The organism is Streptomyces sp. DSM 106670 (genome assembly GCF_055792845.1).
The window spans coordinates 4,266,305-4,377,821 of record NZ_CM147704.1; the positions used below are offsets into that span (position 1 = coordinate 4,266,305).

Sequence of the window (111,517 nt, forward strand, 5' to 3'; positions counted from 1 at the left end):
AGATCGGCACGCTCAAGGCCGGTGACACCTCGGTGCTGACGGAGAAGCTGGCGATCACCTACGAGAGCATGGAACTCGACTGATGCGCCGCTCGGTCCAGTTCCAGAGCCCGGAGCAGGTCGAGGCCGCGGCGGCGGCCGGAGGGCGGAGCGGCTCCGCGCGCCAACAGGAGCCGATGCGCACGGAGTTCGGGTTCGAGCTGCCGCGCGGTTACGTCGACGAGGCGGGGACCGTCCACCGTACGGGCGTCATGCGCCTCGCCACCGCCCGCGACGAGCTGGTCCCGCTGCGGGACGACCGCGTGCGGGAGAACTCGGCCTATCTGTCGGTGATCCTCATATCCCGGGTCGTCACCCGCATCGGCACCGTCGAGGACATCCACCCGGGCGTCATCGAGGACCTGTTCGCCTCCGATCTCGCCTTCCTCCAGGACTTCTACCGCCGGATCAACGCCGAGGGCCACACCCGCGCCGCCGTCACCTGCCCGTCCTGCGACGAGGAGTTCGCGGTGAATCTCGCCGGTGGCCGCCTGGGGGAATCGTGACGTACGCGGCCGACCTGCTCTACGAGGAGGTCGCGTACCTCGCCTACCACTTCCACTGGCCGCTGGACGATCTGCTGGACCTGGAACATCCGGAACGCCTGAAGTTCGTCGCGCAGGTCGCCCGCCTCAACGGGCAGTAGTCGGAGAGGACGAAGGTTCATGGGGCTGATGTCCTGGCTGCGGGGTGACCGCGGCCGTGCCCGCGCCGGCGATGTGCCCGCGCCGGTACCCGGCCCGGCGGTGGCCGATCGTGGCGACCGTGTCGACGTGAACCGGCTGGAGCCGCTCCAGCGGATGGTTTCCGGGCAGCAACTCACGCTGTCACCTGCGGAGTTCGAGGCATCGCTCACCACGCGGCAGGACACGGTGCTCGGGACGCCGCTGGGGCATGTGGTGAGCCCTGACGCCCCGAGTGGGCTGGTGCGGGGCGTCGGTGTCGCGGAGCCCGGCCCTTCGCCGTCGTCGCTGCCGTCACCTTCGCCGTCGTCGCCGGTCGCGGCTCAGCGGTCCGTGGAGATGCCGCTGCGGGGGGCGGTGACGCATGTCGGCCGGGCGGGTGGGGGCGAGGCCCTGCTTGCGCGGGGGCCCGAGGTGTCGGGGGCGGAGCCCGGACCCGGACCCGTATCCGTACCTGTGCAGCGTCTTTACGGGGATGAGGGCTCGGGTCTGACCTCCGTCTCCGGGGGTGGTGAGGAGTTGCCCGTGCGTCGGCTGGTGGGTGAGCGGGCCGTCGTGCCGGAGTCCTCTTCTTCCTCTTCTCCTCCTCCTTCTACGTCGGTTCCGCCGCCTGATCCGGCCGCTCCGGCTGCTCCGGCCTCCGGGAGCGTGGGCGTTCAGCGGGCTGCGATGCCGCCGGTGGGGGAGCGGACCCGGCGGGTTCCTGGGCTCGGCGCGCCTCTGCCGGGTCTGCCGCCGACCGCTCAGCGTCGGGCCGCGTCCTCCCCCGAGGCACCGAACGTTTCCGGGGACTCCGCGAGCCAGGTTCCGTCCGCTGCCACCGGCCCTTCCGGCTCCGGTCCGGCAGGGGAAGCCGATGAGCCCGTCGCGCCCTTGCTCGGCGAGGACCCGTTGGTGGGGGCCGGTGCCGCCGATGGCACTGGTGGGACGGGTGATGCGGGTGGCACGGGTGGCACGGGTGGTTCGCTCCAGCGGTCGGTCGGCCCGGCGTCCGCCCCGCCTCCCACCGGCCGGCCCGTCGCCCCGCTCCTGGGTGACCGGCCCCTGGTCCCGCAGAACGTCGACGTACAGCGTGCCGCAGGGCCGGAACCGGATCCGGAATCGGCCGTCGGGGCCGCGCCGAACCCCGCCGTGCCCACCGCGTCGCCCCCCGAGGGCGTCCCGGTCCGGTGGGCCGAGGCGGGGGATGCGGGGCCGATGGCCGGTCCGGGTGTCTCGCTGGGCCCCGCGCCTGTCCGGGCGGCCGCCGCACCCACCGCCGTGAGGCCCTCCGCTCCCTTGCAGCGGCAGGCGGCCGGAGGCCGGCCCCCGGCGCCGCGCTCCCTGCCGGGGCGGCTCCCGGGGGCCCCGCCGGGTTCCGGGCGGGCGCCCTCCCTGCCCTCGTCCGGGGCCGGTGACGTGGCCGTGGCCGCCGGGGTGGCGCAGCGGATGGCCGACGGCAGTGTCGTGTTCAGGGGCGCGCCGGCCTCCGGCACCTCGCGGCCGGTCGTCCAGCGGGAGGCCGAGATCGCGGAGACCGTCGAGGAACCGCCGCCGCCCGAGCCCGAGCCCGTGGACGAACCGGAACCGGAGGACAGCGCGGAGTCCGGGGCCGTGACGGAGACCGGAGGAGCCTCCGAGGCGGCCGGTGCGAAGGACGGCAAGGGGGCTCCCGCCGTCACGGACGAGCTGGTCCGGGCCCTGTACGCCCCGCTCAGCAGGCTCCTCAAGAACGATCTCCGGCTGGAACGCGAACGCGCCGGTCATCTCATCAACACCCGTCACTGAAGGACCGACCGTACGACTGCTCGACCGAACTGAGAGGTACGTGTCATGGCCACCGCCCAGGACAGCGACCCCGCCGTCAGCGTCTGCTTCGTCGTGACCATCGACGACATCGAGCTCGGGTCGTTCAACACGTGCGAGGGCCTCGGCTGTGAAGTGGTCCTCGAAACCCGCGAGGAGGGCGGCAACAACGGTCATCTGTGGCAGCTGCCGACCCGGCTGAAGTACTCCAACGTGAAGCTGTCGCGTCCGCTCACCCGGGAGACGGAGAAGGTGGCGCGCTGGTTCGCCACGATGACCACCGGGTTCAGCAGGAAGACCGCGCACATCGAGGCGCGTACGGGCGACGGTCACAAGGTGGCCCAGTGGGGGCTGCTGGAGGTCGTGCCCGTGCGGTGGACCGGGCCTTCGTTCACGCCCGAGTCGCCGAAGGTCGCGATGGAGACGATCGAGATCGCCCACCACGGTTACGTGATGGAGGGCTGAGCGCGATGAGCGGTGCGGGTCCCATCGCGTTCAGCGCGGCCGGTACGTCGGGGGTGGCCTCGGCGGCGAAGGGCGGTTCGGCGCGGCCCAAGCTGGAGCACGCCTACCTGGAGCTGCGCACCCCGCCGACCGGGGGCGGGCTGACGCCCGGCGGGCCGTGCGGGCGGATCGACTTCCAGTTCAACCCCAAGGAGCTGAGCCTGACCAAGGCGGCTTCCTGGAAGCGGAGTCCGGCGAAGGGGGCGAAGAGTTCGGGGCCGCCGGAGTACCAGGGCTCGCAGCCCAGCAAGCTGACCGTGGAGATGTTCTTCGACGCCAGTGACACCCAGGACACTCGGGTCGTCACCTCGGTGGAGCAGCTCTTCGCGTGCTGCGTGCCGACGGACGAGACCCGGCAGCAGCAGCGGTCGTCCCCGCCGTGGGTCGTCTTCCACTGGGGCGGGCTGACCGGCTTTCCCGGGTACGTCAGCCAAGTCGCCGCCAAATACACGCTGTTCACGACGTCCGGGGTGCCGATCCGGGCGGTCTGCCAGGTCACCATGGAGGAGATCAGCGGCGAGACGCCTGGCCAGAACCCGACCTCGGGCGCGCTGGCCGCCCGGCGCGTCCACCGCGTCGGCTCGGGCGACTCGCTGCCCTCGCTCGCCCACCGGGAGTACGGGGATCCAGCGGCCTGGCGGGTGATCGCCGAGGCGAACGGGATCGACGACCCGCTCCGGCTCGCCCCCGGCACCCAGCTCCTGCTGCCCGCCCTGGACGAGCTGGCCCGGCTCAGGGGCGATGCGGGTCGGGAGGCCGGCGGGGCGGCGGCGGCCGGCCGCCGGGGCAGGGGCCGGGACAGGGCCCTGGACCGGGGGCGGGGCTGATGGCGCAGCAGGGGGTTTCCACGGCGCTGACGGTGGAGTTCGGCGGTACGCCGCTGCCCGCGAAGTTCGTGAACACGCTGGTCGAGGGCTATGTCGACGACAGCCGTACGCTCCCCGACCTGTTCCTGCTGCGGTTCCGGGACCCCGACCGGGTGCTGCTGGAACAGGCCGGGCTGAAGATCGGCACCGAGGCCCGGCTGCTGGCCCGCGCGGGCGGCGGCACCGCCCCGAAGCCACTGCTGGAAGGGGTCGTCACGGCGCTGGAGGTGGAGCTCGACGAGTCCGGCACGTTCACCGTCGTACGCGGGCTCGACGAGTCGCACCGGCTGTTCCGGGGGCGGCGCGTGGCCAGCTACCAGAACATGACCCTCGCCGACATCTGCGGCCAGGTCGCCCAGCGCGCCGGGCTGAAACCGGGCCCGGTCGACATCGCCGGACCCGTACTGGAGCACATCGCCCAACCCAACGTCACCGACTGGGAGTTCGTGCGCGGCCTCGCGGAGGAGGCGGGCGCGCAGGCGTACGTACGGGACGGGCAGCTCCACATCACGAAACCGGCCGAGGCGGGCGGCGCACCCGACCCCTCGGCCCGCGCCGAACGCGACCCGCTCGTCCTGGAGTTGGGCAGCAATCTGCTCCGCTGCCGGGCCGGGGTATCGGCCGCTGAGCAGGTCTCCGAGGTGGAGGTGCGCGGCTGGGACGTCCAGGCGAAGCAGCCGCTGGTGGGCCGGGCCCCGGCGGGCGCGTCGTCGACGCTGGAGCTGGGGGTGACGGCGGCGGAGGTGTCGGAACCGTTCGGCGAGGCCCGGTTCGTGGTGACGGACGCGGCGTACGGGGCGCAGGCCCAGGTCGACCAGGCGGCGAAGGCGCTGGCGGAGCGGATCGCCGGGTCGTTCGCGGAGCTGGAGGCGGTGATCCGGGGCAATCCGGAGGTGCGGGCGGGCAGCGCGGTGGCGCTGAACGCGGTGGGCGCGCCCTTCGAGGGCCGGTACACGGTGACGACCTCGCGCCATGTCTTCGACGCCGTACGCGGGTACGAGACCTGGATCACCGTGTCGGGGCAGCAGGAGCGGTCGCTGTACGGGCTCACCAACTCGGTTTCCGGCAGTGCTGGTTCACGGTGTGCGGGGCTGGTGAGCGGGACGGTGACGGACACGCAGGATCCGGAGGGCTCGGGGCGGGTCAAGGTCCGGTTCCCGTGGCTGTCCGACGAGTACGCGAGCGACTGGGCGCGTACGGCACAGGCCAACGGGACGGGGGGCGGGGAGGCGTTCATCCCGGAGGTCGGCGACGAGGTGCTGGTCGGCTTCGAGCACGGGCATCTGGACCGGCCGTACGTCCTGGCGGGTCTGTACAACGGGCAGGACCGGCCGGGCGGCGGCGGGGGAGGAGGCGGTGCGGGCGGTGCGGGCGGTGCGGGCGGTGCAGGCGGTGCGGGCGTGGGTGCCGCGGCCGGCGCCGCGGGCGGCTCAGGAGAAGCGGGAGGCGGCGGTGGCGGGGGCGAACTCGTCGATCCCACCAGCGGTGCCGTGAACCGCCGCGCCTTCGCGTCCAAGAGCGGAAACCAGCTGGAGCTGCTGGACGCCGCGAACGGCCCGCAGGGCGTCCGGCTCCGCACCGGCGACGGCAAGCTCACCATCGACCTCGACCGCAAGGGCACCGCCATCGTCATCGGCAGCGACGGCAGCGTGACGATCGAGGCCAAGGAGCAGGTCTCCATCCGGGCGGCCGACGGCGTGGCCCTGGACGCCGGGCGTGGGTCGCTCGAACTGGCCGGTGAAAGCGTCACGTTGACCGCGCGGAACGGGGTCTCCGTCGACGGCGGCACCGGAAAGGTCGGCGTCACGGCCCAGGGCTCGGTGGAGGTGCGGGGCGGTGAGGTCACGGTCGACGGCAGTCGCCGTACGGAGATCAGGAGCGGCGGCACGGTGAGCGTCAACGCACCGATGGTCAAGCTCAACTGACGGTAGATCAGTCCACCAGGGAGAGTAGAGAGAGGAGTGCACAGCATGTCCGACGCACCTGCCGCTCCGGCGGCCCGGGTCGGCGATCCCACCGGCCACCCCGGCACGGTCGGGCCGCCCGGAGTCCTGTCCGTGCTCATCGGCGGGAAGCCCGCCGCCACCGTCGGGACCGCCCACCTGTGCTCCTCGCCCGCCGCCCACCCGCCGACCGTCCTCGCCCCGCCCGGCAGCTCGACGGTGTTCATCGGCGGCCGGCCGGCCGCCCGCGTCGGCGATCTGGCGGGCTGCGGCTCACCGGTGGTGTCCGGCTGCCCGACCGTACTGATCGGCGGGTGAGACGTCACCGTGGGACAGCAATTCATCGGCGCGGGCTGGGCGTTCCCGCCGCGTACGGACGCCACCGGGTCCATCGCCCTGGTGCGCGGCGAACACGAGCTGGAGGAGTCGATCCGGCTGATCCTGGCGACCTCGCCGGGCGAGCGGCCCATGCGGCCGGAGTTCGGCTGCGCGGTCAACGACTATGTGTTCGCCCCGGCGGACGCGGGGACCGCGGGTCAGCTCGCGTACGAGGTGCGGCTCGCGCTGGAGCGCTGGGAGCCCCGGATCGAGGTGACGGAGGTCGTCGTCCGGTTCGACGAGGCGGACAACGGCGTCCTCTACATCGACATCGGCTACACCGTGCGCGGCGCGAACGACCCCCGCAACCTCGTCTTCCCGTTCTACGTGATCCCGCAGCACGCCGAGGCGACCGATCCATCGGCCGAGGACGAGGAGATGGGCGCATGACCCTGCCGGGCCCGCACGAGGGGGCGAGGGCATGACCCTGCCCAGCCCGCATCTGGACGACCGCACCTTCCAGGGCCTGGTCGACGAGGCGAAACGCCTGGTCCAGCAGCGCTGCCCGGAGTGGACCGACCACAACGTCTCGGACCCCGGGGTGACGCTGATCGAGGCGTTCGCGACCATGGTCGACCAGCTCGTCTACCGGGTGAACCGGGTGCCGGAGAAGAGCTATCTCACCTTCCTCGACCTGATCGGGGTGCGGCTCCACCCGCCGACCGCCGCCCACACCGAGGTGACGTTCCGGCTCTCCGCGCCGCGCCCGGAACCGGTGCTGGTGCGCGCCGGTACGGAGGTCGCCACCGTGCGTACGGAGACGGAGGAGGCGGTCGTCTTCACCACCTCCGAGCCGCTCTCCATCGTGCCGTGTGCCTTCGCCCACCTGGCCACCTGGCCCTCGCCCGGGGAGGCCGTCGACCGGACGGAGGAGCTGACGCTCGGCCGGGACGTGCCCGTGTTCGGGGCGACGCCCGCGCCGGGCGACTGCCTGTACGTCGGCCTGTCGGCCGCCGTGCCCGCGGGCGTACTGGCGCTGCGCCTGGACTGCACGGTGGACGGCGTCGGCGTGGACCCGGCGCGGCCGCCGATCCTCTGGGAGGCCTGGGACGGGGCCAGTTGGGCGGTCTGCGAGGTGGAGAAGGACGACACCGGCGGCTTCAACCGGTCCGGCGAGCTGATCCTCCACCTGCCGAGGACCCATGTCCCGGCGGCCGTCGTCGGCCGCACCGGGGGCTGGCTGCGCTGCCGGCTGATCGAGGCGGAGCCGGGGCAGCCGACGTACATGGCCCCGCCGGTCGTCCGGGGGATCACCGCGTTCACCATCGGCGCGACGGTCGCCGCCGAGCACGCCGAGACCGTCACGGACGAGGTGCTGGGCCAGGCGGAGGGCGTGCCGGGGCAGGTGTTCCGGCTGGCCCGGCCGCCGGTGGTGCCGGGGGAGTTCGTGGTCGAGGTGACCGACCCGGCCGCCGCCGACACCGCGAGCGGCGGCTCCGACATCACCCGCTGGACCCGGGTCGACGACTTCGCGCACTCCGACCCCGAGGACCGGCACGTCACGCTCGACCCGAACGAGGGCCGCGTCGAGTTCGGCCCCGCCGTACGCGAACGGGACGGCTCCGTACGGCATTACGGCCGCGTCCCGGTCAAGGGCGCGACGGTCCGGGTCCGTTCGTACCGTACGGGCGGCGGGCTGCGCGGCAACGTCGCCCGCTCCACGCTCCGCGTCCTGCGCAGCGCGATCCCGTACGTCGCCCGGGTCGAGAACCGCCGGCCGGCGCTCGGGGGCGTGGACGGCGAGAGCGTTGACAGCGCCCGGGTGCGCGGGCCGATGACCCTGCGCACCCTGCACCGGGCGGTGGTCCCGCACGACTACGAACTCCTCGCCCGCGAGATCGCCCCGGACGCGGCCCGGGTCCACTGCATCCGGGCCGGTACGGAGGACGGCTCGGCCGACGCGGGCGGGGTGCGGCTGCTGGTCGTGCCCGCCGGGAGCGGCGACGAGCAGGGCCGGATCGAGTTCGACGAGCTGATCCCGCCCGCGAACACGCTCGCCCTGATCGCCGGACACCTGGACGCCCGGCGGCCGATCGGGGCCCGGCTGGTCGTCGAGCCGCCGTTCTACCAGGGCGTCACCGTCGTCGCGCTGGTCCAGGCGGAGCGCGGGGCGGTCGCGGAGAAGGTCCGCGAGAGCGCGCTGGCCGCGCTGTACGGGTACTTCAACCCGCTCACCGGCGGGCCGGCCGGGGACGGCTGGCCGTTCGGCAGGCCCGTCCAGTCCGGCGAGGCGTTCGCCGTGCTGCAACGGGTGCCGGGGGTCGACCTGGTGGAGGACGTACGGCTGTACCGGGCCGACCCGGTCACCGGTGAACGCACCGACGCCACCGCGAAGATCCCGCTGGACCCGCACGCGCTGGTCTTCAGCTACGAGCACCAGCTCCGGGTGAGGGGGGCCTGAGCCGATGCGCAGCGGAATCCCGGGGCTGCCGACCCCGCACCCCTTGATCGACCAACTCCCTTCCGTCTACCTGGAACAGGACTTCCTCCAGCGCTTCCTGGCCGCGCTGGACGACGTCCTGGCTCCCGTCCTCCTCTCCATCGACAACCTGCCCGCGCACCTGGACCCGCGCAGCGCCCCCGACGACTTCCTCGACTGGCTGGCCCAGTGGGTGGCCGTCGACCCCCACGAGGACAGCCCGCCGGAACTGCGCCGGGCGGCGGTGCGCGGCGCGGTCACCCGGCACGCCCGGCGCGGCACGGCGGGCGGCCTGGCGGAGGCGCTCCGGCTGGAGACCGGCACGGAACCGGAGATCGTCGAGAGCGGCGGCACGGCCTGGTCGACCCGCCCCCACACCGCGCTGCCCGGCCAGGACCGCCCTTGGGTGACCATCCGGATCCGGGCGACGGGGGACGGCGGGGCGGGCGGCGGTGGAGCCGGCAGCGGTGGGGCCGGGGCGGGGCGGCTGGACCGGGTGCGGCTGGAGGAGCTGATCGGCGCGGAGGTCCCGGCGCACGTCGGATTCACCCTGGAGCTGCTGTGATCTGCGACGAGTGCGGCCGACGGAACCCACCGGGACGGGAGTTCTGCGTGGCGTGCGAGGCGTTCCTGGGGTGGGAGGAGGAGCCTTCGCCGCCGGTGGGGCCTTCGTCGCCTGCGGTGTCCCCGTCGCCTGCGCAGGGCACGAGGCCTGCGGGGGGCGCGCGGCCGGCGGAAGGCGTGCCGCCTGTGGGGGGCGCGGGGACTGCCGAGGGCGCGCGGCCTGCGGGAGGCGCGCGGCCTGTACCTGCCGGGCCGCCCGCACAGAGCGCGCCGCCCGCACAGAACGCCCCGCAGCATGTGCCGAGCGCGCCTGCGGGGCCCCCGTCGCCTGCGGGGCCGCCCGTCCGGAACGTGCCGCCTCCGCGGAGTACGCCCGCCGGGCCGCCCGCGCCGAATACGCCCGCCGGGCCGCCCGTTCCCGCCGCGCCCACCCCCGTAGCAACGTCCGAGCCGCCCCCCGCACCGCCGACAAGGCCTGCTCCCCCTCCCGTAACACCACCCCCGCCCCCGCCCGCCGCACCACCTCCGACCCCCTTCGTGACGCCGCCCGCGCCCGCCCCCGTGGCCTCGCCCGCGCCCATGCCCGTAACGGCTCCCCTGCCCCCGCCGACGCAACCGGAGGCGGCCGCTCCCCGGCGGCCGGGCGAAGGTTCGCCCGGTCCGGCGCCCGGCCCGGACGCATGGCCGGACGACGGGCGGCGGCAGTCGGCCGAGTCCGCGCGCCCGGACCGCCCGGAGCCCGTGGGCGCGCCGGTGGTCTGCCCCAACTGCCGTACGGAGAACGCCCCGGACCGCACCCTGTGCATCCGCTGCGCCCTGCTCCTGGACCCCGGCCCCGCCCCGGAGGGCCGGCCGTCGTGGTGGCGGCGGATCCTGCGCCGACGCCCCCGGCAGGCGCGCGTGGCGGGGGCGCGGCCGCGGCGCGGGTGGCGGCGGCCGAGGGTCGGGCTGCCCCTCGTGCTGATCCTGCTGGCGGTGGGCGTCTGGTTCGCACTGCCGCATCTCTCGGGCCTGTTCGGCTTCGCCAAGGAGGAGACCGGAACCCCGGAGTCCGTGCCACCGGCCGCCTGCCAGGGCTCCAGCGAGGCGGACGGGCACCCGGCGTCGGCGGCGGTCGACGGGTTCAACAACCGTTACTGGGCACCGAAGAAGACCGGTGAGGGCATCGGCGAGCACCTGGAGTGCGCCTTCGCGCAGCCGGTACGGATGATGAAGATCGTGGTGTTTTCCGGGACGTCGGCGCGCCAGGACGAGTTCCTGACGCAGGGCCGCCCGGCGCGGCTGACGGTGGAGCTGACGTCGAAGGACGGGAAGAAGACGGCCCGCACGATCCGGCTGCGCGACCAGGCGGGCCAGCAGACGTTCGACATACGGGGTTCGGACACGGTACGGGCCCGGCTCACGGTCGACGCGGCGTACGGCTCGGGGGAGGACCGGCGTACGGCGGTGGCGGAGATCGAGTTCTTCGGGCGGCGGGAGTGAACAGGGTCGGCGCAGGATCTTCAAGCCACTCAGACCTGGTTGCATGAGGTCGTGACCAAGGGGCAGACCAACTACACCGCCGCCCGTGCAGCCGTGCTGCGTGGCTGGAGGGGCGGGCTGATGATCACGCCCGCCGGTCCGTCGCCGCAGGGCACGATCGACGTGCCCCCGGTCGTACTGTTCGGGCTGTCCGGAAATGTGGCCGTGCAGTGCAACGGCTTTCGCCACCCGGTCAAGAAGCCCGCAGGCGGCATACTGACCGAGGCCCAGCAGACCTACAACAAGGTCATCCGGGGTGTCCACGGCGTATGCGAACGCGCCAACTCTCTGCTCAAGACCACCTTCAAGGCTCTGCGCCGGGCCAGCCTCGACCCCGGCCGCATCACGAAGATCGCCGCTGCAGCCCTCGTCCTGCTCCAACTCGAGTATGGCCGAGCCATCTGAACGATCACGCAACGTCCCGATCCATTACTGGGAAGGCTCACTGCCCGCCGAGTCGGAGCACAACAGCCACGTACAGGCTCACAGACACCGTCAGAGGCAGAAAGCTGAGAAGCGTGTGGACGACGAGACCTTGCCCCGGGGTAAGGCCGAGAAGGGCCCGGGCCGCACGGCTCACCCGGGGCCCGGGGACACCCCGCGCGGCGTTCGCGTCCGCTTCCTCGATCGCTCGTCGCAGCTTCCTGCGGCTTCTCTCGGTCGTGATGCCGAGGCGCACACCATGGGCGTCGCGCACCACGAGGGCGCGGTACGCGCCGCCGTACGAGAAGGTCGTCAGTAGCCGGACCGTGGTGATTCGGCTCAGGTCGACGGACCGTTCGCCGGTCAGGGTGCGCGCGGTCAGGCTCGACGACGAATGCCGGAACGGGGCCTGCTCCTCGCACAGTGCGGGGAGGAGGACGAAGCCGACGATCCCGCACAGCAGGCCGAGCACGATCGGTGTGCCTTCGGGGACCGCCCCCGTCCGGGCCAGTCCGTAGCCGCCGAAGGGCAGCAGAAGGACCGTCACCGCCAGGCCCGATCCCATACGCGCACGGGCCACGCTGCGGGCCGCGACCGCTTCCACTGTTGCTTCCACCGAACACCCCCCCGTTTCTGCCGGCAGGCACCATCATCCATGCGCGGCAGGGTCTTGCCGCATTGCCGATGTCCGGCAATCTTCGGCTCGGGATCCGCCGGGACAGAGCCTCACCAGGTTGCATCCGCTCGGTTCCCCGAAGGGCATCTGCCTGCTCCCTCGATCTTCGTGGAGAAGCTCCTGGTGGCGCTGGCCCCGTTCCAGAGCTGGCTGCTGGATCGCCGCAGCTCTCGTCCTGCTCCAACTCGACTACGGCCGTGCCATCTGAATGATCACGCAACGTCATGAGCCATTACCGGGAAAGGTTCACTGGACGAGTGCGAAAGATATCCGGACTGCGGCGGCTTCATAAATGCCGCCCGGGAGTTCTCCGCCGAGTACAAGAAGGTGGGGAATCATCTCCTTATGACCGTGGTGGACGAAGAGACTTGGAAGACAGCTGTGTGCGAGCTGTTCGGCGGCAGTGCGTTCGCCGCGGTCGGGCCGCGCGAGGGAGAGAGGGAGGGGGACTGGCGCGGAAGCGCCGTTGACGTCATGAGGCTGAGGACTCGTGACCCGCGGGGGTGGCTGAACGTCAACCACGCCCCGGACGGCGACGTTCACACGCTCTGTGGTCCCGATCGCCCCTTTCTCCCTCCCCGCTCCACGGACTTCGGCGCCGTGTACGACGTTTCGAGGCGGGGAGCGGCCCAGGTGCTGGTCACCCTGCAGGGAGACTGGTTTCTCACCGCCGGAATCCCCGGGTTCGACGAGCGTGAACCGGATTTGATGCGGCATGCCGGAGTGATCCTCGACCGCTTCGGCCCTGGCGCGCTCTGCTGTACGAACGCCACTGCGGCCGGGGACGATCCGAACGGTGACATGTTCAACAGGGAAGCCGCCTACGAAGGCTTCACGGACTACGCGCTGGACTGCGGAGTGGTCGTGGTCTCACCGACCGAGGTCGGTGTTTTCTGGGGCTTCGTCATTGACTGAGAGTGCGGGCTGTGACCAATCGTTCCTCGACCTACCCCTACCGGGAAACCGCGAACTGGTGCACCCAGCAGGTCATCACGCGGAATGAGCAGACGGTTCACCGCTCGCCGGCCCAGGGCACGCGGGTACGCCTGGCGCGGAGGCGATCTGGCTTTCCCGGCCCGAGCCGGTGGGACGGGTTCTGCTGCAGTCGATGACGATTTCTGGGCACGGCGCTGTGGATGTCCAGGCGGCGCGTGTGGTTCTCCAGCGTGATGCCGCGAGCGCACACATCGGGCAGAACGCCGAGAACGTGAACGAGGACGGGCGCGGAGACGGGCGCGAGCCGAGCCACGCGATGGCAGCCTGTCTGCGCCGGCCCTGGCACACCCGCCCGTGGGCCCTGGCCATCCGAACTACAGCTTCGCGAGCACGCCCGCTTCCCGGAACTCGCCCAGTTCGTCGGAGGATGGTTCTCGCAGGACATGGTGGACGAGTTCGCCGACCTTCTCGCCCTGGACCTGGAGCAGATCGACTACGTCCTCGGGCTGGCGGAGCTCGGCCTGGAAGTCGACCCACCCGCACCTCTGTCGGTGGGCGCCTGGCTCGAAGCTGTCATGGGCAGGCTCGGCCGGCCCCGTCCGAAGTACGGGCCGAGCCCGACAGCCGAGTAGCAGGGAAGCCGCCGGGCGGTTGGGAAGCCGCCGCTCCGGAGCGGCCGGGCTGCTGAACCGCCGGGCTGCTGAACTGCCGGGGCGGCTCTTATGGGGCCAGCCGCCCCGCCCGCATCCGCAGATAGCGGGCCTCGGGCTCGCTGAGGGTGGCGTCGGCGGCCGCGAGGTACGCGGTGCGGGCGGCGGCCGGATCGCCGGCCCGTTCCAGGAGGTGTCCGCGTACGGCGTCGAGGCGGTAGGGCGGCTCCACCGCCCCCGCCAGCGCGTCGACCGCCGTGAGCCCCGCCCGGGGCCCCTGCACCATGGCGACGGCGACCGCCCGGCCCAGTGCGGCGGCGGGGTCGGGGGTGCGCCTGACGAGGAGGTCGTAGAGGGCGAGGATCTGCGGCCAGTCGGTGTCCTCGGCGTGCTCCGCCTCGTCGTGGAGGGCGGCGATCGCGGCCTGGAGCTGGTAGTCACCGGCGGGGCCCTGGGCGAGCGCCTCCTCGGCGAGCGCGGTGCCTTCGGCGATGGCGTTACGGTCCCAGCGGCCGCGGTCCTGTTCGTCGAGCGGGATCAGCTCGCCGTCGGGCCCGGTACGCGCCGGAGTGCGCGCCTCGGTGAGGACCATCAGCGCCAGCAGCCCGGTCACGCGCCCCTCGTGGGGGAGGAGCCGGCGTACGGCACGGGTGAGCCGGATCGCCTCGCGGGCCAGGTCGGTGCGGTGGAGGTCGGGGCCCGCGGTGGCGGTGTAGCCCTCGTTGAAGATCAGGTAGAGGACCTGGAGCGCGGCGGCGAGCCGCTGGTCGCGGTCCTGGGCGTCCGGCTGCCGGAACTGCGTACCGCGCACCGTCCGCTTGGCCCGGCTGATCCGCTGCGCCATCGTCGCCTCCGGTACGAGGTGGGCGCGGGCGATCTCCGCCGTGGTGAGGCCGCCGACCGCGCGGAGGGTGAGCGCGATCTGCGCGGCGGGGGAGAGCGCGGGGTGGCAGCAGAGGAAGAGGAGGGTGAGGGTGTCGTCCTCGGAGGGGGCCCGGCCCGGCCCGGAGGGGCCCTCGCCGGGCGGCGGGGCGACGAACGCGTCGGCCGGGGTGAGGGCCGCCGCCGTCTCCTCGCGCCGCCGCCGGGCCTCGTCGCTGCGCAGCCGGTCGGTGAGGCGGCGGGAGGCGACCCGGATCAGCCAGCCGCGCGGGTTGTCGGGGATCCCGTCCTCGGGCCACTGCCCGGCGGCCGCGATCAGGGCCTCCTGGACGGAGTCCTCGGCCGGGTCGAAGTGCCCGTACCGGCGTACGAGCGCGCCGAGGACCTGCGGCGCGTGGCGGCGCAGCAGGTCCTCGATGTCGTCGGTCGTGTCGTCGTCGCTCGTACGGTCCGGCTTCAGTCGTCGCTCCTGGGGGTGTCTAGTCGATCCCGCCGCCGACGGTCCGGATGAGCACCGGGTACTCGGGCGCCCCGGGCGGCTGCGGACAGCGTGCCACGCGGGCGGCGATCTCGGTCACCCTCTCCAGGCTCTCGCATTCGAGGATCCAGAACCCGGCGAGCAGCTCCTTCGTCTCGCTGTACGGCCCGTCCGAGACCACCGGCCGCCCCTCGGCGTCGACGCTCACGGCCCGGCCCTGCGCGGGCTCCGTGAGCCCGTAGCCGGTCACCAGCTCGCCCGACTCGGCGAGGTCGTCGTTGATGCTGCCCATGTAGGCGAACATCTCCTGCATGGCCTTCTCGTCCCAGGCCGGGCTGGTGGCGTTGCCCTTGCCGGACTGCGCGTCGTAGTCCGCCTGGCTGCCCTGGACCATCACCAGATACTTCATGACCGTCGCCTCCTGGTCGCTCGTTCGCTCGGTGGTCGTTCTTCCTCTTACACAGGGGACGTCGGGGCCGGGGCGGGGTTCTCGACACCACGCGCGGTTCTTTTTCGGATTCACTCCGGATGCGCCGCCGGATTCACCCGCTGGAGGGGGCGGATCGGGGCGTTCAGTAAGGTTCGGCTGCGCCTGGTTTCCGCCAGTCACCCCCGTTTTCCCTCTCCTCTTCTCTCTGCTCTCCTCCTCCCTTCTCCACTCCGAACGCCTGAGGTCCCGGCCCGTGCCCCCACCCACATCTCCAGCCCCGCTTCCGCACACCGTCTCCGTCCCTGTCTCCGTCGTGGGGATCGGCGCGGACGGCTGGCCGGGCCTGTCCGGTACGGCACGGGAGGCGCTGCGGGAGGCGGAGGTGCTGATCGGCGGGGCGCGCCAGCTGGACCTGCTTCCGCCGGAGTGCGCCGGTGTACGGGTGGGCTGGCCGTCCCCGCTGAGGCCGGCCGTCCCCCGGCTGCTGGCCGAGCACAGGGAGCGCCGGATCGCGGTGCTGGCGAGCGGGGACCCGATGTTCTACGGGATCGGCCGGGCGCTGGCGGAGGAGCTGGGTCCGGAGGGGCTGCGCGTGCTCCCGCACCCGTCCTCCGTCTCGTACGCCTGCGCGCGCCTCGGCTGGCCGCTGGAGGACACGGAGGTCGTGACGCTGGTGGGCCGCCCGGCGGCACGGCTGGCGGCTTCGCTGTACGAGGGCCGCAGGCTGCTGGTCCTGAGCGCGGACGCGAGCACGCCCGCCACGGTCGCGGCGCTGCTCACGGCCCATGGCTTCGGCCCGAGCCGGCTGCGGGTGCTGGAACAGCTGGGCGGCGAGGCGGAGGCGTACGTCGACGGCGTCGCGGAGACCTGGGCGCATGTCCCGGGGGACCGCCTGAACGTCATCGCGGTCGAATGCCGGGCGTCGGCGGACGCGCTGCGGCTCGGCACCGTCCCGGGCCTGCCGGACGAGGCGTACGAACACGACGGCCAGCTCACCAAGCGCCACATCCGGGCGGCCACGCTCGGGGCCCTGGCGCCCGCGCCCGGGGAACTGCTGTGGGACGTGGGCGGCGGCTCGGGCTCGATCGCGATCGAGTGGCTGCGGGCCCATCCGTCCTGCCGGGCGGTGAGCGTGGAGCGGGATCCGGTACGGGCGGAGCGGATCACGAGGAACGCGGACCGCCTGGGCGTCCCGGGCTTGCGGGTCGTCACCGGCCCGGCCCCCTCCGCGCTGGCCGAACTGGAAGCGCCGGACGCGGTGTTCATCGGCGGCGGCCTGACCGCACCGGGCCTGCTGGAGGCGTGCTGGGAGGCACTGCGGCCGGGGGGCCGGCTGGTCGCGAACACGGTGACGCTGGAGTCGGAGGCGCTGCTGGCCGCACGGCACAAGGAGTTCGGGGGCGAGCTGGTCCGCCTGGCGGTCGCCCACGCGGTCCCGGTCGGCGGCTTCACCGGCTGGCGCCAGGCCATGCCCGTAACGCAGTGGTCGGTCAGCAAGTCCCCGGGATCCGGGGCACGTTCGCACAAGGGAGATCGATCATGACGGTGTACTTCATCGGCGCGGGCCCCGGCGCGGCCGACCTGATCACGGTGCGCGGCGCCCGGATCCTCGCCGCCAGCCCGGTCTGCCTGTACGCGGGCAGCCTGGTCCCGGTGGAGCTCCTGGCCGAGTGCCCGGAGGACGCCCGCCTGATCGACACGGCGAACCTGGACATCGGGCAGATCACGGCGGAACTGGTCCAGGCCCACAAGGACGGCCACGACGTGGCACGGCTGCACTCGGGCGACCCGTCGGTGTTCAGCGCGGTGAACGAACAGATGAAGCGCCTGGACGAGGCGGGCGTGCCGTACGAGGTCGTCCCCGGCGTCCCCGCGTTCGCGGCGGCGGCCGCGGCCCTGAAGCGCGAACTGACGGTCCCGACGGTCGGCCAGACGGTGATCCTGACCCGCGTCGCCCAGCGCGCCACGGCCATGCCGGAGGGCGAGGACCTGGCCACACTGGGCCGCAGCGGCGCCCTGATCGTCCTGCACCTGGCGGCGCGCTACGTGGACCGCGTGGTCGACGAACTGCTCCCGCACTACGGGGCGGACTGCCCGACGGCGGTCGTGGCGATGGCATCCCGCCCGGACGAGATCGTCCTGCGCGGCCCGCTGGACTCGATCGCGGAGCAGGTGAAGGCGGCGGGCGTGATCCGGACTGCGGTCATCATGGTGGGGCGGACGCTGGGCTCGGAACAGTTCCGGGACAGCTACTTGTACTCGGCGGGGCGGGACCGGGGGGAGTGCTGAGGGGCGGGGCGCTTCTGGCTCCAGGCAGGGCGCCGTTGTCGGACGCCTCTGCTAGAACACGGTCATGACATACAGATTCACCGCGCGGTTCGCCTGGGGCGTCGACGACCCGGACCAGGAGTCGTGTGTGCAGGCGGGTGTGGCCGAGTCGGACGACGAAGAGGGCTTCTCCCTGCACTTCATGTGCGACTTCGGGGACCCCCGCCCGCAGGAGATATCCCTGGGCATGGATACGCACTGCCTCGTCACTCCCGACCAGAGCACAGCCTATGGATGCATACGCACCGTGGAATTCGAGCGGGATCTGCTGCGCGTGACGTTGGACCCCGAGTCGTTGGACGACCTTGAGCTGGAGGACCACGTCATCGAGGTCGTACTACGAGCACCGGCGGAAGATGTGGCACGCCTGCGCGAGGTGTTGCCCCGAATCCTGGAGTACGGGCGACCGGACGCCCGCCCGAGGCTCACCATGGTGTAGCGCCTGTAGCGGTCGGCCGAGCCGCTCGTGGCCGGGACGACGCAGCCATGGACCTGTACCTGTACCGGACGGATGATCCGGCGGCTGCGCGTACGCCTGGGCACCTCCGCGCGGCCCGCGCCTCCGCCCCGATCACACACCGGCTCACCGGATCGCGTATCCGTCCCACAGGGCGCCACCGGACCGGTCCAGCACCCCCGCCACGACCTCCGCGAAGGCCTTCGTGTCCCCGGTGATCGCCTGCGTGGCAGATTCGGACAGGGCGCGGTGTACCTCGGGCGCGGCCGCGGCCAGGCGTCGTGAGAGCCATTTTCCTTTGCCGAGCCAGTGCCTGTCGGCCAGCAGGACCAGCTCCGAGGCGCGCTGCAGCATGTGCGTCACCAGGTACACCCGCTCCGCGGGGTCCGTGCAGCCCCGTAGGTCGTCGAGCAGGTCGGTCAGGATGTAGCGCTGGTAGTCGTGTTCATGGTCCGAGAGCGGCGGCGGGCCCGCGGCCCAGCGTGTGCGGGCCTCGGCCTGGAGTGCGGCGCCCAGGCCGTCCGTGTCCACCAGGAGCATGCCCTCGGCGCACATGGCCAGCAGCGGCGAACTCCGCTTCGCGGTCTCCTGGTCGGCGAACGTGTGCCAGCGGTCCTCTGTCTGTACGAACAGTTCCACCGGCCATCCGCGATACATCAGGTTCTCCCGGCCCGCAGTGAGCGGGTCGTCCACGAGGACCACGATGTCCAGATCGGACGTGGGCGTCCGGCGGGCGGTCAGCACGCTGCCGGCGAGGAAGGCCGCCCGGGCGGCGGGAAACCGGTCCCGGACCAGGTCGCGGGCTGTGAGCACGGGGTCGTCCATGCTCGCAGCGTACGTGCCGGCGTCGGTGCTGTGCGGGAGCGGGCGCGCTGCTGACCCCCGTGACGTGCGGGTCGTCTACGGGCGGGCGCCGGGTGATGCCGAACGGAAGATGACGGCTGCGCCCAGCGCCGCCTCCGCCGGTACGAACATGTCGCCCGACGGTGTCTCCCGCACCGGGAGCCCGTTGCGGAGCAGCAGATCGCGGGTGAGGGCGAGGTCGTGCACGGCGACGGTGCAGCCGACGAATGCGGGGAGCGCCGGAGGGTGTTCGCCCGGCAGGACCGTCGCCAGGGCCGAGCCGGGTACGAGGGTCAGCGCGGCGCCGTACGCCGGCGGCGGTCAGACGCGCGGCTGCCGCGTCGATGGCGGGCGAGGAGAACATGAGGATGTGCAGCCCCTGGAAACGGTCCAGGCACGCGGCCAGGTTGGCGCTGGTCTCGCCGATCCGTTCCACGAGCAGGGGCAGCACCTCGGGCGGGGCCTCCAGCGGAACGAGGTGGGTGTCGGCCGGCAGGCGTCCGGTGTCGCCGTCCTTCACGCGGGTCGCGAGTTCCAGGAACGAACGCGGGAAATCCGCATGGGTGTTGGCCGCGCCGAAGGGTTCGGGCTCGCCGCCCTCGTGCCGGGACATCGCCGGGCAGCTGGGCGGGGGTACGAGGAAACCGAGCCGCTCGTAGACGCCGATCGCCTCCGCCATGTCCTCGACGATGTGGCCCACATGGTGGATGCGAGCGGTGTCGTGTCCCATGACCGGCACGGTACGGATGGGCCCGGGAGGCGGTCAACTCGCCTAGGGTGAAGGGAAGTTCAGGTGTTGGTGGGGTGGGTGTGCTCCCGTACGCCTTCAGCGACCGGTGGCCGCCAGCACCGCCGCCAGGCCCTCCTGCAGGTCTTTGACGAAGAGGTCGGGGACCTCCAAGGACGGGAAATGGCCCCCGGCTTCGGGTGACCCCCAGTGGACGATCCGGCGGAAGCGCTCCTGTGCCCACGGGCGCGGGCTCTTCTCGATGTCGCGGGGGTAGACCGTGATGGCCGAGGGGACGTCGACCCGGAGGTCGGGATCGAGCGAGTCGTGGCTTTCGTAGTAGATGCGGGCCGCCGACGCACCCGTGCGCGTCAGCCAGTACAGGGTGACGTCGTCGAGGATTCGGTCGATGGAGATCCTCTCGAACGGGCTGTCCTCGGTGTCCGACCATTCCGCGAACTTGTCGAGGATCCAGGCGAGCAGCCCGACCGGTGAGTCGACGAGCGAGTAGCCGATGGTCTGCGGGCGGGCCGCCTGCTGCTTCGCGTACGCCGCGCGGCGGAGCCAGAAGTCGCGGGTTTCCTCGGTCCATCCGCGCTCGGCCGCCGTCAGCCCGTCCGTGGTCAGCCCGGGGGGTGCCTGCGCGGTCGTCGTGTGGATGCCCAGTACGTGTTCCGGGAACCTGCCGCCGAGGATCGTGGTGATCACGCCTCCCCAATCACCGCCCTGGGCAAGGAACTTGTCGTACCCCAGCCGTCTCATCAGCTCCACCCAGGCGGCCGCGATCTTCTCCGTCCCCCAGCCGGTGGTGGCCGGCCTGTCGCTGTGGCCGAAGCCCGGCAGGGACGGGACCACGACGTGGAAGGCCGGTGCGTCCGCGGCTTTCGGGTCTGCCAGTTCGTCCACCACGTCGATGAACTCGGCGATGCTGCCCGGCCAGCCGTGCGTCAGGATCAGGGGAGTGGCATCCGCACGTGCGGACCGGCGGTGCAGGAAGTGGATTCCCAGATCATCGATGGTCGTGCGGAACTGGCCGATCCGGTCGAGCCGCTCTTCGAACGATCGCCAGTTGTACGCGGTGCGCCAGTAGTTCACGACATCGACGAGGTCGGTGAGGGGAACGCCCTGTTCCCATCGGAGGGGGCCCGGTCCGGCGCGGTGGACCGTCTCGCTCTCCGGCAGTCGCGCCGCGGCGAGCCGTGCGCGCAGATCGTCGAGGTCGGCGTCGGTCGCACGGGCTGCGAAAGGTTGTACGTCGCTCGTCGGGCGGGGCATGGGACCTCCTGCCATCGGGAACCGGCTAAGCCGGTTCTAGCAGCAGCCCGAGCCGCGATGCAACCACCTAAGGTGGTTCCATGCGTGATCGGTTCCCTGACTTCCGTCTCGGCAGCGTGCTGGCGACCAGCTTCACCGGGACCCTGTCGGAGCGGCGCGGCGACCCTGTCGAGCGCATTCCCGTTCCGCGGCGACTCGTCGACTGGCTGGCGGTGAACGGCCTCGCCGTGGACTCCTGCACCCGTGCCCAGCTCGACCGTGCCCGGGAGCTGAGGGAGGCGATTCACGCCGCCGCGACGGCGGCCGCGCTCCAGGAGGCGCTGCCCGCCTCTGCTGTCCAGGTCATCAACGACCGCAGCGCTCAGGGGCGGGCCGCGGCGGTCCTGACGCCCGAGGGCGAGCGGCGTTGGCGGCTCGGCTCGGCTTCCTGCGTGGAAGACGCCCTCGGCGTGATCGCCGCCGACGCGATCGGCATCATCGCGGGCGAACGCGACGGAAGGCTCGCCCTGTGCGCGTCACCGACCTGCCGGGCCGCCTTCTTCGACACCAGCCAGAGCCGGACCCGTAAATGGTGCGACATGAACACCTGCGGGAATCGTCAGAAGAAGGCGCGCTTCCGGGCCCATCAGCGCGGAGATGCCGGACCGGCGGAGTGAGACCAGGCCGGGGTCACCGGCGCAGCCGAACGCGGACATGCCGGTGCCCGGCGGCGAACAGGTCGCTGCCGGGCACCGGTGACGGGTGAACGGGCTCAGCCCCTGGCAGGGGCCTCGCGCGTCAGCCCTTGATCTCGATCTCGCCGTTCTTCGACGTCGAGGAGTCCGCCTCCGGAGCCTCCGGGGTTCCCGGCGCGGGCACGGTGGCCGTGCGGGACTTGAGGTTCTGAAGGAGGGACGCCAGGTCCACGCCCGTCGTCGAGTTGAGCAGTTCCATGCCCTGCGCGACGTTGTCGGTGACCGTACGGGCCAGCTGGCTCGCGCCGTCCGTGGAGATGACCGTCATCTTGTCGATGGCGCTCAGCGGCTCGGAGGCCTTGGCCACGACGGTCGGGAGGACCTCGACCAGCATCTGGAGGACGGCCGCGTCGCCGTACTGCGCGAACGCGTCGGCCTTCTTCTGCATGGCCTCGGCCTCGGCCGCACCCTTGGCGGCGATCGAGGCGGCCTCCGCCTCACCCTCGATGCGGACCGCGTCGGCCAGCGCCGAACGGTGCAGCTTCTCACCCTGACCGGTCAGGCGCGAGCGCTCCGCGTCGGCCTCGGCCTCCTTGACCTGGGCGATGCGGCGGGCCTCCGCCTCCTGCTCGGCCTGGTAACGGGCGGCGTCGGCGGGCTTACGGACCTTCGTGTCCAGCTCGCGGTCGGTCAGCGCGGCCTGGCGCTCGGCGACCTTCTCCTGCTCCTGGAGGACTTCCTGCTGGCGTGCGGCCTCGGCGAGCGGACCGGCGGCGTTGGCCTTGGCTGCCGCGGCTTCCGTCTCGGCCTTGATCTCGGCCTGCTTCAGGTAGTACGTCCGCTCGGCGATGGCGATCTCCTCGGCCGCCTTCAGCCGGGCCTGCTCCGAGGCCCGCTTCGCGATGGCCTCGGCGATGTCCGCCTCCTGCTTGGCGCGGGCGGCCTCCGGGCGGCCGAGGTCCTCCAGGTAGGAGCCCTCGGTGGTGATGTCCTGGATCTGGAAGGCGTCCAGGATCAGGCCCTGGCCGGAGAGGCTGGCCTCGGCCTCCTCGGCGACCTGCCCGGCGAACGCGGCCCGGTCCCGGATGATGTCCTCGACCGACATCCGGCCGACGATCGCGCGGAGCGCGCCGGAGAGCACTTCCTGGGTGAAGCCGACGATGCCGTCCTGCTGCTGCAGGAAGCGCTGGGCGGCGGCGCGGATCGCGTCCTCGCTGCCACCGACCTTGACGATCGCGACGCCTTCGAGGTTCGACTTGACGCCGCGCAGCGTCACCGCGCCGCGCACGGCGATCGGGATGTGCCGGCTGGACAGGTCCAGGGTGAACTTCTGCTGGACGAACGGCACGACGAAGACGCCGCCACCGACGACGACCTTCTGGCCGCTGTTGTCGATGCTGGTGCGTCCGGTGACCGGGTCCGTCGACTTCTTGCCGCGACGGCCGGTGATGATGAACGCCTCGCTGGGCCCGGCCACCTTGTAACGCGTGATGACGACGAGGCCGAGCAGGACGAGAAGGACGACGATGCCGATGACGGCGATGACTACTGGACTCATGAGAGGTGTCCCCCCTGCCTCCCGTGGGGGGACGGCAGATTGTTGTGGAGCGGGGTGGTGCCAGGAAAGGAAATGGGAATGGGTCGGGGAATGAAGGTGATCGGGGCGGGCTGTGCCGTGTGACGGTGGGTGTCAGGTGGGCGGACGGTTCACGGTGGTCACGTGGTCAGCGCTCCACCGGGCGGACCGCGACCGATGTGGTCGACAGTGCCGCTTCCACCCAGATCTCGGTCCCGCGCGCCACGGGCGTCGCCGACTTGGCCGCGTACTTCACCGGCTGGTCGCCCAGCCGCAGCAGCACCTCGCCGTAGCCCTCGGCCGGGATGGCCGTCACGACGGATCCCGAGGTGCCGACCAGGTCGCTGTCGCGCGGAGTGGCGTGCGTCTGGTCGCGCATCAGGGCCTTGCTGAGTTTCCAGGTCAGCCAGCCCGCCACCAGGCCGGCGGCGACGCCGACGACCGTGGCCACGAGCGTTCCCGCACCGGTCGCGCCGAGCACGATCGCTCCGCCGAAGCCGAGCATCGAGATGAATCCGGCGATCACCGGGAGCGAGAGCAGTCCGTCGAAGAGGCCGTCGAGCACGCCGTCGAAGAGGCCTTCGAGTACCCCGCCGAAGATCAGGGAGAGCGCGAGCAGCACGATCCCCGCAATGCCGAGACCGAGAAAGAAGGTCACGCGATCACTCCCCTGTTGTCGACTTCCCCCGAGTGTTTTCCGTCGATCTGGCTGGATGATCCCATACACCACCTGCCTCGGTCACTGCCGGGTTCCGGCAATCTTTACGCTTCTTTGATGCCGGACAACCGGTCGGTGAGTGTGGAGAGTGACTGGAACGTCGCTCCGAGCAGCGCCACGTGCTTCCAGCGCAGGATTCCGTCCGGGCCGATGAGGAACACCGCCCGCCGCACCCCGATGCCCGGCGCGGAAACCCCGTACGCCTTGGCGATCTCCCGGCCCTCGTCCGCCAGCAGCGGCATCCGCAGGCTGAAGGCGCGGGCGAACGACTCATGGCTGTCCACACCCTGTGGGCTGATTCCCCAGACGTCGGCGTCGAGCCCCTCGAAGGCCTCCATGCCCGAGGAGTACGAGCACAGCTGCTTCGTGCAGACGCTGGTGTTGTCCCCCGGGTAGAACGCCAGCACCACGGACCGGCCGCGGGCGGAGGACAGCTGGTAGTCGGCGCGTTCGAAGGTGTCGCCCGAGGTTGACAGTACTCCGCCGGAGAGGGTGAAGTCCGGTGCCGCGCTGCCGAGTTGAGGACCAGATGCCATGGAGGGCTCCTTCGGTGTCGTATACGGGGATGTCGCGGATGGCACGGATGGTTCCGTGCCCGTGACCGTACAGTGGACGGCACTTCACCCATCCGGAGCGGCCGCGGCGCCGAATACGGGGAGAGGGGCACCGCGCCCCGCACCCGGACCTGGAGGTACGCGTGGCCCAACGACCGCCGTCGGCAGCGGTTCTCGTTCTGCACGGGGGCCGGGAGAGCGGTACGGGGCCGCCGCCGCCGGGCCCGCTGAATCTGCCCGGCGTACGGATGCGGCCCTTCGTCCGGGCTCTCGTCCGGGCCGCCCGGGCCGGCGGTGAGGACGTCCTCGTGCGGCAGGTGCGGTACGCCCACCGGGGCTGGAACGGCGACCGGGCGGACCCGCTCCACGACGCCGTGGCCGCCCTCGACGCCCTGCGGGCGGAAGCGGGCGAGGAGCTGCCGGTGGTGCTCCTGGGGCACTCCATGGGGGCGCGCGCCGCCCTCCGCGCCGCCGGGCACCCGCTGGTGCGGGGCGTCGTCGGGCTCGCGCCCTGGTGTCCGGCGGGGGATCCGGTCACCCAGCTCGCGGGGCGTGACGTCGTCCTCGTCCACAGCAACCGGGACCGGCTGACCAGCCCCCAGGCCACCCAGTCGCTCACCGCCCGGGCCCGCCGCGCCGGAGCCCGTACCTGCATGGTCACCGTCCGGGGCGGCGACCACGCCATGATCCGCCGGGCCGCCGCCTGGCACCGCCTCACCACCGGGCTGGTCACCGGGCTGCTAGGTTCCGGCAGTCTGCCGGAGGCGGTCGGCAGCGCCCTCGCCCTGCCGGCCACCGCCGAGGCCACCGAGGGCACCCTCGATCTGGACTCCGATCTGGACCTCGGTCCGGATCTGTTCCCCGATTCCGGCCGCGGGCGGTTCCGGGGCCGGGACCGGGGCCGGACCGGCGCCCCGCGCTGACCCCGCCCGCCCCGCGCTGACCCCGCCCGCCACGCGCCGCGGGGCGCTCGCGCCGACCGCCCGCCCCGTCCGCCGGTGCGACCCTCCCGCCGTCCTGCGGATGCGGTACGGGAACGGGCGGCCGACGATGGGGGTCCGGGAGGCGACGAACGGCGGGAGGCATGCTCTTGCAGGCCGACACGTGCGACGACGGCATGCCCTCGTACGTCGACCCGAAGACCGTCGCGACCCTGTTCGACGGCAATCCGGCCGCCGTCGCGGTGCTCGACCACGAACTCCGCTACACCTACGTCAACCCGGCCCTCGAACGGCTCAACGGCCTCACCGCCGCCTCCCACATCGGGCGGACCTTCTCCCAGGTGCTGCCCGAGCTGCGCGGTCAGGCCGCCGCCCTGCGCGACGTCCTCGCCGACGGCAAGCCCCGCGAGGAGACGATCCAGGGGCGGACCTGGGCGGTGTCCGATGCGGACCAGCGGTTCTGGCGGGCCACGTACCACCGGCTGGACACCGACGGGGCCGCGTGCGGGCTGATGGCGATCGTCGTCGAGATCACCGACATCACCCGGCAGCGCGAGGAGCTGGAGCAGGCCCGCGGCCATGTCGCCCTGCTCTCCACCGCCGCCGTCGCGATCGGCACCACGCTCGACATGGACACCACCTGCAAGGAGCTGGCCGACTTCGTGGTGCCGGACTTCGCCGACGTCGCGGCGGTCGACGTCTTCCCGGCCGAGGTGGGGCACGCCGTACGCCGCCCGGCCCCCGGTGTCGTACGGCTGCGGCGGGCCGCGCTGCGCGGCGACGGCGAACTCGACGAGCAGATGCAGCGGTTCGGCTATCCAGGGCAGTACGTCGACTTCGCCGCGGACTCCGCGGTGACCCGCTGCCTGGCGGAGAACGAACCCGTGGTCGACGACTGGGAGCACCACCAACGCCGGCGCACCGGCATCACCTCGGACCGGATCACCGCCTCCAAGGCCCTCGGGCTGCGGCAGGCGCTCGTCGTCCCGCTCACCGCCCGCAGCCGGCCGCTCGGCACGCTCACCCTCGTACGGGCCGAGGGCTCACCGCTCTTCGACGGCCAGGACGTGGCCGTCGCCCGCGAACTCGCCGTCCGCGCGGGCGTCGACCTCGACCACGCCCGCCGCTACGACCACGAGCACAGCATCGCCCGCGAACTCCAGCGCTCCCTGCTCTCCGAGCCCTGGGGCCCCCACCCGCACGTCGAGATCGCCACCCGCTACCTCCCCGCCGACCGGGGCGTCCTGGTCGGCGGCGACTGGTTCGACGTCGTACCGCTCCAGGACGGCCGGCACCTCAAGGCGATGGGCGATGTGATGGGGCACGGGGTGGAGGCGGCCGTCGCGATGAGCCAGTACCGCTCGCTGCTCCGGCTGCTGGCGGGCGAGGACCTGCCGCCGCACCGGATCCTGGAGCAGCTCGACACCATGGTCGAGCGGTCCGGCCTGGACCGGGCGGCGACCTGTCTGCTCGCCGTCGTCGACCGGTTCGGCGGGGTGTGCGAGGTGGCCAGCGCGGGCCATCTGCCCCCGGTCTTCATCGACCCGGGCGCCGGGGCCCGGGTGGTGCCGGTTCCGGTGGGGCCGCCGCTCGGCACCGGGTTCGGCGGCTACCGGACCGCGTCCGTGCCCTGCGGCCCGGGAACCGTGCTGTTCATGTACACCGACGGTCTGGTGGAGCGCCGGGGCGAGGACATCGACGTCTCCGTGCGGCGGCTCGCCGCGCTGACCATGCCGCCGGGCGGACGGCTGGAGGACCTGCTGGACCAGGTCCTCGACCGGTTCGGCGAGGACGCGGAGGACGACATCGCCGTGCTCGCCTCCCGGATCCGTGAGGGCCGCCCGGTGGTGCGGCCGACCCCGGCGGAGTGACGGCCGCCGTTTCCCTTTCCACGGGCCCCGGTCAGCCCAGTTCCAGGCTGGTGATGCCGTACAGGCCCGGCCGGTCGATGGCCGGTTCCGGGCCGCTGTACATCCGGGCCGTGTCGAACGACGGGGTCAGACCCAGCTCCCCGGCCAGCCGCACCGCCGCCGGGTTGACGTCGGGTACGTCGACGGCGACCGGGGCGTCAGGGGCGGTGGCCGCCAGCGCGCTGACCAGGGACGCCGCCACGGCGGGGGAGGCGGCGTACAGCGGGCCGATCCGGGACGCGGCGCGGCAGGCCCGCAGCACCCCGAGGCCCTGGAGCTCGCCGTCCCGCACCGCCGCCAGGGCCGTGCGGCCGGGGGCGGTGATCCAGGAGGCCAGGAAGGTGTCCCGCGCGGCCGGGAAGTGCCGCCGGTCGTAGGCGGCGAGCAGGTCGAACGGCACGCTCCGGGCGTCGACCAGGGTGGTGCCGGGCGGGGGCGCGACGTCCGGCGGGGGCGTGCCCTCGAAGCGGGCGTTGCTCCAGCAGGTGCGGAAGCCGGAGCGGCGGTAGTTGTCCTGTTGCGCGGGCACCCCGTCCAGGCCGACCGTGCGTCCGGCGAGCCGGGCCGTCCCGGCCTGCCAGGTCCGCAGCCCGTACCCCTGTCCGCGCAGGTGGGGGCGGGTCAGATAGAAGCCGAGGAAGCCGTACGCGCTGCCGTAGCGGACGACGGAGACGGAGGTGACCGGCTCGCCGTCCAGCCGGCCGAAGAGGAAGCCGCCGGGGTCGGTCGCGAAGAACACCGCGCCGTCGTTCAGGCCCGGGTTCCAGCTCTCCTCGTGGGCCCACTCGCCCAGCGTCACGATGTCCTGGGCACGGGCGGCGGTGATCTTGAAAGGGTTCGGCACGGCACCTTCGTACCCCGGCCGGGCATCGTTCAGTGATCGACGACGGGGTGATTTCCGGCCTTTCGGGCGGGCTGTGGAGGGAGGGCCCGCTCAGGCCGTCTCCGAGGTCTCCCGCTTCCGGCCGCGCAGCTGTCGCAGGACGAGGGCGGCCGAGGTGATCAGCGGCAGCAGCCCCGCCACCGCGTCGGCGGTGTTCAGCTTGTCGTGCGTGCCCTTGGCCCGGCGGACCTGCTTCGACGCCCTGACGACCGCGAGCGCGCTGCTGCCCAGGCTCAGCACGAGCCCGGCCTTGCTGCCGCGCAGGCCCTTGGCGGGCGCGGACCGGTTCTTCGCCATCGGGACACCTCCAGCCGGTGGGGCCCGTCCGTTCGCGGGCGCGCCCTCCCCGTCCACGTAACCGGGTGTCCGCCACCCCCGCAAACGCGGGCGGTCCCGTCGTGGCACCCCGGCGCCATCCCTCGTTCACATCACGTCCGTGCGGGGGTCGTCGGGCCTTGCGATGGTCCCCCGCGGAAGACCATTTCGCGGGAGGGGACGTTCATGAACCGATCGACAGCGCTGTTGGTGGCCGGGGTGCTGGCGGCGGGCACGGTCGTGGCCGGGGCGGGCACCGGGGCGGCGGCAGCCGGTCCGTGCGCCGGGAGCGGGCCGCTGCCGCACACCTGCGCGCAGCCGGGCGACCTGATCGACGTCACGCTCGGCGAACTCCACCCGACCCAGGCCGTGCTCGGCTTCGACCAGGTCTTCTACAAGCTCGGCCGGTACGGCAGCGACCGCGACGAGGCGGCGGGCGACGTCAACAAGCGCTTCGACGACTGGTGCGAGACCAACGGCCAGGAGGAGGCGGCCTCGGCCGGCCCCCAGGCCCGGCTGGACGATCCGTCGAGCTTCTCCTGCACCGTGCCGCTCGGGCAGGAGACCCCGGAGACCATCGCCCCGATGAAGACGGCCGTCGTCGGACCCGGCGGCAAGCTCTACCTCACCGACGGGCACCACACGCTGACGTCGTTCCTGGAGGGCCCCGACGGCTCGACCCGGATGCACATCCGGCTCCGCGTCACCGACAACTTCAGCTCCCTGTCGACCCCGGCCTTCTGGCAGCGGATGACGGCGGAGAAGAAGGTGTGGCTGCGCGACGAGAACAACCGGCCGCTCGGCGTGGAACAGCTGCCGGACCGGCTCGGCATCACGCACTTCCGCGACGACCCGTACCGCAGCCTCGTCTACTTCACCCGGGACATCGGTTACGAGGTCCCCGACGGCGCGACGGAGTTCCTGGAGTTCTCCTGGGGCTCGTGGCTGCGCGGCGAGCACGACGCGTCCGCGTACGACCTGACCGCCCCGGGCCCGTACCTCGACCTGGTGAAGCGCGCCTCGAAGTCGATGGCGGCGCTGGACGCCGACGCGGTCGTCGACGACGGGAAGACCGCCGCCCAGCTCGGCCGGATCGACGAGTGGAACGGCGGCAAGAAGGAGACGGGCGGGGAGTTCGCCAAGCTCGGCAAGCCGCTGAGCGACCCCAAGCCCGGCAAGCTCGCCGAGGCCCTCGACTACAAGGCCCGCGTCCTGCCCGTGCCCGCCTGCACCACCACGGTCACCGGCCCCCGCAACGGGCCCCTGGTCGTGACGGACGGGGTCACCTGCCTCGACCGGGCCACCCAGCGCGGGCCCGTCGTCGTCCGCGCGGGAGCCGCCCTCGTGGTCACCGGCTCCACGGTGGACGGCCCGCTCCAGGCCGACCGGGCGACGGCGGTCCACCTGTGCGGTTCGCGGGTCGGCGGGCCCGTCGTGGTGACCCGCAGCTCAGGGCCCGTACGGATCGGAGGCCCGGGCTGCACCGCGAACACCATGGACGGGCCCGTAGTGGTCCGGTAGCCCCTCAGCCGAAGACGTACGCCACCGTCGTCGCCGCGCCCAGGCCCGCGCCCGCCACGGTCTGGGCGACGGTGTGATAGCCGAGGGCGACCCGGGACCAGCAGACCGCCGCCGTCACCGCGTACGCGGCGGTCCACCAGGGCGAGTGGACGACGGCGAGGAGCGAGACGGCCGCCGAGGCCACCGCCGAGTCGACCGAGATCTTCCACACCGTGTTGACGGCCAGCAGGCCGATCGTCATCACCCACAGCGCGAGCATCGCGACGAGGATCCCGGTGGGCGCGTTCCCCAGCACCATCACCACCGAGCCGGCGCCGATCGAGCCCAGGATCACGAAGAAGATCGGCGCCCGCTTGGTGCGGTCCACCACATGGCGGTCGCCCCAGGTGCCGCGCCCGCGCTCCCACTCGATGTAGCCCGCCGGGATCAGCCCGGCGCAGAGCGCACCGAGGAAGCCCCAGAGCAGCCCCGTCCAGTCGCCCGCCGCCGCCAGACCGATGCCGAGCATGCCCGCCAGCAGGACGTTGCGCGGCTGGAGGACATCGGTGACGGTGCGCGCCACGGAGGCCGTGCGGGCGGAGGCGGTGGGGATGCCCTCGCCGGTCGTGGTGTCCGTGCTGCCGGTCATGCGCTCGTCTCCGTCGTGCGGGTGGTGTCGGCGGTGGCGGTGTCGGCGGTCGCGGCGGCGAGGACCGCGCGGGCCCGCTCCTCGTCGACCGTCCGGTACGCGGCGGCGACCCGGACCAGCCGGGCCACCTCGCCGTCCTGGTCGGCCGCGTGCTGGGCGGCGACCGGCGCGGCCCCTCCGGCGGGTGCGCCGGAGTCCTTCGCGAGGAGGGCGGCCCGGATCCAGTAGGCGTCCGTGAGGGACTCGGCCCGGCGCGGGTCGTCCGTGTCACGGGCGGCGGCCCGTCCGGCGGCGGCCAGCAGCCCGTCGGGCACGTAGTGGCGCAGCTTCTCGGCGGCGTCCGCGATGTCGGCCGCCCAGCGGTCCACCCGCAGGTCGGCCGGGACGTTGAAGCGGGTCAGCTCGCGGGCCAGCGAGGCGGGCGGGTCGAACGGCTGCTCGGGGAACGCGGTCATCAGCTCGTACCAGAGGGCGTGCAGTCTGACCTGGGCCCGCCACAGCCTGGCCCGGCGTGCCCCGGCCGCGAAGGCGGGGATGGACGCGCCGAGGGCGAAGAAGGCGAACAGCACCAGCTGCGCCGCCTCGGTGATCTGGTCGAACCGCAGGGCGAACGCCTCGCTCGGCTCGTCCACCACGCTGATCCACAGGAAGAGCGTGCGGCTGACGGTGTAGCCGACGCCGATGAACATCGCGAACGTCATCATCCCGAGCCCGATGCGCAGATGGCGCCGCCGGGCGTCGAGGGTGGCCAGCGCCCACTGGAAGGCGCACACGGCGGACGCGGCACCGAGGTAGAGGTAGAAGACGCTCATGTAGAGCGTGGCGCCCCCTTCCCCGGCGTGGTCGGAGACGAAGCGGTCCGAGGGCTCGGAGCGGTCGACGACGGTGAAGAACAGGACGGTCAGCAGGATCAGCGTGGCGACCGAGGCCTTGGCCGCCAGCTTCTGGACCAGCCGCGCGAACCGTACGTGGCGCGGGATCGCGCCCTCTTCGGGGTAGCTGCCGTAGATGGCCACGATGTAGCTGAGGATGGCCAGAATTGCCACCGTGGCGGTGTAGTGCTTGATGAGGACGGCGAGGTCGGTGACGGCGCTGTTGTTGAGTCCGATGCGCACCGCCTCGGTCTTCGTCCACAGCGCGACGGCGAATCCGGCGTAGCAGCCCCACAGGGCCCGGCGTCTGCGGTCCTCCTCGTCGCCCCACAGGGCAGCGGGCATACGCCACAGGGCAACGGCCGTCATCAGGCCGGCTATCAGGTAGCCGGCGAGATCGAGGGGGGTCACGGCGGTGTTCGTCCTCGGGGTCGGGGGCGCGGGGCGGGGGACCCGCGGGCGGTGCGGTGGCACGTGTCAGGCGTCGTCGGACCGTCTTCCGGGGAAGAGCCCGCGCCGCCGGTTGGCCACCGGGCGGGACAGGGAGTTGTCCAGCCGCCCCACCATGTCATCGGTGGTGAGATCCCGCGCCATCCGGGGGATCAGGGACGCACCGAATTCGGCCATGCGTTCGTCGTGGGTGTCGTACTGCGCGCGGGCCTGGACCGTGCCACCGCCGGAGGCGAAGGACTCGGCGGCGGCCGGCGAGATCATCCGGGCGATCAGCGAGGTGTCGAAGACCGGGAGGAGCGTGCGCAGTTGCTCCGCGTCGAGCGTCGTCCCGTGGTCGAACCACTCGTGGCACAGCTCGTGCAGGATCACGTGCTGGGTCTGGTACGCGGTCGGCCTGCGGCGGTAGAGGACGAGGCTGGTGGAGCCCGCCTTCAGACGCAGCCCGCAGGCGCTGTTGACGCGGGCGAGGCGGTCCGGCATCTCGTGCAGCCGGATGGTGCGCCCGCCGGCCTCCTCCATGTTCGCGACGAGTGCGTCCAGCGAGAAGGGAACCGGGAGGGGCAGGTCGGCGAGCCCGGCCTCGCACTCTTTCCGCAGTTTCCGCAGGGACATGACGAAGACGCTACGCTGCCGGGCCCGTCCGGTGGTGGTGCACGGCGGAATCTTTGCCACCGCTCGCCCCGCCGCTCTCCGCGCCGGGCCCGTCCTTCTCCCGGGCGGCGTCCTCCAGCAGGGACAGGGCGAACCGCAGCAGTTCCGGCGGGAGACCGTCGTCGTCCAGGCCCCGGCCGGCCAGGCCGCTGAGCTCCCCGGTGCGCCGCTTGGCCAGGAACTGGAGTCCGGCGACGACGTCGTCGACGACCTCGGACTCCTCCTTGAAGAAGCGCCAGTCCACGCCGAACCCCAGGCCGAGGGCCTTGAGGATGTCCTCGGACGGCTGGGTGACCTTGCCGGCCAGGATGTTGGAGAAGTAGCTGTGCGACAGCGAGCCGCCCCGGTCGCGGACCAGCTCGGCGAAGACCCGGCCCGAGATCTTCTGGCCGGGGAAGGTCTTCTCGACCATGTACTCGACTTTTTCGCGCAGCGAGTCGAGGCGGGGAAGCTCGTCCGGCTCGGGGGGTCCGACGGGTTCCGGACCGCGTTCGTCGCCGTCGTCCATGGCCATCCGGGCCTCCACGATCACCTCGGAGTCGGAACTGAGCTTGCGTAAACACTCTACGTCACTGTTAACTCGAAAAAACACGGGCAGGGGACCACGAGGGGAGTCCCTTGCCCGTGAATGACCCTGTGCCCCGTGCCGTCCGGAGCAGGCTCCGGACAGGGGTGTAGCCCTTCACGACGGGGGATGCGTGAAGGGCTACGCGTGCATTATGGCCCCGCGGTCCTCCCGACGACAACTGACCGGTCGGTCAGTGATCCGCCGGGCCGCGTCCACCGGGCCCTTCCCGGAGGCCCAAATCTGTTCCGGCCGCGATAGACATGGCCTTGCGGGGCGATTAGGGTTTCTTGTGCAGTCACGTGAAACAGCGGTACGCGGCAGAGGCGCACCCCGCAGGCGTACGGCGCCCGGTTCCTCCGGTCACGCGTGACGGAAGAGGTGCAGATGCCCCCGGATACCCCCTCGCACGCCACCGACCGGCTCGACGACGACGATTACCCCGCCTACACGATGGGGCGAGCCGCGGAGATGATCGGTGCGACGCCGGGGTTCCTCCGGGCGATCGGCGAGGCCCGCCTGATCACCCCGCTGCGGTCCGAGGGCGGCCACCGCCGTTACTCCCGCTACCAGTTGCGCATCGCCGCCCGCGCCCGCGAGCTGGTCGACGCCGGTACGCCCGTCGAGGCCGCCTGCCGGATCGTCATCCTGGAGGACCAGCTGGAGGAGGCGCTGCGCCTCAACGAGGAGCTGCGCGGCCGGTCCGCCCGCTCCGGCGGTCCCGCCGAGCGCTGACCGCCGCCGCGTCCCGGGGTGCGGGAGGTTCCGCACGGCCCGGAAAGATATCTGCATTCGTCAGCACAGAATTTCGCGCAATGTGCGATGAGGCTTTTATGTCCCGGGATCTGTTCCGACGCGGCCGGTGATATTACGCACCCGCCTCTTCGGGGTCATCGTGCTAGTGTTGATCTCAGTTGCAGTTGTGGTTCCCAAAAACTTCAAGTGCTCTTGCCGATCGGATGTCGGCGGGTGCACTTCTGTATTTCCGGTGTTCTTCCGGACGGGGTAATCATCGCGGCGACGTGGGGCCCGCACAGTGTGGGCCCGCGGGCTCTGCCCCTAAGGAGATATGACATGGCTACTGGCACCGTGAAGTGGTTCAACTCGGAAAAGGGCTTCGGCTTCATTGAGCAGGACGGCGGCGGCGCCGACGTCTTCGCCCACTACAGCAACATCGCCGCCAGCGGCTTCCGTGAGCTGCAGGAGGGCCAGAAGGTGAACTTCGACGTCACGCAGGGCCAGAAGGGCCCGCAGGCCGAGAACATCACCCCCGCCTGATCACTCGGGCAGTACTGCGCAGCTGGGGCCCGCACCTTGGGGTGCGGGCCCCGGCTCGTTGTCGTTTCCGGGGCCCGCACCGCGCGCCCCTCGACGAAGCCGCGTCCGGTGCGTTGATTCCCGGCGGCCGGGCTTCGTTTTCTTTTGTCATTTCATCGGCTCGTTCTTGCGATTCTGGGTGCCGTTCACGGTCTCTTCCCGAAAAGAATCCCTCGATACGTGCCCTATCGAGGAAAGGTTCTGCATGAACCGCGAACGCGCACCCCGCTCGAACGACCGATTCTCCCGCACCCGCTCCGGCGGCGGCCCCCGTCACTCCGGCGGCGGCGAGCGCCGGGCCGCGGGCTTCGGCGGCGGACCCAAGCGCTCCGGCGGCTCCGGCGGCTCGGGCCGGTCCGGTGGCTACGGCCGCCGCTCCGCCTCCGGCGCCAAGGGCGAGTTCGCCCTGCCGGTGACGCTCACGCCCGCCCTCCCCGCCGCCGAGACCTTCGGCGAGCTGGAGATGCCCGCACCGCTGAAGGCGGCGCTGGTCGCCGAGGGCATGACCGTGCCCTTCCCGATCCAGGCGGCCACCCTGCCCAACTCGCTGGCCGGCCGGGACGTGCTGGGCCGGGGCCGCACCGGCTCCGGCAAGACCCTCGCCTTCGGCCTCGCGCTGCTGGCCCGCACCGCCGGCCGCCGCGCCGACGCCAAGCGCCCGCTCGCCCTGGTCCTCGTCCCCACCCGGGAGCTGGCCCAGCAGGTCACCGACGCGCTCACCCCGTACGCCCGGTCGCTGAAGCTGCGCATCGCCACCGTGGTCGGCGGCATGTCCATCGGCCGTCAGGCCGGCGCGCTGCGCGGTGGCGCCGAGGTCGTCGTCGCGACCCCGGGCCGTCTCAAGGACCTGATCGAGCGCGGCGACTGCAAGCTGGACCGGGTCACCATCACCGTCCTCGACGAGGCCGACCAGATGGCCGACATGGGCTTCATGCCGCAGGTCACCGAGCTGCTCGACCAGGTGAACCCGGACGGGCAGCGGATGCTCTTCTCGGCCACCCTGGACCGCAACGTCGACCTGCTGGTGCGGACCTACCTCAAGGACCCGGTCGTGCACTCCGTCGACCCGGCCGCCGGTGCGGTCACGACGATGGAGCACCACGTGCTGTACGTCCAGGGCGCGGACAAGTACGCGACCACGACGGAGATCGCGGCCCGCGACGGCCGCGTGATCATGTTCCTGGACACCAAGCACGCGGTGGACAAGCTCACCGACCACCTGCTGCACAGCGGGGTCCGGGCGGCGGCGCTGCACGGGGGCAAGTCCCAGCCGCAGCGCACCCGCACCCTGGAGCGCTTCAAGACCGGGCATGTCACGGTCCTGGTCGCCACCAATGTCGCGGCGCGCGGCATCCACGTCGACAACCTCGACCTGGTCGTCAACGTGGACCCGCCGAGCGACCACAAGGACTACCTGCACCGCGGCGGCCGTACCGCCCGTGCCGGGGAGTCCGGCAGCGTCGTCACGCTGGTGCTGCCCAACCAGCGCCGCGAGATGACCCGGCTGATGGCGGACGCCGGGATCACCCCGCAGATCGCCCAGGTCCGCTCCGGCGAGGCCGAGCTGAGCCGGATCACCGGTGCGCAGGCGCCCTCCGGCGTCCCGGTCGTCGTCTCCGCCCCGGCCAAGGAGCGCGGCAGCGGCCGCGGCGGCGCGTTCATGGGCCGCGGCACCAAGCGCGGCGGCGGGGCCCCGGCCCGGCGCGGCCGTCCCGGAGTTCCGACGCCGGAGGCCCGTGCGGCCGCCGCGCAGCGCCGGAACAACCGCGCCGCGTGACCCCGCGCGGCCGGCGGCCCCTGGCCGCCGGCCGCCCCGTACGTCCCTCCCCGTGCACTCGCTCCGCGTGCACTCGACCCCTGTTGAGGAACCATGCGCTGTGTCATCGCCCGCTTCCCCTTCGATCTGTTCAAGAACGAGGTGGAGGACTCGATGAAGGGCATCAAGCCCGAACCCGTCACGGGCGATGCCGTGGTCATCAGCCGGCGGGTCTACCCCGTCAAGCAGGTGGGTGAAGTGATCACCCGGCAGGACCGCCGGGACTTCAGCTCCGCCGAGGTCGTCCGGGCGCTGTCCAAGCTCGGGTTCACCTGCCGTACCGCCGAGTCGGCCGTGCCCGCGCCGGCCCCGGCGCGTACCCCGCTGGAGACGGCCTCAGCGCTGCTGGGCACTCCGGCCGAGGCACGGACCGAGGCTCCCGGAGCCGTGTCCGCACCCCGGGCCGACGGGGTCTGAGACCCGCTTCCGCGCCCCGCGGCGCCCCTCAGGGCGTCGGCGCGGGCGGCGGCGGCTTCTGCCGGGCCCACTCCATACGCGGCTCCAGCAGCGGCTTCAGCAGCCGCCGGACCGGTGGTGTGCAGAGCAGGGTGACCATGACGGCGGCGCCCACGGTGACGGCGACCGTGCCCATCGTGGTGTTGAAGAACGGCCGGTCGTAGAAGCCCTCGTAGCGCAGGGCCCGGATGACGAAGCCGTGCAGGAGATACCCGTACAGCGTGCAGGTGCCCAGTGCGGTCATCCAGCTGCGGCCCCGGGGCACCCAGGCGAGGAAGCACGCGCCGAGGACGACGGCGGCCAGGAACAGCAGCAGCGTGGCCGCCGGTCCGGTCCACTGGGCGGTGTCCAGTTCCTGGGCGCTGTTCTTGCGGAAGAACCACGACGTCGAGGTCCGGGGCACCAGCCAGTAGGCCAGGAGCATCCCGGCGACGAAGACGGGCACCGAGACGACGCGCACCCAGGTGCGGCGGACCATCGCGAAGTGGTGCGGGCCCAGCCGCAGCCCCAGGACGTAGAACGGCAGGAACTGCAGGATGCGCTGGACCGGGAGCGTTCCGTCGGCGGCGGGCGAGACCGTCGCGACGGCGGCGATGGCGAGCGACACCAGCACCGGGAAGCGCACGGTCTGCCACAGCGGGGTGGACAGCCGCCAGAGGAACAGGGCGGGCAGGAACCACAGCAGCCAGTACGGCTCCAGCAGCGACAGCGAGAAGTCCGGGTCGCGCAGGGCGCGGTGGAAGAGCGTGTAGAGGACCTCGAACACGAGATAGGGCACCAGCAGGCCGGTGACCAGCTTCCACACCCGCTCCGGCCGCAGCTCGAAGTTCCGGGAGAAGTAGCCGGCGATCAGGATGAACACCGGCATGTGGAACGTGTAGATGAAGGTGTACGCGGCCTCCACGAGGCGGCCGGGGGGCAGCGGTTCCCAGGCGTGTCCGATCGCCACCAGCACGATCGCCAGGTACTTCGCGTTGTCGAAGAAGTGGTCCCGGCCGCCGGCGTCGGGGACGCCGGTCCCGGGGGAAGCGGCCGCGGTGGGGCGCGGCAGCCTCGAAGTGAGGGGGGAAGGCATCCTGACACCCTAGGCGCTCGATGCGTTCCCTTCGGAGGCTGTGGCGCTCATCACTTCCCGCCGACGGGCCCGGCCGGTTCGGCGCGCGACTGTGCCCCGCCCTCCGCCCCGCCCTCGGCGTCCAGGCGCGGCAGGATCCGGTCCAGCGGGCCCGGGATCCACCAGGCGGCCCGGCCCAGCAGGGTCATCACCGCCGGGACCAGCAGCAGTCGTACGACGGTGGCGTCGATGAGCACGCTGGCCGCCAGCCCCAGGCCCAGCATCTTCACCACGATGTTGTCGCTGATGACGAACGCGGCGAAGACGCTCACCATGATCAGCGCCGCGCAGGTGATGACCCGGGCGGTGATCTCCAGCGCGTGCGCCACGCTCGCCCGCGCGTCCCCGGTGCGCACCCACGCCTCGTGGATGCGGGAGAGCAGGAAGATCTCGTAGTCCATGCTCAGCCCGAAGACGATCGCGAACATCATCATCGGGACGTAGCTCTCGATCGGCACCTTCCCCGAGACCCCCAGCGCCGGGCCGCCCCAGCCCCACTGGAAGACCGCCACCACGACCCCGTACGAGGCGGCGATCGACAGGACGTTGAGCATGGCGGCCTTCAACGCGACGAGCAGGCCCCGGAAGACGGCCAGGATCACCAGGAACGCCAGGCCCACGACGACCGCGATGATCAGCGGCAGCCTGCTGGAGACGATGTCCAGGAAGTCGACCTGGGCGGCCGTCGTGCCGGTGACGTACGTGCTCGCGTCGTAGCCGGAGACGGCCTGCGGCAGGACGTCGTCGGTGAGGCGGTTCGTCAGCGAGGTGGTCCGCTCGTCCTGCGGGGCGGCCGCCGAGTAGGCGGTGGCGGTCAGCACATCGCCGTCCGATGTGGCGGTGAGCGGGGTGATCACGGCCGCGTCGGGCACGTTCGTCAGTGCCTTCCGCGCCTGGTCGGCGAGGGCGGAACGGTCGGACGAGGGCACTTTGCTCTGGTCGATGACCAGCGTCAGCGGACCGTTGGAGCCGGGGCCGAAGGCGGTGGACATCAGGTCGAAGGCGCGCCGGTCGGTGAACGACTTCGGGTCGGCGCCGTCGCCGATGTGGCCGAGCTGGATGAAGAGCACGGGGAAGGAGAGGACGGCCAGCAGCACCACCCCGCCGGCCAGGAACCACCAGGGCCGCCGCTCCACCCGCTGCGCGTACCGGTGCCAGCCGCCGGGCTCCGCGCCCTCGGGGGCCGGTACGGTCTCGGCCACCGGTTTCCGTACCCGCACCCGGTCGATGCGGCGGCCGATGAGCCCGAGGATCGCCGGTACGAGGGTGAGCGCGCCGAGCACGGCGGTGACGACGGTGACCGCTGCGGCCAGGCCGAGCTTGCCGATGAACCCGATCCCGGAGACCCACAGCCCCGACAGCGCGATGATCACCGTGCAGCCGGAGAGCAGCACGGCGTGCCCGCTGGTGGCGGCGGCGTTCCCGGCGGCGGTCACCGGGTCCTGGCCGTCGACGAGGTTCTGCCGGTGCCGGGTGACCAGGAAGAGGGCGTAGTCGATGCCGACGCCGATGCCGATCATCGTGGCGAGCGTCGGGGAGACCGTCGCGAAGGTCGCGGCGGCGGCCAGCAGCCCGAGCAGCGCCAGCCCGCACAGCGCGCAGATCAGCGCGGTGACCAGCGGCAGCACGGCGGCCAGCAGACTGCCGAAGCCGATCAGCAGGACCACGATCGCCACGCCGAAGCCGATCGCCTCGCTGGTGCGGTCGCTCGGCTCGGGCCGGGCGAGCTCGCCGAGCGGCCCGCCGTACTCCACCTCCACCCCGGCCGAGCGCAGCGGCCGCACCGCGTCGTCGACCCCGTCGAGATAGGACGGGTCGAGCGTGGAGGGCTGCACGCTGAAGCGGACGGTGATGTAGGCGGTCTTCTGGTCCGTGGAGAGCGGCCCGGTGTTCGGGTCCGGCGGCGGGGGCGGGGTGGAGCCGGACGAGGGCAGCGGGTTCTGCGCGGACAGGACGTCGGGGAGCTTCTGGAGGTCGGTGACGGCCGTGGCGACCTGGTCGGAGACCGAGGTGAGCGGCTTGTCCGCGTCGTGCAGCACCACCTGGGCGCTGTACCCGCCCGCCTGCGGCGCGTGCGCCTTCAGGACGTCGAGGCCGTCCTGCGACTGGGTGCCGGGCAGCGAGAAGTCGTCGGAGTAGTCGCCGCCGTACGCGTGCTGCAGGACCTGGAGCCCGGCGAGCGCGGCCACCCACAGGATCAGGACGGTCACGAAGTGCCGGGCGCACCACTCGCCGGTGCGGCGCAGCGCACCGCGGCGGCGCGGAGCGGTGGCCCGGTCCGGGCGGGCCGGTGACGACGGCATGCGGCTCTCTCCTGCCTTCCGCCCCCGTGTTCCGCATTCAACGGCTCCGGCCGCCGCCCGGCACGCCGGTGCGGGGGAACGGGTGACGGGGGCGGCCCGGGGCCGTCCGGGGCCGCAGCGGGGGATGGCCCGGAGCGCGAGCCGGGGGCTGTCCCCCGGGCCGGTCCACCGGACTGCCGCATGGGCATCGGGGCCGGGCCCAACAAGGCTGTGTCCATGACGACTTGGACCCGCAAAGCCCTGCTCCTCACCGTCTCCGCCGCAGCCGCGGCCGGCACGCTGACCGCTGTCGGCGCACCCGTGGCGCACAGCCGGCCGACCAGCCCCGCCACGCCTCCGCTCGCCTGGGGGCCCTGTGCCCCGATCCCGGGCACACCCGTTCCCGCCGGGCAGCAGTGCGCCACGCTCCGCGTCCCCCTGGACCACCGCGCCCCCGACGGACGCACCGTCGACGTGGCGGTCGCCCGGCTGCGCACCGACCGGCCCGAGGCCCGGCGCGGCACCCTGCTGGTGCTCGCCGGCGGTCCGGGCGGCTCGGGGGTGCAGCGGCTCGCGCAGAAGGGCGAGGCGCTGCGGGCGGCGACCGAGGGGGCGTACGACCTGGTCGGCCTGGACCCGCGCGGGGTCGGCGGCTCCACCCGGGCCGGCTGCGGGATCCCGGAGGCGGACCGGCACCTGGTGACGCTGCGGTCCTGGCCCGCGGCGGACGGCTCGATCACGGAGAACACCGAACGCGCCCGCCGCACCGCGGCCGCGTGCGCCCGTGACGGCGGACCGGTGGTGCGGTCCTTCAGCACCCGGAACCAGGTCCGCGACATGGACCGGCTGCGCGCCGCGCTGGGCGAGCGGAAGGTGTCCGTCTGGGGTTCCTCGTACGGGAGTTACGTCGGTGCGGTGTACGCGCAGGAGCACCGGGACCGCGTCGACCGGCTGGTCCTGGACAGCACCGGCGACCCGGACCCGGCACGGGTGGCGTACGGCTGGCTGGCGAACGCGGCTCCGGGCGCGGCCGACCGCTTCCCCGACTTCGCGGCCTGGGCGGCGGACCCCGCCCGGGAGGCCGAGGGGCTGCGGCTCGCCCGGCGTGCCGAGGACGTACAGCCGTTGTTCCTCGCGCTGGCCGGGGAGCTGGACCGCGCGCCGAAGGAGTCGGACGTGCCCGGCGTCCCGCTGACCGGGAACCGGCTGCGGCAGGCGCTCCAGAACGCCCTCCACAGCGATACGGCGTTCGCCCCGCTGGCCCGGCTGATCCGGTCGGCGCAGGATCCGGAGGGCCGCCCGGTGCTGCCGCCGGAGCTGGCGGGCGCGCTGCCGGACGAGGACGCGACGCTGACGATGGCGGTGGTCTGCAACGACGTGCGCTGGCCGGGTCCGGGTCCTGGGTACGCCCGCCGGGTCGCCGCCGACCGGGCGCGGTATCCGCTGACGGCCGGGATGCCGGTGAACATCACGCCGTGCGCCTTCTGGAAGTACGACGAGGAGCCGAGGCCCACCCGGATCACGGCCGAGGGCCCCTCGAACGTTCTGATGATCCAGAGCCTGCGCGATCCGGCCACGCCGTACAGCGGGGCCCTGAAGATGCGGGCGGCGCTCGGTGAGCGGGCCAGGATGGTGACCGTCGGGCAGGGCGGGCACGGGATGTACCTGGGCAGCGGCAACGCCTGCGGCGACCGGGTGGTCAGTGACTTCCTGGTGACCGGGAAGCGGCCCGCCCGGGACACGCACTGCCCGAACTGAGCGGCCCTCCCCAGGGGTGTCATAACGGCTGATTCCGGGGCGTTCCTTGCTATACACGAGCGATGGAGCACCCCGGGACCCTCGTCCTGATCATGGCCCTGGCGGTTCTCGCGCCGCTGCTCGGCTACGCGACCGGGCGGTGGCTGCCGGTCCCCGTCGTCATCTTCGAGATCGTGCTCGGTGTCCTGGTCGGGCCCGATGTGCTCGGCTGGGCCCACCACGACCAGGTCATCGACGCCCTGTCCGACCTCGGGCTGTCGATGCTGATCTTTCTGGCGGGGTACGAGATCAAGTTCGCCGAGGTCCGCGGCGACACGCTGCGCCGGGCCGGCGCGGCCTGGGTCCTCTCGTTCGCCGCCGGGCTCGGGGTCGCGCTGCTGCTCAGCGGGGCGGACCTGGCGAAGAGCCTGGTCATCGGCACCGCGCTGACCAGCACCGCGCTGGGTGCGGTGCTGCCGATCCTGCGGGACTCGGGGCGTCTCGATGGGCGGTTCGGGTCGGTGGTGATGGCGTTCGGGTCGGTGGGGGAGTTCGGGCCGATCATCGCGATGGCCCTGCTGTTCAGCGGCCGCAGCCCGGGTGCGGCGAGCGCGGTGCTGGCGGTGTTCGCCGTCGTCACGGCGGGTGCGGTGTTCTGGGCGATGCGGCCCCGGCCGCCGTGGTTCGCCCGGATCGTCGCCGTGACCCTGCACTCCAGCGGCCAGTTCGCCGTCCGCTTCGTGATGCTGCTGCTCGTCGGAATGCTGGGGCTCGCCCATGTCTTCGGCCTGGACACCCTGCTCGGCGCGTTCGCCGCGGGCATGCTGACCCGGCTCGTCCTCCAGGGGTCGGTGCCCGAGCGGAGCGACGCGATCCTGGAGCGGGTCGAGGCGATCGGCTTCGGCTTCCTGGTGCCGTTCTTCTACGTCGTCACGGGCATCGACTTCGACCTCGCGGCGCTCCTGGACGACGGCCGCCCGCTGCTGCTCCTGCCGGTCTTCCTGCTGCTGTTCCTGCTGGTGCGCGGGGTTCCGGCGTATCTGCTGGCCCCGCGCGACCTGACCGGGCGTGCGCCGCGGGCCGCGCTCGGGCTGTTCGCGTCGACCTGTCTGCCGCTGGTGGTCGCGATCACCGCGATCGGCCTGGACGAGAAGGTGATCGGGTCCGGCGAGGCCGCCGCCCTGGTCGCCGCCGCGATGGTGTCGGTGCTGGTCTTCCCGCTGCTGGCGTTCCGGCTGCTGCGCCGGGAGGAGGAGGGCGGGAGCGGCCGGGCGGTTCCGGGCCGTGCGGCGGAGAGCGGGGAGGCGTGGTGAACGGCGGGCCCGGTCATGATCCGCCGGACACCGCTCAGAGCGTGGCGTCCTCCGTGGGGACGCACAGCACGGGGATCCTCGACATGTGCAGCAGCTTGTGCGGGGTCGAGCCCAGCAGGGCCCCGCGCATCGGGCTCTCGCCCCAGGTGCCGACCACGATGACCCGGGCGCCGTGCCGTTCGGCGGCGTCCAGGAGTGCCTGTGCGGGGCTCTCGTCGAGCACCTCGACGGTCGCCGGTACGCCTGCCTCCTCGGCGGCCGTGAGCGCGTGCTCCAGGCCGGTGCGGCCGGCCTGCCGGATCGCGTCGTAGTGGCTGCGGTACTCCGCGCCGTCGCGCAGTCCGGGGGCGGCGGCCCCGTAGACGAGGACCAGCCCCTCCCCGTACGCCGCCGCCAGCTCGATGGCGATGCGCAGGGCGCGGGCGGCGCCGGGGGACTCGTCGTAACCGAGGACGACCGGCATCTCAGCGTTCCTTCCGGGCGGGGGCGTGCACCAGGTCCGGGTCGGCGACCCCCGGCCGCTCCTGCCAGAACACCGCGTCCCGCAGCCGCCACACCACCATCAGGACCACGCCGACCAGGGAGATCACGATGCCGATGACGAGCGGCGGGCCGAGCCCGAACCAGGAGGTGCCGCTGTAGGAGTTGGCCGGGTCGGACATGTCGATGACCGAGCGGACCAGCAGCCAGGTCAGCAGTCCGGCGCCGACCACCGGGCCGAGGCCGATGAGCAGGAAGTTGCGCACGCTCTCGGTGAGATGGCGCCGGTAGTAGACGGCGCAGGCCACTCCGGTGAGCGCGTAGTAGAAGGCGATCAGCAGCGACAGCGCGGTGAGCGAGTCGAAGAGGGCGTTCGTGCTGATCTGGTTGACCACCAGGTACCAGGCGATGGCGATGCCGGCGACCCACCACGTACTGACGTCCGGGGTACGGAACCGGGGGCTGATGTGCCCGAAGTGCTGCGGCAGCGCCTGACGGCGGGCCATGGACAGGGCGGTCCGGGAGGCCGGGATGATCGTGGTCTGGGTGGAGGCGATGGCGGAGGTGGCCACCGCCAGCAGCAGGATCCAGTCCCAGCCGCCGAGCACGTCACCGGCGAGCTGGGCGAAGATGAACTCCTCCTCGCCCGCGTTCTCCGCGAGGAACGCCGTCCCCGCGAAGGCGACGACCGCGACGGCGACCGACAGATAGGTCACCAGGAGCACCACGGTGGACCACAGGCCCGCCTTGCCCGGGGCGCTCGCCGAGTCCTCCGTCTCCTCGGTGAGGTTGACCGCGGACTCCCAGCCCCAGTAGATGAACACCCCGAGCAGCAGCCCGCCGGTCAGCGCGGCGCCGCCCGCGCCGAACGGGTCGAGCCAGCCGATGGACGGCTCGATCGAGTCGAAGCCGGTCGTGCCCGCGTACACCCGGTAGAGCGCCACCGCGACGAAGACCAGCAGGAACGCCACCTGGAGGAGGATCAGCGCGTTCTGCACCTTCGCGGAGAGCTCGGTGCCGATGACGCAGAGCCCGGTCATCACGATGATCAGGAGCACGGTGAGCAGCTGGCGGGCGAAGTCGTTCTCGACCCAGCCGTCCAGACCCACCGCCAGCAGGGTGAAGCTCACCGCCACATCGGCCAGCGAGCCCACCACCAGGACGCCGGTCATGGTGATCGCCCAGCCGCCCAGCCAGCCCGCCCAGGGGCCCATCGCCCGGGTCACCCAGGAGAACGTCGTACCGCAGTCCTGGTCGACCTTGTTGAGGTAGTAGAACGCCGAGGCGATCAGCAGCATCGGCACGAACGAGGCGAACATGACGCCCGGGGCGTAGATCCCCACCAGGGCGACGATCGGGCCGATGACGGCGGCCAGCGAGTACGCCGGGGAGGTCGCGTTCAGACCGATGACAAGGGCGTCGACGAACCCGATCGCGTTCGGCTTGAGGCCGACATCCGGTTCGTCCCGCACACGGTCGTGGGCCATGGTTCCTCGCTCCGCCGGGCACCCCCGCCGGGAGCGGGCGATGATCCGGGTCTCATCGTAGGGAGACCCGGCGAAAGCCGCATTCCGGGCGGTGCGTCCGAGCTGCGGGGGAGGCCGGTGGGAGGCCCGGCGAGACGTCACCCGAACGGCCCGCTCCTCTGCGAAGCCGGAGGCCGGAGCGCAGGGTGGAGTCCATGTGGTCCCGCCGACTCGTCCTGGGCGTTCTGATCCTGCCCCTGGCCCTCCTGGTGTTCGGGGACGGCCCGGCGTTCCGCGCGCCGGGGGCGGAGCTGGCCACCGGACCGCGGCCGCCGCGCGGACTGCCGCAGCCGGCCGTCGTCAGCCGCCGGGACTGGGGCGCGGACGAGTCCCTGGTGCGGGAGGGACCGCACTACACGGCCCCGGCGCGGGCGGTGTTCGTGCACCACACCGGCAACCCCAACGACTACGACTGCGCGGACGCCCCCGAGCTGATCCGGGCCGTCCAGCGCGACCACATCCGGCAGGACGGCTGGGACGACATCGGCTACAACTTCCTCGTCGACCGCTGCGGCACCATCTACGAGGGCCGCGCGGGCGGTGTCGGCCGCTCGGTGCTCGGCGCGCACACCAAGGGGTTCAACACCGACACGGTCGGCATCGCGGCGATCGGGAACTTCGGCCCGGGGGTCGAGGTGCCGAAGCCGATGATGGACGCGCTGGTGAAACTGGCCGCCTGGAAGCTGCGGCCCGGGGCGGATCCGCTGGGCAGCGTCGACCTGGTGTCGACGAACGACGAGAGCCGCTTCGACCGGGGGCAGGTGGCCCGGCTGCACGTCATCTCCGGACACCGCGACAGCTTCGAGACCCGCTGCCCCGGCGACGCGCTCTACGCCCTGCTGCCCGAACTGCGGGAGCGCGCCGCGAAGCTGCGGGCCACCGCCCCCGGGCACTCGGCGACGGCCCGGCTGCGCCCGTCCTTCTGACGTCCGGCCGGACGCGGGCGGCTAGCGGGCGACGAACTGCGTGAGTATCGCCTGCACCTCGTAGATGTCGACGCCCTTGGTGAACGTCTTCTGGAGCGGCGTCGCGTTGCCCGAGATCCAGATCTTCAGCTCGGCGTCGAGATCGAACGTGCCGGCCGTCTCCACGGCGAAGTGCGTGATGCTGCGGTACGGCACGGAGTGGTACTCCACCTTCTTGCCGGTGATGCCCTGCTTGTCGACGAGGATCAGCCGCCGGTCCGTGAACAGGATGGTGTCCCGGATCAGCAGGAACGCGGCGTGCACCTGCTCGCCCTGCCCGAGCAGCCGGGCGTAGTCCTGCTGGGCGGTGGCCGGGTTGATCGTGTGGGCGTTGCCGAACAGTGCCATGAGGTCCCCGTCTCTCGGTCGTCGTACGTACAGAAGTACGCGCCGGCGGGGGCGATGGTTCCCCCGCGCCCCGGACCCGGATCCCGGGCTCAGAGCAGGACGATCGTCGTCTCCGTGGCCTTCACGCTGGTCCAGACGGCCGTGCCGTCGGCGATGCCCAGCTCGGCGGCGGCCGCCGGGGTGATCTCCGCGACCAGGTCCGGGGCCTCCGCCGAGGTGATCAGCAGCCGCAGCCGGCTGCCGCCCGAGGTGATCTCGCGGACCGTGCCGGGCCAGACGTTGCGCGGCGAGCCGGTGGGCCTCTCCCGGTGTACGGAGACGGCTTCCGGCGCGATGACCGCGAGGGCGTCCGTGCCCGCCGGGAGGGGCTCGGCGACCACGAGGTGCCCGCCGCCCTCCGGCGCCAGGCCGTCGGCGGTGGCGGTCCCGGGCCAGGCGTTGTGGCCCAGCATCCGGGCCACCCACGGCGAGCGCGGGTGCCGGGTGACCTCGGCGGGCGGCTCGTCCTGGAGGGCCCGGCCGTCCTCCAGCACCAGGACCCGGTCGGCCAGCGAGACCGCCTCGACCGGGTCGTGGGTGACGATCAGACAGACCCCGCCGAAGTCCGCGAGGTGGCCGCGCAGGGTGTGCCGCACCCGGGCCCGGGTGGTCTGGTCGAGGGCGGCGAGCGGTTCGTCCAGCAGCAGGAGGCGCGGGCGGGCGGCGAGGGCGCGGGCCAGGGCGACCCGCTGGGCCTGCCCGCCGGAGAGCTGGGCGGGCCTGCGGTGGGCGAGGTGGCCCACCCCGAGCCGGTCCAGCCAGCCCTGGGCCTCGCGCCGGGCCTCGGCGCGCGGCACCCCGTGGGCGCGGAGCCCGTACGCCGTGTTGGTCAGCGCGCTCAGGTGCGGGAAGAGCGCCCCGTCCTGGGGCACCCAGGCGACGCCCCGGCGGTGCGGCGGGAGGGCGGTGACGTCGCTGTCGCCGAGGCGCAGGGTGGCGTGCGCGCGGGGCGTGAGGCCGAGGAGGGCCCGCAGGAGCGTCGTCTTGCCCGCGCCGTTGGGGCCGACCACCGCGATGGTGGTGCCGGGCGGGGCGTCGAGGGTGAGGCGGGTGAAGCCGGTGACCTCGGCGTGCAGCGGCCAGGGTTCGGGCGCGGGCTTCTTCCGGAGGTCCGGCGGCGGTTCGGGGAGGGGGTCCTGGACCGGGCCCGCCGGATCCTCGGGGCGGGCCGCCGCCGTACGGCTCGCGAGGTCGCGGTGGTCGCCCGGGGTGCCGGTCCACCGGCCGCGCAGCCCGACGAGCACGATCATCGCGATGGCCAGGAGCAGCAGCGACACGGAGGTGGCGGCCTCCGGCGAGTCCTGGAGCAGCAGATAGACCTGGAGCGGCAGGGTCTGCGTGGTGCCGGGGAGGTTTCCGGCGAAGGTGATCGTCGCGCCGAACTCGCCGAGCGCCCGCGCCCAGGTCAGGGCGGCTCCGGCGATCAGTCCGGGGGCGACCATCGGCAGCGTCACGGTGAGGAACACCCGGACCGGCGAGGCGCCCAGGGAGGCGGCGGTCTCCTCGTACCGGGGGCGCAGTCCGCCGAGCGCGCCCTCCAGCGAGATGATCAGGAACGGCATCGCGACGAAGGTCGCCGCGAGCACGGCCCCCGAGGTGTGGAAGGGCAGCGTGATGCCGAAAGTGTCCTCCAGCCACGGGCCGAGCAGCCCGCGCCGTCCGAAGGCCAGCAGCAGCGCGACGCCGCCGACCGTGGGCGGCAGCACCATCGGCAGCAGGACCAGCGAGCGGACGAACGCCTTGCCGGGGAACGGCACCCGGGCCAGCAGCCAGGCCAGCGGCACCCCGAACAGCAGCGAGAGCCCCAACGACCAGAGCGAGACCACCAGCGAGAGCCGCAGCGCCTCGGTGGTGGCATCGGCGGTGAGGTGCGCGCCGATCTCGCCCCAGGAGGTGCGGGCCAGGATGCCGACGAGCGGCAGCATCAGGAACGCCACGGCCAGCAGGGCGGGCACCGTCAGCAGGAGCGGGGCGCGGACCCCGGGCGTACGGCGGCGGACCGGGCGTTTCATCGATGACCTCGTCGGGCTGGGAGTGCGGTGCCCGGCGGGCCCGTCGGACGGTACGGGCCCGCCGGGAGCGGAGTGCGGTTACGGCTGCTGGAAGCCCGCGCCCTGGAGGATCTTCTGTGCGGCGGGCGTGGAGAGCCAGGCGACGAACGCGGCGGCGGCCTCGCTGTGCTTCGACCCCTTCAGCGTGGCGGCCGGGTAGGAGGCGACGGCGTTCTCCGCGTCCGGGATGTCGATCGCGTCGACCTTGTCGGTGGCGGTCGCGGCGTCGGTCTTGTAGACGAGCCCGGCATCCGCCTCGCCCAGCTCGACCTTGCTGAGGACCGCGCGGACGTTGGGCTCCTGGGAGACCGGCTTCACCTCGATCTTCTGCGCGTCGAGGATCTGCTTGCTGTAGCGGCCCACCGGCACCTCGGGGGCGGCCAGGACGACCTTCAACTTGGTGTCCGAGAGGTCCTTGAGGTTCTCGACCTTCTCCGGGTTGCCCTCGCCGACGGCGATGACGAGGCGGTTCTTGGCGATGACGGTCGGGGTGCCGGTCTCGCCGGTGAGACCGTCCATCGTCTTGGTGTCCGCGGTGACCAGGGCGTCGGCGGGGGCGCCCTGCTTGACCTGGGCGGCCAGCTCCTGGGAGCCCGCGAAGGAGAACGTCACCTTCGTGCCCGGGTTCTCCTTCTCGTACGCCGCTCCCGCCTCCTTGAAGACGTCCGTCAGCGAGGCGGCGGCCAGCACGGTCAGGTCCGCCTTCGGGGCGCCCGAGGCGGAGGAGGTGGCCTTCGAGCCGCTGTCCTTGTCCTTGGCCTTGTCGGATCCGGAGTCGTCGCCGCAGGCGGCGAGCGGGATCAGGAGGGCGGTGGTCAGGACGGCGGCGGCCGCACGGCGGCGGGTGATCAGCGGGGACATGAGGGTGGGTGCTCCTTGGATGCGTGCGCGGCCGGCGGGGCGCCGGGCGGGCGGGGTTGCCGTGCGGGGCGGTGGTACGTGGGCGGTGGTTCGGGTACGACGGTGGGCCGAAGCCGTACGGGTCCGTCGCCGGCCGGTCTCAGGTGCGGTCGATGTGCACGCTGGTCGACTTCACGCGGGCGGTCGCCTGCATGCCGACCTCCAGGCCCAGCTCCTCCACGGCCTCCCGGGTCAGGAGCGAGACGAGCCGGTGCGGCCCGGCCTGGATCTCGACCTGGGCCGCGACATCGCCGAGTTTCACCGCGGTGACGATGCCGGGGAACGCGTTGCGGGCCGAGGTGTACGGGGCCTCGTCCTCGCCGCCCGCGCCCTGGCCGACCTCGATCGAGAAGGCGGCCAGCGCACGGCCGTCGATCAGCCGCCGGCCGGCCTCGTCGCGATGGGTCGCGACCCGGCCGGCGTCCGCCCAGCGGCGGGCGGTGTCGGGGCTGACTCCGAGAAGTCGTGCGGCCTGGCCGATTGTGTAGGACTGCATGTGCGACACGCTAGGGCAATCAGGCTGGCATTTACCATTCTCTGGACGATGATCCATCGCAGATGCGAGAGGTCTCGGAGGAATGTACGGGGCAGGAGAACGGGCCGCGCCCGGTGCTCCGGTCGCGGCCCGTGGCGGCTCTCGGCCCCGGGTGGGGCGAGCCGGTCGGATCAGGTCACCGGGCTCGTCGCCGGCATCTCGCCCTCGGTGGTGGTCACGTCGATCACGGCGAACGCGGCACCCTGCGGGTCGCTGATCGCCGCGAACCGGCCGAAGGGGCTGTCCATCGGCCCGAACCGCAGCACCCCGCCGCGCTCGGTCGCCTTCGCCACCGCCGCGTCGCAGTCCGGAACGGAGAAGTACACGTTCAGGAACGAGGGCAGATCGGGCGGGAAGTCCTTGTCCATCACCATCCGGCCGAGGACCGTCCGCCCCTCGACGTCGAACATGGCGAAGTCCATCGACTCGTCGTCGAACGTCCGGGTCGTGTACGAGAAGACCGCGGGGTAGAACGCGTCGACCTTCTTCGGGTCGCGGGTGAAGACCTCGCCCCAGCAGTACCCGCCGGGCTCGCCCATCTTGGTCTCGAACCCCTCGTGGGTGTTCGCCTGCCAGATGCCGAAGACCGCTCCGCCGGGGTCGCGGGCCAGCGCCATCGTGCCGAACTCGCCGACCTGCATCGGCTCCACCAGCACCTCGCCGCCCTGGTCGCGGACCTTCCGGGCGGTCGTGGCGGCGTCCGGCGACGCGAGGTAGAGGCACCACGCCGAGGGGGCCCCTTCGGTGCCCGGCATGGGCGGGGAGACGGCGGCGGCCGCCTTGCCGTCCACGTACGCCTGCGTGTAGTCGCCGAACTCGGGCCAGCTCTCGCCGAACGTCCAGCCGAGCACGTCTCCGTAGAAGCTCTTGGCGCCCTCGATGTCGGCGAACATGGCGTCCGCCCAGCACGGGGTGCCCTCGGGTTGTACAGCCATGGCGCGCCGGTCCTTCCCTGGAGTCCCTGTCTTCGGCCCCGCCCTACGGATCGCGCCCGCAGGGTCAACGCTAGTCAGCCGGGGGCCGGTCCGCGCGTCGGAGAACCGGGCGACATCTATGCACTAGTGCGTAAGTGGTGTGTGCTAGTACGAAGATGGGGAAGGGGCTACGATCTCGGCATGTCCGCACTTCCCCCTCGGCCCGTGACTCTGACCGGGCAGCATGTCGAACTCGTCCCGCTCGCCTTCGGCCACCTCGACGACCTCTTCGCGGCGGGAGGCGGGGACGAGGAGGTGTGGCGCTGGCAGGGCGGCCCGGCGCCGCGGACCCGTGAGGAGCTGCGCAGCCGGATGGAGCAGGTGCTCGGCGACGCGACGTACGTGCCGTTCGCCGTCGTCCACCGGGCGAGCGGCCGGGCCGTCGGCTGGACCACGTACCTGGACGTCGCGGTCCATGACGAGCGTCTGGAGATCGGCTGGACCTGGTACGGGCGGGCGCACTGGCGCTCGGCGGTGAACAGCGAGACGAAGCTCCTGCTGCTGACGCACGCCTTCGAGGAGCTGGGCATGGGGCGCGTCCAGCTGAAGACCGACCACCGCAACGAGCGCTCGCAGGCGGCCATCGCCCGGCTCGGGGCGCGGCGCGAAGGGGTGCTGCGGCGGCACCGGCGGCGGCCGGACGGGAGCTGGCGGGACAGCGTCTACTTCTCGCTGCTGGCCGACGAGTGGCCCGCGGCGAAGGCGCGTCTCACCGCACGCCTGGCCGCGGGCTGAGGGGGCTCTTCCGGGTCACCCCCGGGTCCGGTGCCGGACGGGCCGGGTCTCGGCGGCGTACTCCGCGCAGTCGGGGTTCTCGCAGGGGCCAGCGCGCCATACCGGGACGAAGATCCCGAGGGACTTGTGGCGGTGGATCTCGGAGGGGACGGGCTGTTTGCAGGTCGGGCACATGAAAGCGGCCCGCTGGTGAAGGTCACGCTTTTTGCTGTCCATTTACCCACGATAAGTGGGGGCTGAGATTTTGGAAAGTCTTGGTCTTCGCTATTCCTCTTCTTTACTCGGCTGACGGCGCATGCTCAGCGTCACCGACACCGCCAGAATGACGACGATCACCGCCAGGCTGACCGGCGAGGGAATCTCCGGGATCGAGGTGCTGATCATCTTGTGGCAGGCCTGCAGGACGAGCTTGACCGCGATGAAGGCGAGGATGACCGCCAGGCCGTGGCTCAGGTAGTGGAACCGGTCCAGCAGCCCCGCCAGCAGGAAGTACAGGGCCCGCAGGCCCAGGATCGCGAAGGCGTTGCTGGTGTAGACGATGAACAGGTCGTCGCTGACCGCGAGCACCGCCGGCACGCTGTCGACCGCGAAGATGAGGTCGGCCGCCTCGATCGCGGCGACCACCGCGAGCAGCGGAGTGGCGATCCGCCGCCCTTCCTTGTGGACGACGAAATGCGTGCCGGCATAGTCGTCCTGGACCGGCATGATCTTGCGCAGCAGCCGTACCGCGAAGCTCTTGCCCGGATCGAAATTCTCCTCCTGGCCGCTGAGGATTTTATAGCTGCTGTAGAGAAGGATCGCGGCGAAGAGGAACAGGACGAAGGTGAAGCGGTTCACCACCGCGACGCCGGCCGTCAGGAAGATCGCGCGGAACACCAGTGCGCCGATGACGCCGAAGAAAAGCACCCGGTGCTGGTATTCCCGGGGCACCTTGAAATAGGCGAAGATCAGCGCGAAGACGAAGAGGTTGTCGACCGACAGGCTCTTCTCCAGCAGCCAGGCGGTGGTGTACTCCGTCCCGGCGGTCGTCCCGAGGACCAGGAAGACGACCCCGCCGAAGATCAGCGCGAGGCTCACCCACAGGGCGCTCCACAGCCCGGCCTCCTTGAAGCCGATGACATGCGCCTTGCGGTGCGCCAGGAGGTCGACCGTCAGCGAGACGATCACGGTCGCGGCGAACACGATCCAGAGCCACACCGGTACGTCCACGCCGCAGACCTCCCACTCGGGTTTTTACGAGTGTGACCCGCCCGCCCCGGCACCGCCCGCCGGAGGCCGCCGGGTGGCGGCCGCGACCGAGGCCATCAGCTCCGCGTCGAGGAACGAGGGGTCGGCCAGCCGGGTGGCGGCGGCGTAGGAGTTCAGCAGCGCCTTGGTGACCCGCAGCGCGGCCTCCGGGCGGCGGACCACCGGCTTCGCCCAGGCGGCGACCGCCGCGTCCAGCCCGTCCCCGGGCACCACCCGCTGGAGCACGGACAGCTCGTGGGCCTCGGCGGCGTCGAAGGCCCGGCCCGTCAGGATCAGCTCGCGGACCCGGGCCGCGCCCACCTCGTGGATCAGCCGGGGCAGCAGCCCGCCCCAGGCGGTCGGCAGCCCGAGCGCCAGTTCCGGCAGCCGGAAGGAGGCGTTCTCCGCGCCGACCCGCAGATCGCAGGCCAGGGCCAGCGCGAACCCCGCGCCCACCGCCTTGCCCTGCACCCGGGCGATGGTCACGGCCCGGCCGCCGGAGATCGCCTCGCAGACCCGGCGGGCCTTCTCCCCGGCGACCCGGATGCCCCGGCCGCCCGGATCCTCCGCCAGCCAGTCCGCGAACTCGGTACGGTCGCCGCCCAGGCAGAAGTCGTCCCCGGCGGCGCTGAGCACCAGGACCCGCACCTCCGGGTCCGGGGCGACGACGACGTCCAGCAGCTCGTCGAGCATCGCCTCGGTCACCGCGTTGCCGGTCTCCGGCGCGTTCAGTTCCACGTACAGGACGGGGCCCTCGCGCCAGGTGCGTACCGTCGCGGGGCGGTCGCCGGAGCGGTCGCCCGCCGTCAGGAAGTCGGGCAGCGAGAGCTTCACAGCGCCACGCCCAGCGAGGTGATCCGTCTGAAGACCATCCGGGGCGCGTAGACAGGCGGCGAGACGGTGCGCAGGGTGGGGAAACGGTCCAGCATCCGCGCCAGCAGCGTGCGCGCCTCCAGCTTGGCCAGCGCCGCGCCCAGGCAGTAGTGCACCCCGCCGCCGAAGGTGAGGTGGCTGCCGCCGCGCAGGATGTCGAAGGAGTCCGGGTCCGGGTTCCGCCGCGGATCGTGGTTGGCGGCTCCGTACAGGACGTGGATCATGCTGTCCTTCTTGATCGGGACCCCGGCCAGGACGGTGTCCTCGGCGGCGATCCGGGTGTTGATGTGGATGGGCGGGTCGTAGCGCAGCGCCTCGTCGACGGCCGCGTCGATGTGTTCCGGGTGCTCCCGCAGCCACGCCCACCGGGCCGGGTCGGTCAGCAGGGCGGTCATCGAGGAGAGCAGCGTCGCGGTGGTCTCCAGCGAGGCGATGGTGACGAACATGGTGAGCCGGTAGAGGATCTCGTCCGCCCGCTCCCGGTCCGGCTCCATCGCGTCCCAGGTGTGGATCCAGCCGGTCAGCACATCGTGGCGGGGCTCCGCCCGGCGGCGGGCGACCAGCGCGGTGAAGTAGGCGCGCAGCCGCAGGGTCGCCTCGGCGGAGACGGCCAACTGCGACTTGGTGGGCAGCAGTTCCTGGGCGAACACCTGGTTGTGCGTGATCTCCAGGATGTCCGGGTAGTCCTCGGGCGGTATCCCCAGCCAGGAGCCGACGGTGCTGATCGGCAGCTGTTCGCTGACCGTGGAGACGAAGTCCGCCTCACCCCAGCGGAGCTTCTCCGCCAGCTCGTCCAGCAGCCGGTCGGTGTCGCGCTCGACGTCGGGGGTGAGGCGTTCGATGGTGGAACGGTCGAAGAGATTGCCCAGCGAGCGGCGCTGGCAGGTGTGCTCGGGGGCGTTGAGCCGGGCGAGTGTGGTGGTCATCTCGCGGGTCGCGATGGCGTCCCACTGCTTGGAGTCGTCCTGCCGCTCCTGCCAGGCGAGATCCGGGGCGAGCCAGTTACGGCCCCGGAGCACCTGGCTGCAGCTGTCGAAACCGGTGACGAAATACCCGTTCCACGGAGCGCGGACGACGTCACCCATCGTCCGCAGCTCCGCGAGTATCCCGTACGGATCGGCCTGTCCTTCGGGTGTATTGAGCCGGCGGAGCAGCCCGATGACCGCGCGCCGACCGTCCGGGGTCCTGCCCTTACCACCCGTGATGCTCACGCAGAGTTCCTCGACCTAGGCCCATGGTTACCGCCCTGAACCTACCCCTCCGGATATCTGCGCCAAGCATCGATCTTTGTTGCCCCCGTCACATGCAATCGTCACAAATGCCCGTTGTCATATGCGAATTGTCGGGCCGTGAGTCATACGCGGAACACGTCGAGGAACGAACTCCACCAGCCCTTCTGCTTCTTGCCGGCATCCGCTTCGTGACGGTGCGTCACAGGCGGTGCGGCGGGGGCGTTCCGGAACGGGTCGGGCAGCTGGGCCGAGGTCTGCGCCGGGGGCTGCACCCCGGCGCCCGTACGCCGCGCGGCCGTCGGGGTGAACCGTACGGGCAGCGCGACCAGCGCCCGGTGGAAGGGGCCCGGCCGCCAGGCCACACCCGAGGCGGGCACGGCCAGCGCGAGGTCCGGGACGGTGTTGAGGATCTTCTCGATCGCGGTCAGCGCGATCAGCGTCGCGGGCGACTTGGCCGGGCACACGTGCGGGCCCGCGCCCCAGGCCAGATGGGCGCCCTTGCTCAGGGTCTGACGGGCGTCGGTGAGCCCCGGGTCGCTGTTCGCGGCGGCGAAGCTGATCAGGACCGGGGTCTCCGCCTTCAGCACCACCCCGTCCAGCTCGATGTCCCGTACCGGGTAGTGCGTGGCGTAGTTGGCGATCGGCGGGTTGTTCCACAGGACGTCGTCCAGCGCGTCCTCGACGAGCATCCCCGAACCGCGCCGCTCGGGCGCGCCCGGCTGCTCACCGGCGAGCATCAGCAGCAGCGCGTTGCCGATCAGATTGCGCTCCGGCTCCACGCCCGCGCCCATCAGCATGACCAGCTGGTCCTTCAGCTCCTCGTCCCGCAGCCCCGCCGGGTGCTGGATCAGCCAGGAGGTGATGTCCTCGCCGGGCTGGCGGCGCTTGATCGCGACCAGCTCCATCAGGCACTCGGTCAGCTCGGCGTTGGCGCGGAGCACGTCCTCGCCGTCGAAGATGGCCGACATCGAGCGGGTCAGCCGGTCGCCGATGTCGCCGGGGCAGCCGAAGAGCTGGTTGAACAGCAGCAGCGGCAGGAGCTTGGCGTACTCGTTGAGCAGATCGGCGGTGCCGCGCTCGATGAACTGGTCGATCAGATAGTCGGCGATCCGCTCGACGTCCCGGCTGAGCCGGCTGCTGTTGAGCCGGGCCAGCGACTCGGTGACCGCCTTGCGCAGCCGCAGGTGCTCCGCGCCGTCGGTGAACAGGCAGTTGGGCCGGTAGATCATCATCGGCAGCACCGGGCTGTCCATCGGTACGGCGCCCTCGCGCAGCGCGGCCCAGCGCCGCGAGTCCCGGGCGAACAGCGCCGGGTTCTGCAGCACCCGCAGCGCCGCCTCGTGCTGCACGATCAGCGTGGCGTCCACGCCGGGGGCCAGCTCGATGGGCGCGGCGGGGCCGTGGGTGCGTGCCGCGTCGTAGAAGCGGTGCGGATCGGCGGCGAACTCCGGTCCGTACAGCGACGTCTGCTGCTGATGCATGGGGCACCCGGCGGGGGCGCTGTACGGGGTGGCTCCCGGCGACGGGTCCATGTCGGCTTCCTCGGTGTGATCGCGGGACCCGGTCGGCCCCGGCTTCGGTATACGTTTCTGGTGCGGCGGGCCGCGTGGATCGGGCCGTGTGTGCCGCCGTGCGGGTCAGGCCGCGTGCGAGAGCAGGTGGCGGACCAGGGTGATCAGCGCCTGCGCGGAGGAATTCTGGTCCCGGGCGTCGCAGAAGACGACCGGGGTGTCCGGCAGCAGGTCGAGCGCCTCGCGCAGTTCGTTCTCGGCGTGCTGGGAGTATGGGTCGAAGCTGTTGACGGCGACCGCGTACTCCAGTCCGTACGTCTCGACGAGGTCGATGACGGGGAACGTGTCGGCGAGCCGCGCCGGGTCGACCAGAAGCAGCGCGCCCAGCGAGCCGCGCGCCATGTCCTCCCACAGCTCCACGAACCGCTGCTGGCCCGGCGTGCCGAACAGATACAGCACCAATTCGTCGCTGAGGGTGAGCCGTCCGAAGTCCAGGGCGACCGTGGTCGTCTTCTTGTCGGGGGCGCCGCGCAGATCGTCGACCTGGGCCGCGGCCTGGGTCATCCGCTCCTCGGTGCGCAGCGGGGTGATCTCGGACAGTGTGCCGATCAGCGTCGTCTTCCCCACCGCGAAGTGCCCGACGACGAGGATCTTCGCCGCGCGCTGCACCGCGTCCGGCACATAGATGCTCTCAGCCGAACCGGACTTGGAGTCCATGCAACACCTCTTCGAGGATCTTCCTGTCAACGAGCTGGGCCGGTGGCGGCGCCTTCCGGCGCAGCAGGTGTCCCTGCTGGTTTAAGTCCTGGAGCAGCAGACGGGCCACCCCGACCGGCAGGCCGAGGTGGCCGGCCACCTCGGCCACGGACAGATAGCCGCCGGAGCACAGCTCCCAGATCGCCCTGACCTCGGGGCTGGGGTTCGGCGGCGGCTGGCTCTCGGGGGCGAGGGTGACCAGCGTGACCAGCGAGAGGTCTTCCGCGTCGGGCAGCCCCCGTCCGCCGGTGATGACATAGGACCGGACGAACCCGCTGCTGACCTGCTGCTCCTCGCCCGGCGCGGTCATATCTCGCTGTCCGCGTGTCGGCGGGGAGGTGTGGTCATCGCCTTCCCCAGCGCGGTGACCTGCTGCTGCATCCGGAAGGACATCGCCTCCATGTCCACGTCGGCGGCGGCGGTGGCGGCGAGATAGGCGCCGGTGCCGGCGGCGATCAGGAAGATCCAGCCGTCCTCGTACTCCAGGAGCGTCTGCCGCCAGTGGCCCGGGTCGCGGGTGCCGATGAAGGGGGCGACGGCTCGGCTGAGGGACTGCATGGAGCTCATGGCCGCGGCGACGGTCTCCGCGTCGTCCCGGCCGATCTCGCTGGAGTTGGCGAGCAGGAGGCCGTCGGCGGACACCAGGATCGCGTGCCGGGCGCCGGGCACCTGGAGCAGGTCGTTGAGCACCCAGGACAGATCGGGGTTCACTGGAACTCGGGTCCTTCCGTCGTCGTCGTATCGCGTCCGGACCGGGTTCCGCGCTGGAACGCGCCGAGTCGGGAGGCGGTCTCCTCGTTGCTGCGCACGGGCTGCGGTTCGGCCGAGGGCACCGCGGAGACCGGGCTCTTGCGACGACGCTTCGGCAGCCCCCCGGCGGTGGTGGTGATCTGGGCCAGCGGCTGGGTCGCGGTGTCCGGCTGGGGGGCGGGCGGGAAGAGCGGGGTGGGCGCCGGGGCGGGGGCGGCCTGCCGGTGGTCCACCCGCTGCGGCTGCGGAGCGATGGCTTCGGGCGCTTCCACGGGGGCCGCGGCGGGCGGCGCCTCGGTGGTGAGCAGTTCGTCGGGGATCAGGACCACCGCGCGTACGCCTCCATAGGGGGAAACGGAGTCCACCGAGACCCGGAAGCCGTAGCGGGCGGCGAGCATCCCGGAGACGGCGAACCCGAACTGCGGCGGAATACCGAGGCTGGAGACGCTGATCGCGGCCTGGGGGGAGAGGAGGGCCGCCGCGCGGTCCTTCTCCTCCTGGCCCATGCCGAGACCGGCGTCGTCGACGATGAGGCAGACACCCGTCGGCACGGCCTGGATGTTGATCTCGACCGGGGTGCCGGGGGCGGAGTAGTTCGTGGCGTTGGCCAGCAGCTCGGCGAGGACCACGGCGACGGGCTCCACGGCCCGGCTGACCACCGAGAAGTTCACCTGGCCGTTGACCCGGACCCGGTCGAAGTGCCGGATCCGGCCCTGGGCGCTGCGGGCCACGTCGAAGACGGAGGCCACGGTCTCGCGCCGGCCGAGCCAGCCGCCGCAGAGCACGGCGATGCCCTGGGCGCGCCGGCCGAACTGGCTGTTGGCGTGGTCCATGGCCATCAGGTCGGAGAGGATCCCGGGATCGTCGCCGTACTTGCGCTGGGCCTTCTCGATCACGACCTGCTGCTCGTCGGCGAGGCCCTGGAGGGTACGGACGGCGGCCTTGAGGACCGCCTTGGTCTCCTCCTCGGCGTCCTTGCGGACCTCCGCGAGTTCGGCGGACTGACGCTGCAGCAGGCCGTTGTGGACGACGTGGAGTTCGTCCCGTTGGCGCAGGAGCGCGTCGCGCTCACCGCGCAGATCGGTGTTGTGTCTGCGCAGCTTGACGTTGGTCGCGCGAGCCCGCAGAACGGCACCCACGGCGACCAGTGCTACGACAACCAGCGCCCAGATGACGGGGCCCTGTGGAAATGTCATGAGACTCACTTCAAGTGCCATGGCGGAAACGGCTTGACACCCCGTCATGCGGCACGCAGCCAGGGCTCGTTCGCCACGACCGTGCGCCGCTTCGGGAGGTGCCCCTCCGAAGGTGGGGCCGAGGAATTCATTCCTCCCGGAATGCCCCCATACGCCATCAGCCCACTGGAAGTAAGATGATCTTATCACCGGCCGCACGCCGAAATGTCAAGGCCGCCACGCCAGTTGCCACTCGACGCAGGATGTTCACATTGAGGAGACCTGGCGGACGGCGTCCCGGTGCCGCCGGTACGGCCGGCGGGGTCCGGCGGGACCCGGTGGGCGCAGTCGGCGGGTGCGGTCGGCAGGTGTGGTCGGCAGGACCCTCCGAAGGTACGGAATTCAACGTTCCGCTTCTTGTCCGGCGCCCCTGGAACCCGCCCCGCTCCTGCCGTACCCTTCGGTGATTCCTGGTCGGCAGGTGAAGGGGCGCATCGTGATTCGGGTTGCCGTCGTGGACGACGAGCAGCTGGTCCGGTCCGGGCTGAAATTGATCTTGGGCACTGCTCCGGACATCGAGGTGGTCGCCTGCTGCGACGGGGCCGACGCCGTCGACCGCGTACGGGAGGCGCGCCCCGATGTCCTGCTGCTGGACATCCGGATGCCCGAGGTCGACGGGCTGACCGTGCTGCGGCAGGTGGGCGCGCTGACGGCGCCGCCCGCCGTGGCGATGCTGACCACCTTCGACGCGGGCCGGCACATCGACGACGCGCTGCGCTCGGGGGCGGTCGGTTTACTGATGAAGAACACGGCCCCGGAACAGCTCGTCCACGCGGTCCGCGTGCTGGCCGCCGGCGGCCGGATCCTGGCGCCCGAGGCGGTCGGCCCGGTGATCGAGGGCTATCTCGCCGCGGGCCGGGACACCGGAGCGGCCGACCGCACCGGGGCCCTGACCGGCCGCGAGGGCCAGGTGCTGGCGCTGGTCGGCGCGGGCCTGTCCAACCGGGAGATCGCCCGTGAGCTGCGGCTGTCCCACGGCACGGTCAAGGACCACGTCAGCTCGGTGCTGTCCAAGCTGGGCGGGGTCAATCGGGTCCAGGCGGCGGTGCTCGCGGACCGGGCCGGTCTGATCGACGGGGCGTTGTGAAGCGCCTCCGCCCCCGCATACCGCCGCGCCTCTCCCGTCCTCGTCTCTCCGGCCCGCGTCTCTTCGGTCCGCTTCTGCGCCCGGGCTCCCGCCGGGCGCGGGCCGTCGGCCGTGCCGCCGTGCCGGTCGGGATCGCCGTGGTCGACGGCCTCCTCGTCAACGGCTTCGGCCCCGGACCCGGCCTCTGGATCGCGCTCGTCGCGGCGGGCGCGCTGGTGCTGCGCCGCCGCTGCCCCGAGGTGGCGCTGCTCGTCGGACTGCCCGGGATGTACGTCGGCCAGCTGGCGTTCGCCCCGCTGATCGCGCTGTACTGCCTCGCCGACCGCCGCCGCAGTGTGGCCGTCGGAGCTGTGGGGGCCGCCGCCGTCGCCCTGGCGCAGTTCCTGCCGTACCCGGTCACCGGCCTGCGGGAGCTCGCGGTGGACCGGGAGACCCTGATCATGGCGATGGACTCCTGCGTCCTGGCCGTCGGGGCGCTGGTCCTGGGGCGTACGGCCCGGGTGCGCCGTGAGCGGCAGCGGGAGCTGGCGGAGGGCCGGGAGCGCGAGCACCGGCTCCTCGCCGAGAAGACCCTGTCCACCGAGCGGGCCTGGCTGGCGCGCGAGATGCACGACGTCGTCGCCCACCAGGTCAGCCTCATCAGCCTCCAGGCCGGGGCGCTCCAGGTCGGCGAACCGGACGCCGCCACCGTACGGTCGACCGCCGGGGTCGTCCGCGAGCTCTCGGTGAAGACCCTCACCGAGCTCCAGCACATGGTGGGCGTCCTGCGCGCGGCCGGTGTCGCCGCGCCCGGCCTCGACCCGCAGCCCCGGCTCACCGACCTGCCCGCCCTGGTCCGCGACTGCGGTCTGCGCGTCACGCTCGCCACCCCGGACAGCCCCGGCCACTGGTCCCAGGCGGCGGAGCGGGCCGCCTACCGCACGGTCCAGGAAGCCCTCACCAACGTGCGCAAGCACGCCCCCGGCGCCGAGGTGGACATCCGGGTCCAGCCGCTGGACGGCGGACTGCGGGTCGACGTCCGCAACACCGCCGCCGACGGCTCCACCGCACCCCTCGGCCTGCCCGGCGGCGGTCACGGTCTGATCGGTCTGCGAGAGCGGGCGCATCTGCTCGACGGCACCTTCGACGCCGGGCCCGAGCCGGACGGCGGATTCCGGATCCAGGCCGTGTTCCCGTCCCGGCAGACTTTCTGAGGGAGTGTCCGCACCCGGCGGATCCGTCTTTCCGGTCCTTCTTCAGGAGGAGATCCACAACCCCTGACCCCGCCGAACGGCGGGGGGCGCACCCGTCGAATGGCCGGATAATTCGGACCCACCTCCCTTAAGTGTATTGCTGCTTGCTGTCATTTCCCTTGGAAAGATAGGATCGCTGCGCGCCTTGACCAGCGCACGCCGTGCGGGGGCCGTCGTGACGGATCCGCCCTGCCGGCGGCCGTACGGGGGAAGTAGGGCAGAAATGGCAGATGACTGTATAGCCGTAGGGCTGATGGTCGCCAGATTGTCGTTGCGGCGAAGACTCACCAGGCTCTTCGCCCATCGTGGATGGAACGCCGTCGCGTGCGAGGGGGCCGGGGGGCTCCTTTCGTCCGACGTCCCGTCCGACGTCCTGGTCGTCGATATCGACCGGCTCGACGAGATACGGGGTGCCGCGCCGGTCGTGGCGCTGACCTACGGCTCGGAGATACGCCATCTCGGAGCGGTGAAAGCCGACGTCCGGGCGGTCGTGGACCGCGACGACCTGGACGAGGCCTTCCTGGAGGCCGTGCAGGAGGTCGCCGCCGGGCACGGGTGGATCTCACCCACGCTGGTGCGCCCGCTGCTGCGCGGGCAGCCGTCCGCACCGGCGGGGGCCGTCCGGCCGACCGCCGTACCCGGGCAGCCGCACCGGCCGGGGCGGCCGCACGATCCGGCCCTGACGGCACGGGAGTACGAAGTGGTCTCCCTGGTGTCGAAGGGAATGAACAACAGCGAGATCGCCGGTGCCCTCTATATCGCGGAGAGCACCGTGAAGTTCCATATGTCGAACATTCTGCAGAAGACCGGATTCCGTAACCGCGGTCAGCTCGTGGCGCGTATGCCGGTTGCCGGCTGAACCGGCAGCACAAACATGGAGGAGACCGTCATGGGAAAGAAGAAGGAAGCCCTTCGCTGGGCGCCGGTGGCCATTCTGCTGGTGCTCGCGCTGATCGCGCCGCTGTTCGGGGACAATCCGACCGGCGTCGTGATTCCGCTTCTGCTCGCGGTGATGCTCGCGGGCGTCAATGTCACGATGCAGAAGAAGGAGCGCTCCGCCCGCGGGGCCGAGTGATCCGGACGGGGGAGCACCACGGATGAATGCCGGGGCCGCCGCACCTGACCAGTGCGGCGGCCCCGGCATACGTCGCTCATGACGTCCCGGTCACGACGCCTCGTACCGGGTGAAGCGCACCGCGCCCACCGCCCCGATCGCCACCGCGTACAGGGCGAGGACCAGGAAGCCGAGGCCCTGCGAGCCGCCGTCGGCCTCCGCCGCGGCCGTCATGATCGTGCCGCCGGCCGCCAGGTCGCCCGCCCCGCCGGGGAGCAGGTTGCCCAGCTCCGCGTCGCCGAGCGAGGAGGCGAGGATCCGCAGCGTCGGCTCCAGGAACTGCGTCACCAGCAGGATGCCGACGATCGCCGCCACCTGGTTGCGCACCAGCGCGCCCACGCCGACGCCGATCGCGCCCCACAGGGTCATCACCACGATGCTGCCGCCCAGCGCGCCGAGCACCGGGCCGTCCGTGAGGTACGCCGGCTTCCCGTGGCCCGAGAGCAGCGCCGCCGCCACCAGGGCGCCGGAGACCACCGCCACCGTGCCGTACACGAACGCCGTGCCCAGCCCGACCAGGAGCTTGGCGCCGTAGACCCGGGCCCGGCGCGGCTCGGCCAGCAGCGTCGCGGAGATCGTGCGCGCGTGGTACTCCTGCGTCACCGCGATCACGCCGATGGCCAGCGGGAAGACGTACGCGAGCGCCACCGCCAGGTTGTACGCCGGTACGGCGTCGCCCGCCGCGCCGAAACTCAAGGGGCTGCGCGGGGCGTTGAGACCGCCGAAGACGATCAGCGCGGTGAAGCCGGCGCTGCACAGCACGACCGCGAGCAGCAGGATCCACCACAGCCGGGTCGTGGTCAGCTTCAGCACCTCGGACCGCAGGAGGGCGGCCGTGGAGACCGCGCCGGATGCGGTGGCCGCGCTCGCGCCCCGGCCCGTCCGCGCCACCGTGCCCATGCCTGTACCCGCACCCGTACTTGTGCTCGTGCTCATGCCCGTACTCCGTTCCCGGCCCGTGTCAGCCGCAGGAAGGCCGACTCCAGGCGCTCGCCCGGCTCCAGCAGACCGTCGAGAGGACCGCTGCTCAGCAGCCGCCCGTGATGCATCAGCAGGACGTCGTCCACCGTCTGCTCCAGCTCGCCGAGCAGATGGCTGGAGAGCAGCACGGTCCGGCCCGAGGCCGCGAAGTCCCGCAGGAACTCCCGTAGCCACAGCATCCCTTCGGGATCCAGGCCGTTGGCCGGCTCGTCCAGGACCAGCAGCTCCGGATCGCCCAGCAGGGCCGAGGCCAGCGACAGGCGCTGCTTCATGCCGGTCGAGTACCCGGCGACCGGCCGGTCCGCCGCTCCGGACAGGCCGACGTCCGCCAGCAGTTGGTCGACCCGCTCCGGACCGCACCCGGCGGCCGGGGCGTAACAGCGCAGATGGCCCCGGCCCGTGCGGCGGCCGACGAACGCCCCGCCGTCCAGGCCGACGCCGATCCGCCGGGTGGGGGCGGCGAGTTCGGCGTACGGGCGGCCCCACAGCAGCGCGCTGCCGCCGGTCGGGTGGATCAGCCCGAGGATCATGCGCAGGGTCGTCGTCTTGCCCGCGCCGTTGGGGCCGAGGAAGCCGGTGACCCGGCCGGGCCGTACGTCGAAGGAGACTCCGTCGACGGCTCTCGTGCCCTTGAACTCCTTCCGGAGATCCCGGACCGAGATCACCTGCTGTTGCTCTGCGTCCCGTGCGTCCTGTGTGTGTTGTGCCATGCGTCGGCTCCTCCTTCTCCTATCGGACCGTGTTCAGGTCGACCTGGGAGCGGACCAGGTCCCGGTACGGGCCGGGCTCGGTGATCAGCTCTTCGTGGCGGCCGGTCTGGACGACCCGGCCGTGCTCCAGCACCACCACGAGATCGGCGTTCACGATGGTCGACAGCCGGTGGGCGATGATGATCCGCGTGCACTCCAGCCGGTCCAGCGCGGCGGCGATCCGGGACTCGGTGACGGTGTCCAGCGCGCTGGTCGCCTCGTCGAGCACGAGGACGCGGGGCCTGCGGGCGAGCGCGCGGGCGAGCGCGACCCGCTGGCGCTGGCCGCCGGAGAGGCTGCCGCCCATCTCGCGCACCGGCGTGTGGTAGCCCAGCGGCATCGCCGCGATGTCGTCGTGCACATGCGCCTGGCGCGCGGCGTCGACGACCGCCTCCATCGTGGCGTCCGGCACCCCGAAGCGGATGTTGTCCGCGATGCTGCGGTTGCTGAGGACGATGTCCTGCGGGACGTACGCGGCGCTCCGGTAGAACGCGTCGGCGTCGATCTCGCGGATCGACACCCCGTCGTAGAGGACGTCACCGGACCGGATCGGGTACAGCCCCATGAGGAGCTTGCCCAGCGTGCTCTTGCCCGAGCCCGAACTGCCCACGATCGCGACCCGTTCGCCGGGCCGGATGTCGAACGAGACGTCCGCCAGGGCCGGGGTGCGGGAGCCGGGGTAGGAGAAGCCGACGTTCCGCAGCCGCACCGCACCGCGCACGGCGATCTGCCGGTCGCCGAACGCCCCCGGGTCCTCGGGCTGGTGGAGGATGTCGCCGACCCGGGCCACCTGCGCGTTCGCCGTGATCAGCTGGGTGAACGCGCCGGACAGCGACATCACCATGCCCAGGCTCGTCGCGGTCAGCGTCTGCGCCGCCACCGCCGAACCGAGGTCCAGCGAACCGTTCAGCACCAGCCACAGCCCCACCGCCAGCACCAGCAGCGGCCCGAACACCTGGAACACCGCGTAACCACTGGTCGCCACGCCCTGGAGGACGATCCGCCGGCGGGTCTGTTCCATCCCGGCCGCGTAGACCTGTCGCCAGTCCTGGAAGAACGTGCCGGTCATCCCGGAGACCTTCAGCGTCTCGATCGAGGACAGCGCCTCCATCTGGAGCGACGAGGACTTCGTCGTCTCGCTGATCTCCCGCTCGGTGATCCGCCGGATCGGCCGGTACGTCGCCACGGCCACCGCGAGCATGGTCAGGAAGACCGCGAACGCCGTCGCACCGAGGGTGAACGAGCGGTAGAACATATAGCTGAAGATCGCGATCAGGCTGCCGAGGTCGAGCAGCACGACCGACAGCTGGCTGGAGATCATGTCCCGTACGGACGTGATGCTGGAGAGCCGGTAGAACAGCTCACCCTGCGAGCGGTTGGCGAAGTACTTGTAGGGCAGCTCCAGCAGCCGCCGGAACGTCTTCCCCATCATCGCTTCGCCGAGGCTCCGGATCACGGACGCCAGCGCCACGGTTCTGAGCAGCGAGAGCAGGAAGAACACCGCCATCGGGGCGGTGAACGCCACCAGGACGAGGGCGATCGGGGCCTTCTCCAGATAGCCCGCGTAGTCGTTGACCGCGTACTGGGTGGCGATCGGCATGAAGATGGTGAAGGAGTACAGCACCAGCGACATCAGGAACGCCTGGATCAGCGGCTTGCGCGCACCGGTCAGCGAGCGCAGGAACTCCCGCCAGACGCTGGGCTCGCGGTGCCGCTCGGGACGGTGGTCCGGCGTCGGTACGGCTTCGAGCGCGAGGCCCGAGTAGTGCTCGGCGAACTCCTCCGCCGGGTAGGTGCGCCGGCCGCCGCCCGGGTCGACGACGGTCACCCGGTGCTCGTCGATCTCCTCGACGACCACGACATGGCTGTCGTCCCAGTACGCGATCAGCGGCAGTCGCAGCTGACCGAGCCGCTGCACCCCGGCCCGGAAGGCCCGCACCTCGAAGCCCCGGCCGCGCAGGATGGCCGCGATCTGCTTGATGGTGAGGCCGTCGCGCCCCACCTCGTGCTCCCGGCGCAGCCCGGCCACCGAATCGCGGGAGCCGTACGCCGAGAGGATCATCGCGATGCAGCACAGACCGCACTCGGCCTGGGCGAACTGCTGGACCTCGCGGACCCGTCGGACCCTGCGCATACGCCATGCCATCAGCGGCCTCCGAGGCAGCGGGGAAGGCCGGTTCCGGGGTGGTCGAGCATCGCCTGGGCGGCGAACCAGCCGGAGAGGCCGAGGAAGTAGGACGGCAGAAGGGGTTCGGTGCCGATCCCGCAGGACCAGCCGCCGTCGCCGTACCGGTCGAGGAACGCGGTGCGCAGCGCGGCGGCCGCGTCGCGCAGGCCGGGGCGGTGGAGCAGGTCCGCCAGATGGCACAGGACCGCGATCCGGCCGGCGAGACCGTGGCAGAGGCTGAGGTCGGGGGCGATCGCGGTGTCCTGCACGGCGCCGGTGGGCTCCAGTACGCGGTCGATCTCCGGGGCCACGGCTTCCGCGACCCGGCCGGCCGGTTCGCCGAGGGCCGTGAGCAGGGCGGCGTGCGCGTACGCGAGGCCCGCGTACCCCTTGCACCAGCCGCCGTTGCCCGTTCCGTCCCCCCGGTCGCGCAGCCCCGCGTCCTGCCAGCGGTGGCGGCCGTACGCCTCGGCGAACCGCTCCAGATGGGCGCGGGCGCCGCTGTCCCCGTCGAGGCCCGCCGCGACCATCGCGGACAGGGCGGTGATCCGGCCGAACCTGCCGTGGGCCAGGCCGAGTTCCTCGCCGTCCCGGTGTGCGGCCGGGTCGCCGTCCACCGTGACGAGGCGGCGCAGCAGCCGCTCGGTCCCGGCCCCGGTGACCTCGGTCGCGCCGTGCCCGGTGTGGGCGGCGAGGTGGACGAGGTAGCCGCCGTAGCCGTTGAGGTGGTCGAAGTCGGCGGCGGAGAGGCGGTCGACGTCGAACGGGCCGTCGACCGGCCGGAATCGGACGGCATCGGCACCGGAAGGGAAGCGTGCGTCGGGCGAGGTCAGCCGCCGGATCTCCCAGTCGGTCACCAGGTCGGAGAGCACGCCGGTGAACGGCGACATCGACAGCGGTGTTCCGTCGAGCACGGCCGGCCGGCTGTGCACGGCCGAGGCGCAGACCCGCTCCAGGTCTACGCCGAGCGGGGAGACTCCGGTGCGGGCCGCGCTCTGCGCGAGGTGCAGCAGCAGCCCGCCGCCGTCGTACAGCGTGGCGTCGACGCCGCCGAGGCGCAGCCCGTCGCCCCGGAGGCGGGGCGTCAGCCAGGTCGGGGCGTCCGCCCCGCCGACGACGAGGTCGCGGAGCAGGGCGTGCCAGCCGGCCGGGTCGGCGAGGTGGACGGGCGCGGCGGCCGGGGCGGGTCCGGCGGGGGCGGGCTCCCGGCGCTCCCACACGTCGTCGGCGGAACCGGCCAGGGCGTAGCGGAGGTAGAGCGGGTCGCGGTCGGCGGGCCGGTCGAAGAACGACCGTACGGCGGCGAGCGCGGACTCGCGGGGCGTGAGCCGCGCGGCGCTGCGGATCTCCTCGTCGAAGTCGCCGCGCAGCAGCCCGGAGTCGCAGTCCACGGTGAAGAACGGCACATCGAGGTCGAGCAGGGCCGCGACCTCCTCCCGGTGGACCGCGTCGGCCGATTCGGCGGCGGTGCCCCGGTAGTGGCGCGGCAGCTTGCCGAGCAGCTCGGCCCGGTCCTGCCGGCTGCCCAGGTGCACGGGGTGCGTGGAGGCTTCCAGGAAGCGGGCGTAGATGTAGGTCGGGCGGACGACCTGGCGCACGGCCCAGTCGGCGGAGTCCCGTACGGCGGCCTCGACGGCGTCGTGGTGGGCGGCGAGCAGCGTGCGGGCCTCGCGGAATCCGGCGACGAGCTCGTCCGTCCAGCGGCGCGGGTCCAGCGGCTCGCCCGCCACGGTGGCCATGTTGGCGCCGTGCTCGACGACGACCTGGCTGCGGTCGAAGCGGATGTCGTCGGTGCCCGCGTCCACGACCAGGTACGACTGGAGGTGCTCGGACGCCCCCGGCCGCACGCAGCCGATCCCGGAGATGTCGACGTCCAGCTTGGCCCCGGCGTAACGGGCCGGGAAGAGCAGGGTGTTGAGCACCGAACGCTCGATGTCGAGGTTGAGCGAGGCGGCGGCGGGCGCCGAACGTGCCTGGCCCGGGGCGATGTTGGGCAGTGACACCAGGGTCTCGGTGTCGATGACGACCGGGCCGTCCGGGGTGGCGATGATGTTCTCGTGGTGCAGGTCGGTGGCGCCCAGCATCGACAGGAGCGCGGCGGACCGGCCGAAGCGGCGGAAGTAGCGGGCGCTGTGCTCCGCCGTCCCGTCCAGGTCGGCGTGGACCACGAACTCCTGCCAGACGTGGGCGGGCCGGACGAGCGTCCGGGGGTGCAGCGGGCCGAAGAACGAGCCGTCCGCGTCGAGGAGCGTGCGCAGGGAGGTCAGCAGCTGCTGGCAGTTGTCCTGCTGCGGCTTGTACACGGCCCGTGAGCCGTCGTCCCGGACCACCAGGCAGACGGTCCGCCCGCCCCGGTGGGCGTCGCCCAGGCCCGGGGTGACGGAGACGATCCGGCCGGGCCCGCCGAGCAGCGCGTCCAGCTCCGCGCGGTCCGCGACGGCGGCGTGCAGCACATCGGCCACCGTCCGCGCGGTGCGGGCGGTGGCGAGGCGCAGCAGCCGGTCCAGCTCGGGGAAGCGGTCGAGCACCGCCTCGCGGCCGGGGGCCTGGGCGAGGCGGGCGTGGAACGCCTCGTACCCGGTGTCCTGGGCGCGGAAGGAGGCGATGAGGGTGCGGACGCCGGTCTCCACGCAGAGGCCCATGAGCGAGCGGAGCGCGGACTCGGCGACACCGGCGAGGTCGGCGAGACCTGCCTGGTCGCCGGTCGTGTCCGGGCTCTGGAGGGCGGCGGCGAGCCCGGCGATGCGCTGCGCGCCGTCCCGCAGATACGGCGCGTAGAACGCGCCGAAGACGTCTGACCTCTCGTCGGTGATGCGCTGCACCAGGTCGTCGAGGAACGCGTCGCTCAGTTGCACTCGTGGACTCTCTTGCCGTCGTCGAAGGTGGGAGGGTGGGGACGGGCGCCCCGGAAGTACCAGTTCCGGGGCGCCCGCACCCCACCGGCTCAGCGGGTTCAGCAGCGCTTGGTGCAGCCGCTCGTCGGGCAGCCGCCCTGCATCGCGGCGCTGGCGCCGACGATCACGGTGGTGACGGCGGTGGCCGGGATGATGGTGGGCGTGAAGCCCGCGGCCAGCGACTCCGGCGCGTCCGCGAGCTCGACGAGCTCGTCGGCGCTGACGTATCCGGTGGCGTCGTTCATGGCGATGTCGCCCATGACGGTTCCTCTCTGTTCTTCCTGCGTGGATGGGTGGTGCCAGGGCCCGGCAGGATGCGGGCCCGGTTCGTGGGTGCGCCGTCGCGTCCCGGCCGTGGCCTAGGCGAAGCGCAGCAGGGAGGGGTGGCTCCCCGGGTCCAGGTGGCGGAGGACGGACCAGGCGAGTCCGGCCTCCCCGACCATGAGGCTGTTGGTGTACGCGTACTTGGTGTCCGAGCGCTGCCCGTACCGCTCCACGACCTCGTCGAAGAGCCGCGGATACAGGTCGTCGAGGCCGTCGCCGTCACCGGTCCGGTCGCCCTCGCCGAACAGGCCGGGGACCAGCTCCTGTCCGAGCCGTACGATCTCCGCGCAGGCCAGATCGCCGTGGCAGTACGTCGGGTTGTTGCCGAAGCCGCGGGCCAGGGTCAGCCCGGCCAGCCGGTCCAGCACCGGGCGGGACACCGCGCCGGGCGCGTGCTCGTTGCTCATCAGCGCGCCCAGCAGCATCCCGGGCGCCCCGTGGCACCAGCCGTACGAGCGCTCCGGCTCGCCCCAGACGCGCGGCCAGTCGCGGTCGCCCTCCTCCTGCGCGTCGAGGACGGCGCCGAGGATCCGCAGCCCGAGGCCGTGCACCCCCGGGTCGCCGAACTCGGCCCCGTAGCGCAGCAGTACGGGCGCGATGCCCATCGCCCCGTGCGCGTAACCGGTGTACGGGGTGACCCGCGGGTCCGCCAGGCCGAGGCCGCCGAGCGCCTCGGTCTCCCGGGCGGCGATGGTGCGGACCGCCTCGGCGACGACCGCCCGCTCCGCCGGGTCGGTGGCGCGCTCGTGCAGGGCGAGGCCGACCGCCAGCGCGCCCGCCATACCGCTGAGGAAGTCGGTCCCGGCCTCGGCCCCCGAGCACCGGGCCAGCTCGCGCGCCAGCTCGCCGAGACGGCCGGCGTCCGGCTCGTCCAGCAGCCCGCGCGCCACGACGAGGGCGTACGCGGTACCGGCCATGCCGGTCATCCCGCCCACCGACACCCCCTGCTCGGCGAGTTGCCCGCCGCGCAGCTGCTCCTCGACGGGGTCCAGCACGCTGCGCGCCGCCGCCGCGAAGTCCGCCCGGCCCGTCTCGCGGGCCAGCGCGGCGAGGACGAGGGCGGGGCCGGGGCTGCCGCCGTACAGGTCGTAGCCGAGGGTGCCCGGGCTCCACTGGCTCTGCGAGTCGGTGGTGACCTGCGGGGCGATCCAGGTCGCCGGGTGGCGGGGCTCGGTGCTCGCCACCCGGGTCGCGAGCAGCCGCTCCCCGATCCGTACGGCCTCGTCGACGAACCGGCCCCGCTCCACGGCGACGGCGGGCTTCCCCGCCGGGCGCACCGGGACGAACCCGGTCTCCTCCTGGTCGGTGGGCAGCTTGTTGACGAACGAGAAGTCGATCAGGCGCAGTTCGCGCTCGATGACGCTCTCGTCGAGCCCGTGGATCCGCTCGCGCACGGTGGTCAGCGGCGGCTCCGCCAGGGCGTCGGCCCGTACGGTCCCGTCCGTCGAGCCCAGCGCGCGCGACCGGGCGGTGTACGAGAAGTACGGCACGTCGCCCCGGGCCATCTGCCGGACCTCGGCGTCGGCGATCGCGGGGGAGTCGCCGGTGCGCAGGACGACCCGGTTCAGGACGGCGGCGCGGACGACCGGGTCCGCCATGGCGTGCGGGTGGGTCGCCATGCGCAGCAACTGCGTGTAGAAGATGGTCGCCTGGTTGACGTGCCGGAACTGCACATCGCCGAGGAACTCCTCGACGGCATGGACGACCGCGTCGGGGTGGTCCGCCGCATACCGCAGCACTCGCCCGAACTCCCGCTTGACGATGTCCCGTTGGTCGTTGACGGGCAGCTGGGTGGCGCGCTGCACGGCGAGGTTGGCGTTGGCGGCCGTGGTCGTCGTGGTCACCATTCCGACGAACATGTCGTCGCGGCCCGGGTTCTGGAGGCTCAGCGACTTGTACGGGGAGCGCTGGCCGGTGTCGTAGCCGATCGCGCCGATGTCCATGCCGTGGTCGTCGTCGCCCGAACGCACGACGAGCGGCAGCAGCCCCGACCCGATGATCGACTCCCGGAGCGTGAGCGCCCCGATCTTCGAGGCCGCGCCGTCGTCGTACGCCTCGGGGAGGTTCAGCCGGGGCGACAGCAGGGTCTCGGTGTCGATGACCACGGGCCCGGCGGCGCAGGACACCATGTTCTCGAAGTGGATGTCGGTGGCCCGCAGCAGGAAGAGGATGCCCGCGAGGGTGCCGATCCGGGCGAAGTAGTCCTTCTGCTCGCCCGCGTACTCCTCGGTGGGGATGAACTCCACGAACCCGCCGTGCTCGGTCGGGACCACGGCGACGGTCGGCAGATCGGTGCCGAGCCGGCCGTTCATCCAGGACACGAAGGAGCTGTAGCCGGCCTCCGCGCCGATGGGGTGCGGCTTGTAGAGCACCCGGCGGCCGTCGGTGAACAGGACCTGCGCGACGGAACGCCCGCCGTTGTGGGTGTCGCCCTCGCCGAGGACGAGACGGTCGACCCGGGGGCGCTCCGGGCCGCCCGGTACGAGCTCGGTCAACCGGTCCGCGACGGAGTCGAGTTCATCGATGATCTCGACGACGTACCGCGCGGAGGCCTCGACCTGGCGGCCCACGAGGGAGAAGAGGTGCGGATAGCGCGCGGTCAACTCGTCGTGCCCGGCCGGGCTGTTGGTCCACCGGCGGAAGGCGGCGTACCGCTCCTCGGGCGTCTCCCCGTCGAGCAGGCCCGCCGTGCGCCGCCGGTGCAGCTCCTCGACCAGGGTCCGGATCATCAGCCGGGAGACGAGCCCCGTCTGGTGTACGAGGAAGTCGTCGACGACCTGTTGCGGCGCGGCCATCGTGGGCGACTGCGCGGCGGCCCGGCGTACGAGAGCCGTCGCGGGCGCGGCGAAGTGCCGGAAGTAGTCGTGGAAGAGCCCGTCGGGGTCGAGGGAGGGGGCGTAGGCGTCGGGCGCGCCGGGCCGGGTCCGGTACTGGTTCCGCTCGCCCTCGTCCGGTGCCGCCGTCGCCGCTGCCCGCAGCCGTTCCTCGACGTGCGCGATCAGCTCGGGGTCGGTGAGCTCCGGCAGATACGTCCGCAGGGCTTCGGCGGTGCCGGGGGAGACGTCGTGACTGTTCATGAACACCGGATCCAGGACGGGGCGGGGCGGGAAGGGCCCCTCGGAGGGACTGCCCCTCAGGAGGGGAGGGGGAGGTGACGCCGGGAGGTGGGTCCCGGCGTCATACGGTCACTTGCAGTTGTTCTGGCACTCGGCGGTGGCCGTGCAGAAGTTCCCGTTGTTCCCCAGGACGTAGCTGGCGCCGTAGCAGCTGAGGGAGGACACGATGGTTCCCCAGCCCTGACCGGCGGCGCTGACGGCGTCGAGGTTCTGGTCGTCGATCTCTTCGAGGATGCCGACGTTGGGGTTCGCCATGAGGCTCACACCTTTCACGCGAGGAAGCGGCGCGGCTGTGCGGCCGGGCCGTTCCGAATGGATCTTGACCCCTTGAACGCTAGGGATCCGATCCGCGCCGCGCCCCCGCCCGGAGACGGGTTCCGCCCCCGCCCCGGGGGGTGTTGTTCCCCGCCCGGAACCCCGCCCGGCGGCCGGGTGGCGCGTCGCTCAGGCGGGGCCGGTGGAGGCGCGGGTCTCCAGGGACCAGGCGTGGCGGCGGACGGTGTCGGGGGCGGCCCGGTCCGCGAGGATGTCGCAGAGCAGCTCGGCGCAGGCGCGGCCGTACGCGGCGGGGCGCAGGTCGACGGCGGTGACGGGCGGTGCGGAGCCTCGGGTGGCGGGCCCGTCGACGCAGGCGGCGACGAGCAGGCCGCTCCCGCTCTTCCTGCTGCCGCCGACCTCCCGGCCGAGGGCGGCCGCCGCGCGCAGGACGCCCGGGGCGGAGCCGTCGGGGGCGCAGATCACGGCGTCGACGGCCGGGTCGGCGGTGAGCAGTGCCCGGGTGGTCTCCTCGGCCTCCGCCGGGGTCGCCGCGAACGGCACGGTGCGCAGCGCCACCTCCACCCCGTGGGCCAGCCCCCAGGACCGGGCGGTCGCGCGCAGGGCGGTCGCCCAGGCGGAGGAGCCGGACGGGGCCAGGAGCGCGGGGCGGCGGGCGCCGCGCCCGGTGACATGGTCGAGGAGGGCGGTCAGCGAGGCGGCGTTGTCGCAGACCACGGCGCCGCTGGGGCCGGGTGCCGGGCCGAGGTAGCGCTCGCCGGTCACCACCGGGACGCCCGCGTCGAGCAGCCCCGGCACCGCGCTGTCGCCCGCCTCGGGGTCGATCACCAGCAGCCCGTCGACGCGCGAGGCGATCCGCCCGCCCGACGCCCCCGAGGGCGCGAGCAGCACCATGTCGAGGCCGTCCTCCTGGGCGCGCTCCACCGCCCCGAAGGCGAGGTTCATGTAGTAGTCCAGCCGGGTCGCGGTGGCCGGCAGATGCAGCCCGACGGCCCCGGTGCTGGCGCGGCGCAGCCGCCGGGCGGCGCTGTTGGGGCGGTAGCCCAGCTCCTCCGCCACCGCGCGGACCCGGTCCCGGGTGGCCTCGGCGACCCGCCCCGAGCCCTGGAGCGCGTCCGACACGGTGCTCTTGGAGACCCCGGCGGCGCGGGCCACATCGAGCAGGGTCACGGTCCGGGAGGTCACGGGGGTGAAGTCTAGACGTTCGGGGAGGCACGGTGCGGGGGGTTGCCGGAACGTTCCGGCAACGTTAGATTCGGGCCGTGCCGGAACGTTCCGGCAGTGTCGGCCCCCTCCGCCCCGCACCCCGACCCCCCCTGGAACTGGTCATGCGTCTGATCACCGCGTACAACCCGCCCGCCTCCCCGACCCGGACCCGCCCCGCCGAGCGCGCCCCCCTGCGCGTCGCGGCGGTCCAGCAGCGCTGGCACCGCGACCCGGCCGAGCACCGCTCCGCCCTGCTGGAGGGCATCCGGCTCGCCGCGGCGGAGGGCGCCCGGGTGGTCTGCCTCCAGGAGCTGACGCTCTCGCCGTACTTCGCGGTCGTCCGCCGCGCCGACCACCCCGAGCCCGCCGCCCCGGAGGAGCTGCTGACCGGCCCCACCTTCACCTTCGCCGCCGAGGCCGCCCGCGAGCACGGGGTGTACGTCCACGCCTCGCTGTACGAGAAGGCCCCGGCGCCCGGCGGCGAGGACGACGGCCTCGGCTACAACACCGCGATCCTCGTCGCCCCCGACGGCACCCTCGCCCAGCGCACCCGCAAGACCCATATCCCGGTGACCGAGGGCTATTACGAGGACGACTGGTTCCGGGCCGGTCCGGCGGGCGACGACGCCTTCCCGCTGGTCACGGTCGACGAGGCCCGCTTCGGCCTGCCCACCTGCTGGGACCAGTGGTTCCCGGAGCTGGCCCGCGCCTACTCGCTCGCCGGGGCCGACGTCCTCGTCTACCCGACCGCCATCGGCTCCGAGCCCGGCTTCCCCGGCTTCGACTCCCAGCCGCTCTGGCAGAAGGTGATCACCGGCAACGCCATCGCCAACGCCACCTTCATGATCGTGCCGAACCGCATCGGCGCCGAGAACGGCCTCACCTTCTACGGCAGTTCCTTCATCGTGGACCCGTACGGCCGTGTCCTCGCCCAGGCTCCCCGCGACGAGCCCGCCGTGCTGGTCGCCGACCTCGACCTGGACGCCCGCCGCGACTGGCTGGAGCTGTTCCCGTTCCTGACCACCCGCCGCCCCGACGCGTACGGCCCGCTCACCGAGCCCCGCTGAAGGACGGGCGGAGGTCAACCCGCCGCCGCGTAACGGCTCCTGGGCCGGGCCAGACCCAGGTGGCCGCGGAGCGTCGTCGCGCCGTACGCCGTCCGGAACGCGCCGCGCCGCTGGAGCTCCGGCACCAGGCCGCGGGTGATCGCGGTGAGGTCGTGCGGCAGGACGCCGGGGCGGAGCCGGAAGCCGTCGAGCCCGGCTCCGCACCAGTCCAGCAGCAGTTCGGCCAGGTCGCCGGGCGTGCCGGTGAAGACCGCGGCGTCGGAGGCGAGCCGGGCCCCGGCCCATTCGTCCAGACGCTCCTTGCGGCGCGCGGCCTCTCCCGGCTGCTCGTCCAGCAGGACCACCAGATCGGCGAAGCGCAGCAGCGGCCGCTCCCGTACGTCGCGGCCGGCACGCTCCACCGCCGCGCCGACCTCCGCGAGGACCGCCGCGACCCCCGCCCGGTCGTGCGGCGTGATGTGGACGACGTCCGAGGCCGACGCCGCGAACGCGTACGGCACCGAGGCGTGCGCCAGGCTCACCACCGGCGGCGCGCCCTGCGGTGAACGCGGTGTGATCGAGGGGCCCTTGACGGAGAAGTGCGTGCCCGCGAAGTCGATGTGGTGCACCTTGTCGCGGTCCAGGAAGCGGCCCGTGGCCGCGTCCCGTATCTCCGCGTCGTCCTCCCAGCTGTCCCACAGCCGTCGCACGGCCTCCACCGCCTCCGTGCCCTCCGAGAACAGCGGGCTCAGTCGGGCGGCGATCAGCTCCGGGTCGGTCACGTCGTCGTCGGTGAGCTGCGGGGTGGTCCGTCGGCCGAAGTGCCGGGCGTCGGCGGCGCGGGAGGAGATCTGCGGCCGCCACCCCGCACGGCCCCCGCTCGCATGGTCGAGCGTGGCGATGCCGATGCCGACGTGGAACGGCTCGGTGTGCGTGACGTTCGTGGTGGGGACCAGCCCGATGTGCGTGGTGAGCGGCGCGAGGTGGGCCGCGAGCAGCACCGCGTCCATGCTGCCCCGCACCTGGTCGGTGCGGTCGTCGGGCCGGTGGAAGGCGGCGGACTGGAGACCGAGGGCGTCCTCGAAGGTGACGTAGTCGAGCAGCCCGCGCTCGGCCTCGGCGACCAGACCGGCCCAGTACGCGGCCGAGAGCAGCTCTCCGGGCCGGGCTCCGGCGGCCCGCCAGGCGGCGGGGTGCCAGCCCGCGCCGTCGAGCGCGACGGCGAGATGCAGTGGGGCGCCGGTCATGCGGGCCTCTCCTTCTGTTCCAGCTTCTCTTCGGTCGAGGGCAGGCCGAGGTGATCCCGCAGCGTCGTTCCCGTGTAGTCCTCGCGGAACACGCCCTTCTCCTGGAGCAGCGACACCACCCGGTCCACCACGTCGTCCAGGCCGCCGGGCGTCAGATGCGGTACGAGGACGAAGCCGTCGGCGCCCTCCGTCCGCACGAAGTGGTCGATGGCGTCCGCGACCGTGCGCGGACTGCCGACGAACGTCGGCCGGCCGCCGACCTCGATAACCAACTCCCGTATGGACAGGCCGCGTTCCTCGGCCAGCGCGCGCCACTTCCGGGCCGTCTCGGCCCGCCCCCTGCGGAACACCGAGTGCCCCTTCAGAAAGTGCGCGTCGTCCTCCGGCTCGACCTCGGGCAGCGGCCCGTCCGGGTCGTAGCCGGACAGGTCGCGGCCCCAGACGGCCTCCAGATGGGCGATGGCGGTCTGCGGGCTCACCAGCTCGCGGCCGATCTCCCGCGCGTACGCCACCGCCTCCTCGTCGGTGTCGGCGACGACCGCGTTGGCGGTGGGCAGGATCTTCAGCTCGTCCGGCGCCCGCCCGTACCGGGCCAGCCGCCGCTTCACATCCCGGTAGAAGTCCCGGGCCGGGCCGAGTCGGTTGTGCTTGCTGAAGACGACGTCGGCGTCGGAGGCGGCGAACTCGCGGCCCGCGTCGGACTCGCCGGACTGGATGACGACCGGGTGCCCCTGCGGCCCCGGCGGGGTGGTGAACCGGCCCGCGATGTCGAAGTGCCGCCCGTGGTGGGCGAACCGGCCCGCTCCGGCCCGGACGAACTCGCCCGCCGCCGCGTCGGCGCGCAGGTCGCCGTCCGGCCAGCTGTCCCACAACGTACGGGCCACGGCCAGGAATTCGGCGGCCCGGCCGTACCGGTCGGCCTCCGGCAGGAAGCCGCCCCGGCGGAAGTTCTCGCCGGTGAACGCGTCGTGACTGGTGACCACGTTCCAGGCGGCCCGCCCGCCGCTGAGCCGGTCGAGGGTCGCGAACCGGCGCGCCACCTCGTACGGCTCGTTGAAGGTCGCGTTGACCGTGGCGGCGAGCCCGAGGCGGGTGGTGACGGCGGCCAGCGCGCCGAGCATCGTGAGGTTCTCCGGGCGGCCCGCGATGTCCAGGTCGTAGATCCGGCCCCGGTGTTCGCGCAGCCGCAGCCCCTCGGCGAGGAAGAAGAAGTCGAACTTTCCGCGTTCGGCGGTCTGCGCGAGCCGGACGAAGGAGTCGATCGCGATCTGGCTCTCCGACCGGGGATCCGACCAGACCGTCACGTTGTGGATGCCGGGCAGCTGCGCGGCGAGGTGGACCTGCCGGGGCCGGTGCGTCGGTGTTCCGCTCATGCCGGGTCCTCGCTTCCGGCGGTCGGCGCGGTGACGTTCCGCCGGGCCGGGAAGCCCGCGTCGCGGGCGTACAGGACGACCGCGATCACCGGCAGCAGGAGCAGCAGGACGGCCCGGGGGAAGGATGCGCTGCCGGCGGAGTCGAGGAGGATCCCGCCGACGATGCCGCCGCCCGCCATGGCGGCGTTCCAGAGCGTGACCAGCATCGCCTGCGCCGCGTCGGCGGACTTGCCGCCCGCGTCGGCCACGGCGGTCTGGAGCAGGGTGGGGAAGCCGCCCCAGCCCAGGCCCCACAGGGCGGCGGCGGTGAAGACGAGAGCGGTGCTGTCGGAGAGCACGGCCAGCAGAGCGGCGGCGACGGCGACCAGCAGGGCGCCCGCGACGGTGAGGCCGCGCAGCCGGTCGTGGATCAGGACGCCGGTGATCCAGATGCTCGCCAGCGAGGCGGCGCCGAAGACGAGGAGGACCAGGCCGGTGGAGCCGCCGAGGCCGAGGTCCTCCAGGTACGCGGCGATGTACGCGTACAGGATGGTGTGGGCCAGGACGAAGACCAGCGTGACGAACAGGACCGGGCTCACTCCCGGGACGCGCAGGGTCCGCAGCATCCTCGGCCGTTCGCCGCGCGCCTGCCCGGGGAAGTCCGGCACGGCCGTGTGGATCCAGGCCAGGAGCAGCACGGTGAGCCCGGTCATGGAGAGGAACGCGGCCCGCCAGCCGAGCGCGTCGCCGAGGAAGGTCCCGGCGGGCACGCCGAGCGAGAGCGCGACCGGGATACCGGCCATGGCGATGGCGATGGCCTTGCCCTGGAGGTGGACCGGAGCCATGCGCCGCGCGTATCCGGCGAGCAGCGCCCAGGCCAGCCCGGCCGCGACCCCGGCGACGAACCGGGCCGCCATGGTCAGTCCGTAACTGGACGACACGGCGGTCACGGTGTTGGCGAGGGCGAAGCCGGCCATCGCGGCGAGGAGCAGCCGCTTGCGCCGCCAGCCGGCCGTGGCCGCCGTCAGGGGGATCGCGGTGAGGGCGGTGCCGATCGCGTAGACCGTGACCGTCTGCCCGGTCGCGGACTCGCTCACCCGGAGGTCGTCGCTCATGGCCGGGAGCAGACCTGCGGGCAGGGTCTCGGTGAGGCTGGTGATGAAGACGGCGGTGGCGAGGGCGAGCAGCGCGAACAGCGGGAGTTTCTGCTGCGCCCGCTCCCCGCTGCTGGGCTCGGGCGCCGCGGGCGTCCCGGCGGAGGCGGTGGTGGTGGTGGCGTCGGGTGCGGTGCTCATGGGGTCGGCTCCTGGTCTCCCGGTACGTGGTGGGCCTCTGCGGGCGAGCACGAGGGTGCGCCGAAGGGCTTCGGGAAACCTTCGGGAGTTCTTCGGGAACGCCCGCGACCAGCCCTTTCCTCGCATGTACGGTGACCCGTATGCGGTTCGGGGTGCTCGGCCCACTGGTGGTGGGGGATGTCGAGGGACGTGACATCACCGTCCCCGAGCGCAAGGTCCGGGCCCTGCTGGCGGACCTCCTCGTCCACGACGGCGGCCCGGTCTCCGCCGACCGGCTCATCCACGACCTCTGGGACGACGCGCCGCCCGGCCGGCCCTCGGGCGCGCTCCAGGCCAAGGTCTCCCAGCTGCGCCGGGTGCTCGGCCGCGACCGCGTGGTGCGGCAGCCCCCGGGCTACCGGCTGCGGCTGGAGCGCGGTACGGACGAGGTGGACGCCGACCGGTTCCGGGCCCTGGTGACCGAGGCCCGCCCCGTACGGGACCCCCGCGCGCGGGCCGCGCTGCTCACCGAGGCCCTGGGGCTGTGGCGGGGCCCCGCCTACGCGGACTTCGCGGACGCCCCGTTCGCCCGCGAGGCCGCCCAACGCCTCGCGGAACAGCGGCTGTCCGTGCTGGAGGAGCAGGCGGAGGCCCGCTGGGAGGCGGGGGACCGGGTGCTGCTCGCCGGGGAACTGGCCGATCTCGTGGCCCGGCACCCGCTGCGGGAGCGGCTGCGCGCGGTGCAGATGCGGGCGCTGTACTCGGCGGGACGCCAGAGCGAGGCCCTCGCGACGTACGACGACCTCCGGGGCCGCCTCGCCGATGAGCTGGGCGTGGACCCCGGGCCCGAACTCGGAGCGCTGCGGCTGGCGGTGCTGCGGCAGGACCCGGAGTTGCTGCGGGGGGTTTCCGTGGCTGCTCGGGTCTCGCAGGCGCCGCAGGTGCCTCAGGCACTTCAGGCACCTGAGACACCTCAGGCACCTGAGACACCTGAGGTGCGGCACGCGCCTCGGGTCTCCCCGGCACCTCAGGGGAACCTTCCGCTGCCTCTCACCCCGCTGGTCGGTCGCCGTCCGGCGCTCGCCCGGCTCTCCGAACTCCTCGCCGGTGAACGGCTGGTGACCCTCACCGGGCCCGGCGGGGTCGGCAAGACCCGGCTGGCGGTCGCCGCGGCCACCGCCGAGAAGGACCGCGCCGCGGCGGACGGCCCGGGGGACGGCGTCTGGTTCGTCGAGTTCGCGGGTGTCCGTACGGGCACGACCGCCGACCTCGCCGAGATCGTCGCCGCCACCCTCGGCATCCGGGACGCCGCCCCGGGCGCCGCACCGGGCGCGGGCGCCGGAACCCGTTCCCTGCCGCACCGGCTGGCCGCCGCCCTGCGCGACCGCCGGACCCTGCTGGTCCTGGACAACTGCGAGCACGTCGTGGACGCCGCCGCCGGACTCGCCGAACTGCTCCTGCGCACCGCCCCCGGGCTGCGCGTCCTCGCCACCGGCCAGGAGCCCCTCGGCCTGGCGGGCGAGGCGGTGTTCCTGGTCGAGCCGCTCCCGCCCGCCGAGGCCGTCCGGCTGTTCGTGGAGCGGGCCGGGGCCTCGGCCCCCGGCTTCCCGCGCGATCCGGACGGGCCCGAGCGCGAGGCCGTCGCCGAGATCTGCCGCCGCCTCGACGGCATCCCGCTGGCGCTGGAGCTCGCCGCCACCCGCGTAAGGGCTCTGGGGGTACGGGAGTTGGCGGCGCGGCTGGGTGACCGCTTCCGGGTCCTGTCCACCGGACAGCGGGGCGCTCCGGCCCGACAGCAGACCCTGCGGGCGGTGATCGACTGGAGCTGGGAGCTGCTCGGCGAACCCGAACGCATCGTCCTGCGCCGCCTCGCCGTCCACCGCGACGGCTGCGACCTCGCGGCGGCCGAGGCGGTCTGCGCGGGGGACGGGGTGTCCCGGGAGGATGTGCCCGACCTCGTCGGGCGGCTCGTCGACCGGTCGCTCGTGGTCGTGGTGAACGGTCCGGACGGGCCGCGCTACCGGCTCCTGGAGTCCGTCGCCGCGTACGCGACGGAGCACCTGCACGCGACGGAGGGCCTGGCGGCGGTACGCGAACGTCACCTCCGCCACTACCTCGCGTTCGCGGTGCGCGCCGAGCCTCATCTGCGCGGCGCGGAGCAACGCCCCTGGCTGGACCGGCTGGACGCCGAGGCCGGGAATCTGCGGGCGGCCCTCGACGAGGCGGTGCGCCGTGCGCCGACCACCCCGGGCGCGGCGGACGAGGCCGTGCGGCCGGCCACCGCCCTGGCCTGGTGGTGGCTGCTGCGCGGCCGCCTCACCGAGGCCCGCCGCAGCCTGCACGCGGTCCTGGCGGCGGTGCCGGGAGAAGTTGCCGGAGCGCCCGAACTCGCCCTGCTGCACCGGGCGTTCACCCTGCTGACCGGAGGTGCGGGGGGAACGTCCGGGCCCGAGTCCGAGTCCAAGGCCGAGCCCGGGCTCAGCGCTGCGGCCGGCATCGAGGCCGCCGCCGAGGACGTTCCCGACCCCGTGCGGCGGGCCCGCGCGCTCTGGCTGTGCGCGTACGGCCTGTTCAGCGCGGGCGACACGGCCGGGGGCGAGGCGCTGAACGCCCGCGCGCTCGCCCTCTTCGCCGCGGCGGACGACTCCTGGGGCACCGCGGCCGCGCTCGGCCTGCGGTCGGCGCTCGCGCTGGTCGGCGGGGACCTCGACGCACTCGGCCGCGACGGACGTCGCAGCGCCGCGCTCTTCCGCGAACTGGGCGACCGCTGGGGCGAGTTGCAGACCGTGTCACCGCTCGCGGCGCTCGCCGAGATCAAGGGCGCGTACGAGGAGGCCGGGCAACGGCAGCACGAGGGCCTGCGCATGGCGCGGGAGCTGGGTCTGGAGGCGGAGGTGTCGGCCCGGCTCTCCGGGCTCGGCCGGCTGGCGCTGCTCGCCCGCGACTGGGACCGGGCCCGCGATCTGCACGAGCGGGCGCGGCGCATCGCCGCCGAGCAGGGCTACACGTACGGCGAGATCCACTCCGGGATGGGCCTCGCTCTCGGCGCCCGCCGCTCCGGCGACCTCGACGCCGCCGAGGCGCACCTCCTGCGGATCCGCGACGGGTTCGCCGCCGTGTCGTCCCGGGCGGGCGACCACCTGGTCTGTGCGGAGCTCGGCTTCATCGCCGAACTCCGGGGCGAGGCGGACCGGGCCGCCGCCCACCATCTGCGCGGCCTGGACATCGCCCTGGCCCTCGCCGAGCCGCGCGCCCTGGCCCTGTCGCTGGAGGGCCTGGCCGGGGCGGCGGCCCTGGCGGGGCGCACGCCGGACGCCGTCCGCGCCGCCCGGCTCCTCGGCGCGGCCGCCGCTGCCCGCCGCCGTGCCGGAGCCCCGCTGCCGCCCGCCGAACGCGCCGACGTCGACCGCGTCACGGCGGCGGCGCGGGACGTCCTGGGCGGAACGGCGTTCACGGAGGAGTTCGACCGGGGCGGCCGGGAGAGCGCCGAGCACCCCGGAGCCGCGCACTGGGCCGATACGTACCTGAAACAGAGCCGCGCGGTGCTCGAAGCACGCCCCTGACCGGCCGGAAGCGGCGTTCCCGGAGGCTGTCGGCGTACCCGATCGCCGGTGTGCACGACCGTCAGGAGACCTGTGCCGTGCTGAGCCCACCCGAGGCCACAGCGCCTGCCACGAACGCGCCGCCCGCGCCCGCGCCCGTTCCCGCGACACCCGATTCCGCGACGCCCGCCCCCACCGCGCCCGCCCCCGCCGGGCCCGCCGCCCGCCGCCGCGCCGCCCGTTGGCTCGCCGCCGGGGCGGTCGCCTGGGCGGCGGCGACGGCGCTGCACGCATCGGTCCCGAACGCGGGCGTCAACGCGGGCAGCCTCTTCCAGACGCTGCTGCCCTGGACAGGCCTCGGCGTGCCGGTCCTGCTCGTTCTCGCCGCCGTACTCCGGTCCCGGCTCGTCGCCGTCGCCGTCCTCGCGCCCGCCGTCGTGTGGGTCACGCTCTTCGGCGGCGCCCTCACCGACAAGCGGTCCGGCGGCGGCGATCTGACGGTGGTCAGCCACAACGTGGACGAGGGGAACACCGACCCGGCCGGCACCGCGCGCGTGCTCGCCGGGGCGGGCGCGGACGTGCTGGCGCTCGAAGAGCTGTCCGACGCGTCGGCGCCCGTCTACTCCCGCGAGCTGGCCGCCGCCTACCCGCACCACGCGGTGCTCGGCGGCGTCGGCATCTGGAGCAGGCACCCGCTGGCGGACGTGAAGGAGGTGCCGATCATGCCGTGGACCCGCGCGATGCGCGCCACGGTGCGGGCCCCGGACGGACCGCCCGTGGCCGTGTACGCGGTCCATCTGGCGTCGGTACGGGTCTCGGCGGCGGGCTTCACGACGGGCCGCCGCAACGAGGCGGCCCGGGAGCTGGCGGCCGCGCTCCGGGCGGAGACCGCGCCCCGGGTCGTGGTGCTGGGCGACCTCAACGGGACGTACCGGGACGGCGCGCTGGCCCCGGTGACCTCGCAGCTGCGGTCCGCGCAGGGAGAGGCGGGCGCCGGCCTCGGGTTCACCTGGCCCGCCGCGTTCCCGATGGCCCGCATCGACGACGTACTGGTACGGGGGATGACCCCGCGCGCGGCCTGGACCCTGCCCGCCACCGGCAGCGACCACCTCCCCGTAGCGGCCAGGCTGAGCCGGTGAGCCGGTGAGCCGGTGACCGGGCCACCCGCCCTCCCCCGACTACGATGCGAGCGACCGACCGATGACCTCGAACGCCCAGGTAGGCAGCGTGTCCGAAGCCCGGGGCCCGGCCCCCGTCAGCGTGCTTGTGGTCGAGGACGACGCCACCATCCGCCGCGCCGTCCAGCTGGCCCTGGAGCGCTACGGCTACCGGGTCGCGGTCGCCGCCGACGGGCTCAGCGGTCTGGAGGCGTTCCGCGCGGGCGGGCACGATCTGCTGATCCTCGATGTGATGCTGCCCGAGCTCGACGGCATCGGCCTCTGCCACCGGATCCGCGAGGAGAGCCCCGTACCCGTCCTGATGATGTCGGCGCGCGGCGACGCCCTCGACGTGGTCGCGGGCCTGGAGGCGGGGGCCGACGACTATGTGATCAAGCCCGTCGACACCGCCGTCATGGTCGCCCGGATCCGCGCGCTGCTGCGCCGCGCCACCTTCCGCCCGGACCGGGAGGGACGCGCGCCGAAGAAGTCCGACCGGGGCCCCGACCATGTCCTGACCTTCGGCGACCTGACCGTCGACACCCTCGGCATGGAGGTGCGCCGGGCCGGCGAGACCGTGTCGCTGACGCCGACCGAGCTCCGCCTGCTGCTGGAGTTCGCCGCCGCGCCCGGCTCCGTGCTCGACCGCAGGCGGCTGCTGCGCGACGTGTGGGACTACGGCTGGGAGGGCGACACCCGGGTCGTGGACCTGTGCGTGCTGCGGCTGCGCAAGAAGATCGGCAGCGGACGGATCGAGACCGTCCGCGGCTTCGGCTACAAACTCGTCCGCGGCTGAGCGGCCGGCGACCGCCGTGGACTTCCTCAACCCCCGCGCCCTGCGCTGGAAGATCGCCGCACTGGCCGCCGCCGCGTGCTGCGCGGTCGCCGCCGTGATCGGCTTCCTGGTGCACGACGCGACCCGCGAACGCGGCCTGCGCGTCGGCAACGACCGGACCCTGACCCGGCTGATCGCCGCCGAGCGGGAGTTCGACCGTACGGGGAAGGCCCCGGCGGACATCGACGTACGGACCAGGGCGGAGCTGCCGGAGCCGCTGGCGCGCGACCTCGCCGACGTCACCGGCGACGAACTGCCGGGCACCGGCCGCGGATACGCCACCTGGTACGACGCCGATCCGCCGAACTGGTACTGGATGTGGGGCGCGGTGGCGGTCGGCGACGACCGGATCTTCGTCGTGCGGGACGACATGAGCACCGAGGTCCGCAGCCTCCAGCTCCTGGACCGCTCCATCGTGAAGTCCGTCCTCGCCGCCCTCCTGTTCGTCGTCCCGCTCGCCGCCCTCGCCACCGAGCCGATCAACCGGCGGCTGCGCCACGGGGCCCGTACCGCCCGCCGGATCGCCGACGGCGACCTGGACGCCCGGATCGGCCCCGCCGGGCGGGCCCGTGACGAGATCACCGAGATGTCGGCGGCCGTCGACGACATGGCGGACGCCCTCCAGCGCAAGCTGGAGAACGAGCGGCGCTTCACCGCCGACGTCGCGCACGAACTGCGCACCCCGCTGATGGGCCTGGTCACCGCCGCCGGGCTGCTGCCCGAGACCGACGAGGCGGCCGGTCTCGTACGGGACCGGCTGCGGGCCCTGAACGCGCTGGTCGAGGACCTGTTGGAGATCTCGCGCCTGGACGCGGGCGCCGAGCGGGCCCGCCTGGACCCGGTGCCGCTGGGCGAGCTGGTCGCCGACGTGGTGCGGCGTACGGGCACGGACACCCGTGTCTCCGTGGCGGACGCGGAGGTGGTGGAGACCGACCCGCGCCGGGTGGAGCGGATCGTGGTCAACCTCGTCGCCAACGCCCACCGGCACGGCGCGGCCCCCGTCGAGGTGACCGTCACCGGGGCGCGGATCGCCGTACGCGACCACGGCCCCGGCTTCCCGCCCGACCTGCTGGAGCGGGGCCCGCAGCGCTTCCGCACCGGCGCGAGCGAACGCGGCCGGGGGCACGGTCTCGGCCTGACGGTCGCCCAGGGCCAGGCGGAGGTGCTCGGCGCCCGGCTGGCCTTCGCCGACGCCCCGGGCGGCGGAGCGCTCGCGACCCTCGACCTGGCTCCGCACGCACCCGCCGCCTGATACGGAACCGAAACGCACTCTCGCGGGGGCGGAAACGGTGCTGTACGGGTCCGGAAGAACGACTCCTCGAAGGTGACTCCGGTACGGGAAACCGCGCTGTCACCTGGAGGAGCCCATGCCCGAAGCCCCCACTGCCACCCCGTCCGCCGGGAGCGGTGTGCCCACTGTCACGCCTTCCGCCGGGAGTGGTGTGCGCTTCCGCCGCCCGGTCCTCGTACCGCTGACCGCCGCCGTGGTCCTCGCGGCCGGCACGGGAGGGTGGTACGCGTTCGGCGGCGGCGGGCCGGCGACCGGGTCCGGCGGCGGCGAGGGGCCGGGGGAGGGGGTGGCGCCGCTCGCCCGGTCGATGCACCTGCCCTGGCCGCGCGAGGGGCAGGCGAGCGTGGCGGTCGAGGGGATCGGCAGCCTCGGCACCCGGGGCGAGCAGAAGCCGGTGCCGATCGCCAGTGTCACCAAAGTCATGACGGCCTACGTGATCCTCAAGGACCGTCCGATGCGCGCCGACGTCCCCGGCGCGACCGTGGTCGCCGATCAGCGGGCGGCCGACGAGTCGTACTCCTCCGTCGAGACGACCGCCCCGGTGCTCGCCGGGCGGAAGTACACCCAACGGCGGCTGCTGGAGCTGATGATGGTGCCGTCCGGCAACAACGTGGCCCGGCTGCTGGCCCGTTGGGACGCGGGCGACGAGAAGGCGTTCGTCGCGAAGATGAACCGGACCGCCGCCGGACTCGGCATGCGCGCCACCACGTACACCGGGGTGAGCGGCATGGAGACGAGTACGAGGAGCACGGCGGCGGACCAACTGCGGCTGGCCCGGGCCGCCATGAGGGACCCGGCCTTCCGGCAGATCGTGGCGACCGGCTCCGTCACGGCCCCGGGCGCCGGGGTGACCTTCCGCAACACCAACAAGCTGCTCGGGCACGACGGGGTCATCGGCCTGAAGACCGGCTCGTCCACCCCGGCGGGCGGCAACCTCGTCTGGGCGACCAGGCAGAAGGTCGCCGGGGCCGATCGCCTGGTCATCGGCGTCGTGCTGCACCAGCGCGCCGGTACGTCGCCCGCCGAGGGCAGCGCCGCCGCGCACGAGGCCAGCCGCGCCCTGATCACCGCGATCCGCGCGGACCTCCCGGCGGCGGCGAACAGGGCGCAGAGGTGAGGGCCTCGCCGGTCGTCAGTGCAGGGTCTTCAGCATCTCCGCGGAGAACGGGGTGATGTCCGCCGTACGCCCGTCGAGGGTCTTCGCCGCCCACTCGGGGTCGGAGATCAGCGCCCGGCCGACGGCGACCATGTCGAACTCGTCGCGCTCCATCCGGTCCAGCAGCTGCTCGATGCCGGTGACCCGGGAGTCGTTGCCCTGGAAGGCGCTGAAGAAGTCGCCGTCCAGGCCGACCGAGCCGACGGTGAGGGTCGGCCGGCCGCTGATCTTCTTCACCCAGCCGGCCAGGTTCAGGTCGGACCCCTCGAACTCCGGCAGCCAGTAGCGGCGGGTGGACGCGTGGAAGACGTCGACCCCGGCCTCGGCCAACGGCGTGAGCAGGGCGTCCAGTTCCTCCGGGGTCCGGGCGAGCTTCGCCTCGTAGTTGTCCGACTTCCACTGGGACATCCGGAAGAAGAGGGGGAAGGCGTCGGAGACGGCGGCGCGGCAGGCGGCCACGATCTCGGCGGCGAACCGGGTCCGGGCGACCAGGTCGCCACCGTAGGCGTCGGTACGCCGGTTGCTGCCGGACCACAGGAACTGGTCGATCAAGTAGCCGTGCGCGCCGTGCAGTTCGACGCCGTCGAAGCCGAGGCGCTCGGCGGCGGCGGCCGCGTCGGCGAAGGCGGCGATGACGTCGTCGAGGTCCTTCTGCGTCATGGCGCGGCCCTTGGGCTCACCGCTCAGCGACAGACCCGAGGGGCCGACCGGCTCGGCGTCCGGGACGGGCCCGGCGCCTTCGGTGCGGGTGACGCCCACGTGCCAGAGCTGCGGAATGATCGCGCCGCCCGCCCGGTGCACGGAGTCCGCGACGTGCCCCCAGCCCGCGAGCGCCGCCTCGCCGTGGAAGCGCGGGACCCGGTCGCTGGTCCCGGCGGACTCGTGGTCGACGTAGGTGCCCTCGGTGATGATCAGCCCGACGTCACCGGCGGCGCGCCGGGTGTAGTAGTCCGCCACGTCCTGCCCCGGAACGCCGTCCGGGGAGAACTGCCGGGTCATGGGCGCCATCGCGATCCGGTTCCGGGAGGTGAGTCCGCGGACCGTGAACGGGCGGGAGAGCGTGGCCGTCGCACGGGCGGCGGCGCTGTCCGCCTCCGCCGCGTCCCGCGCACCTGCCGGGGCCGCAGCGGCTGCCGGGTCCGTCACGTCTGTCACGTCTGTCACGTCTGGTTCCTGTCCGTTGTGGGGGTGGTCCACCCGGCCCCAACGCACCCGCGCCGCGTCGCCATCCCGGCAGCGGCTCCGATCCGGGTAAAGAGTGAGCAAAGAACGGAGTCGGCCTCCGGTGTCTCCGGGGCCCGCGCCCCGCCCCACGCCTGCTCAGACCGCTCCACCTGCTCAAGCCGCTCCACCTACTCAGGCGGCTCCGCCTACTCAGGCTTCTCCGGCTTCTTGGGCTTCTCGGGCAGCTTCAGGTCCGTGCAGGCCCCGCGCCGTACCTGATCCGCCGCGAACGCGGACACGTACGTGCGCAGCAGCACGCGCTGCTCGTACCGTTCGGCCTCGGTCGGCGGCACGTACGCCGTGCCCGGCTTCCGCTGCCGGTCGGGATAGTCCTGACCCCAGCGCGCGGCGAAGCCGACGTCGTCCCCGTCGCACCTGGCGACGGCCCACGCCCGGTGCTCGGTGAGGGCGGGCCTCCGGGCGGCGCCCCGGCCCATCGGCAGAGGGTCGGGGTCCGAGCCCATCTCGCGGACCAGCGGGCCCCAGTCGCCGAGCCAGGAGGTCAGCTCGACGATCGACGCACCCTTTCGCGCGTCCGGGTACGCCTCCGTGGCGCGCAGGGTGCACCGGCCGACGATCCCGCCGTCGGCGACGGCGATGCGCACGTCGCCGTCGCGCCCCGCCTCCGGGACGCGGGTGGTGGCGAGGGCGTCGCAGGCGGTGCCCTTCGCCCGGGCGCGGGGCACGTACGTCCCCTCGTCCGGCACCGCGCCGTCCGACGGGGCGGGCAGCGGCTCGCCGCCGCAGCCGAGCTTCTCGGTCACCGCGTTCGTCATGTGGACGGCGAGCCGCAGCATGGCCGCCTTCTCCGCAGGGCTGTGGGCGGAGTACGTCCTGGTGCTCACGAGCAGCCGGCGACGCTCCGGGGCCGCCTTCTCCTTCTCGCCCGCTTCCGCCCTCGCTTCCTTCTTCTCCGCCGCCGACAGGACGCCACGCGGGCATTCCGGCATCAGATGGACGATGCCGGGGTCCTCCTCGAAGCCGGGCAGTCCGCCCGGCAGCACGGCGTCCGGCGGGCGGGACGTTCCCACGAACCCGAGCACCCTGTCACGGTCGTGACCCGCCGGGTAGGTGTCGACCGCGACCACGGGGCCGCCGTTCTCGTTCCTCAGCACACAGCTGTACGTGCCGTCCTCGGCGTCGAAGGACTCCTCCGCCTCCCCGAGCCGCAGGTCCGTCCGCACGATCTCCAGTTCCCCGGCGGGCAGTTGGCCCCCGCACGCCTCGCGCGCCAGCCACCAGTCCTTCACCGGCTCCCGCACCGAGTAGCCGACGACCAGCAGCACGACCACCGCCCAGAGCCCGGCCACCAGCCACGTGCGGTGCCGGGAGGACCAGTCCTTCACCTGGTCCTCCAGCCGGGTCCCCGTCCGATTCGCCGGCCTCGGCTCCACTCTCGACTCCCCCGCTCGCCCGTACGCCACGTCCGTACCAGTGTGAGCAACGACCTTGATGCCCCGCCCTCCGGGGGCCCCGCCCTCCGGGGTCACCGCCCTCCAAGCCACTCGGAGCTGCCGGAGCCTTACGGCGAGACCGAGTCGTGACCTGATCGGCGGCCGGAGACCGATGACTTCACCGTCCGGCACCGGTCATACCCGCGACATCATGCGCACCACAACAGACGGGACACCCCATGACCGACGCCGTGAAGGGCCCTGCGAGCTACTTCCCCTCGATCGAGAAGAAGTACGGCCGCCCGGTCTCCGAGTGGAAGGACCTCATCCGCTCCTCCCCGCTGACCAGGCACGGGGAACTGGTCGCCTGGCTCAAGTCGGAACACGGCCTGGGCCACGGCCACGCCAACGCCCTGGTCGCGCACACCCGCGCCGAGGACGGCGACCGCTGACCGGCTCTCCGTTTGTCGCCGACCGCCTGCAGCTGTGTCCGCGAACGGTAACCGAGGCATCCCGCCGGGCCCTTCGCATGTCTAGGTGGGTGCACGACATCGGCGGAGACGGCAAAAGGGGCGGGCGGACATGGCGAAGCACAAGGGAAGGGCCTGGCACAGCCGGCTCCTCGCGGCGGCGCTCGGTGTGACGGCGCTGGCCGCCGCCACCTCGGTGTGGACCGCGCAGGCCGACACCACCGCCCGCCCGCCGCAGGGCCGGGTCTCCGCGCCGGACGCCAAGGACCGGCCCGTGGCCAAGGTGAAGGCGGACATCGCGCACGCCTCGGACCGCGGGGACCGGGGCGTCAACATCACCATCGACGACGGGCCGGACCCGGTCTGGACGCCGCAGGTGCTGCGACTGCTGAAGGACCAGGGCGTGAAGGCCACGTTCTGCATGGTCGGCACCCAGGCCCGGGCCTACCCGGACCTGGTCAAGGCGGTCGTGGCGGACGGCCACCGGCTGTGCAACCACACCGTCTCGCACGACACGACCATGGACACCAAGTCCGAGGCCTATCAGCGGCAGCAGATCCTGGACGCCGAACGCATGATCATCAAGGCGTCCGGAGGTGTCCGTTCGCAGTACTACCGGGCCCCGGGCGGTGCGTTTACCCCGTACAGCCGGAAGCTCGCCGCCTCCCACGGGATGCGGCCGCTCGGCTGGAACGTCGACACCAAGGACTTCGAGCATCCCGGTGCCGCCACCATGGTCGCCACCGTCAAGCGCGAGATCGCCAACGGGCCGACCGTCCTCTTCCACGACGCTGGAGGAGAGCGCTCCGAGACCGTGGCCGCTCTGCGCGAGGTCCTGCCCTGGCTGAAGGAGCAGGGGTACGCGTTCGGCTTCCCGGTGCGCTGAGCGAGGCCGGCCCGTACCGGACGACGTGACCGTCAGTTGGCCCAGACGACCGGCCCGCCGCACGGTCAGCGGGCCCAGTACCCCGAAGTCCACAGCAGCCCCCCCGTCCTCGACGGCAACTCTGACGACCGCCGGTCGCGCAGGGTTTGGGCCCGCCAGTAGAGTTCGATGCTTGTTCGATTCGCTGCGAGGTGGGGGGATGGCTGGTGGGTGCACAACTGAGAGGCACGGCAGAGGAGTTGGCGGCGATGCTGTGGCGGGAGCACACCGTGTACCGGGAGCGGTCCGGGGGAATGGTCATCCGGGGTGAGCACGTGGAGCGGTGGATCAGCCTCGCCCCGGCGGGCGGCTCGGGCGAGGTTCTCGTACGCGCCGGGCGCATCCTGGACGGCGGCACGACCGCTCCGGCCCGTTCGGAGGCCGTGGTGCCCCTCTCCGCCGGCATGGGCCCGCTCGCCGCGACCTGCCGACGCCTGCTGGCCGAGGCGGCGGCCGACGCGGTACGGGTGCCTCCGGGCCGGGCAGCGTCCGGGCGGTCCGACCGGCCCGCGCGGTCACAGCGTCCCCGGCGGTCCCGGCGGTCCCGGTCCCGGAGGTCCGAGCGACGGAACGGCAGGGAGAGGCACACCGGTTTCGGCTCATGGGTGATCATGGCCTGCGTCGTGGGCGTGATCGCCCTGTACGTCTACAGCGCCTACGGCACCGTGCATCACTACTGACCTGTCCCTCGGCGATGAGGGAACCGTGACGCGGCGAACCGGAGATCAGGACGGGCGCCTGGCGGAAGCCTGCAAGGAGTCGAGCCAGCGGACGAGGCGCGCGCCCTCGCGGGTCATGATCTCCGGCTCGCGCAGGGCGTTGGCCAGGAGTGACATGCCCTGGTAGCCGGCGACGAGGGTGACGGCGAGGCCGTCCGGGTCGGGCAGGCCCAGGGCGCGGAACTGGTGCCCGGCCCAGTCGAGCAGCCGCCGAATCACCGCGCCGGCCTCCACGTCGAGCATCCCGTCGGCGCGCTTGTCGAGTTCGACGGCCAGGGTGCCGGTGGGGCAGCCGTACCGGGCGGCGATGTCGCGCCGGCCGACCCAGGCCTCGATCAGGGCCTTGAGCCGGTCGAGCGGGTCGGGCAGCTCGTCCAGCCGGCGGGTGAGCTCGTCCAGGTGCGCGCTGTGCTCGGAGAGTGCGGCCCGGACGAGTTCGTCCTTGGTCTTGAAGTAGTAGTAGACGTTCCCGACGGGGACCCCGGCCACGCGCGCGATGTCGGCGAGGGTGGTCCGTTCGACGCCCTGCTCGTGCAGGACCTTGGCCGCGGCGGCGGTGAGCCGCCGCCGCTTGTCGGCTCCCCGGGCCCCTCGGGAGGCCCGGGGCTCAACTGAGTCAGTCACCCGACCAACTATAGACAGCACCCCGGAGACCCGTGCTAGCGTCATCCAAGTCAGCTAACTAACTCACTAACTATCGATCCAGTCGGCAGGCCGCCGGGCCGGCTGTCTACCTGAGGAGCAGTCATGATCGTGGTGACGGGTGCGACCGGCAATATCGGGTGGACGCTGGTGCCGCTGCTGACCGAGGCGGGCGAGGAGGTCGTGGCCGTATCGCGGCAGCCGCACCCCGCCGGGCTTCCGGCCGGGGCCCGGCACGCCCGGGCCGACGTCGGCGACGCCGCGAGCATGGCGCCGGTCCTCGAAGGCGCCGACGCCTTCTTCATCCTGCTGGGCGGCGAGCTCAACGGCCGGGGCGAGCGCCCGGAGGCGCTGTTGGACGCGGCCGTGGCCGCCGGGGTGAAGCGGGTCGTCCTGCTCTCCTCCCAGGTCGGAGCCACCCGCCCCGAGCAGCTTTCGCACGCCCGCCTGCGTGCGTTCGAGGCGGCCGTGCGCACGGCCGGACCGGACTTCACCGTCCTGCGCCCGGGCGGTTTCGCCTCCAACGCCTTCGCCTGGGCCGAGTCGGTCCGCACGCGGCGCACGGTGTTCGCCCCGTTCGGCGATGTGGCGCTGCCCGTGATCGACCCGGCGGACATCGCCGCGGTCGCCGCCGCCGCGCTGAGCGAGGACGGTCACGCGGGCCGTACGTACGAGCTGGCCGGCCCCGAGGCCATCAGCCCCCGCCGCCAGGCCGCGGTGATCTCCGAAGCGCTGGGGGAGGAGGTGGCCTTCGTGGAACTGTCCCGGGAGGAGGCCCACGACCACCTGGCCCGGTTCATGCCGGAGGAGGTCATCGGCGGCACCCTGGACGTCCTCGGCCTCCCGCTGCCGGCCGAGCAGGCGGTCGGCCCCGACGTGGAGAGCGTCCTGCGCCGCCCGGCCCGGCCCTTCGGGGAATGGGTCGCGCGCAACCTGCCGGCCTTCCGGTAGCCCGGACTCCGGCGGCACGGAGGCACGGAGGCACGCCGGGCACCTCCTCCCGGGCCCGGGCCCGGACCCGACGCGGCCGTGCCCGGCGCCGGATCCGGGAGGCGGTCGAGCTCAGGCGGCGGCGCCCCCGTCGATGACCAGGTCGCAGCCGACCGCGGAGGCGGCGTCCGCCGAGGCCAGATACAGCACGGCCGCCGCGACCTCGGCGGTGGAGGAGACGCGCCCCAGCGGCGACGCGCCCTTCATCCGGTCGGCGCGGTCGGCGTCGGTCTCGCCCGGCAGCAGCGACATGGTGGTGGCGGACGCGCCGGGGCTGACGGCGTTGATGCGGATGCCGTCGGCGATGTGGTCCAGGGCGGCGGCCCGGGTCAGGGCGGAGACGGCGGCCTTGGTGGCGATGTAGCCGGCCACGCCCGGGACACGGGTGTGCGCACCGAGGTTGGAGGCGATGTTGACGATCGCACCGCCCGTGGGCTGCTCGCGCATCCGGGCGACTTCGGCCTGGAGGCAGAGGAACACCCCGGTGACATTGATGTCGAGCAGCGTGCGCCAGTCCTCCTCCGGGAGGTCGCCCACGGGTGCGCCGCCCCTGAAGACGCCCGCGTTGTTGACGGCGACATCGAGGCTGCCGAAGTGTTCGACGGTGCGGCGGACCAGCGTCCTGACGTCCTCGGACCGGGTCACGTTCGCGGTGACCGCGGCCGCGGACCCGCCCTCCTTCTCGATCAGGGCGACCGTCTCGTCGAGCGGTCCGGCGGTACGCCCGGCCGCGACCACCGAGGCCCCCTCGGCGGCGAAGGCGAGGGCGACGGCCCGGCCGATGCCGGAGCCCGCGCCGGTGACGAGGACGGTCCTGCCGGTGAAACGTGCGGTCATGGTGACGACTCCCGGGTCGGTGTGCGGTTACGTGGATGGCTGTGCGGTACGGGTGTTGAGGAACGCGGCGGCGGCGAGAACGGCCGCCGTCGCGGCGAGCGAGGCGGGGTCGGAGCCGAGGGTGAGCAGGGCGGCGAGGACGACGGTCGGGCCCAGCTCCATCGCGGTGTTCATGACGCCGCCCGCGAGCCCGGTCTGCCGCGGCTCCACCCCGTCGGTCGCGAGAACAGCGGCCCCCGCGAAGGAGGCGGCGGCCCCGGCCGGCAGCAGGAGCAGCCCGGGGAGGAGCCCGTACGCGTACGGGATGTGCGGCGCCAGGCCGGTGAGCGCGAGCAGCGCGAGGCCGCTCGCGGCGGCGGCGAGCCCGGCGGTGGTGACGGCGGGCGCCCCGTATCTGGCGATGAGAGGCCCTGCCGTACGGCCCGAGGCGAGCAGCGCCACCGCGAAAGGAACGAAGGCGGCCGAGGTCTGCAGCGCCGGCCAGCCGCGCTCCTGCTGCAGATGGAGCGAGAGGAGGATGAACGTCGTGGCGGTCCCGGCGGCGGTCAGTCCGACGGCGGCGAGGGCGAGGGCCCTGCGGCGGTCGCGGAGGAACGCGAGGGGGAGCAGCGGGTCGTGGGAGCGGCGCTCGGCGGCCAGGAACGCCACGAGGAGCGCGGCCCCGCCGAGCAGGGGAACCAGGACGGCCGTCGAACCCCAGGAGCGGGCGTCGGTGAGGACGAGTCCGTAACTGGCCAGGGTGATCCCGGCGGTCGAGAGCAGCGCGCCCGGCAGATCCAGGGAGCGGCCCGGCCCGCCGACCGGTGTCACGGGCAGCAGTCGCGGCCCGAGGGCGAGGGCGAGGACGGCGACCGCGACCGGGACGGCCTGGGTCAGTCGCCAGGACGCGAACGCCGATACGGCCCCGGAGAGCAGATGCCCCGCGGTCGCACCGAGCATCGAGAGCCCGCCCCAGGTGGCCATCGCCCGTCCGTACGCGGCGGGTCGGGGGAAGAGAGCGCGCAGTACGGACATGGCGGCGGGCGCGGCGAGCGCGGCGCCCACGCCCTGCGCGAAGCGGGCGGCGAGCAGCGTGCCCGGCCCCGGGGCGAGCAGCGCGGCGAGGGACGCGGCGGTGAACACGAGCAGCCCGGCGGTGAGAGCGCGCCGCCCGCCGAAACGGTCGGCGACGCGGCCGCCGAGGAGTAACAGCCCGGAGAACGACAGCCCGTAGGCGGAACTGAGGAGGATCAGGTCGGCCCGGTCGAGCGAGAACGCACGGCCGATCCGGGGCAGCGGCACGATGAGTGCGGTGAGCGCGAACAGCAGCGCTATCTGCACGGTGCCGAGCAGCGCGAAGGCGGGCCCGGGCGCGGTCCTGCGCCCGGGGGAGACGGATGAGGTCGTGGCGGCCGAGGCCGAGGCGGGTTCGGTCGAGGCGGGCTCGGCCGGGGCGGGTTCGGCCGTGGTGTTCCAGTGCGGTGTATCAGCCATTGTTCCCCCGATATTTGACTGATCGTTCTGTTATGAGTCCATGAAGTCACCCCGGTGGGGGTGGTGTGCGGTTGCCGGGCCGGGTCGGGCGGTCGGGCGGCCGTTCAGTCGAGCAGGGTCAGCGCCTGCTCGGCGGCGTCCCGCACCCGGCCAGGATCGTCCGACGCCTTGCCCACGACCCGCAGACCCTGCATCAGCACCAGAAGCATCCGGGCGAGCGCGCGCGGATCGCGGTCCGTGGGCAGCTCGCCCTGCGACCGGGCCCGTACCAGTGCCGAGTGCAGCAGGGTCTCGATATGGCTCCAGCTCGCCTCGACCCGGCGGGCCGCCGCCGGGTCGTGCGGGCCCAGCTCGGCGGCCGTGTTGGTGATGAAACACCCTTGGGTGCGGTGGTCCTCGGAGTTCGCCTCGGCGGCGAACCGCCGCACGAGGGCCCGTACGGCGGGCAGTGCGGGGCCGGGCTGGGACAGCTCCCCCAGCAGGCCCGGATCGCGGTTCTCGTTGTACCGGTCCAGCGCCTTCAGGTACAGCTCGTGCTTGTTGCCGAAGGTGGCGTAGATGCTGGCGCGCCCGATGCCGAGGTGCTCGACGAGGTCCGCCATCGAGGTCGCCTCGTAGCCGCGCCGCCAGAACAGCTCAAGGGCTGACTGCAGGGCGGCTTCGGGATCGAATTCCTTGGTCCTGGCCACACTCGAACTCTAGGCGATACTGAAACGATCGGTCAAATATCATCGGGAGCGCTGAGGGCACCGACCGGATCTGCGACGGCCCGGCGGGACCAGGCCGGAACACCGTGTGCGTCATCCGGAAGGGTCGCAGGCGTCAGGAAGACGGGCGGCGATCAACGCGTACGCCTCCTCGACGGTGTCGACCTCGAGCTCGGTACGGTCGGAGTCCGGAACACGCGGTAACCACCCATGAACAGCGGGTAGGTCGTCGCGACGTCACGTGCGTACGGCCACGGGGTGCTCGTCGATTCCTGCCCCTCACCGATGATTACGTAGACACTCCACACCAGTACCGGGAGAACCCATGACCGTGAGCAAGAACATCAACAACCCCGTGGGCCAGGGCGGCGGCCAGCGCAAGAGGCAGTCCCGCGCCGAACGCCAGAACAACGGCCCGCACCGCAACCTCGACCGTCAGGGTGCTGCCGAGCAGAAGGCGGAACTGGTGCGCAAGATGCGCGAGAAGGCGGCCGCGGCCGGAGGCGCCGGAGAGACGGGCGACGACACCACCCAGAACTGACGCGACTGCCGCACCTGCCGCGACTGAGGTGACTGCCGCGACGTGCCCGGGGCGGTTTCCACCGGTGCGGAGGGCCGGCGAGGACGCGGTCAGAACCAGTGCAGACAGTGAGGCGAGCGCTCGGCACGGAAGAGGGCGTCGGCCAGGGCGGCCGCGCCCGGGCGGTGGGCCCGGATGTGCCCGGCCCGCACCAGCGTGCTCGGGGCGGTGCCGCCGAGGTAGACCGAGCCCAGGTCGCCGACGTCCAGGGACAGGTCGGGCTCCCGGTCCGTCAGGACGCAGTCGGCCCGACCGCCCCGGACGGTCAGCAGATAGCGGCCGCGCTCGCCGAGGAACGGGTCCTCGACATCTAGGACCAGCTCGCCGTCCATGAACCAGCCGCGCGCGGCGAGCGCACCCGGGATGTCCAGCAGCCGCACCCAGAGCCAGTCGGTGTAGCCGCCCACCTCGCCGGCGCGGAAGTCCGCGAGCTGCCGGCGCAACGGGTGCTCGGGCGGGACATGCCTGAACACGACCTGAGAGACCAGATCGTGTTCAAGGGCGAACCGGGCCAGGGCCGTGAAGACGGTGTCGTCGGTGCTGATGGTCTCGTCGACCGTCAAGGTGCCGGACTCGATCGCGTAGCTCGCGTACCCGTCCGGAACGCCGTCGGCATCCCGGTGTACGGCGATGTAGCGCGGCGCCGGAGAGATCGGCGGCTGCCCCGCGCGCAGGTCCCACCAGCGGTGCGGCCGGGACAACGCGCCGGGCTGGGTACGCCGGTACCGGTCGTAGAGCTCTTCCAGGATCTCGCCGCACTCATCACGCCGCAGCACCTCGACCGAACCGTCGCCCGCACCGGCCACCGGTGCGCCGGCCAGGCCGCGCGCCCGCGGAACGGCGAGGGCGGCCCGGTGCCGCGGCACCGTCAGCCGCGCCGTGTAGGTCGCCGGTCCGTAGCCGAACCTGCCGTAGATCGGAGCCTCGGAGGCCAGCAGCACGGCCAGGAACTCCCCGCGGGCCCGCACGTCGCCGAGCTGGTGCCGCATCATCGCGCTGAGCACGCCCTGGCGCCGGTGCGAGGGCAGGACGCCGACGGAGGTCACCCCGGAGACTGGGACGACGGCCTCACCGGGCAGGGTGAGCTCGAAGCCGTACGCCCCGGCGGTGCCGACGGGCCGCCCGTCCGCCGCCAGGGCAAGCAGGCAACGCTCCATTTCGAGCGCCGACCACCACAGCCCGCCGCCCTCGACCGGTGTTTCCGGGAAGTGCCCGAACGCGGCATGGACCGTGTCGACGTAGACGTCGAGGTCCTCGTCTGTCGTGGAACGGATCTTCATCGCTGCGGCGACCTCCTCGGTTTCGTCCCGTGGCCGGGGCAAGCGCATTATGGCTCGGGCCCCGGACGGCACGCCGTTCGCGAGGCCCCGTCGGCTAGGACAGACCGTCGAGAGGCCTGAGGAAGCGGCGCTCGTAGCGCTTGATGCAGCGGGTGTCACGAGCCAGCTTGAACGCCTGTTGGCACTCGGGGTCGGTCATGCTGTCCGACCGATACTGCTCGTACGCGGCCAGACTGGCGAAGGAGAACAAGGCGTAGGCGATGTCGCTGTCGCCCTCACTCGGCAGGAAGTAGCCATGGTGCGTCCCGCCGAACCGATGGACGAGCCGGACCCAGCGGCGACCGTACTCCTCGAAGTCCTCAAGCTTGTCGGCGTCGATCTCGTACTTCAGGTGAATGGTGATCATGCGTGCATGATGCCGTGCCACGGACGGGCACCACATCGTCCCCAGGGTGCGCGCACACGGAAGAGGCGCGAGGCCGGTCAGGGCGAGCCCTGGAGATATACACGGCACCGGGTCACCGCGGACGTCGCTGGGTCTCGGGGACGGTGGTGGGGAAGAGCTTGCGTTCCAGGACGCTCGTGAACCGGTGCGGGCCAATCGCGAAGTCCTCCACGTACCGGTTGGGGACGAGATCAGTCCAGGTCATAGCAGTAATGCTCCCCCGCGCCTTCGACCTGTCCCTTCCGGGTCGCGAGCCGAGGCTCATACAACCAATCGACCCCCTCCTTGGTCTTGCTCGGCGACGCCCGATGATCGACATCGGCCGCCGGACAGGACTGAAGGACTTGATGAACCCAGCCAGACGCATGACCGCCACCGCCTTGGTTCTGGCCACGGCCGGCGGAGTGCTCTACGCCACCGCCGTACCCGCCTCCGCGGCGGTGAACTGCACTTCCCCCGTCTTCAAGCGGCAGTTCTTCGCGAACACGACGTTCTCCGGCAAGCCGAAGAAGACGGACTGCGACTCCGCGATCGACCAGAACTGGGGCACGCGCGCGCCCGCCTCCGGCGTACCGTCCGACAACTTCGGCGTGCGCTGGTCGGTGACGCGCGACTTCGGCTCCGGCGGCCCCTTTACGTTCACGGCCTCCGCCCAGGACGGCATGCGGGTCTACCTCGACGGCGTCCGCAAGATCAACGTCTGGAAGAACGGCTCCGCCACCGTCAAGAAGACGGTCAACGTGACGATCCCCAAGGGCAAGCACACGCTCCGCTTCGACTACGTCAACTGGACGGGTGCCGCGAAGGTCACGTTCGCCTACACGCCGCGCACCTCCGCCGCCCACGACAAGGTCAAGCCCCTCGCCCCGACGGGCGCGGCCGTTTCGTACGACTCCGCCACCGGCGCGGCCAAGCTCACCTGGACCAGGAACAAGGAGATGGACCTGGCGAACTACCGGGTCTACCGGCGGCTGAAGGGCACTCCGTACGGAAGCAAGCAGCTCGCGACGACCACCGCCACGTCGTACACCGACAGCGCGCTGCCCAGGACGGGCGCGGCCTACTACTACGAGGTGCGGGCCGTCGACAAGGCGGGCCGTGTCTCCGGCGGCAGCTCCGACAAGCTCGTCACCACGATCGACAAGACGCCGCCCGCCGCGCCCTTCCTCGAATGGGACGTCTGCCCGGCCGACCAGCCCTACGCGGCGCCGGAGCTGGTCACCACCGCGAAGAACGCCGCCGACATCGTCCGGTACGAGATGCAGCGGCTCGACGCCGCGACGAAGAGCTGGAGCACGGTCTACTCCGGCACCAAGGGGGCGATCTGCGACACCGGCTACCGGGCCGACGGCAGCAAGGTCACCTACCGGGGCCGGGCCCGGGACGCCGCCGGGAACTGGTCGGCGTACTCGGCCGCCACCACGTTCACCACCCCCGACCTGACCCCGCCCGCCGCCGTCACGGGGCTCCGCGCCGAGTACCGGTCGGGCGTACCGCATCTGATGTGGTCGCCCGTCACCGAGGCAGCTTCGTACCAGGTCCTCCAGTACGACCCGGCGACCGGCGGCTACATCGACGCCCGTCCCGCGGGGACCCCCGGCACCCGGACCGACGTGGTGCCGCGCCAGTCGGCCGCCGTCGCCGACAGCTACCGGTACGCGGTGCGCGCGCTGGACGCCCGGGGCAACGCCGCCGCGCCGGTGGAGATCACGCTGAGGATGGCCGACCGGCCGGAGGCGATCCCCGCTTTCAAGACCACCGCCACCAGTTTCGACGAGGGCGTGATGATCGCGTGGAGCAGCGTCGACCCGTGGACCGTCGACGAACGCTCCCTCCCGACCTACAAGATCATCCGGACCGACACCGCGACCGGCGAGACCGACATCGTGGACCGGTGCAAGCCGTTCACCTCGGTGGACCAGCCGCTGACCGACCCGGACACGTACTGGACCTGGGCGGACGACGACGCTCCCCTGTCCGCCCGCAAGCAGATCAACGGCAGCTGCTGGGACGTCCGGGGGAAGTCGGAGACCACGTACACATACCGAGTCGTGACGACCGACCGCTACGGACGCGCGTCACAGCCCGGCCCGCCCGCCAGGGCGACCACCCCGGACACCCGGCGCCCCGCCCCGGTCGAGAACCTGACCGCGGAACGCGTCCCGCTCGGCGTCCGGCTGACCTGGACGCCGCCGGCCGACACCGACGTACGCGGCTACCACGTATGGCAGGGCGTCACCGACCCGGACAGCGGTGAGACGGTCTGGAAGGAGAACTGCTGGTCCGGCAGCTCCCTGGCCGGCACCGAGATCCTCTGCCCGACGATTCCCGACGGCGCCACCCACGTCTACAAGGTGGCCGCCACGGACGACCGGCTCCAGCACGACGACATCCCACTCGACGTCCTCCACCCCGCCGACATCTCGGTCACCCTGCCGGACACCCGCCCGCCGGGCTGGACGGAGACCGAGGTCCGTGAGGACCAGTACCCGGAGCTGTACGTCGGCTGCTCCGCAAGCTCCGGCCTCGGAGACTGCTCCCGCTTCGCGAGCTACCGAGTGGAACGCTGGGATCCCGTCACCGCCTCGTACGCCACCCTGACGGAGGGCACGACGGGCGACGCGGCGTACTACATGGACACCACGGTCCACGAGGACCGGCTCGGCCTGTACTACTACCGCGTCGTACGCCTCGACGCCTCGGGCGCGGAGGCCGCGACGCGATCCACGGCGTACGGCATCTGGGACTCCTGGCTCTGACGGGAGGGCAGGACAAGGACGAGGGGAGGGGAACGAAGACTTTTCGTTCCCCTCCCCTCATGCCGGACGGCGAACGGCTCGACCGGCCCCAGGACTTCGACCTTGGCGCGCACCGGGCCGACTGCACCGTGACTGCCGTTGGCGACGACCGACGGGTCGCGCGACGCACGGTGAGGTCTGAGCAACGGCCCCCCCAGGCCGTGAACCTGGGGGCCGTGGAAGATCGGATGACGAGGATCGAACTCGCGCTCTGAGCTTGGGAATCAACGGTTCTTGGGCGGTCGGTCCCGCTGTGACCTGCACGGTTGGCCGAGACGCACAGAACCGGGACGGCCTTTATGCACCGTACTCGACCGCTGGGCCCGTTCTGCTGGGACGGATGAGGCACGGGCGGAGGCGGTGACCGAGAGCTTCAACGGCCGAGCCCGCTTCGAACGCGACGAGAAGCGGCGGTCCGGGTGCCGCAGCGGCCGCTCAGAGGTGACCGTCCAGGAGCTGCCGTACCTCGTCGCCGGTCATGGGCCCCGTGCCGTGCGCCACCGCCGTTCCCTCCTTCAGTAGGAGGCAGGACGGGGCTCCGGTGACCCCGTATCGCTCGGTTGCCGCCGGGCAACGCGTGATGTCGGTGCGGACGACCGTCAGGCGGCCCGCGTAGGCGGCGGCGATGTCGCCCACGACGACATCCATCACCCGACAGGGCTCGATTGCCTTGGGCCATGCCCCGGTGAAGTATGCGAGAACCGGAACCTCGCTTCTCCCGAGGATGAAATCGAACTCCGCGTCCTCACGAGGCCGGTGAACCAGTTTTGTCATGGGAGCTCCTGACCTCACGTTTCGTACTCCGTCCCATTCTCCGTCGCGCGGTGTGCCAGGTCGGCCCTGGCCGGTCGTCCGACCGGTGGACGCGTCAGTCGACCCGGAGGCCGACCGCCAGCGTCAGTTCAAGGACCCGGTGTGGTGATGCGAGATCGGGAAACAGCTCCCGAAGCTGCGACATCCGGTATCGGACCGTCTGGGGGTGGACGAACAACTCCGCCGCGACCTCGTCCCGTCTGCCCTGGTGCAGCAGCCACGCCCGCAACGTCTCCTCCAGCCGTCGTGCGGTTGCGGCAGGCAGGGTCTGCAACGGTGCGAGGGCTCGGGCGCGCAGGTCCGCGAACGCGTCCGTGTCGGCGCTGAGCACCAGGTCGGGCAGGTGGTCCTCCGTGTCGCGAATATCGGAGGAGAGGGCGCGTGCGCGTACGGCTCGTGCGTACGAGGCGGACGCGCGGATCCACGGCCGGGCCGGGCCGACCACGGCGGCGCGGTCGGTCAGCTGCCGCAGGAGACGTGATCGGTCGGCATCGGGGACGAGGAGCACACCGGTGGCATCCGGCAGATCGTCGAGGACGAGCGTGCTCGGGTCGAGCGCACGGTAGACAGGTCGGGCCTGGGCGGCGGGCAGCAGCACCGCGGTCAGCGAGACCGGAGGCTGCCACCCAGCCCGTTGGCCGGAGGCCAGCAGCACGTCCGAGCTGGCGCCGGCGAGGAGCTCGCGGGCCAGGTGTTCCAGGTGGCGCTCGTGGGCCCTGCCCCGGGCGGCCAGTTCGTCGGCGTGGCCCGCGGCGCTCGCGGCGGAGAGCTCGTCGATGTAGGCGAAGGTCAGCTCGGCGAACTTGGCGACCTCGGCGGCGGGCAGCCCAGCGGGTACGGCACCCGCTGCCAGGCATCGCCAGGCCACGCGGGCGCCGACGCGGTAGGCGCTGAGCAGGGCGTCCATCGAACGCCCGTCGCGCACCTCGCCGCGGCCCAGCTCGTAGGCTGCGTCATCGCCGTCGCCGCCTGTGGCGTTCCCGCTCGCGAGGTCCAGGTAGTGCCCCAGGGCGGTGCGGACGGCCCGGCGGATGGTGCCGCCCATGCGGCCCGAAAGGGCGTTGGCGTAGGACGGGACCTCGTCGATGATCGCCTGGACGACCTCGTCGGCGGTGGTCTTCAACGCGGCCCGAAGCGCGGTGACCGTCGTCTCATCCAGAGCCAGCTCGCTGGCCCTCCGAACTGCCTGACTCACTTTTTGTTCCTTGCGAACAATTCCGCCGACCAGATTCACGTCTTACGGTCAGGACTTTACGCCTTGAAGCACAGCAAGGTGGAGCCATGACGAGTACAGCCCTCCGCGGCAGGGCGTGGAAACTGCTGGAGATGGTCACGACGCCGCTGCTGCCGTCGGACTACCTCGATCTGGTCAGCCCGCTCCGTACGGGCGCTGACCTGCGTGGGCGCATCGAGGCCGTGCACTCCGAGACCGATGACGCCGCGACTGTCGTGATCAGGCCGGGGCGGGGCTGGCGCGGCCACACAGCCGGCCAGTACGTGCGGATCGGGGTCGACGTCGATGGGGTGCGCCTGTGGCGTGCCTACTCCATCACCTCGCCGACGAACCGCCGGGACGGCCGCATCACGATCACCGTGAAGGCGATCCCGGACGGCAAGGTCAGCAATCACCTGGTCCGCAGGGCGAAACCGGGCACGCTGATCCAGCTCGACCAGCCGACCGGTGACTTCGTCCTGCCGCAGGCCAAGCCCGCCAAGGTGCTCTACCTGACGGCCGGCAGCGGCATCACGCCCGTGATGGGCATGCTGCGCGACATCGAACTCGACGACGTCGTCATGGTCCACTGCGCGCCACAGCCTCAGGACGTGATCTTCCGCAAGGAACTGCACAGCCTGGTCGCGGACAAGAAGCTTCGGCTCACCGAGGTGCACACCGACACGGACGGCAAGCTCGACATCGCCCGTCTCCAAGAGCTCGTTCCCGACTGGGCCGAGCGCGAGACCTGGGCGTGCGGGCCCGCAGGTCTGCTCGACGCCGCCGAGGAGCACTGGAGAGAGCACGGCGTCCATGAGCGCCTGCACACCGAACGCTTCCGCCCCGGCATCGTCGTCGCCGGCGACGGTGGCGAGGTCACGTTCAGCGTCACCGGCAAGACCATCGACGCGGACGGCGCCACGCCGTTGCTGGACATCGGCGAGGAGATCGGCGTGCTCATGCCCTCCGGGTGCCGTATGGGCATCTGCTTCGGGTGCGTCACGCCGCTCAAGGCCGGCGCTGTCCGCGACCTGCGCACCGGCGAGATCACCGAGGCCGAGCCGGGCGTCCTCATCCAGACCTGTGTGTCCGCCGCGGCGGGCCCCTGCGACATCGAACGGTAGGAGCACCTTGACCGCCATCGACCCCACCGCCCACCTGACCGCGGAGCAGATCGAGGAACTGGGACGCGAGCTGGACGCCATCCGCGACGAGGTGATCGCCGACCGCGGCGAGAAGGACGCCGCCTACATCCGGCGGGTCATCTCGGCGCAGCGCAAGCTGGAGCTGGTCAGCAGGGGTGTGCTGCTGTTCTCGATCTTCCCGCCCGCGTGGCTGATCGGCACCGCCGGGCTGTCCGTGGCGAAGATCATGGACAACATGGAGATCGGCCACAACGTCCTGCACGGCCAGTGGGACTGGATGCGCGACCCGAAGATCCACTCCACCACCTGGGAGTGGGATCACGTCTCGCCGTCCGACCAGTGGAAGCACTCGCACAACGAGCTGCACCACACGTACACCAACGTGATCGGCAAGGACAACGACCTCGGCTACGGCATCATGCGCGTCGACGAGGACCAGAAGTGGCACCCCTTCCACCTCGGCCAGCCGCTGTGGAACTTCCTCAACGCCTGCTTCTTCGAGTACGGCATCGCAGCGTACGACCTGGAGCTCGGCAAGAACCTCAGCAAGCGCCGCCGCAAGAACCCGGAGTTCCGCGCGCGGGCCAAGGCCGTGGGCCGCAAGATCCGCAAGCAGGTGCTCAAGGATTACGTGATCCACCCGCTGCTCTCGGGCCCCTCGTTCCTCACCACGCTCGCCGCCACGTTCACCGCGAACCTGGTCCGCAACCTCTGGACCCACTCGGTGATCATGTGCGGGCACTTCCCCGAGGGCGTACAGGTCTTCGAGCGCCGGTCGATCGAGGGCGAGACCCGCGGCCAGTGGTACCTGCGCCAGATGATGGGCTCGGCGAACATCAGCGGCAGCAAGGCCATGCACTTCATGACCGGCAACCTGTCGCACCAGATCGAGCACCACCTGTTCCCGGACCTGCCGAGCAACCGGTACGCCGAGGTCGCGGTGAAGGTGCGCGCGCTGTTCGAGAAGTACGAGCTGGAGTACGTCACCGGCCCGCTGCCCAAGCAGGTGTTCTCCGCGTGGCACAAGGTCTTCCGGCTCGCACTGCCGAACAAGCAGCCCAAGGTCGAAACGCCGGACCGTGAGCAGGACCTCATCGCCGCCTGACTTCCCGCCGCACCTCAGCCCTTGGTGACGTCACTGCTGAGACACGACGGCCTGGTCGGCCGGTGGAGGTCCCTGCTGGCGGGTCCTGCGGCCTGGTGGGACAGCGCTGTCCTGCTGGCGGGTCAGGCGAACAACCACCATTGATAGGACGGGGTACGCGACGACTTCCACGCGGTCCGCAACGCCCTCACCCTCGATTCCCGCGGCACGGGGGGAGAGCGAGAAGCCCAACAAGCCCTACGGCACCGAGCTCTTCGCCCTGGACGTGGTCGCGGTGCTTGCTACCTCGGTGTCCACCGGGCCGACGTCTACGGCATGTCCACGGCACGTCCACGGGCGGACGCCTGGCCCAGCAACTCGCAGCCCACCACCCGCACCTGGTGCGCGCCCTGGGGCTCGGCTGCGCGTCACCCGGCGGACCGCACGACATCGAACGCGACAGCGTCGTGAGCGGGTCGCTGGTACAAGCACGGCCGGGAGCGGCGCGGCAGGCCCTTCTTGGGCTGGCTTACACCTCGGCCTGGCCGGCGACCGAAGCCGGTCGGCGGCATCCGCGTTCTGCTCCGCGCCAACAAGAAGGCCCCGGGCGGCTGGCCTGGGGCTCTTTCGCGGAGCGGGTGACGAGAATCGAACTCGCGCTCTGAGCTTGGGAATCAGCGGTGCTTGAGTCACCGGAAGGGCTCTGACCTGCGCTTTCCTGCGCGGAAGCCGGGGGCGCCGTGGCCTCTGGGGGCTGTACCTGACCGCTGTTGTCCGCTCTCCTGGGCACGGATGGGGCACGGGAGGGCTATACAGCGGACCCTGCCATGGGGCGTGCTCGGGGTGGGCCGGCGTGTCAGAGAGGGATGATGCGGACCTGGTTTCCGCAGAGTTTGGTCATGTCGTCGCTGTCGGAGGTCAGGAGGGCGACGGGTTTCGGCTGGCGGAGGGCGACCTCGGCGACTGTGGCATCGATGGCGTACTTGTGCCCGTGTAGCCCGGCGCCTTTGAGGAGCTCAGCCGCCGCTTTCGCCGCTTGTTCGGTGACGGGCTCCACCTTGACGCGGGACAGGGCCCAGTTCAGGCGAGGCATGTTGGTGCGGGAGTGGGTGACTTCCACGATGGTGTTGGCCCCGATGACCAGGTCGGCGCCCATGTCGTGGAAGACCTGCAGCATCGCGAGGAGCTTGCGGTCCTGAGCAATCCAGGCGGAGAGCCCTTCCGAGTCCAGGACGACGGTTTCGATGCGTTCGCTCACGCGGCATCCGCGCCCGTGGAGGTGCCGGCGGAGCCAAAGATCTTCCCGCGTGCCTCGGCGAGCTCCTCGTCGCTGAAGGGTCCGTGCTCCTCCTCGTGACGGCGGAGGTCGTCGCCCAGGAGCTGGTGCCGGATCTGGCGGGCTACGGCTTCTGCCACGTAGCCGGAGACGTTGTCCGTGAGCTTGCGGAGCTCCGCCACCTGGTCGCTGGGGAGCGTGACGGTGATGCGAGTCGTTGAGGACATGAGCCAAGCATACTGGAGTATGCATACATCGGCTCGGACTATTCCCCTGGCCTTGACGACCGCGACCACATGCTCCGGGTGCAGGCAAGAGGACGATTGCTCCCCGGCTGTTCACAGCAGGGGTGAGGCTCGGGGCTTGTGCAGCGGGAGGGCAGGCGAAAGGCCCGGCCATCGACGAGGGCCTTCATTAAAGAGCGGGTGGCGAGAATCGAACTCGCGCTCTGAGCTTGGGAACTGCGTGGGACGCCGAGTCGGAACGGCGGCTGACCAGCAGCTGCGCACCTGTTCGGATGGCCAGGTGGCTCTTGTGATCGCCGCCATTCACCGCGCTAACTGGTGCGCGTTTGGTGCGAGGACTCCGAGCCGCGGATCTTTAGGGGCGAGTAGGAGGCCCCTGCAAACGCAGGCCAAGGGGACGAGTGGGCAATCTGCGTATCGGACCTACGGGCTGCCTATCGACCGGGCAAAGCTTTGTCTCTTTTGTGAGCTTTACAAACTTTATAGCACACTATGGCATGAAAGCTGCCCCAGCGGAAGTCTGCAAGTGTGATGCGAGTCATAGCCGCATGTTCTATGGTGGCTGGAACTCGGAGCATAGAGGGCTATGTGTCTATATTTCCTGTGGGGGGAAAATGAGTTCCAGTGCAACTCGACTTACCTGCTTCGCGCTTCTTTCTTCCATGGAGGAAGACCTTCGTGCTGTGATTCTGGGTGCTTGTGAAGAAAGCGAAAATGCGCAGGATATCTTTAAAGCGGATCGCTACGAAAAGGCCCTTACTCGACTCACGCGCGATGTTGGAAAGCAAGCAGCTGGCACAATTTCTGGACTGACCCCTTACTTGGATTTCGCAGATGCCTATGAAGTTCTCACTGGGCTCAAGATGCGACTCGCCGAGGATCTGCAGGACTCTCTCCGAACCTTTGCGCCGAGCATCGGCAAGCTCACGCAGGTCCGCAATAGGGTAGCCCACACGAGGCCCATGGAAATTGACGACCTTGCTGTGGTTCACGACGTCTCTAAAGCTGTCAGCGCTATTGCTCCTTCAGCATGGAGTAATTTGAAGCGCACGATTAGCCAACTGCAAGATGACCCTGCTTACGTTCTCGGTCTCACAATCAACCTTGTTGCCGACCCTGACAATGCTCCGCAGCATAACCTCCCTGCACCAGAATTTGATGAGACAGGTTTTTTTGGCCGCCGGAAAGAGCTTGAGAGAATCAAAAAGGCAATCAAGGGCGCCTACCCTGTTGTCTCGATCCTGGGGGATGGCGGGATCGGCAAAACGTCGATTGCTCTAAAAGCAGCTTATGAGCTCCTGGATGACCCAAAGAATTCATTTGACGCCTTCGTGTGGGTGACGGCGAAGGCGACAATCCTCACAGTAAATGAGATTCAGCGAATCAGTGGTGCGATTGAGAACTCTCTGGGGCTCTTTGCCTCAGCTGCCGAGCAATTGGGAGGAGGGGTGGCAAAGAATTCTATCGACCCAGTAGGGGAAGTTCTTTCGTACCTGGAGCATTTCAAGGTCTTGCTCATTCTGGATAACATGGAAACGGTTCTGGACCAAAGGCTTCGCGATTTTCTACTAGATCTCCCGATGGGCAGTAAGGTCATCATTACTAGCCGAATTGGTTTGGGTATCGAGAATCCTGTATCGCTGGCTCCTCTGTCCGCAGATGACTCAACTCGGCTTCTGCAGAAGCTCTCACGGGTGCGAAATGTAGACGCTCTTCAGGGACTTCCATCAGTCGTTCTTTCTAAAATGGTGCAGGCGATGAAGGGGCATCCTGCGTACATTCGATGGTTCGTGGCGGGCGTGCAGGCGGGAAAGCGTCCTGAGGAATTGCTTCACGAGAATGACCTCCTTCTCGAGTTTTGCATGTCTAACGTTTACGGCCACCTTAGCGAAAAGGCGCGGGCTGTTCTTCGGTCAATGCAAGTGTTGCCAGGTCGGCGCAGCCAGGCTGAACTAGCTTTTCTGAACGAGTATTCTGCCGTAGATATGCAATCCAGTCTATTGGAGCTAATCACCACTAACTTCATTCAAATGCAAGGGGCTTCCATGGATCAATCCACGGAGACGGTTTACCAACTGACGGATTTTGGAAAACAGTATCTCGATAAGCGGCATGCAGTACGGTCGCTCGATAGAGCAATGTTCGAGGGCCGCAGTCGCGATCTTGCGGATTTGGGAATGCGGCTCCAAGCGGAGAGCACGGCCTCACCTTACGACCCTCGTACAATTGACATCAAAGGGCCTGGTGATTTCAGTACCGCTCGCCTTCTTCGTGATGCCCTGAGGCACCATGAACGCGGCGACGTAGATGGCGCCCTACTGGTCTGTCACGAAGCACAACGGCTTTCGCCGGCCTATCACGAATCGTGGCGCGTAGAAGCATTCATTCAGGCTGGTCAACGCGATGTTGCAGCTGCTCGAGCTGCGTATGAAAGAGCTTTCGAACTCGCACCTGATTCATCCACTTTGAACTATCTTTATGGCACTTTTCTTGTAGGGGAAGCCGTCGACCCCACACTCGGTCTTGAAATGTTGCAGAAAGCTGCAATTCTCGCTGAAGTTCCGCCGGTAGTCGTAAATGAAATTGCGTGGGCACATATTCAACTGCAGGATTTCGAGGCTGCAGTAACCGCTGCCTCTCACTCAATTACGCTGAAGCCGGATCGATACGATGGCTTGGTGGCTATGACAACGGGCATACGGGCCGGAGTCTACAGTGTCAGGAGGGAGGTTGAAGGCGGCGAGTTGGACAGAGCCGTAGAGTGTATTGAGTCCGCAGTTGACCTGGTGGAATCGGGGCGTGTTGAAATGCTCCTGGGTGAGCCGGTTGATCGTATTGTTCAATTGATGGATTCGGGCGATTTGCTACTTCGTCGTATTGACGATAATTTTCTTCTCGAGAGCCTAGATTCGCTTTTGGGTCGGCTGAAGGACCGGTTGCGCGTGGTCGATCCAGACGCACTAGGTAGGCGGGTTGGTGTTGTGACGAATGTGCGACAGGATAAGAAATTCGGGTTTGTTCGATCCTGGGGGAATGACTATTTCTTCCATTTGAGTGATCTTATGGATGAAAATGAGTGGGCCTATCTCGACTCAGGAGTGGCTGTGGCCTTTTACCCGGACGAAGGAGGTATGAAGGGTCCGAGGGCTGCCGCTCTTAGGTGGCTGGGCTAGGCATGGAATCTGGTTGATGAGCACCTAGGTCGGCGGAGCGGCTCTGGCCGGTGTCCTGCATGGTTGGGGGTCGATCATGATCAGGGGCCCTACGCTGGTCGGCAACTTGGGCAGGCTGTGATCCTGCCCGGAATTTAAGCGCGTGGCCCCCTGGTCTTGATCGACGAGGGGTCCGAACCGAGGAGGTGGCTAAAGCCGTGGAGCCGACCGCCCTAGCCACAGCGGGTTTCTTCCCCACCATGGTGCTTGCTTCAGCCGCGCGACCGGCTTAGCGGGGCCAGAGCGGGCCGAAGGCAGGAGCGTCAGGCTCCAGCGGTGAGCCGGGGAGCGCGCGGCGAGCGGAGCGCGCTGCCTTGATGAAGTAGGGAAAGTTCTACCGCGCTGGGAGCGGGTGCCCGGCGCCGCTTGTGTGCCGGACGTGGCCCCGCCCGCGTCCAATCGGAGCGGTTGACGGCCACGTCCGGAGGCTGTCAGGCCGTAGCAGCGGCCTCGCGGCCCCTTCGCGTCCGGCGGTGAAGGATCTCCTCGAAGGTAGCGCGGGCACCCGTGGGATCGATGTAGTGCATTGCCAGGAGGGCGGCGATGACGGCGCCGACCAGGTCGTTCTGGACCTCGGACCAGGTGTGGTCGTCGCCGCAGGTGGTGAGGCCCTTCAGGCCGTGGAGGGCGTGCATGGCCTCGCCGGCTTCCTCGGCGACCTTGCCGACCTGGAGGGCTTTGAGCTCCTCGTCGGGGAGGTGAGCGCCGGCCGCTCGGCAGACTGCGGAGAGCTTCTCGATGTTGTCCCACAGGGTGTCCA

105 protein-coding genes and 2 pseudogenes (2 of these 107 cut by a window edge) are annotated in these 111,517 nt (G+C 72.0%); 49 read left to right on the top strand and 58 right to left on the bottom strand.

Annotated features, from left to right (window positions below):
- From ACSMXR_RS18885 to ACSMXR_RS18945, 13 genes and pseudogenes are all read left to right on the top strand, one after another.
- Nucleotides 1–83 carry the 3' end of a phage tail protein gene (locus tag ACSMXR_RS18885; protein WP_030075899.1) on the top strand. Its footprint begins 361 nt before the window's first position, so 83 of the gene's 444 nt are visible here — the last part of the coding sequence; its start codon lies beyond the left edge, outside the window; it ends in the stop codon at nt 81–83.
- A complete protein-coding gene (locus ACSMXR_RS18890) occupies nt 83–544 on the top strand; it encodes a hypothetical protein (RefSeq protein ID WP_381846882.1) in 462 nt (153 codons plus the stop codon). Before ACSMXR_RS18885 ends, ACSMXR_RS18890 begins: the two co-directional genes overlap by 1 nt.
- Complete coding sequence (locus ACSMXR_RS18895) at nt 541–684, top strand: DUF6760 family protein (RefSeq protein WP_018099790.1); 144 nt, start codon at nt 541–543, stop codon at nt 682–684. Before ACSMXR_RS18890 ends, ACSMXR_RS18895 begins: the two co-directional genes overlap by 4 nt.
- Before the next feature lie 1,234 nt (nt 685–1,918).
- Nucleotides 1,919–2,488, top strand: coding sequence for a hypothetical protein (locus ACSMXR_RS18900; protein ID WP_473169477.1), 570 nt, complete (start codon nt 1,919–1,921; stop codon nt 2,486–2,488).
- A gap of 45 nt (nt 2,489–2,533) precedes the next feature.
- On the top strand, nt 2,534–2,971 hold the full coding sequence (locus ACSMXR_RS18905; protein ID WP_030575685.1) for a phage tail protein: 438 nt from the start codon (nt 2,534–2,536) through the stop codon (nt 2,969–2,971).
- Between the two features lie 5 nt (nt 2,972–2,976).
- Nucleotides 2,977–3,837, top strand: coding sequence for a CIS tube protein (locus ACSMXR_RS18910; RefSeq protein ID WP_473169478.1), 861 nt, complete (start codon nt 2,977–2,979; stop codon nt 3,835–3,837).
- Nucleotides 3,837–5,801 (top strand): VgrG-related protein, encoded by a 1,965-nt coding sequence (locus ACSMXR_RS18915; RefSeq protein ID WP_473169479.1) that lies wholly within the window; start codon nt 3,837–3,839, stop codon nt 5,799–5,801. Before ACSMXR_RS18910 ends, ACSMXR_RS18915 begins: the two co-directional genes overlap by 1 nt.
- Nucleotides 5,802–5,846: 45 nt before the next feature.
- A complete protein-coding gene (locus ACSMXR_RS18920; protein ID WP_137229658.1) occupies nt 5,847–6,137 on the top strand; it encodes a PAAR domain-containing protein in 291 nt (96 codons plus the stop codon).
- A 9-nt stretch (nt 6,138–6,146) separates the two neighbouring features.
- The gene (locus ACSMXR_RS18925) at nt 6,147–6,587 is read left to right on the top strand and encodes a GPW/gp25 family protein (RefSeq protein ID WP_137229660.1); all 441 of its coding nucleotides are present in this window, start codon (nt 6,147–6,149) and stop codon (nt 6,585–6,587) included.
- Between the two features lie 31 nt (nt 6,588–6,618).
- Nucleotides 6,619–8,598 carry a putative baseplate assembly protein gene (locus tag ACSMXR_RS18930; protein ID WP_364886027.1) on the top strand — a complete coding sequence of 660 codons (1,980 nt, stop codon included), beginning with the start codon at nt 6,619–6,621 and terminating at the stop codon, nt 8,596–8,598.
- 4 nt (nt 8,599–8,602) lie between these two features.
- The gene (locus tag ACSMXR_RS18935) at nt 8,603–9,181 is read left to right on the top strand and encodes a phage tail protein (protein ID WP_473169480.1); all 579 of its coding nucleotides are present in this window, start codon (nt 8,603–8,605) and stop codon (nt 9,179–9,181) included.
- Between the two features lie 740 nt (nt 9,182–9,921).
- A complete protein-coding gene (locus tag ACSMXR_RS18940; protein WP_473169481.1) occupies nt 9,922–10,662 on the top strand; it encodes an NADase-type glycan-binding domain-containing protein in 741 nt (246 codons plus the stop codon).
- 156 nt (nt 10,663–10,818) lie between these two features.
- Nucleotides 10,819–11,106, top strand: a pseudogene (locus tag ACSMXR_RS18945) (transposase family protein); the annotation flags it as partial.
- Nucleotides 11,107–11,143: 37 nt separating this feature from the next.
- Here ACSMXR_RS18945 and ACSMXR_RS18950 read toward each other — a convergent pair.
- Nucleotides 11,144–11,740 (bottom strand): hypothetical protein, encoded by a 597-nt coding sequence (locus tag ACSMXR_RS18950; RefSeq protein ID WP_473169482.1) that lies wholly within the window; start codon nt 11,738–11,740, stop codon nt 11,144–11,146.
- A 405-nt stretch (nt 11,741–12,145) separates the two neighbouring features.
- Here ACSMXR_RS18950 and ACSMXR_RS18955 point away from each other — a divergent pair, with 405 nt between their 5' ends.
- Together ACSMXR_RS18955 and ACSMXR_RS18960 are read left to right on the top strand one after the other, a co-directional pair.
- Nucleotides 12,146–12,715 carry a hypothetical protein gene (locus ACSMXR_RS18955; protein WP_473169483.1) on the top strand — a complete coding sequence of 190 codons (570 nt, stop codon included), beginning with the start codon at nt 12,146–12,148 and terminating at the stop codon, nt 12,713–12,715.
- A gap of 464 nt (nt 12,716–13,179) precedes the next feature.
- Nucleotides 13,180–13,368, top strand: coding sequence for a hypothetical protein (locus ACSMXR_RS18960; protein WP_473169484.1), 189 nt, complete (start codon nt 13,180–13,182; stop codon nt 13,366–13,368).
- A gap of 88 nt (nt 13,369–13,456) precedes the next feature.
- On the opposite strand, the gene ACSMXR_RS18965 is transcribed toward ACSMXR_RS18960, so the two are convergent.
- Together ACSMXR_RS18965 and ACSMXR_RS18970 are read right to left on the bottom strand one after the other, a co-directional pair.
- The gene (locus ACSMXR_RS18965) at nt 13,457–14,728 is read right to left on the bottom strand and encodes an RNA polymerase sigma factor (protein WP_473172401.1); all 1,272 of its coding nucleotides are present in this window, start codon (nt 14,726–14,728) and stop codon (nt 13,457–13,459) included.
- Between the two features lie 19 nt (nt 14,729–14,747).
- On the bottom strand, nt 14,748–15,155 hold the full coding sequence (locus ACSMXR_RS18970) for a YciI family protein (protein WP_359139013.1): 408 nt from the start codon (nt 15,153–15,155) through the stop codon (nt 14,748–14,750).
- A 274-nt stretch (nt 15,156–15,429) separates the two neighbouring features.
- On the opposite strand from ACSMXR_RS18970, the gene cbiE reads away from it, so the two are divergent.
- From cbiE to ACSMXR_RS18985, 3 genes are all read left to right on the top strand, one after another.
- Nucleotides 15,430–16,719 carry a precorrin-6y C5,15-methyltransferase (decarboxylating) subunit CbiE gene (gene cbiE, locus ACSMXR_RS18975; RefSeq protein WP_218525533.1) on the top strand — a complete coding sequence of 430 codons (1,290 nt, stop codon included), beginning with the start codon at nt 15,430–15,432 and terminating at the stop codon, nt 16,717–16,719.
- Entirely contained in the window at nt 16,716–17,465 is a 750-nt protein-coding gene (gene cobM / locus ACSMXR_RS18980) for a precorrin-4 C(11)-methyltransferase (protein ID WP_137229676.1), read from the top strand. Before cbiE ends, cobM begins: the two co-directional genes overlap by 4 nt.
- 64 nt (nt 17,466–17,529) lie before the next feature.
- Nucleotides 17,530–17,943: an Imm10 family immunity protein gene (locus ACSMXR_RS18985; protein WP_376184936.1), complete on the top strand. Its 414-nt coding sequence runs from the start codon at nt 17,530–17,532 to the stop codon at nt 17,941–17,943.
- Nucleotides 17,944–18,087: 144 nt separating this feature from the next.
- Here the strand turns inward: ACSMXR_RS18985 and ACSMXR_RS18990 are convergent, their stop codons facing one another.
- The 4 genes and pseudogenes from ACSMXR_RS18990 to ACSMXR_RS19005 all read right to left on the bottom strand — a co-directional run bounded on the left by ACSMXR_RS18990 (nt 18,088) and on the right by ACSMXR_RS19005 (nt 20,806).
- Nucleotides 18,088–18,786, bottom strand: a complete 699-nt coding sequence (locus tag ACSMXR_RS18990; protein ID WP_473169485.1) for a nucleotidyltransferase domain-containing protein — start codon at nt 18,784–18,786, stop codon at nt 18,088–18,090.
- Between the two features lie 75 nt (nt 18,787–18,861).
- The gene (locus ACSMXR_RS18995; protein ID WP_381791521.1) at nt 18,862–19,011 is read right to left on the bottom strand and encodes a hypothetical protein; all 150 of its coding nucleotides are present in this window, start codon (nt 19,009–19,011) and stop codon (nt 18,862–18,864) included.
- A 139-nt stretch (nt 19,012–19,150) separates the two neighbouring features.
- A pseudogene (locus tag ACSMXR_RS19000) lies at nt 19,151–19,534 on the bottom strand (VOC family protein); the annotation flags it as partial.
- A 96-nt stretch (nt 19,535–19,630) separates the two neighbouring features.
- A complete protein-coding gene (locus ACSMXR_RS19005) occupies nt 19,631–20,806 on the bottom strand; it encodes an epoxide hydrolase family protein (protein WP_473169486.1) in 1,176 nt (391 codons plus the stop codon).
- Between the two features lie 80 nt (nt 20,807–20,886).
- Here ACSMXR_RS19005 and ACSMXR_RS19010 point away from each other — a divergent pair, with 80 nt between their 5' ends.
- On the top strand, nt 20,887–21,462 hold the full coding sequence (locus tag ACSMXR_RS19010) for a CGNR zinc finger domain-containing protein (protein WP_137229684.1): 576 nt from the start codon (nt 20,887–20,889) through the stop codon (nt 21,460–21,462).
- 121 nt (nt 21,463–21,583) lie between these two features.
- On the opposite strand, the gene ACSMXR_RS19015 is transcribed toward ACSMXR_RS19010, so the two are convergent.
- The 3 genes from ACSMXR_RS19015 to ACSMXR_RS19025 form a co-directional block, all read right to left on the bottom strand.
- Nucleotides 21,584–23,038 (bottom strand): flotillin family protein, encoded by a 1,455-nt coding sequence (locus ACSMXR_RS19015; protein ID WP_137229686.1) that lies wholly within the window; start codon nt 23,036–23,038, stop codon nt 21,584–21,586.
- A gap of 166 nt (nt 23,039–23,204) precedes the next feature.
- A complete protein-coding gene (locus tag ACSMXR_RS19020) occupies nt 23,205–23,714 on the bottom strand; it encodes a hypothetical protein (protein WP_137229688.1) in 510 nt (169 codons plus the stop codon).
- A 104-nt stretch (nt 23,715–23,818) separates the two neighbouring features.
- On the bottom strand, nt 23,819–24,310 hold the full coding sequence (locus tag ACSMXR_RS19025; protein WP_473169487.1) for a peroxiredoxin: 492 nt from the start codon (nt 24,308–24,310) through the stop codon (nt 23,819–23,821).
- Between the two features lie 161 nt (nt 24,311–24,471).
- Here ACSMXR_RS19025 and ACSMXR_RS19030 point away from each other — a divergent pair, with 161 nt between their 5' ends.
- Together ACSMXR_RS19030 and ACSMXR_RS19035 are read left to right on the top strand one after the other, a co-directional pair.
- Nucleotides 24,472–25,251, top strand: coding sequence for an alpha/beta family hydrolase (locus ACSMXR_RS19030; protein ID WP_473169488.1), 780 nt, complete (start codon nt 24,472–24,474; stop codon nt 25,249–25,251).
- Between the two features lie 161 nt (nt 25,252–25,412).
- Nucleotides 25,413–27,140 (top strand): SpoIIE family protein phosphatase, encoded by a 1,728-nt coding sequence (locus tag ACSMXR_RS19035; protein WP_376184926.1) that lies wholly within the window; start codon nt 25,413–25,415, stop codon nt 27,138–27,140.
- Between the two features lie 31 nt (nt 27,141–27,171).
- On the opposite strand, the gene ACSMXR_RS19040 is transcribed toward ACSMXR_RS19035, so the two are convergent.
- Both ACSMXR_RS19040 and ACSMXR_RS19045 read right to left on the bottom strand, forming a co-directional pair.
- Nucleotides 27,172–28,023: a GNAT family N-acetyltransferase gene (locus ACSMXR_RS19040; protein ID WP_473169489.1), complete on the bottom strand. Its 852-nt coding sequence runs from the start codon at nt 28,021–28,023 to the stop codon at nt 27,172–27,174.
- Between the two features lie 90 nt (nt 28,024–28,113).
- A complete protein-coding gene (locus ACSMXR_RS19045) occupies nt 28,114–28,359 on the bottom strand; it encodes a hypothetical protein (protein ID WP_137229698.1) in 246 nt (81 codons plus the stop codon).
- Between the two features lie 204 nt (nt 28,360–28,563).
- Between ACSMXR_RS19045 and ACSMXR_RS19050 the strand changes: the two genes are divergently transcribed.
- Nucleotides 28,564–29,898 carry a ParB-like protein gene (locus ACSMXR_RS19050; RefSeq protein WP_473169490.1) on the top strand — a complete coding sequence of 445 codons (1,335 nt, stop codon included), beginning with the start codon at nt 28,564–28,566 and terminating at the stop codon, nt 29,896–29,898.
- A gap of 4 nt (nt 29,899–29,902) precedes the next feature.
- On the opposite strand, the gene ACSMXR_RS19055 is transcribed toward ACSMXR_RS19050, so the two are convergent.
- The 4 genes from ACSMXR_RS19055 to ACSMXR_RS19070 all read right to left on the bottom strand — a co-directional run bounded on the left by ACSMXR_RS19055 (nt 29,903) and on the right by ACSMXR_RS19070 (nt 33,016).
- Complete coding sequence (locus ACSMXR_RS19055; RefSeq protein ID WP_137229702.1) at nt 29,903–30,526, bottom strand: hypothetical protein; 624 nt, start codon at nt 30,524–30,526, stop codon at nt 29,903–29,905.
- The gene (locus ACSMXR_RS19060; protein WP_137229704.1) at nt 30,523–31,809 is read right to left on the bottom strand and encodes an MAB_1171c family putative transporter; all 1,287 of its coding nucleotides are present in this window, start codon (nt 31,807–31,809) and stop codon (nt 30,523–30,525) included. The genes ACSMXR_RS19055 and ACSMXR_RS19060 overlap by 4 nt, the downstream gene beginning before the upstream one ends.
- A 66-nt stretch (nt 31,810–31,875) precedes the next feature.
- The gene (locus ACSMXR_RS19065; protein ID WP_137229706.1) at nt 31,876–32,463 is read right to left on the bottom strand and encodes a toxin; all 588 of its coding nucleotides are present in this window, start codon (nt 32,461–32,463) and stop codon (nt 31,876–31,878) included.
- 10 nt (nt 32,464–32,473) lie between these two features.
- Nucleotides 32,474–33,016, bottom strand: a complete 543-nt coding sequence (locus tag ACSMXR_RS19070) for a hypothetical protein (RefSeq protein WP_137229708.1) — start codon at nt 33,014–33,016, stop codon at nt 32,474–32,476.
- A gap of 438 nt (nt 33,017–33,454) precedes the next feature.
- Here ACSMXR_RS19070 and ACSMXR_RS19075 point away from each other — a divergent pair, with 438 nt between their 5' ends.
- The 4 genes from ACSMXR_RS19075 to ACSMXR_RS19090 all read left to right on the top strand — a co-directional run bounded on the left by ACSMXR_RS19075 (nt 33,455) and on the right by ACSMXR_RS19090 (nt 36,617).
- Nucleotides 33,455–33,802 (top strand): MerR family transcriptional regulator, encoded by a 348-nt coding sequence (locus ACSMXR_RS19075; RefSeq protein WP_103513260.1) that lies wholly within the window; start codon nt 33,455–33,457, stop codon nt 33,800–33,802.
- A gap of 339 nt (nt 33,803–34,141) precedes the next feature.
- Nucleotides 34,142–34,345 carry a cold-shock protein gene (locus ACSMXR_RS19080; protein ID WP_003967653.1) on the top strand — a complete coding sequence of 68 codons (204 nt, stop codon included), beginning with the start codon at nt 34,142–34,144 and terminating at the stop codon, nt 34,343–34,345.
- 244 nt (nt 34,346–34,589) lie between these two features.
- On the top strand, nt 34,590–36,161 hold the full coding sequence (locus ACSMXR_RS19085) for a DEAD/DEAH box helicase (RefSeq protein WP_364885996.1): 1,572 nt from the start codon (nt 34,590–34,592) through the stop codon (nt 36,159–36,161).
- 93 nt (nt 36,162–36,254) lie between these two features.
- A complete protein-coding gene (locus ACSMXR_RS19090; RefSeq protein WP_137229712.1) occupies nt 36,255–36,617 on the top strand; it encodes an SCO5918 family protein in 363 nt (120 codons plus the stop codon).
- A gap of 28 nt (nt 36,618–36,645) precedes the next feature.
- Here ACSMXR_RS19090 and ACSMXR_RS19095 read toward each other — a convergent pair whose 3' ends face one another.
- Both ACSMXR_RS19095 and ACSMXR_RS19100 read right to left on the bottom strand, forming a co-directional pair.
- Entirely contained in the window at nt 36,646–37,731 is a 1,086-nt protein-coding gene (locus ACSMXR_RS19095; RefSeq protein ID WP_137229714.1) for an acyltransferase family protein, read from the bottom strand.
- Nucleotides 37,732–37,781: 50 nt separating this feature from the next.
- Nucleotides 37,782–40,073: an MMPL family transporter gene (locus ACSMXR_RS19100; protein WP_473169491.1), complete on the bottom strand. Its 2,292-nt coding sequence runs from the start codon at nt 40,071–40,073 to the stop codon at nt 37,782–37,784.
- A gap of 216 nt (nt 40,074–40,289) precedes the next feature.
- On the opposite strand from ACSMXR_RS19100, the gene ACSMXR_RS19105 reads away from it, so the two are divergent.
- Both ACSMXR_RS19105 and ACSMXR_RS19110 read left to right on the top strand, forming a co-directional pair.
- Entirely contained in the window at nt 40,290–41,810 is a 1,521-nt protein-coding gene (locus ACSMXR_RS19105; protein ID WP_473169492.1) for an alpha/beta hydrolase, read from the top strand.
- A 62-nt stretch (nt 41,811–41,872) separates the two neighbouring features.
- Nucleotides 41,873–43,102, top strand: coding sequence for a cation:proton antiporter (locus ACSMXR_RS19110; RefSeq protein WP_473169493.1), 1,230 nt, complete (start codon nt 41,873–41,875; stop codon nt 43,100–43,102).
- Between the two features lie 34 nt (nt 43,103–43,136).
- Here ACSMXR_RS19110 and ACSMXR_RS19115 read toward each other — a convergent pair whose 3' ends face one another.
- A complete protein-coding gene (locus ACSMXR_RS19115; RefSeq protein ID WP_137229722.1) occupies nt 43,137–43,565 on the bottom strand; it encodes a universal stress protein in 429 nt (142 codons plus the stop codon).
- Nucleotide 43,566: 1 nt separating this feature from the next.
- Nucleotides 43,567–45,069, bottom strand: a complete 1,503-nt coding sequence (locus tag ACSMXR_RS19120; RefSeq protein WP_137229724.1) for an APC family permease — start codon at nt 45,067–45,069, stop codon at nt 43,567–43,569.
- Between the two features lie 194 nt (nt 45,070–45,263).
- On the opposite strand from ACSMXR_RS19120, the gene ACSMXR_RS19125 reads away from it, so the two are divergent.
- Nucleotides 45,264–46,034, top strand: coding sequence for a peptidoglycan recognition protein family protein (locus ACSMXR_RS19125; RefSeq protein WP_381791485.1), 771 nt, complete (start codon nt 45,264–45,266; stop codon nt 46,032–46,034).
- 21 nt (nt 46,035–46,055) lie between these two features.
- Here ACSMXR_RS19125 and ACSMXR_RS19130 read toward each other — a convergent pair whose 3' ends face one another.
- The 5 genes from ACSMXR_RS19130 to ACSMXR_RS19150 all read right to left on the bottom strand — a co-directional run bounded on the left by ACSMXR_RS19130 (nt 46,056) and on the right by ACSMXR_RS19150 (nt 50,881).
- Nucleotides 46,056–46,421 carry a PH domain-containing protein gene (locus tag ACSMXR_RS19130; RefSeq protein WP_030075656.1) on the bottom strand — a complete coding sequence of 122 codons (366 nt, stop codon included), beginning with the start codon at nt 46,419–46,421 and terminating at the stop codon, nt 46,056–46,058.
- Between the two features lie 89 nt (nt 46,422–46,510).
- Nucleotides 46,511–48,472, bottom strand: a complete 1,962-nt coding sequence (locus tag ACSMXR_RS19135; RefSeq protein ID WP_473169494.1) for an ABC transporter permease — start codon at nt 48,470–48,472, stop codon at nt 46,511–46,513.
- Between the two features lie 78 nt (nt 48,473–48,550).
- Nucleotides 48,551–49,372 carry a molybdate ABC transporter substrate-binding protein gene (gene modA / locus ACSMXR_RS19140; protein ID WP_137229730.1) on the bottom strand — a complete coding sequence of 274 codons (822 nt, stop codon included), beginning with the start codon at nt 49,370–49,372 and terminating at the stop codon, nt 48,551–48,553.
- 139 nt (nt 49,373–49,511) lie between these two features.
- Nucleotides 49,512–49,907: a TOBE domain-containing protein gene (locus ACSMXR_RS19145; RefSeq protein ID WP_006126196.1), complete on the bottom strand. Its 396-nt coding sequence runs from the start codon at nt 49,905–49,907 to the stop codon at nt 49,512–49,514.
- A gap of 170 nt (nt 49,908–50,077) precedes the next feature.
- Nucleotides 50,078–50,881 (bottom strand): VOC family protein, encoded by an 804-nt coding sequence (locus ACSMXR_RS19150; RefSeq protein ID WP_137229732.1) that lies wholly within the window; start codon nt 50,879–50,881, stop codon nt 50,078–50,080.
- Between the two features lie 180 nt (nt 50,882–51,061).
- Here ACSMXR_RS19150 and ACSMXR_RS19155 point away from each other — a divergent pair, with 180 nt between their 5' ends.
- Nucleotides 51,062–51,655: a GNAT family N-acetyltransferase gene (locus tag ACSMXR_RS19155; protein WP_137229733.1), complete on the top strand. Its 594-nt coding sequence runs from the start codon at nt 51,062–51,064 to the stop codon at nt 51,653–51,655.
- A gap of 264 nt (nt 51,656–51,919) precedes the next feature.
- On the opposite strand, the gene ACSMXR_RS19160 is transcribed toward ACSMXR_RS19155, so the two are convergent.
- The 8 genes from ACSMXR_RS19160 to ACSMXR_RS19195 form a co-directional block, all read right to left on the bottom strand.
- Complete coding sequence (locus ACSMXR_RS19160) at nt 51,920–52,864, bottom strand: TerC family protein (RefSeq protein WP_137229735.1); 945 nt, start codon at nt 52,862–52,864, stop codon at nt 51,920–51,922.
- A 24-nt stretch (nt 52,865–52,888) separates the two neighbouring features.
- The gene (locus ACSMXR_RS19165; RefSeq protein WP_473169495.1) at nt 52,889–53,716 is read right to left on the bottom strand and encodes an enoyl-CoA hydratase/isomerase family protein; all 828 of its coding nucleotides are present in this window, start codon (nt 53,714–53,716) and stop codon (nt 52,889–52,891) included.
- Complete coding sequence (locus ACSMXR_RS19170; protein ID WP_137230014.1) at nt 53,713–54,840, bottom strand: cytochrome P450; 1,128 nt, start codon at nt 54,838–54,840, stop codon at nt 53,713–53,715. Before ACSMXR_RS19170 ends, ACSMXR_RS19165 begins: the two co-directional genes overlap by 4 nt.
- A 269-nt stretch (nt 54,841–55,109) precedes the next feature.
- A complete protein-coding gene (locus ACSMXR_RS19175; RefSeq protein WP_137229739.1) occupies nt 55,110–56,519 on the bottom strand; it encodes a cytochrome P450 family protein in 1,410 nt (469 codons plus the stop codon).
- A 105-nt stretch (nt 56,520–56,624) separates the two neighbouring features.
- The gene (locus ACSMXR_RS19180) at nt 56,625–57,215 is read right to left on the bottom strand and encodes a GTP-binding protein (RefSeq protein ID WP_137229741.1); all 591 of its coding nucleotides are present in this window, start codon (nt 57,213–57,215) and stop codon (nt 56,625–56,627) included.
- The gene (locus ACSMXR_RS19185) at nt 57,190–57,564 is read right to left on the bottom strand and encodes a DUF742 domain-containing protein (protein WP_137229743.1); all 375 of its coding nucleotides are present in this window, start codon (nt 57,562–57,564) and stop codon (nt 57,190–57,192) included. Before ACSMXR_RS19185 ends, ACSMXR_RS19180 begins: the two co-directional genes overlap by 26 nt.
- Nucleotides 57,561–57,965 carry a roadblock/LC7 domain-containing protein gene (locus ACSMXR_RS19190; RefSeq protein WP_030075680.1) on the bottom strand — a complete coding sequence of 135 codons (405 nt, stop codon included), beginning with the start codon at nt 57,963–57,965 and terminating at the stop codon, nt 57,561–57,563. The genes ACSMXR_RS19185 and ACSMXR_RS19190 overlap by 4 nt, the downstream gene beginning before the upstream one ends.
- Entirely contained in the window at nt 57,962–59,200 is a 1,239-nt protein-coding gene (locus tag ACSMXR_RS19195) for an ATP-binding protein (protein ID WP_137229744.1), read from the bottom strand. Before ACSMXR_RS19195 ends, ACSMXR_RS19190 begins: the two co-directional genes overlap by 4 nt.
- A 475-nt stretch (nt 59,201–59,675) precedes the next feature.
- Here ACSMXR_RS19195 and ACSMXR_RS19200 point away from each other — a divergent pair, with 475 nt between their 5' ends.
- The 4 genes from ACSMXR_RS19200 to ACSMXR_RS19215 all read left to right on the top strand — a co-directional run bounded on the left by ACSMXR_RS19200 (nt 59,676) and on the right by ACSMXR_RS19215 (nt 62,633).
- Nucleotides 59,676–60,326, top strand: a complete 651-nt coding sequence (locus tag ACSMXR_RS19200; RefSeq protein ID WP_137229746.1) for a response regulator — start codon at nt 59,676–59,678, stop codon at nt 60,324–60,326.
- Entirely contained in the window at nt 60,323–61,519 is a 1,197-nt protein-coding gene (locus ACSMXR_RS19205; protein ID WP_381907287.1) for a sensor histidine kinase, read from the top strand. Before ACSMXR_RS19200 ends, ACSMXR_RS19205 begins: the two co-directional genes overlap by 4 nt.
- 262 nt (nt 61,520–61,781) lie before the next feature.
- Complete coding sequence (locus ACSMXR_RS19210) at nt 61,782–62,417, top strand: helix-turn-helix transcriptional regulator (protein WP_137229748.1); 636 nt, start codon at nt 61,782–61,784, stop codon at nt 62,415–62,417.
- 30 nt (nt 62,418–62,447) lie between these two features.
- Nucleotides 62,448–62,633 carry a hypothetical protein gene (locus ACSMXR_RS19215; RefSeq protein ID WP_230543432.1) on the top strand — a complete coding sequence of 62 codons (186 nt, stop codon included), beginning with the start codon at nt 62,448–62,450 and terminating at the stop codon, nt 62,631–62,633.
- A 90-nt stretch (nt 62,634–62,723) separates the two neighbouring features.
- Here the strand turns inward: ACSMXR_RS19215 and ACSMXR_RS19220 are convergent, their stop codons facing one another.
- From ACSMXR_RS19220 to ACSMXR_RS19255, 8 genes are all read right to left on the bottom strand, one after another.
- Nucleotides 62,724–63,608, bottom strand: coding sequence for an ABC transporter permease (locus ACSMXR_RS19220; RefSeq protein ID WP_473169496.1), 885 nt, complete (start codon nt 63,606–63,608; stop codon nt 62,724–62,726).
- Complete coding sequence (locus ACSMXR_RS19225) at nt 63,605–64,363, bottom strand: ABC transporter ATP-binding protein (RefSeq protein ID WP_137229752.1); 759 nt, start codon at nt 64,361–64,363, stop codon at nt 63,605–63,607. Before ACSMXR_RS19225 ends, ACSMXR_RS19220 begins: the two co-directional genes overlap by 4 nt.
- A 19-nt stretch (nt 64,364–64,382) precedes the next feature.
- Nucleotides 64,383–66,548 carry a peptidase domain-containing ABC transporter gene (locus tag ACSMXR_RS19230; protein WP_473169497.1) on the bottom strand — a complete coding sequence of 722 codons (2,166 nt, stop codon included), beginning with the start codon at nt 66,546–66,548 and terminating at the stop codon, nt 64,383–64,385.
- Nucleotides 66,548–69,424 (bottom strand): type 2 lanthipeptide synthetase LanM, encoded by a 2,877-nt coding sequence (gene lanM / locus ACSMXR_RS19235; RefSeq protein ID WP_473169498.1) that lies wholly within the window; start codon nt 69,422–69,424, stop codon nt 66,548–66,550. The genes ACSMXR_RS19230 and lanM overlap by 1 nt, the downstream gene beginning before the upstream one ends.
- A gap of 98 nt (nt 69,425–69,522) precedes the next feature.
- A complete protein-coding gene (locus ACSMXR_RS19240) occupies nt 69,523–69,723 on the bottom strand; it encodes a class II lanthipeptide, LchA2/BrtA2 family (protein ID WP_030627248.1) in 201 nt (66 codons plus the stop codon).
- A 99-nt stretch (nt 69,724–69,822) separates the two neighbouring features.
- Nucleotides 69,823–72,864 carry a type 2 lanthipeptide synthetase LanM family protein gene (locus ACSMXR_RS19245; protein WP_473169499.1) on the bottom strand — a complete coding sequence of 1,014 codons (3,042 nt, stop codon included), beginning with the start codon at nt 72,862–72,864 and terminating at the stop codon, nt 69,823–69,825.
- A 108-nt stretch (nt 72,865–72,972) separates the two neighbouring features.
- A complete protein-coding gene (locus tag ACSMXR_RS19250) occupies nt 72,973–73,158 on the bottom strand; it encodes a plantaricin C family lantibiotic (RefSeq protein WP_030075698.1) in 186 nt (61 codons plus the stop codon).
- Between the two features lie 189 nt (nt 73,159–73,347).
- Nucleotides 73,348–74,364 carry a LacI family DNA-binding transcriptional regulator gene (locus ACSMXR_RS19255; RefSeq protein WP_218525489.1) on the bottom strand — a complete coding sequence of 339 codons (1,017 nt, stop codon included), beginning with the start codon at nt 74,362–74,364 and terminating at the stop codon, nt 73,348–73,350.
- Nucleotides 74,365–74,507: 143 nt separating this feature from the next.
- Here ACSMXR_RS19255 and ACSMXR_RS19260 point away from each other — a divergent pair, with 143 nt between their 5' ends.
- Entirely contained in the window at nt 74,508–75,452 is a 945-nt protein-coding gene (locus ACSMXR_RS19260; protein WP_473169500.1) for a carbon-nitrogen hydrolase, read from the top strand.
- A gap of 14 nt (nt 75,453–75,466) precedes the next feature.
- On the opposite strand, the gene ACSMXR_RS19265 is transcribed toward ACSMXR_RS19260, so the two are convergent.
- Genes ACSMXR_RS19265 through ACSMXR_RS19275 form a run of 3 tightly spaced genes read right to left on the bottom strand, consistent with a single transcriptional unit; the run spans nt 75,467 to nt 79,325 of the window.
- Complete coding sequence (locus ACSMXR_RS19265) at nt 75,467–76,678, bottom strand: LLM class flavin-dependent oxidoreductase (RefSeq protein ID WP_473169501.1); 1,212 nt, start codon at nt 76,676–76,678, stop codon at nt 75,467–75,469.
- The gene (locus ACSMXR_RS19270) at nt 76,675–78,051 is read right to left on the bottom strand and encodes an NtaA/DmoA family FMN-dependent monooxygenase (RefSeq protein ID WP_473169502.1); all 1,377 of its coding nucleotides are present in this window, start codon (nt 78,049–78,051) and stop codon (nt 76,675–76,677) included. Before ACSMXR_RS19270 ends, ACSMXR_RS19265 begins: the two co-directional genes overlap by 4 nt.
- On the bottom strand, nt 78,048–79,325 hold the full coding sequence (locus tag ACSMXR_RS19275; RefSeq protein WP_473169503.1) for an MFS transporter: 1,278 nt from the start codon (nt 79,323–79,325) through the stop codon (nt 78,048–78,050). The genes ACSMXR_RS19270 and ACSMXR_RS19275 overlap by 4 nt, the downstream gene beginning before the upstream one ends.
- 140 nt (nt 79,326–79,465) lie before the next feature.
- Here ACSMXR_RS19275 and ACSMXR_RS19280 point away from each other — a divergent pair, with 140 nt between their 5' ends.
- From ACSMXR_RS19280 to ACSMXR_RS19300, 5 genes are all read left to right on the top strand, one after another.
- Nucleotides 79,466–82,867, top strand: coding sequence for an AfsR/SARP family transcriptional regulator (locus ACSMXR_RS19280; protein ID WP_473169504.1), 3,402 nt, complete (start codon nt 79,466–79,468; stop codon nt 82,865–82,867).
- An 80-nt stretch (nt 82,868–82,947) separates the two neighbouring features.
- Nucleotides 82,948–83,985 (top strand): endonuclease/exonuclease/phosphatase family protein, encoded by a 1,038-nt coding sequence (locus ACSMXR_RS19285; protein WP_473172402.1) that lies wholly within the window; start codon nt 82,948–82,950, stop codon nt 83,983–83,985.
- 61 nt (nt 83,986–84,046) lie between these two features.
- The gene (gene cseB, locus ACSMXR_RS19290; RefSeq protein ID WP_473169505.1) at nt 84,047–84,799 is read left to right on the top strand and encodes a two-component system response regulator CseB; all 753 of its coding nucleotides are present in this window, start codon (nt 84,047–84,049) and stop codon (nt 84,797–84,799) included.
- A 16-nt stretch (nt 84,800–84,815) separates the two neighbouring features.
- Complete coding sequence (locus ACSMXR_RS19295; RefSeq protein WP_473169506.1) at nt 84,816–86,090, top strand: ATP-binding protein; 1,275 nt, start codon at nt 84,816–84,818, stop codon at nt 86,088–86,090.
- A gap of 190 nt (nt 86,091–86,280) precedes the next feature.
- Nucleotides 86,281–87,246 (top strand): D-alanyl-D-alanine carboxypeptidase family protein, encoded by a 966-nt coding sequence (locus ACSMXR_RS19300; protein ID WP_473172403.1) that lies wholly within the window; start codon nt 86,281–86,283, stop codon nt 87,244–87,246.
- Nucleotides 87,247–87,261: 15 nt separating this feature from the next.
- Here ACSMXR_RS19300 and ACSMXR_RS19305 read toward each other — a convergent pair whose 3' ends face one another.
- The gene (locus ACSMXR_RS19305) at nt 87,262–88,431 is read right to left on the bottom strand and encodes an NADH:flavin oxidoreductase (RefSeq protein WP_473172404.1); all 1,170 of its coding nucleotides are present in this window, start codon (nt 88,429–88,431) and stop codon (nt 87,262–87,264) included.
- 224 nt (nt 88,432–88,655) lie between these two features.
- On the bottom strand, nt 88,656–89,903 hold the full coding sequence (locus tag ACSMXR_RS19310; RefSeq protein ID WP_473169507.1) for a hypothetical protein: 1,248 nt from the start codon (nt 89,901–89,903) through the stop codon (nt 88,656–88,658).
- Between the two features lie 239 nt (nt 89,904–90,142).
- On the opposite strand from ACSMXR_RS19310, the gene ACSMXR_RS19315 reads away from it, so the two are divergent.
- The 3 genes from ACSMXR_RS19315 (at nt 90,143) to ACSMXR_RS19325 (ending at nt 91,978) form a co-directional block, all read left to right on the top strand.
- The gene (locus ACSMXR_RS19315) at nt 90,143–90,355 is read left to right on the top strand and encodes a DUF4287 domain-containing protein (RefSeq protein WP_137229774.1); all 213 of its coding nucleotides are present in this window, start codon (nt 90,143–90,145) and stop codon (nt 90,353–90,355) included.
- 130 nt (nt 90,356–90,485) lie between these two features.
- Nucleotides 90,486–91,259, top strand: a complete 774-nt coding sequence (locus ACSMXR_RS19320) for a polysaccharide deacetylase family protein (RefSeq protein ID WP_137229776.1) — start codon at nt 90,486–90,488, stop codon at nt 91,257–91,259.
- A gap of 248 nt (nt 91,260–91,507) precedes the next feature.
- The gene (locus ACSMXR_RS19325) at nt 91,508–91,978 is read left to right on the top strand and encodes a hypothetical protein (RefSeq protein WP_218526512.1); all 471 of its coding nucleotides are present in this window, start codon (nt 91,508–91,510) and stop codon (nt 91,976–91,978) included.
- Nucleotides 91,979–92,023: 45 nt separating this feature from the next.
- Here the strand turns inward: ACSMXR_RS19325 and ACSMXR_RS19330 are convergent, their stop codons facing one another.
- A complete protein-coding gene (locus ACSMXR_RS19330; RefSeq protein ID WP_473169508.1) occupies nt 92,024–92,641 on the bottom strand; it encodes a TetR/AcrR family transcriptional regulator in 618 nt (205 codons plus the stop codon).
- A gap of 123 nt (nt 92,642–92,764) precedes the next feature.
- Between ACSMXR_RS19330 and ACSMXR_RS19335 the strand changes: the two genes are divergently transcribed.
- Nucleotides 92,765–93,610, top strand: a complete 846-nt coding sequence (locus tag ACSMXR_RS19335) for an SDR family oxidoreductase (protein ID WP_473169509.1) — start codon at nt 92,765–92,767, stop codon at nt 93,608–93,610.
- Between the two features lie 111 nt (nt 93,611–93,721).
- On the opposite strand, the gene ACSMXR_RS19340 is transcribed toward ACSMXR_RS19335, so the two are convergent.
- From ACSMXR_RS19340 to ACSMXR_RS19350, 3 genes are all read right to left on the bottom strand, one after another.
- On the bottom strand, nt 93,722–94,486 hold the full coding sequence (locus ACSMXR_RS19340; protein ID WP_473169510.1) for an SDR family NAD(P)-dependent oxidoreductase: 765 nt from the start codon (nt 94,484–94,486) through the stop codon (nt 93,722–93,724).
- Nucleotides 94,487–94,513: 27 nt separating this feature from the next.
- Nucleotides 94,514–95,959, bottom strand: coding sequence for an MFS transporter (locus tag ACSMXR_RS19345; RefSeq protein WP_473169511.1), 1,446 nt, complete (start codon nt 95,957–95,959; stop codon nt 94,514–94,516).
- A 104-nt stretch (nt 95,960–96,063) separates the two neighbouring features.
- Nucleotides 96,064–96,648, bottom strand: coding sequence for a TetR/AcrR family transcriptional regulator (locus ACSMXR_RS19350; protein ID WP_364885945.1), 585 nt, complete (start codon nt 96,646–96,648; stop codon nt 96,064–96,066).
- Nucleotides 96,649–96,991: 343 nt separating this feature from the next.
- On the opposite strand from ACSMXR_RS19350, the gene ACSMXR_RS19355 reads away from it, so the two are divergent.
- Nucleotides 96,992–97,207, top strand: coding sequence for a DUF6243 family protein (locus tag ACSMXR_RS19355; RefSeq protein WP_137229792.1), 216 nt, complete (start codon nt 96,992–96,994; stop codon nt 97,205–97,207).
- 89 nt (nt 97,208–97,296) lie between these two features.
- On the opposite strand, the gene ACSMXR_RS19360 is transcribed toward ACSMXR_RS19355, so the two are convergent.
- The 3 genes from ACSMXR_RS19360 to ACSMXR_RS19370 all read right to left on the bottom strand — a co-directional run bounded on the left by ACSMXR_RS19360 (nt 97,297) and on the right by ACSMXR_RS19370 (nt 99,176).
- Nucleotides 97,297–98,526 carry a GNAT family N-acetyltransferase gene (locus ACSMXR_RS19360; RefSeq protein ID WP_473169512.1) on the bottom strand — a complete coding sequence of 410 codons (1,230 nt, stop codon included), beginning with the start codon at nt 98,524–98,526 and terminating at the stop codon, nt 97,297–97,299.
- A 94-nt stretch (nt 98,527–98,620) separates the two neighbouring features.
- On the bottom strand, nt 98,621–98,932 hold the full coding sequence (locus ACSMXR_RS19365) for an NIPSNAP family protein (protein WP_137229796.1): 312 nt from the start codon (nt 98,930–98,932) through the stop codon (nt 98,621–98,623).
- 112 nt (nt 98,933–99,044) lie between these two features.
- A complete protein-coding gene (locus ACSMXR_RS19370) occupies nt 99,045–99,176 on the bottom strand; it encodes a hypothetical protein (protein WP_276609147.1) in 132 nt (43 codons plus the stop codon).
- A gap of 142 nt (nt 99,177–99,318) precedes the next feature.
- Here ACSMXR_RS19370 and ACSMXR_RS19375 point away from each other — a divergent pair, with 142 nt between their 5' ends.
- Nucleotides 99,319–101,730 carry a PA14 domain-containing protein gene (locus tag ACSMXR_RS19375; protein WP_473169513.1) on the top strand — a complete coding sequence of 804 codons (2,412 nt, stop codon included), beginning with the start codon at nt 99,319–99,321 and terminating at the stop codon, nt 101,728–101,730.
- 474 nt (nt 101,731–102,204) lie between these two features.
- On the opposite strand, the gene ACSMXR_RS19380 is transcribed toward ACSMXR_RS19375, so the two are convergent.
- Together ACSMXR_RS19380 and ACSMXR_RS19385 are read right to left on the bottom strand one after the other, a co-directional pair.
- Entirely contained in the window at nt 102,205–102,543 is a 339-nt protein-coding gene (locus ACSMXR_RS19380; RefSeq protein WP_473172405.1) for a thioredoxin family protein, read from the bottom strand.
- 94 nt (nt 102,544–102,637) lie between these two features.
- Entirely contained in the window at nt 102,638–103,777 is a 1,140-nt protein-coding gene (locus ACSMXR_RS19385; protein ID WP_473169514.1) for a PucR family transcriptional regulator, read from the bottom strand.
- An 86-nt stretch (nt 103,778–103,863) separates the two neighbouring features.
- Here ACSMXR_RS19385 and ACSMXR_RS19390 point away from each other — a divergent pair, with 86 nt between their 5' ends.
- On the top strand, nt 103,864–104,919 hold the full coding sequence (locus ACSMXR_RS19390; protein ID WP_137229804.1) for a ferredoxin reductase: 1,056 nt from the start codon (nt 103,864–103,866) through the stop codon (nt 104,917–104,919).
- A gap of 7 nt (nt 104,920–104,926) precedes the next feature.
- A complete protein-coding gene (locus tag ACSMXR_RS19395; protein ID WP_473169515.1) occupies nt 104,927–106,045 on the top strand; it encodes a fatty acid desaturase family protein in 1,119 nt (372 codons plus the stop codon).
- Nucleotides 106,046–106,880: 835 nt separating this feature from the next.
- On the opposite strand, the gene ACSMXR_RS19400 is transcribed toward ACSMXR_RS19395, so the two are convergent.
- Nucleotides 106,881–107,282, bottom strand: a complete 402-nt coding sequence (locus ACSMXR_RS19400) for a DNA-binding protein (protein WP_050358426.1) — start codon at nt 107,280–107,282, stop codon at nt 106,881–106,883.
- A complete protein-coding gene (locus ACSMXR_RS19405) occupies nt 107,279–107,527 on the bottom strand; it encodes a type II toxin-antitoxin system CcdA family antitoxin (RefSeq protein ID WP_030334722.1) in 249 nt (82 codons plus the stop codon). The genes ACSMXR_RS19400 and ACSMXR_RS19405 overlap by 4 nt, the downstream gene beginning before the upstream one ends.
- Before the next feature lie 680 nt (nt 107,528–108,207).
- On the opposite strand from ACSMXR_RS19405, the gene ACSMXR_RS19410 reads away from it, so the two are divergent.
- Entirely contained in the window at nt 108,208–110,718 is a 2,511-nt protein-coding gene (locus ACSMXR_RS19410; RefSeq protein ID WP_473169516.1) for an NB-ARC domain-containing protein, read from the top strand.
- Nucleotides 110,719–111,188: 470 nt separating this feature from the next.
- Here the strand turns inward: ACSMXR_RS19410 and ACSMXR_RS19415 are convergent, their stop codons facing one another.
- On the bottom strand, nt 111,189–111,517 hold the 3' portion of the coding sequence (locus tag ACSMXR_RS19415) for a MazG-like family protein (RefSeq protein ID WP_473169517.1). The gene runs 1 nt beyond the window's last position; the window shows 329 of its 330 coding nt (coding positions 2–330); its start codon straddles the right edge of the window (only 2 of its three bases are visible, at nt 111,516–111,517); it ends in the stop codon at nt 111,189–111,191.

Excerpts from the sequence above, each read along its gene's own strand:
- ACSMXR_RS19090 (WP_137229712.1), top strand. The coding sequence starts at position 36,255 with ATGCGCTGTGTCATCGCCCGCTTCCCCTTCGATCTGTTCAAGAACGAG.
- ACSMXR_RS19005 (WP_473169486.1), bottom strand. The coding sequence starts at position 20,806 with ATGCCCCGCCCGACGAGCGACGTACAACCTTTCGCAGCCCGTGCGACC.
- ACSMXR_RS19110 (WP_473169493.1), top strand. The coding sequence starts at position 41,873 with ATGGAGCACCCCGGGACCCTCGTCCTGATCATGGCCCTGGCGGTTCTC.
- ACSMXR_RS18905 (WP_030575685.1), top strand. The coding sequence starts at position 2,534 with ATGGCCACCGCCCAGGACAGCGACCCCGCCGTCAGCGTCTGCTTCGTC.
- ACSMXR_RS19065 (WP_137229706.1), bottom strand. The coding sequence starts at position 32,463 with ATGTCCCTGCGGAAACTGCGGAAAGAGTGCGAGGCCGGGCTCGCCGAC.
- ACSMXR_RS19150 (WP_137229732.1), bottom strand. The coding sequence starts at position 50,881 with ATGGCTGTACAACCCGAGGGCACCCCGTGCTGGGCGGACGCCATGTTC.
- ACSMXR_RS19220 (WP_473169496.1), bottom strand. The coding sequence starts at position 63,608 with ATGAGCACGAGCACAAGTACGGGTGCGGGTACAGGCATGGGCACGGTG.
- ACSMXR_RS19215 (WP_230543432.1), top strand. The coding sequence starts at position 62,448 with ATGGGAAAGAAGAAGGAAGCCCTTCGCTGGGCGCCGGTGGCCATTCTG.
- ACSMXR_RS19120 (WP_137229724.1), bottom strand. The coding sequence starts at position 45,069 with ATGGCCCACGACCGTGTGCGGGACGAACCGGATGTCGGCCTCAAGCCG.
- modA (WP_137229730.1), bottom strand. The coding sequence starts at position 49,372 with ATGTCCCCGCTGATCACCCGCCGCCGTGCGGCCGCCGCCGTCCTGACC.
- ACSMXR_RS19180 (WP_137229741.1), bottom strand. The coding sequence starts at position 57,215 with ATGGACTCCAAGTCCGGTTCGGCTGAGAGCATCTATGTGCCGGACGCG.
- ACSMXR_RS19075 (WP_103513260.1), top strand. The coding sequence starts at position 33,455 with ATGCCCCCGGATACCCCCTCGCACGCCACCGACCGGCTCGACGACGAC.
- ACSMXR_RS19325 (WP_218526512.1), top strand. The coding sequence starts at position 91,508 with ATGCTGTGGCGGGAGCACACCGTGTACCGGGAGCGGTCCGGGGGAATG.
- ACSMXR_RS18890 (WP_381846882.1), top strand. The coding sequence starts at position 83 with ATGCGCCGCTCGGTCCAGTTCCAGAGCCCGGAGCAGGTCGAGGCCGCG.
- ACSMXR_RS19025 (WP_473169487.1), bottom strand. The coding sequence starts at position 24,310 with ATGGCATCTGGTCCTCAACTCGGCAGCGCGGCACCGGACTTCACCCTC.
- ACSMXR_RS18955 (WP_473169483.1), top strand. The coding sequence starts at position 12,146 with ATGACCGTGGTGGACGAAGAGACTTGGAAGACAGCTGTGTGCGAGCTG.
- ACSMXR_RS19125 (WP_381791485.1), top strand. The coding sequence starts at position 45,264 with ATGTGGTCCCGCCGACTCGTCCTGGGCGTTCTGATCCTGCCCCTGGCC.
- ACSMXR_RS19100 (WP_473169491.1), bottom strand. The coding sequence starts at position 40,073 with ATGCCGTCGTCACCGGCCCGCCCGGACCGGGCCACCGCTCCGCGCCGC.
- ACSMXR_RS19410 (WP_473169516.1), top strand. The coding sequence starts at position 108,208 with ATGGAGGAAGACCTTCGTGCTGTGATTCTGGGTGCTTGTGAAGAAAGC.
- ACSMXR_RS19335 (WP_473169509.1), top strand. The coding sequence starts at position 92,765 with ATGATCGTGGTGACGGGTGCGACCGGCAATATCGGGTGGACGCTGGTG.
- ACSMXR_RS18915 (WP_473169479.1), top strand. The coding sequence starts at position 3,837 with ATGGCGCAGCAGGGGGTTTCCACGGCGCTGACGGTGGAGTTCGGCGGT.
- ACSMXR_RS19280 (WP_473169504.1), top strand. The coding sequence starts at position 79,466 with ATGCGGTTCGGGGTGCTCGGCCCACTGGTGGTGGGGGATGTCGAGGGA.
- ACSMXR_RS19195 (WP_137229744.1), bottom strand. The coding sequence starts at position 59,200 with ATGACATTTCCACAGGGCCCCGTCATCTGGGCGCTGGTTGTCGTAGCA.
- ACSMXR_RS19275 (WP_473169503.1), bottom strand. The coding sequence starts at position 79,325 with ATGAGCACCGCACCCGACGCCACCACCACCACCGCCTCCGCCGGGACG.
- ACSMXR_RS19035 (WP_376184926.1), top strand. The coding sequence starts at position 25,413 with ATGCTCTTGCAGGCCGACACGTGCGACGACGGCATGCCCTCGTACGTC.
- ACSMXR_RS19265 (WP_473169501.1), bottom strand. The coding sequence starts at position 76,678 with ATGACCGGCGCCCCACTGCATCTCGCCGTCGCGCTCGACGGCGCGGGC.
- ACSMXR_RS19225 (WP_137229752.1), bottom strand. The coding sequence starts at position 64,363 with ATGGCACAACACACACAGGACGCACGGGACGCAGAGCAACAGCAGGTG.
- ACSMXR_RS19355 (WP_137229792.1), top strand. The coding sequence starts at position 96,992 with ATGACCGTGAGCAAGAACATCAACAACCCCGTGGGCCAGGGCGGCGGC.
- ACSMXR_RS19155 (WP_137229733.1), top strand. The coding sequence starts at position 51,062 with ATGTCCGCACTTCCCCCTCGGCCCGTGACTCTGACCGGGCAGCATGTC.
- ACSMXR_RS19095 (WP_137229714.1), bottom strand. The coding sequence starts at position 37,731 with ATGCCTTCCCCCCTCACTTCGAGGCTGCCGCGCCCCACCGCGGCCGCT.
- ACSMXR_RS18920 (WP_137229658.1), top strand. The coding sequence starts at position 5,847 with ATGTCCGACGCACCTGCCGCTCCGGCGGCCCGGGTCGGCGATCCCACC.
- cobM (WP_137229676.1), top strand. The coding sequence starts at position 16,716 with ATGACGGTGTACTTCATCGGCGCGGGCCCCGGCGCGGCCGACCTGATC.
- ACSMXR_RS19135 (WP_473169494.1), bottom strand. The coding sequence starts at position 48,472 with ATGAAACGCCCGGTCCGCCGCCGTACGCCCGGGGTCCGCGCCCCGCTC.
- ACSMXR_RS19365 (WP_137229796.1), bottom strand. The coding sequence starts at position 98,932 with ATGATCACCATTCACCTGAAGTACGAGATCGACGCCGACAAGCTTGAG.
- ACSMXR_RS19070 (WP_137229708.1), bottom strand. The coding sequence starts at position 33,016 with ATGGCCATGGACGACGGCGACGAACGCGGTCCGGAACCCGTCGGACCC.
- ACSMXR_RS19390 (WP_137229804.1), top strand. The coding sequence starts at position 103,864 with ATGACGAGTACAGCCCTCCGCGGCAGGGCGTGGAAACTGCTGGAGATG.
- ACSMXR_RS19240 (WP_030627248.1), bottom strand. The coding sequence starts at position 69,723 with ATGGGCGACATCGCCATGAACGACGCCACCGGATACGTCAGCGCCGAC.
- ACSMXR_RS18970 (WP_359139013.1), bottom strand. The coding sequence starts at position 15,155 with ATGAAGTATCTGGTGATGGTCCAGGGCAGCCAGGCGGACTACGACGCG.
- ACSMXR_RS19010 (WP_137229684.1), top strand. The coding sequence starts at position 20,887 with ATGCGTGATCGGTTCCCTGACTTCCGTCTCGGCAGCGTGCTGGCGACC.
- ACSMXR_RS19175 (WP_137229739.1), bottom strand. The coding sequence starts at position 56,519 with ATGGACCCGTCGCCGGGAGCCACCCCGTACAGCGCCCCCGCCGGGTGC.
- ACSMXR_RS19245 (WP_473169499.1), bottom strand. The coding sequence starts at position 72,864 with ATGAACAGTCACGACGTCTCCCCCGGCACCGCCGAAGCCCTGCGGACG.
- ACSMXR_RS19050 (WP_473169490.1), top strand. The coding sequence starts at position 28,564 with ATGAACCGATCGACAGCGCTGTTGGTGGCCGGGGTGCTGGCGGCGGGC.
- ACSMXR_RS19320 (WP_137229776.1), top strand. The coding sequence starts at position 90,486 with ATGGCGAAGCACAAGGGAAGGGCCTGGCACAGCCGGCTCCTCGCGGCG.
- ACSMXR_RS19250 (WP_030075698.1), bottom strand. The coding sequence starts at position 73,158 with ATGGCGAACCCCAACGTCGGCATCCTCGAAGAGATCGACGACCAGAAC.
- cseB (WP_473169505.1), top strand. The coding sequence starts at position 84,047 with ATGACCTCGAACGCCCAGGTAGGCAGCGTGTCCGAAGCCCGGGGCCCG.
- ACSMXR_RS19130 (WP_030075656.1), bottom strand. The coding sequence starts at position 46,421 with ATGGCACTGTTCGGCAACGCCCACACGATCAACCCGGCCACCGCCCAG.
- ACSMXR_RS19055 (WP_137229702.1), bottom strand. The coding sequence starts at position 30,526 with ATGACCGGCAGCACGGACACCACGACCGGCGAGGGCATCCCCACCGCC.
- ACSMXR_RS19360 (WP_473169512.1), bottom strand. The coding sequence starts at position 98,526 with ATGAAGATCCGTTCCACGACAGACGAGGACCTCGACGTCTACGTCGAC.
- ACSMXR_RS19340 (WP_473169510.1), bottom strand. The coding sequence starts at position 94,486 with ATGACCGCACGTTTCACCGGCAGGACCGTCCTCGTCACCGGCGCGGGC.
- ACSMXR_RS19085 (WP_364885996.1), top strand. The coding sequence starts at position 34,590 with ATGAACCGCGAACGCGCACCCCGCTCGAACGACCGATTCTCCCGCACC.
- ACSMXR_RS18910 (WP_473169478.1), top strand. The coding sequence starts at position 2,977 with ATGAGCGGTGCGGGTCCCATCGCGTTCAGCGCGGCCGGTACGTCGGGG.
- ACSMXR_RS19045 (WP_137229698.1), bottom strand. The coding sequence starts at position 28,359 with ATGGCGAAGAACCGGTCCGCGCCCGCCAAGGGCCTGCGCGGCAGCAAG.
- ACSMXR_RS19345 (WP_473169511.1), bottom strand. The coding sequence starts at position 95,959 with ATGGCTGATACACCGCACTGGAACACCACGGCCGAACCCGCCCCGGCC.
- ACSMXR_RS18930 (WP_364886027.1), top strand. The coding sequence starts at position 6,619 with ATGACCCTGCCCAGCCCGCATCTGGACGACCGCACCTTCCAGGGCCTG.
- ACSMXR_RS18900 (WP_473169477.1), top strand. The coding sequence starts at position 1,919 with ATGGCCGGTCCGGGTGTCTCGCTGGGCCCCGCGCCTGTCCGGGCGGCC.
- ACSMXR_RS19015 (WP_137229686.1), bottom strand. The coding sequence starts at position 23,038 with ATGAGTCCAGTAGTCATCGCCGTCATCGGCATCGTCGTCCTTCTCGTC.
- ACSMXR_RS19260 (WP_473169500.1), top strand. The coding sequence starts at position 74,508 with ATGCGTCTGATCACCGCGTACAACCCGCCCGCCTCCCCGACCCGGACC.
- ACSMXR_RS19230 (WP_473169497.1), bottom strand. The coding sequence starts at position 66,548 with ATGGCATGGCGTATGCGCAGGGTCCGACGGGTCCGCGAGGTCCAGCAG.
- ACSMXR_RS19185 (WP_137229743.1), bottom strand. The coding sequence starts at position 57,564 with ATGACCGCGCCGGGCGAGGAGCAGCAGGTCAGCAGCGGGTTCGTCCGG.
- ACSMXR_RS19405 (WP_030334722.1), bottom strand. The coding sequence starts at position 107,527 with ATGTCCTCAACGACTCGCATCACCGTCACGCTCCCCAGCGACCAGGTG.
- ACSMXR_RS19370 (WP_276609147.1), bottom strand. The coding sequence starts at position 99,176 with ATGACCTGGACTGATCTCGTCCCCAACCGGTACGTGGAGGACTTCGCG.
- ACSMXR_RS19270 (WP_473169502.1), bottom strand. The coding sequence starts at position 78,051 with ATGAGCGGAACACCGACGCACCGGCCCCGGCAGGTCCACCTCGCCGCG.
- ACSMXR_RS19145 (WP_006126196.1), bottom strand. The coding sequence starts at position 49,907 with ATGCAGTCCTACACAATCGGCCAGGCCGCACGACTTCTCGGAGTCAGC.
- ACSMXR_RS18990 (WP_473169485.1), bottom strand. The coding sequence starts at position 18,786 with ATGGACGACCCCGTGCTCACAGCCCGCGACCTGGTCCGGGACCGGTTT.
- ACSMXR_RS19115 (WP_137229722.1), bottom strand. The coding sequence starts at position 43,565 with ATGCCGGTCGTCCTCGGTTACGACGAGTCCCCCGGCGCCGCCCGCGCC.
- ACSMXR_RS19210 (WP_137229748.1), top strand. The coding sequence starts at position 61,782 with ATGGCAGATGACTGTATAGCCGTAGGGCTGATGGTCGCCAGATTGTCG.
- ACSMXR_RS19375 (WP_473169513.1), top strand. The coding sequence starts at position 99,319 with ATGAACCCAGCCAGACGCATGACCGCCACCGCCTTGGTTCTGGCCACG.
- ACSMXR_RS19315 (WP_137229774.1), top strand. The coding sequence starts at position 90,143 with ATGACCGACGCCGTGAAGGGCCCTGCGAGCTACTTCCCCTCGATCGAG.
- ACSMXR_RS19380 (WP_473172405.1), bottom strand. The coding sequence starts at position 102,543 with ATGACAAAACTGGTTCACCGGCCTCGTGAGGACGCGGAGTTCGATTTC.
- ACSMXR_RS18935 (WP_473169480.1), top strand. The coding sequence starts at position 8,603 with ATGCGCAGCGGAATCCCGGGGCTGCCGACCCCGCACCCCTTGATCGAC.
- ACSMXR_RS18960 (WP_473169484.1), top strand. The coding sequence starts at position 13,180 with ATGGTGGACGAGTTCGCCGACCTTCTCGCCCTGGACCTGGAGCAGATC.
- ACSMXR_RS18985 (WP_376184936.1), top strand. The coding sequence starts at position 17,530 with ATGACATACAGATTCACCGCGCGGTTCGCCTGGGGCGTCGACGACCCG.
- ACSMXR_RS19170 (WP_137230014.1), bottom strand. The coding sequence starts at position 54,840 with ATGGGTGACGTCGTCCGCGCTCCGTGGAACGGGTATTTCGTCACCGGT.
- ACSMXR_RS19105 (WP_473169492.1), top strand. The coding sequence starts at position 40,290 with ATGACGACTTGGACCCGCAAAGCCCTGCTCCTCACCGTCTCCGCCGCA.
- ACSMXR_RS19080 (WP_003967653.1), top strand. The coding sequence starts at position 34,142 with ATGGCTACTGGCACCGTGAAGTGGTTCAACTCGGAAAAGGGCTTCGGC.